Source organism: Actinokineospora terrae, from assembly GCF_900111175.1.
GTDB classification, from domain to species: domain Bacteria; phylum Actinomycetota; class Actinomycetes; order Mycobacteriales; family Pseudonocardiaceae; genus Actinokineospora; species Actinokineospora terrae.
This window is the reverse complement of record NZ_FOGI01000004.1, coordinates 402,151-513,509: the sequence shown is the minus strand read 5'-3', so window position 1 is coordinate 513,509 and position 111,359 is coordinate 402,151. Positions and strand designations below refer to the sequence as shown.

General features: G+C 71.7%; 121 protein-coding genes, 2 tRNA genes, 1 pseudogene and 1 riboswitch (2 of these 125 only partly in view). Of the genes and pseudogenes, 66 read left to right on the top strand and 58 right to left on the bottom strand.

Translation table 11 applies throughout. The features are described from left to right. The 5 genes from BMY07_RS10965 to proB all read left to right on the top strand — a co-directional run. Positions 1-667, top strand: partial view of a translation initiation factor IF-2 N-terminal domain-containing protein gene (locus BMY07_RS10965; RefSeq protein WP_092777107.1) — the 3' portion only. The gene continues 2,183 nt to the left of window position 1, outside the view; 667 of the gene's 2,850 nt are visible here — the last part of the coding sequence; its start codon lies beyond the left edge, outside the window; the stop codon is at positions 665-667. Between the two features lie 178 nt (positions 668-845). Further along, positions 846-1,154 carry a 50S ribosomal protein L21 gene (gene rplU / locus BMY07_RS10960; protein WP_092777105.1) on the top strand — a complete coding sequence of 103 codons (309 nt, stop codon included), beginning with the start codon at positions 846-848 and terminating at the stop codon, positions 1,152-1,154. A 15-nt stretch (positions 1,155-1,169) separates the two neighbouring features. After that, positions 1,170-1,427, top strand: coding sequence for a 50S ribosomal protein L27 (rpmA, locus tag BMY07_RS10955; RefSeq protein WP_092777103.1), 258 nt, complete (start codon positions 1,170-1,172; stop codon positions 1,425-1,427). A 93-nt stretch (positions 1,428-1,520) separates the two neighbouring features. Next, on the top strand, positions 1,521-2,972 hold the full coding sequence (obgE, locus tag BMY07_RS10950) for a GTPase ObgE (RefSeq protein WP_092777101.1): 1,452 nt from the start codon (positions 1,521-1,523) through the stop codon (positions 2,970-2,972). Beyond that, positions 2,969-4,084: a glutamate 5-kinase gene (gene proB, locus BMY07_RS10945; protein ID WP_092777099.1), complete on the top strand. Its 1,116-nt coding sequence runs from the start codon at positions 2,969-2,971 to the stop codon at positions 4,082-4,084. The genes obgE and proB overlap by 4 nt, the downstream gene beginning before the upstream one ends. Positions 4,085-4,270: 186 nt before the next feature. Here the strand turns inward: proB and BMY07_RS10940 are convergent, their stop codons facing one another. Together BMY07_RS10940 and BMY07_RS10935 are read right to left on the bottom strand one after the other, a co-directional pair. Beyond that, positions 4,271-6,367: a RecQ family ATP-dependent DNA helicase gene (locus tag BMY07_RS10940; protein ID WP_092777097.1), complete on the bottom strand. Its 2,097-nt coding sequence runs from the start codon at positions 6,365-6,367 to the stop codon at positions 4,271-4,273. A 195-nt stretch (positions 6,368-6,562) separates the two neighbouring features. Further along, the gene (locus tag BMY07_RS10935; protein WP_092777095.1) at positions 6,563-7,249 is read right to left on the bottom strand and encodes a nitroreductase family protein; all 687 of its coding nucleotides are present in this window, start codon (positions 7,247-7,249) and stop codon (positions 6,563-6,565) included. Between the two features lie 179 nt (positions 7,250-7,428). Here BMY07_RS10935 and nadD point away from each other — a divergent pair, with 179 nt between their 5' ends. The 8 genes from nadD to BMY07_RS10900 all read left to right on the top strand — a co-directional run bounded on the left by nadD (position 7,429) and on the right by BMY07_RS10900 (position 14,176). After that, complete coding sequence (gene nadD, locus BMY07_RS10930) at positions 7,429-8,019, top strand: nicotinate-nucleotide adenylyltransferase (protein ID WP_092777093.1); 591 nt, start codon at positions 7,429-7,431, stop codon at positions 8,017-8,019. A gap of 61 nt (positions 8,020-8,080) precedes the next feature. Next, positions 8,081-8,524, top strand: coding sequence for a ribosome silencing factor (rsfS, locus tag BMY07_RS10925; protein ID WP_092777091.1), 444 nt, complete (start codon positions 8,081-8,083; stop codon positions 8,522-8,524). Next, positions 8,521-9,135, top strand: a complete 615-nt coding sequence (locus BMY07_RS10920) for a histidine phosphatase family protein (protein WP_092777089.1) — start codon at positions 8,521-8,523, stop codon at positions 9,133-9,135. Before rsfS ends, BMY07_RS10920 begins: the two co-directional genes overlap by 4 nt. Positions 9,136-9,151: 16 nt before the next feature. Beyond that, on the top strand, positions 9,152-9,865 hold the full coding sequence (gene octT / locus BMY07_RS10915) for a diglucosylglycerate octanoyltransferase (RefSeq protein WP_092777087.1): 714 nt from the start codon (positions 9,152-9,154) through the stop codon (positions 9,863-9,865). 11 nt (positions 9,866-9,876) lie between these two features. Next, positions 9,877-10,713, top strand: coding sequence for a DegV family protein (locus tag BMY07_RS10910; RefSeq protein WP_092777085.1), 837 nt, complete (start codon positions 9,877-9,879; stop codon positions 10,711-10,713). An 88-nt stretch (positions 10,714-10,801) separates the two neighbouring features. Next, positions 10,802-11,467 (top strand): ComEA family DNA-binding protein, encoded by a 666-nt coding sequence (locus BMY07_RS10905; protein WP_092777083.1) that lies wholly within the window; start codon positions 10,802-10,804, stop codon positions 11,465-11,467. Beyond that, positions 11,464-11,610: a hypothetical protein gene (locus tag BMY07_RS34265; protein WP_177215521.1), complete on the top strand. Its 147-nt coding sequence runs from the start codon at positions 11,464-11,466 to the stop codon at positions 11,608-11,610. Before BMY07_RS10905 ends, BMY07_RS34265 begins: the two co-directional genes overlap by 4 nt. A 223-nt stretch (positions 11,611-11,833) precedes the next feature. Then, positions 11,834-14,176, top strand: a complete 2,343-nt coding sequence (locus BMY07_RS10900) for a ComEC/Rec2 family competence protein (RefSeq protein ID WP_425426259.1) — start codon at positions 11,834-11,836, stop codon at positions 14,174-14,176. A 150-nt stretch (positions 14,177-14,326) separates the two neighbouring features. On the opposite strand, the gene thrC is transcribed toward BMY07_RS10900, so the two are convergent. After that, complete coding sequence (gene thrC / locus BMY07_RS10895) at positions 14,327-15,586, bottom strand: threonine synthase (RefSeq protein ID WP_092777081.1); 1,260 nt, start codon at positions 15,584-15,586, stop codon at positions 14,327-14,329. 11 nt (positions 15,587-15,597) lie between these two features. Continuing rightward, positions 15,598-15,729, bottom strand: a riboswitch (SAM riboswitch). A gap of 131 nt (positions 15,730-15,860) precedes the next feature. Here thrC and holA point away from each other — a divergent pair. Next, on the top strand, positions 15,861-16,838 hold the full coding sequence (gene holA / locus BMY07_RS10890) for a DNA polymerase III subunit delta (protein WP_092777079.1): 978 nt from the start codon (positions 15,861-15,863) through the stop codon (positions 16,836-16,838). A 167-nt stretch (positions 16,839-17,005) separates the two neighbouring features. Here the strand turns inward: holA and BMY07_RS10885 are convergent, their stop codons facing one another. The 5 genes from BMY07_RS10885 to BMY07_RS10865 all read right to left on the bottom strand — a co-directional run bounded on the left by BMY07_RS10885 (position 17,006) and on the right by BMY07_RS10865 (position 19,738). Beyond that, positions 17,006-17,458 (bottom strand): acyl-CoA thioesterase, encoded by a 453-nt coding sequence (locus BMY07_RS10885; RefSeq protein ID WP_245782323.1) that lies wholly within the window; start codon positions 17,456-17,458, stop codon positions 17,006-17,008. Positions 17,459-17,607: 149 nt separating this feature from the next. Continuing rightward, complete coding sequence (gene rpsT, locus BMY07_RS10880) at positions 17,608-17,871, bottom strand: 30S ribosomal protein S20 (RefSeq protein WP_092777075.1); 264 nt, start codon at positions 17,869-17,871, stop codon at positions 17,608-17,610. A gap of 131 nt (positions 17,872-18,002) precedes the next feature. Further along, positions 18,003-18,221 (bottom strand): type II toxin-antitoxin system antitoxin, encoded by a 219-nt coding sequence (locus tag BMY07_RS10875; protein WP_092777073.1) that lies wholly within the window; start codon positions 18,219-18,221, stop codon positions 18,003-18,005. Further along, positions 18,221-19,171 carry an SPFH domain-containing protein gene (locus tag BMY07_RS10870; protein WP_245782310.1) on the bottom strand — a complete coding sequence of 317 codons (951 nt, stop codon included), beginning with the start codon at positions 19,169-19,171 and terminating at the stop codon, positions 18,221-18,223. The genes BMY07_RS10875 and BMY07_RS10870 overlap by 1 nt, the downstream gene beginning before the upstream one ends. 132 nt (positions 19,172-19,303) lie before the next feature. Further along, entirely contained in the window at positions 19,304-19,738 is a 435-nt protein-coding gene (locus BMY07_RS10865) for a type II toxin-antitoxin system PemK/MazF family toxin (RefSeq protein WP_092777071.1), read from the bottom strand. Positions 19,739-19,826: 88 nt separating this feature from the next. On the opposite strand from BMY07_RS10865, the gene BMY07_RS10860 reads away from it, so the two are divergent. Continuing rightward, positions 19,827-20,207 carry a VOC family protein gene (locus BMY07_RS10860; protein WP_092777069.1) on the top strand — a complete coding sequence of 127 codons (381 nt, stop codon included), beginning with the start codon at positions 19,827-19,829 and terminating at the stop codon, positions 20,205-20,207. A 151-nt stretch (positions 20,208-20,358) separates the two neighbouring features. Continuing rightward, the gene (gene lepA / locus BMY07_RS10855) at positions 20,359-22,206 is read left to right on the top strand and encodes a translation elongation factor 4 (protein WP_281245057.1); all 1,848 of its coding nucleotides are present in this window, start codon (positions 20,359-20,361) and stop codon (positions 22,204-22,206) included. Between the two features lie 3 nt (positions 22,207-22,209). Here the strand turns inward: lepA and BMY07_RS10850 are convergent, their stop codons facing one another. Further along, positions 22,210-22,602: a DUF3224 domain-containing protein gene (locus BMY07_RS10850; RefSeq protein WP_218150643.1), complete on the bottom strand. Its 393-nt coding sequence runs from the start codon at positions 22,600-22,602 to the stop codon at positions 22,210-22,212. Between the two features lie 92 nt (positions 22,603-22,694). Between BMY07_RS10850 and BMY07_RS10845 the strand changes: the two genes are divergently transcribed. Continuing rightward, positions 22,695-23,066, top strand: coding sequence for an MmcQ/YjbR family DNA-binding protein (locus BMY07_RS10845; RefSeq protein ID WP_092777063.1), 372 nt, complete (start codon positions 22,695-22,697; stop codon positions 23,064-23,066). Between the two features lie 55 nt (positions 23,067-23,121). Here the strand turns inward: BMY07_RS10845 and BMY07_RS35870 are convergent, their stop codons facing one another. Then, the gene (locus BMY07_RS35870) at positions 23,122-23,547 is read right to left on the bottom strand and encodes an HD domain-containing protein (RefSeq protein WP_092777061.1); all 426 of its coding nucleotides are present in this window, start codon (positions 23,545-23,547) and stop codon (positions 23,122-23,124) included. A 91-nt stretch (positions 23,548-23,638) separates the two neighbouring features. Between BMY07_RS35870 and BMY07_RS10835 the strand changes: the two genes are divergently transcribed. From BMY07_RS10835 to BMY07_RS10825, 3 genes are all read left to right on the top strand, one after another. Further along, positions 23,639-24,541 (top strand): TIGR04222 domain-containing membrane protein, encoded by a 903-nt coding sequence (locus tag BMY07_RS10835; RefSeq protein ID WP_092777059.1) that lies wholly within the window; start codon positions 23,639-23,641, stop codon positions 24,539-24,541. 78 nt (positions 24,542-24,619) lie between these two features. Then, positions 24,620-25,681, top strand: a complete 1,062-nt coding sequence (locus tag BMY07_RS10830; protein ID WP_092777057.1) for a nitronate monooxygenase — start codon at positions 24,620-24,622, stop codon at positions 25,679-25,681. 193 nt (positions 25,682-25,874) lie between these two features. Further along, a complete protein-coding gene (locus BMY07_RS10825; protein ID WP_425426266.1) occupies positions 25,875-26,903 on the top strand; it encodes an alpha/beta fold hydrolase in 1,029 nt (342 codons plus the stop codon). On the opposite strand, the gene BMY07_RS10820 is transcribed toward BMY07_RS10825, so the two are convergent. After that, on the bottom strand, positions 26,893-27,858 hold the full coding sequence (locus BMY07_RS10820; protein ID WP_092777055.1) for a zinc-binding dehydrogenase: 966 nt from the start codon (positions 27,856-27,858) through the stop codon (positions 26,893-26,895). The genes BMY07_RS10825 and BMY07_RS10820 overlap by 11 nt on opposite strands. A 66-nt stretch (positions 27,859-27,924) precedes the next feature. Between BMY07_RS10820 and BMY07_RS10815 the strand changes: the two genes are divergently transcribed. Genes BMY07_RS10815 through BMY07_RS10805 form a run of 3 tightly spaced genes read left to right on the top strand, consistent with a single transcriptional unit; the run spans position 27,925 to position 28,817 of the window. Then, positions 27,925-28,140 (top strand): hypothetical protein, encoded by a 216-nt coding sequence (locus tag BMY07_RS10815; protein ID WP_092777053.1) that lies wholly within the window; start codon positions 27,925-27,927, stop codon positions 28,138-28,140. Between the two features lie 9 nt (positions 28,141-28,149). Further along, entirely contained in the window at positions 28,150-28,527 is a 378-nt protein-coding gene (locus BMY07_RS10810) for a guanyl-specific ribonuclease (protein ID WP_092777051.1), read from the top strand. Beyond that, a complete protein-coding gene (locus tag BMY07_RS10805) occupies positions 28,524-28,817 on the top strand; it encodes a barstar family protein (protein ID WP_092777049.1) in 294 nt (97 codons plus the stop codon). The genes BMY07_RS10810 and BMY07_RS10805 overlap by 4 nt, the downstream gene beginning before the upstream one ends. A gap of 2 nt (positions 28,818-28,819) precedes the next feature. Here the strand turns inward: BMY07_RS10805 and BMY07_RS10800 are convergent, their stop codons facing one another. The 13 genes from BMY07_RS10800 to BMY07_RS36155 form a co-directional block, all read right to left on the bottom strand. After that, positions 28,820-29,587, bottom strand: a complete 768-nt coding sequence (locus tag BMY07_RS10800) for an enoyl-CoA hydratase-related protein (protein WP_092777047.1) — start codon at positions 29,585-29,587, stop codon at positions 28,820-28,822. A 19-nt stretch (positions 29,588-29,606) separates the two neighbouring features. Further along, positions 29,607-30,071, bottom strand: a complete 465-nt coding sequence (locus tag BMY07_RS10795; RefSeq protein WP_092777045.1) for a DUF4396 domain-containing protein — start codon at positions 30,069-30,071, stop codon at positions 29,607-29,609. An 88-nt stretch (positions 30,072-30,159) separates the two neighbouring features. After that, positions 30,160-30,783 carry a hypothetical protein gene (locus BMY07_RS10790; RefSeq protein ID WP_092777043.1) on the bottom strand — a complete coding sequence of 208 codons (624 nt, stop codon included), beginning with the start codon at positions 30,781-30,783 and terminating at the stop codon, positions 30,160-30,162. A gap of 276 nt (positions 30,784-31,059) precedes the next feature. Beyond that, positions 31,060-31,782, bottom strand: coding sequence for a sirohydrochlorin chelatase (locus BMY07_RS10785; protein ID WP_092777371.1), 723 nt, complete (start codon positions 31,780-31,782; stop codon positions 31,060-31,062). 15 nt (positions 31,783-31,797) lie between these two features. After that, positions 31,798-32,715 carry an ABC transporter permease gene (locus tag BMY07_RS10780; RefSeq protein WP_092777041.1) on the bottom strand — a complete coding sequence of 306 codons (918 nt, stop codon included), beginning with the start codon at positions 32,713-32,715 and terminating at the stop codon, positions 31,798-31,800. Continuing rightward, a complete protein-coding gene (locus BMY07_RS10775; RefSeq protein WP_092777039.1) occupies positions 32,702-33,490 on the bottom strand; it encodes an ABC transporter ATP-binding protein in 789 nt (262 codons plus the stop codon). The genes BMY07_RS10780 and BMY07_RS10775 overlap by 14 nt, the downstream gene beginning before the upstream one ends. A gap of 30 nt (positions 33,491-33,520) precedes the next feature. Then, positions 33,521-34,603 (bottom strand): ABC transporter substrate-binding protein, encoded by a 1,083-nt coding sequence (locus BMY07_RS10770; protein ID WP_092777037.1) that lies wholly within the window; start codon positions 34,601-34,603, stop codon positions 33,521-33,523. Positions 34,604-34,633: 30 nt separating this feature from the next. Then, positions 34,634-35,974: a sulfate adenylyltransferase subunit 1 gene (locus BMY07_RS10765; RefSeq protein ID WP_092777035.1), complete on the bottom strand. Its 1,341-nt coding sequence runs from the start codon at positions 35,972-35,974 to the stop codon at positions 34,634-34,636. Further along, positions 35,974-36,903 (bottom strand): sulfate adenylyltransferase subunit CysD, encoded by a 930-nt coding sequence (cysD, locus tag BMY07_RS10760; RefSeq protein ID WP_092777369.1) that lies wholly within the window; start codon positions 36,901-36,903, stop codon positions 35,974-35,976. Before cysD ends, BMY07_RS10765 begins: the two co-directional genes overlap by 1 nt. 13 nt (positions 36,904-36,916) lie before the next feature. Then, positions 36,917-37,603 (bottom strand): phosphoadenylyl-sulfate reductase, encoded by a 687-nt coding sequence (locus BMY07_RS10755; RefSeq protein ID WP_092777033.1) that lies wholly within the window; start codon positions 37,601-37,603, stop codon positions 36,917-36,919. Continuing rightward, positions 37,600-37,758, bottom strand: a complete 159-nt coding sequence (locus tag BMY07_RS10750) for an Insertion element protein (protein ID WP_092777031.1) — start codon at positions 37,756-37,758, stop codon at positions 37,600-37,602. Before BMY07_RS10750 ends, BMY07_RS10755 begins: the two co-directional genes overlap by 4 nt. Continuing rightward, positions 37,755-39,455: a nitrite/sulfite reductase gene (locus BMY07_RS10745; RefSeq protein WP_092777029.1), complete on the bottom strand. Its 1,701-nt coding sequence runs from the start codon at positions 39,453-39,455 to the stop codon at positions 37,755-37,757. Before BMY07_RS10745 ends, BMY07_RS10750 begins: the two co-directional genes overlap by 4 nt. Positions 39,456-39,570: 115 nt before the next feature. Beyond that, a complete protein-coding gene (locus BMY07_RS36155; protein ID WP_425426265.1) occupies positions 39,571-39,657 on the bottom strand; it encodes a putative leader peptide in 87 nt (28 codons plus the stop codon). Positions 39,658-39,778: 121 nt separating this feature from the next. On the opposite strand from BMY07_RS36155, the gene hemW reads away from it, so the two are divergent. The 5 genes from hemW to BMY07_RS10720 all read left to right on the top strand — a co-directional run bounded on the left by hemW (position 39,779) and on the right by BMY07_RS10720 (position 44,438). Continuing rightward, positions 39,779-40,993 carry a radical SAM family heme chaperone HemW gene (gene hemW, locus BMY07_RS10740; protein WP_177215519.1) on the top strand — a complete coding sequence of 405 codons (1,215 nt, stop codon included), beginning with the start codon at positions 39,779-39,781 and terminating at the stop codon, positions 40,991-40,993. 123 nt (positions 40,994-41,116) lie between these two features. Continuing rightward, positions 41,117-41,398, top strand: coding sequence for a hypothetical protein (locus tag BMY07_RS10735; RefSeq protein ID WP_092777025.1), 282 nt, complete (start codon positions 41,117-41,119; stop codon positions 41,396-41,398). A gap of 71 nt (positions 41,399-41,469) precedes the next feature. Then, complete coding sequence (gene hrcA, locus BMY07_RS10730) at positions 41,470-42,492, top strand: heat-inducible transcriptional repressor HrcA (protein WP_092777023.1); 1,023 nt, start codon at positions 41,470-41,472, stop codon at positions 42,490-42,492. A gap of 60 nt (positions 42,493-42,552) precedes the next feature. Next, on the top strand, positions 42,553-43,707 hold the full coding sequence (gene dnaJ, locus BMY07_RS10725; protein WP_092777021.1) for a molecular chaperone DnaJ: 1,155 nt from the start codon (positions 42,553-42,555) through the stop codon (positions 43,705-43,707). Next, entirely contained in the window at positions 43,704-44,438 is a 735-nt protein-coding gene (locus tag BMY07_RS10720; protein WP_092777019.1) for a 16S rRNA (uracil(1498)-N(3))-methyltransferase, read from the top strand. The genes dnaJ and BMY07_RS10720 overlap by 4 nt, the downstream gene beginning before the upstream one ends. A 376-nt stretch (positions 44,439-44,814) precedes the next feature. Here BMY07_RS10720 and BMY07_RS10715 read toward each other — a convergent pair whose 3' ends face one another. Beyond that, on the bottom strand, positions 44,815-45,156 hold the full coding sequence (locus BMY07_RS10715; RefSeq protein WP_092777017.1) for a histidine triad nucleotide-binding protein: 342 nt from the start codon (positions 45,154-45,156) through the stop codon (positions 44,815-44,817). A gap of 119 nt (positions 45,157-45,275) precedes the next feature. Here BMY07_RS10715 and BMY07_RS10710 point away from each other — a divergent pair, with 119 nt between their 5' ends. The 8 genes from BMY07_RS10710 to recO are packed head-to-tail and all read left to right on the top strand — an operon-like array spanning position 45,276 to position 50,898. Further along, positions 45,276-46,352 (top strand): PhoH family protein, encoded by a 1,077-nt coding sequence (locus BMY07_RS10710; protein WP_177215518.1) that lies wholly within the window; start codon positions 45,276-45,278, stop codon positions 46,350-46,352. Positions 46,353-46,374: 22 nt separating this feature from the next. Continuing rightward, positions 46,375-46,914, top strand: coding sequence for an rRNA maturation RNase YbeY (gene ybeY, locus BMY07_RS10705; protein ID WP_092777365.1), 540 nt, complete (start codon positions 46,375-46,377; stop codon positions 46,912-46,914). 6 nt (positions 46,915-46,920) lie between these two features. After that, a complete protein-coding gene (locus BMY07_RS10700; RefSeq protein ID WP_245782309.1) occupies positions 46,921-48,261 on the top strand; it encodes a hemolysin family protein in 1,341 nt (446 codons plus the stop codon). Next, the gene (locus BMY07_RS10695) at positions 48,254-48,589 is read left to right on the top strand and encodes a cytidine deaminase (RefSeq protein WP_092777015.1); all 336 of its coding nucleotides are present in this window, start codon (positions 48,254-48,256) and stop codon (positions 48,587-48,589) included. Before BMY07_RS10700 ends, BMY07_RS10695 begins: the two co-directional genes overlap by 8 nt. Then, positions 48,586-48,927, top strand: coding sequence for a hypothetical protein (locus tag BMY07_RS10690; RefSeq protein WP_092777013.1), 342 nt, complete (start codon positions 48,586-48,588; stop codon positions 48,925-48,927). The genes BMY07_RS10695 and BMY07_RS10690 overlap by 4 nt, the downstream gene beginning before the upstream one ends. A 4-nt stretch (positions 48,928-48,931) precedes the next feature. After that, positions 48,932-49,840, top strand: a complete 909-nt coding sequence (gene era, locus BMY07_RS10685) for a GTPase Era (protein ID WP_092777363.1) — start codon at positions 48,932-48,934, stop codon at positions 49,838-49,840. A gap of 1 nt (position 49,841) precedes the next feature. Next, on the top strand, positions 49,842-50,144 hold the full coding sequence (locus BMY07_RS10680; protein ID WP_092777011.1) for a DUF2752 domain-containing protein: 303 nt from the start codon (positions 49,842-49,844) through the stop codon (positions 50,142-50,144). 10 nt (positions 50,145-50,154) lie between these two features. Continuing rightward, complete coding sequence (recO, locus tag BMY07_RS10675) at positions 50,155-50,898, top strand: DNA repair protein RecO (RefSeq protein WP_092777361.1); 744 nt, start codon at positions 50,155-50,157, stop codon at positions 50,896-50,898. Here the strand turns inward: recO and BMY07_RS10670 are convergent. Then, positions 50,895-52,427 carry an Ig-like domain-containing protein gene (locus tag BMY07_RS10670; RefSeq protein WP_092777009.1) on the bottom strand — a complete coding sequence of 511 codons (1,533 nt, stop codon included), beginning with the start codon at positions 52,425-52,427 and terminating at the stop codon, positions 50,895-50,897. The genes recO and BMY07_RS10670 overlap by 4 nt on opposite strands. Before the next feature lie 77 nt (positions 52,428-52,504). After that, a complete protein-coding gene (locus tag BMY07_RS10665; protein ID WP_143073432.1) occupies positions 52,505-53,746 on the bottom strand; it encodes an Ig-like domain-containing protein in 1,242 nt (413 codons plus the stop codon). Between the two features lie 167 nt (positions 53,747-53,913). On the opposite strand from BMY07_RS10665, the gene BMY07_RS10660 reads away from it, so the two are divergent. From BMY07_RS10660 to BMY07_RS10645, 4 genes are all read left to right on the top strand, one after another. Then, positions 53,914-54,762: an isoprenyl transferase gene (locus tag BMY07_RS10660; RefSeq protein WP_092777357.1), complete on the top strand. Its 849-nt coding sequence runs from the start codon at positions 53,914-53,916 to the stop codon at positions 54,760-54,762. Next, entirely contained in the window at positions 54,759-55,196 is a 438-nt protein-coding gene (locus BMY07_RS10655) for a hypothetical protein (RefSeq protein WP_092777007.1), read from the top strand. Before BMY07_RS10660 ends, BMY07_RS10655 begins: the two co-directional genes overlap by 4 nt. 174 nt (positions 55,197-55,370) lie before the next feature. Next, positions 55,371-56,393, top strand: coding sequence for a permease (locus BMY07_RS10650; RefSeq protein ID WP_092777005.1), 1,023 nt, complete (start codon positions 55,371-55,373; stop codon positions 56,391-56,393). Next, positions 56,393-57,226 (top strand): TIGR03943 family putative permease subunit, encoded by an 834-nt coding sequence (locus BMY07_RS10645; RefSeq protein WP_092777003.1) that lies wholly within the window; start codon positions 56,393-56,395, stop codon positions 57,224-57,226. The genes BMY07_RS10650 and BMY07_RS10645 overlap by 1 nt, the downstream gene beginning before the upstream one ends. On the opposite strand, the gene BMY07_RS10640 is transcribed toward BMY07_RS10645, so the two are convergent. The 3 genes from BMY07_RS10640 to BMY07_RS10630 all read right to left on the bottom strand — a co-directional run bounded on the left by BMY07_RS10640 (position 57,223) and on the right by BMY07_RS10630 (position 58,371). Then, on the bottom strand, positions 57,223-57,636 hold the full coding sequence (locus BMY07_RS10640; RefSeq protein ID WP_092777001.1) for a Fur family transcriptional regulator: 414 nt from the start codon (positions 57,634-57,636) through the stop codon (positions 57,223-57,225). The two genes, BMY07_RS10645 and BMY07_RS10640, sit on opposite strands and share 4 nt — an antisense overlap. After that, positions 57,633-58,025 (bottom strand): ArsR/SmtB family transcription factor, encoded by a 393-nt coding sequence (locus BMY07_RS10635; protein ID WP_092776999.1) that lies wholly within the window; start codon positions 58,023-58,025, stop codon positions 57,633-57,635. Before BMY07_RS10635 ends, BMY07_RS10640 begins: the two co-directional genes overlap by 4 nt. Before the next feature lie 91 nt (positions 58,026-58,116). Further along, a complete protein-coding gene (locus BMY07_RS10630) occupies positions 58,117-58,371 on the bottom strand; it encodes a hypothetical protein (RefSeq protein ID WP_245782308.1) in 255 nt (84 codons plus the stop codon). A gap of 381 nt (positions 58,372-58,752) precedes the next feature. Here BMY07_RS10630 and BMY07_RS10625 point away from each other — a divergent pair, with 381 nt between their 5' ends. Beyond that, positions 58,753-59,133, top strand: a complete 381-nt coding sequence (locus BMY07_RS10625) for an antibiotic biosynthesis monooxygenase family protein (protein ID WP_245782307.1) — start codon at positions 58,753-58,755, stop codon at positions 59,131-59,133. A gap of 98 nt (positions 59,134-59,231) precedes the next feature. Continuing rightward, positions 59,232-60,617: a glycine--tRNA ligase gene (locus tag BMY07_RS10620; RefSeq protein WP_092776994.1), complete on the top strand. Its 1,386-nt coding sequence runs from the start codon at positions 59,232-59,234 to the stop codon at positions 60,615-60,617. A gap of 148 nt (positions 60,618-60,765) precedes the next feature. Here BMY07_RS10620 and BMY07_RS10615 read toward each other — a convergent pair whose 3' ends face one another. Then, positions 60,766-61,578 carry a hypothetical protein gene (locus BMY07_RS10615; protein WP_143073431.1) on the bottom strand — a complete coding sequence of 271 codons (813 nt, stop codon included), beginning with the start codon at positions 61,576-61,578 and terminating at the stop codon, positions 60,766-60,768. Between the two features lie 257 nt (positions 61,579-61,835). On the opposite strand from BMY07_RS10615, the gene BMY07_RS10610 reads away from it, so the two are divergent. From BMY07_RS10610 to BMY07_RS10595, 4 genes are all read left to right on the top strand, one after another. Then, positions 61,836-62,420: a YdcF family protein gene (locus BMY07_RS10610; protein WP_425426263.1), complete on the top strand. Its 585-nt coding sequence runs from the start codon at positions 61,836-61,838 to the stop codon at positions 62,418-62,420. A 19-nt stretch (positions 62,421-62,439) separates the two neighbouring features. Then, a complete protein-coding gene (locus BMY07_RS10605; protein ID WP_092776988.1) occupies positions 62,440-63,738 on the top strand; it encodes a deoxyguanosinetriphosphate triphosphohydrolase in 1,299 nt (432 codons plus the stop codon). Between the two features lie 70 nt (positions 63,739-63,808). Then, positions 63,809-64,885, top strand: coding sequence for a serpin family protein (locus BMY07_RS10600; RefSeq protein WP_245782306.1), 1,077 nt, complete (start codon positions 63,809-63,811; stop codon positions 64,883-64,885). 79 nt (positions 64,886-64,964) lie between these two features. Then, a complete protein-coding gene (locus tag BMY07_RS10595; RefSeq protein ID WP_092776987.1) occupies positions 64,965-65,531 on the top strand; it encodes a carboxymuconolactone decarboxylase family protein in 567 nt (188 codons plus the stop codon). A gap of 39 nt (positions 65,532-65,570) precedes the next feature. On the opposite strand, the gene BMY07_RS10590 is transcribed toward BMY07_RS10595, so the two are convergent. Further along, the gene (locus tag BMY07_RS10590; protein WP_245782305.1) at positions 65,571-66,530 is read right to left on the bottom strand and encodes a sigma-70 family RNA polymerase sigma factor; all 960 of its coding nucleotides are present in this window, start codon (positions 66,528-66,530) and stop codon (positions 65,571-65,573) included. 79 nt (positions 66,531-66,609) lie between these two features. Here BMY07_RS10590 and dnaG point away from each other — a divergent pair, with 79 nt between their 5' ends. Genes dnaG through BMY07_RS10575 form a run of 3 tightly spaced genes read left to right on the top strand, consistent with a single transcriptional unit; the run spans position 66,610 to position 69,859 of the window. Continuing rightward, complete coding sequence (gene dnaG / locus BMY07_RS10585) at positions 66,610-68,508, top strand: DNA primase (protein ID WP_092776985.1); 1,899 nt, start codon at positions 66,610-66,612, stop codon at positions 68,506-68,508. 4 nt (positions 68,509-68,512) lie between these two features. Beyond that, positions 68,513-69,040 carry a hypothetical protein gene (locus BMY07_RS10580; RefSeq protein WP_092776983.1) on the top strand — a complete coding sequence of 176 codons (528 nt, stop codon included), beginning with the start codon at positions 68,513-68,515 and terminating at the stop codon, positions 69,038-69,040. Positions 69,041-69,094: 54 nt separating this feature from the next. Continuing rightward, on the top strand, positions 69,095-69,859 hold the full coding sequence (locus BMY07_RS10575) for a trans-aconitate 2-methyltransferase (RefSeq protein ID WP_092776981.1): 765 nt from the start codon (positions 69,095-69,097) through the stop codon (positions 69,857-69,859). A gap of 33 nt (positions 69,860-69,892) precedes the next feature. On the opposite strand, the gene BMY07_RS34260 is transcribed toward BMY07_RS10575, so the two are convergent. Beyond that, complete coding sequence (locus BMY07_RS34260; protein WP_170224537.1) at positions 69,893-70,057, bottom strand: hypothetical protein; 165 nt, start codon at positions 70,055-70,057, stop codon at positions 69,893-69,895. A 145-nt stretch (positions 70,058-70,202) separates the two neighbouring features. Here BMY07_RS34260 and BMY07_RS10570 point away from each other — a divergent pair. Both BMY07_RS10570 and BMY07_RS10565 read left to right on the top strand, forming a co-directional pair. Beyond that, positions 70,203-70,275 (top strand) — tRNA-Asn (locus tag BMY07_RS10570). 174 nt (positions 70,276-70,449) lie between these two features. Then, positions 70,450-70,523: transfer RNA gene (locus BMY07_RS10565), tRNA-Ile, on the top strand. 217 nt (positions 70,524-70,740) lie between these two features. On the opposite strand, the gene BMY07_RS10560 is transcribed toward BMY07_RS10565, so the two are convergent. Next, positions 70,741-71,154, bottom strand: coding sequence for a VOC family protein (locus BMY07_RS10560; protein ID WP_092776979.1), 414 nt, complete (start codon positions 71,152-71,154; stop codon positions 70,741-70,743). Between the two features lie 373 nt (positions 71,155-71,527). On the opposite strand from BMY07_RS10560, the gene BMY07_RS10555 reads away from it, so the two are divergent. Beyond that, positions 71,528-73,639 (top strand): glycosyl hydrolase family 18 protein, encoded by a 2,112-nt coding sequence (locus tag BMY07_RS10555; RefSeq protein WP_092776977.1) that lies wholly within the window; start codon positions 71,528-71,530, stop codon positions 73,637-73,639. Between the two features lie 48 nt (positions 73,640-73,687). Here BMY07_RS10555 and BMY07_RS10550 read toward each other — a convergent pair. The 8 genes and pseudogenes from BMY07_RS10550 to BMY07_RS10515 all read right to left on the bottom strand — a co-directional run bounded on the left by BMY07_RS10550 (position 73,688) and on the right by BMY07_RS10515 (position 80,242). Continuing rightward, positions 73,688-74,660: pseudogene (locus BMY07_RS10550) on the bottom strand (CobW family GTP-binding protein). Positions 74,661-74,800: 140 nt separating this feature from the next. Then, positions 74,801-75,277, bottom strand: coding sequence for an NUDIX domain-containing protein (locus BMY07_RS10545; RefSeq protein ID WP_092776975.1), 477 nt, complete (start codon positions 75,275-75,277; stop codon positions 74,801-74,803). Further along, a complete protein-coding gene (locus tag BMY07_RS10540; protein ID WP_092776973.1) occupies positions 75,274-75,672 on the bottom strand; it encodes an OsmC family protein in 399 nt (132 codons plus the stop codon). Before BMY07_RS10540 ends, BMY07_RS10545 begins: the two co-directional genes overlap by 4 nt. A 157-nt stretch (positions 75,673-75,829) precedes the next feature. Continuing rightward, a complete protein-coding gene (locus BMY07_RS10535; protein WP_092776971.1) occupies positions 75,830-76,525 on the bottom strand; it encodes a copper homeostasis protein CutC in 696 nt (231 codons plus the stop codon). Between the two features lie 342 nt (positions 76,526-76,867). Continuing rightward, positions 76,868-77,248 carry a VOC family protein gene (locus BMY07_RS10530; protein WP_092776969.1) on the bottom strand — a complete coding sequence of 127 codons (381 nt, stop codon included), beginning with the start codon at positions 77,246-77,248 and terminating at the stop codon, positions 76,868-76,870. A 1-nt stretch (position 77,249) separates the two neighbouring features. Next, positions 77,250-78,329 (bottom strand): WD40/YVTN/BNR-like repeat-containing protein, encoded by a 1,080-nt coding sequence (locus BMY07_RS10525; RefSeq protein ID WP_092776966.1) that lies wholly within the window; start codon positions 78,327-78,329, stop codon positions 77,250-77,252. Between the two features lie 56 nt (positions 78,330-78,385). Further along, positions 78,386-79,036, bottom strand: coding sequence for a response regulator (locus BMY07_RS10520; RefSeq protein ID WP_092776964.1), 651 nt, complete (start codon positions 79,034-79,036; stop codon positions 78,386-78,388). After that, on the bottom strand, positions 79,037-80,242 hold the full coding sequence (locus BMY07_RS10515; RefSeq protein ID WP_092776962.1) for a sensor histidine kinase: 1,206 nt from the start codon (positions 80,240-80,242) through the stop codon (positions 79,037-79,039). It lies immediately after the preceding gene. Between the two features lie 99 nt (positions 80,243-80,341). Between BMY07_RS10515 and BMY07_RS10510 the strand changes: the two genes are divergently transcribed. After that, entirely contained in the window at positions 80,342-81,106 is a 765-nt protein-coding gene (locus BMY07_RS10510) for an SGNH/GDSL hydrolase family protein (protein ID WP_092776960.1), read from the top strand. A gap of 409 nt (positions 81,107-81,515) precedes the next feature. On the opposite strand, the gene BMY07_RS10505 is transcribed toward BMY07_RS10510, so the two are convergent. The 3 genes from BMY07_RS10505 to BMY07_RS10495 all read right to left on the bottom strand — a co-directional run bounded on the left by BMY07_RS10505 (position 81,516) and on the right by BMY07_RS10495 (position 83,822). Further along, on the bottom strand, positions 81,516-82,550 hold the full coding sequence (locus BMY07_RS10505) for an FAD-dependent oxidoreductase (protein ID WP_092776958.1): 1,035 nt from the start codon (positions 82,548-82,550) through the stop codon (positions 81,516-81,518). A gap of 91 nt (positions 82,551-82,641) precedes the next feature. Next, entirely contained in the window at positions 82,642-83,013 is a 372-nt protein-coding gene (locus BMY07_RS10500) for a GNAT family N-acetyltransferase (protein ID WP_092777351.1), read from the bottom strand. 38 nt (positions 83,014-83,051) lie between these two features. Beyond that, a complete protein-coding gene (locus BMY07_RS10495) occupies positions 83,052-83,822 on the bottom strand; it encodes a helix-turn-helix domain-containing protein (RefSeq protein ID WP_092776956.1) in 771 nt (256 codons plus the stop codon). Between the two features lie 80 nt (positions 83,823-83,902). On the opposite strand from BMY07_RS10495, the gene BMY07_RS10490 reads away from it, so the two are divergent. From BMY07_RS10490 to BMY07_RS10475, 4 genes are all read left to right on the top strand, one after another. Beyond that, complete coding sequence (locus BMY07_RS10490) at positions 83,903-84,478, top strand: TIGR03086 family metal-binding protein (protein ID WP_092776954.1); 576 nt, start codon at positions 83,903-83,905, stop codon at positions 84,476-84,478. 122 nt (positions 84,479-84,600) lie between these two features. Continuing rightward, positions 84,601-85,638 (top strand): NAD(P)/FAD-dependent oxidoreductase, encoded by a 1,038-nt coding sequence (locus BMY07_RS10485; protein ID WP_092776952.1) that lies wholly within the window; start codon positions 84,601-84,603, stop codon positions 85,636-85,638. Positions 85,639-85,706: 68 nt separating this feature from the next. After that, positions 85,707-87,131 carry an FAD-binding oxidoreductase gene (locus BMY07_RS10480; protein ID WP_092776950.1) on the top strand — a complete coding sequence of 475 codons (1,425 nt, stop codon included), beginning with the start codon at positions 85,707-85,709 and terminating at the stop codon, positions 87,129-87,131. Beyond that, a complete protein-coding gene (locus BMY07_RS10475) occupies positions 87,128-88,675 on the top strand; it encodes an acetolactate synthase large subunit (protein WP_092776948.1) in 1,548 nt (515 codons plus the stop codon). Before BMY07_RS10480 ends, BMY07_RS10475 begins: the two co-directional genes overlap by 4 nt. Before the next feature lie 260 nt (positions 88,676-88,935). On the opposite strand, the gene BMY07_RS10470 is transcribed toward BMY07_RS10475, so the two are convergent. From BMY07_RS10470 to BMY07_RS10455, 4 genes are all read right to left on the bottom strand, one after another. Further along, complete coding sequence (locus tag BMY07_RS10470) at positions 88,936-89,637, bottom strand: hypothetical protein (RefSeq protein WP_092776946.1); 702 nt, start codon at positions 89,635-89,637, stop codon at positions 88,936-88,938. A 288-nt stretch (positions 89,638-89,925) separates the two neighbouring features. After that, entirely contained in the window at positions 89,926-90,141 is a 216-nt protein-coding gene (locus BMY07_RS10465; RefSeq protein ID WP_092776945.1) for a hypothetical protein, read from the bottom strand. 106 nt (positions 90,142-90,247) lie between these two features. After that, positions 90,248-90,589: a hypothetical protein gene (locus BMY07_RS33610; RefSeq protein WP_143073430.1), complete on the bottom strand. Its 342-nt coding sequence runs from the start codon at positions 90,587-90,589 to the stop codon at positions 90,248-90,250. A 251-nt stretch (positions 90,590-90,840) separates the two neighbouring features. Then, positions 90,841-92,091 (bottom strand): helix-turn-helix domain-containing protein, encoded by a 1,251-nt coding sequence (locus BMY07_RS10455; RefSeq protein WP_092776943.1) that lies wholly within the window; start codon positions 92,089-92,091, stop codon positions 90,841-90,843. A 545-nt stretch (positions 92,092-92,636) separates the two neighbouring features. Between BMY07_RS10455 and BMY07_RS10450 the strand changes: the two genes are divergently transcribed. The 5 genes from BMY07_RS10450 to BMY07_RS10430 are packed head-to-tail and all read left to right on the top strand — an operon-like array spanning position 92,637 to position 96,344. After that, complete coding sequence (locus BMY07_RS10450) at positions 92,637-93,725, top strand: Re/Si-specific NAD(P)(+) transhydrogenase subunit alpha (RefSeq protein ID WP_092776941.1); 1,089 nt, start codon at positions 92,637-92,639, stop codon at positions 93,723-93,725. After that, complete coding sequence (locus BMY07_RS10445; protein WP_092776939.1) at positions 93,726-94,046, top strand: NAD(P) transhydrogenase subunit alpha part 2; 321 nt, start codon at positions 93,726-93,728, stop codon at positions 94,044-94,046. Beyond that, positions 94,043-95,431, top strand: coding sequence for an NAD(P)(+) transhydrogenase (Re/Si-specific) subunit beta (locus BMY07_RS10440; protein WP_092776937.1), 1,389 nt, complete (start codon positions 94,043-94,045; stop codon positions 95,429-95,431). Before BMY07_RS10445 ends, BMY07_RS10440 begins: the two co-directional genes overlap by 4 nt. Positions 95,432-95,481: 50 nt before the next feature. Further along, positions 95,482-95,889, top strand: coding sequence for a VOC family protein (locus tag BMY07_RS10435; RefSeq protein WP_092776935.1), 408 nt, complete (start codon positions 95,482-95,484; stop codon positions 95,887-95,889). Then, complete coding sequence (locus tag BMY07_RS10430) at positions 95,886-96,344, top strand: hypothetical protein (RefSeq protein WP_092776933.1); 459 nt, start codon at positions 95,886-95,888, stop codon at positions 96,342-96,344. Before BMY07_RS10435 ends, BMY07_RS10430 begins: the two co-directional genes overlap by 4 nt. Here BMY07_RS10430 and BMY07_RS10425 read toward each other — a convergent pair. Genes BMY07_RS10425 through BMY07_RS10400 form a run of 6 tightly spaced genes read right to left on the bottom strand, consistent with a single transcriptional unit; the run spans position 96,314 to position 104,211 of the window. Next, complete coding sequence (locus BMY07_RS10425; RefSeq protein ID WP_092776931.1) at positions 96,314-97,807, bottom strand: ArnT family glycosyltransferase; 1,494 nt, start codon at positions 97,805-97,807, stop codon at positions 96,314-96,316. The genes BMY07_RS10430 and BMY07_RS10425 overlap by 31 nt on opposite strands. Then, positions 97,804-98,799 carry a polysaccharide pyruvyl transferase family protein gene (locus BMY07_RS10420; protein WP_177215516.1) on the bottom strand — a complete coding sequence of 332 codons (996 nt, stop codon included), beginning with the start codon at positions 98,797-98,799 and terminating at the stop codon, positions 97,804-97,806. The genes BMY07_RS10425 and BMY07_RS10420 overlap by 4 nt, the downstream gene beginning before the upstream one ends. Next, entirely contained in the window at positions 98,796-99,560 is a 765-nt protein-coding gene (locus tag BMY07_RS10415) for a phytanoyl-CoA dioxygenase family protein (protein WP_092776927.1), read from the bottom strand. Before BMY07_RS10415 ends, BMY07_RS10420 begins: the two co-directional genes overlap by 4 nt. A 3-nt stretch (positions 99,561-99,563) precedes the next feature. Beyond that, positions 99,564-102,038: a glycosyltransferase gene (locus BMY07_RS34945; RefSeq protein ID WP_218150641.1), complete on the bottom strand. Its 2,475-nt coding sequence runs from the start codon at positions 102,036-102,038 to the stop codon at positions 99,564-99,566. Next, the gene (locus BMY07_RS10405; protein ID WP_092776925.1) at positions 102,035-103,453 is read right to left on the bottom strand and encodes a glycosyltransferase family 4 protein; all 1,419 of its coding nucleotides are present in this window, start codon (positions 103,451-103,453) and stop codon (positions 102,035-102,037) included. The genes BMY07_RS34945 and BMY07_RS10405 overlap by 4 nt, the downstream gene beginning before the upstream one ends. Then, positions 103,450-104,211: a glycosyltransferase gene (locus tag BMY07_RS10400; protein ID WP_092776923.1), complete on the bottom strand. Its 762-nt coding sequence runs from the start codon at positions 104,209-104,211 to the stop codon at positions 103,450-103,452. Before BMY07_RS10400 ends, BMY07_RS10405 begins: the two co-directional genes overlap by 4 nt. Before the next feature lie 365 nt (positions 104,212-104,576). On the opposite strand from BMY07_RS10400, the gene BMY07_RS10395 reads away from it, so the two are divergent. After that, positions 104,577-105,422 (top strand): oxygenase MpaB family protein, encoded by an 846-nt coding sequence (locus BMY07_RS10395; RefSeq protein ID WP_092776921.1) that lies wholly within the window; start codon positions 104,577-104,579, stop codon positions 105,420-105,422. A gap of 75 nt (positions 105,423-105,497) precedes the next feature. Here the strand turns inward: BMY07_RS10395 and BMY07_RS10390 are convergent, their stop codons facing one another. Beyond that, positions 105,498-105,836 carry a histone-like nucleoid-structuring protein Lsr2 gene (locus BMY07_RS10390; RefSeq protein ID WP_092776919.1) on the bottom strand — a complete coding sequence of 113 codons (339 nt, stop codon included), beginning with the start codon at positions 105,834-105,836 and terminating at the stop codon, positions 105,498-105,500. Positions 105,837-106,248: 412 nt separating this feature from the next. On the opposite strand from BMY07_RS10390, the gene BMY07_RS10385 reads away from it, so the two are divergent. Next, complete coding sequence (locus tag BMY07_RS10385) at positions 106,249-107,256, top strand: D-cysteine desulfhydrase family protein (RefSeq protein WP_092776917.1); 1,008 nt, start codon at positions 106,249-106,251, stop codon at positions 107,254-107,256. On the opposite strand, the gene BMY07_RS10380 is transcribed toward BMY07_RS10385, so the two are convergent. After that, the gene (locus tag BMY07_RS10380; protein WP_092776915.1) at positions 107,253-107,756 is read right to left on the bottom strand and encodes a DUF3145 domain-containing protein; all 504 of its coding nucleotides are present in this window, start codon (positions 107,754-107,756) and stop codon (positions 107,253-107,255) included. The genes BMY07_RS10385 and BMY07_RS10380 overlap by 4 nt on opposite strands. A 418-nt stretch (positions 107,757-108,174) precedes the next feature. Between BMY07_RS10380 and BMY07_RS10375 the strand changes: the two genes are divergently transcribed. Both BMY07_RS10375 and BMY07_RS10370 read left to right on the top strand, forming a co-directional pair. Further along, positions 108,175-109,428, top strand: a complete 1,254-nt coding sequence (locus tag BMY07_RS10375) for a hypothetical protein (protein ID WP_092776913.1) — start codon at positions 108,175-108,177, stop codon at positions 109,426-109,428. Between the two features lie 32 nt (positions 109,429-109,460). Next, positions 109,461-110,057 (top strand): hypothetical protein, encoded by a 597-nt coding sequence (locus BMY07_RS10370; RefSeq protein WP_092776911.1) that lies wholly within the window; start codon positions 109,461-109,463, stop codon positions 110,055-110,057. A 9-nt stretch (positions 110,058-110,066) separates the two neighbouring features. Here BMY07_RS10370 and BMY07_RS10365 read toward each other — a convergent pair whose 3' ends face one another. Then, positions 110,067-111,359: the 3' portion of an acyl-CoA carboxylase subunit beta gene (locus BMY07_RS10365; protein ID WP_092776909.1), read on the bottom strand. The gene runs 150 nt beyond the window's last position; the window shows 1,293 of its 1,443 coding nt (coding positions 151-1,443); the start codon falls outside the window, past its right edge — the gene reads right to left on this strand; the stop codon is at positions 110,067-110,069.

The following is a 111,359-nucleotide window of genomic DNA, read 5'->3' as shown; positions in this document are numbered from 1 at the left end:
CGAGCACTGCAAGGGCCGCGGTGTGGTCGTGACCACGGAGCCGACGGTGCGGGCCCCGGCCAACCCGAGTGGCCAGCAGCAGCCGCAGCCGCCCGCGCCCGCCCCGGTCGCCGAGAAGTCCCAGGGCGGCGGCAGGCGCAACCGCAACCGCGGCGGTGGCGGCGAGCAGTCCCGCGACGAGGCCGCCAAGGTGGCCGTGCGCGACATCGCCAAGGCCACCACCAAGCACGACGAGCACCCGGTCGAGCACACCTCCAACGGGTCCCGCCCGCACGCCCAGGTCGAGGAGCCCACGCCGGTCGTGGAGCCCGCCGCCCCGGTCGCTCCGGCTGCTCCGGTGGAAGAAGCCCCGACCAGCAGGCGCAGGCGCCGGTCGGCCAGCAGGGCGCAGGGCGCGGCGGCTCCGGTCACCGAGTCCGAGCCCGTCGCCGCTCCCGTCGCGTCGGCCGCGCCCTGGTCGCCGCCGGAGCCGGTGCGCGCCGAGCCGGAGCCCGTGGTGTCCGCGTCCGCCGCCGAGGTGCGTTCGGCCTCGCAGCCCCGCGAGACCCAGCCGGAACCGCAGGTGGCCGAGCCGGTCGCCGCCGTGGTCCCGCCGCGGCGCCGGGTCGCCCGCAGGGCAGCGTCCCGCCCGGCCGGACCCCCGGTCGACGTGGCGCAGGAGAGCTGATGACGGGGGGTCGAACCGGGGGTAAACCCACCCCGGTTTGACCCCTCTTCCAGCAGGCACGTAACCTGTCTCATGGCCCGCCGCTCGGTGGGCTGTGTCGTGCGAAGCCCGATCCGGTCTGCGGTGGATAAGGGCGCGTAGGACCCCCACCGTCTAGTAGCAGGAGACTTCCGTCCCGATGTACGCGATCGTCAAGACCGGCGGCAAGCAGTACAAGGTGGCTGTCGGCGACGTCGTCGAGGTCGAGAAGCTCGAGGGCGCGCCGGGCACCGAGCTCAACCTCGCCGCGGTGCTCGTCGTCGACGGCACCGACGTCACCACGGATCTGGACGCCCTGGCGAAGGTCTCGGTGACCGGCAAGGTCGTCGAGCAGACCAAGGGCCCCAAGATCCGGATCCACAAGTTCAAGAACAAGACCGGGTACCACAAGCGACAGGGTCACCGCCAGAAGTTGACCCGCGTCGAGGTCACCGGCATCACCAAGTAGAGGACCTGAGCAGCCATGGCACACAAGAAAGGCGCGTCCAGCTCCCGCAACGGACGCGACTCGAACGCCCAGTACCTCGGCGTGAAGCGCTACGGCGGCCAGGTCGTCAAGTCCGGCGAGATCCTGATCCGCCAGCGCGGCACCAAGTTCCACCCCGGTGTGAACGTGGGCCGCGGCAAGGACGACACCCTCTTCGCGCTCGCCGCCGGTTCGGTCCAGTTCGGCAGCAAGCGTGGCCGCAAGACCGTCAACATCGTCCCGGTCGAGGCCTGAGCCCCGCGGACGACGCAAGACCCTTGAGACGAGGGGCGGGCTGGACACACTCCGGCTCGCCCCTCGTCCGTTTGTGAGAGGAAGTACCCCCAGGTGTCCCGTTTCGTCGACCGGGTCGTCATCCACGTCGCCGCTGGCAGTGGCGGCAACGGCTGCGCCTCGGTGCACCGCGAGAAGTTCAAGCCGCTCGGCGGCCCGGACGGCGGTGACGGCGGCAACGGCGGCGACGTCGTGCTGGTCGTCGACAGCAACGTGCACACCCTGCTCGACTTCCACTTCCGCCCGCACGCGGACGCGGCCAGCGGCAAGCAGGGGCAGGGCGCCAACCGCGACGGCGCGACCGGCGAGGACCTGGAGCTGCGCGTCCCGGACGGCACCGTGGTGCTCGACGAGGCGGGCGAGATCGTGGTCGACCTCGTCGGCCACGGCACCCGGTTCATCGCCGCTCGAGGTGGCCGCGGCGGGCTCGGCAATGCCGCGCTGGCGTCCAAGGCCAGGCGGGCGCCCGGGTTCGCGCTGCTCGGCGAGCCGGGGGAGACCCGCGACCTGGTGCTCGAACTGCGCTCGGTCGCCGACGCCGGGCTGCTCGGCTTCCCCTCGGCAGGCAAGTCGTCGCTGATCGCCGTGCTGTCCTCGGCCAAGCCGAAGATCGCCGACTACCCGTTCACCACGCTCGTGCCGAACCTGGGCGTGGTCACCGCGGGGGACTCGGTCTACACGATCGCCGACGTGCCCGGCCTGATCCCGGGCGCCAGCCAGGGCAAGGGGCTGGGGCTGGACTTCCTGCGCCACATCGAGCGCTGCGCCGTGCTGGTGCACGTCGTCGACTGCGCCACCTACGAGGCCGACCGCGACCCGCTCTCGGACATCGACGCGCTGGAAGAGGAACTGGCCCGCTACACGCCCGCGCTGGGCGGCACGCTCGCCGACCGGCCCCGGCTGGTCGTGCTGAACAAGATCGACGTGCCCGAGGCGCGCGAGTTGGCCGAGTTGGTGCGCCCGGAGATCGAGGCGCGCGGGCTGCCGGTGTTCGAGATCTCCACGGTGAGCCGGGCCGGGCTGCGCGAGCTGAGCTTCGCGCTGGCCAAGGTCATCGAGGAGGACCGGGCGAGCAAGCCCGCGCCGGAGGCCACCCGGATCGTGCTGCGGCCCACCGCCGTCGACGACGCGGGCTTCACCATCGTCCAGGACCCCACCGACGACACCGGGTTCATCGTCCGCGGCGACCGGCCCGACCGCTGGGTCCGGCAGACCGACTTCAACAACACCGAGGCCGTCGGCTACCTCGCCGACCGGCTGGCCCGCCTGGGCGTCGAGGAAGCGCTGGCGAAGGCGGGCGCGGTGCCCGGTTGCCCGGTCACCGTCGGCGGTGTCACGTTCGACTGGGAGCCGTCCACCCCGGCCGGTGTCGCGGTGATGATGCACAACCGGGGCGACGACCCGCGCCTGGACCGCCCGACCCGCGTGGGCGCCCCCGAGCGCAAGGCCCAGAAGGTCCTGCGCCGCACGCCGTTCGAGGAGTTGCTCGACGAGGACGAGGAGTGAGCACCCGCGCCGCGGTCGCCGGTGCCCGGCTGGTCGTGGTGAAGGTCGGCTCGTCGTCGCTGACCACGGCCGAGGGCGGCCTCGACCCGGCCAGGCTCGACGCCCTGGTCGACGCGGTCGCCGCCCGCCGGGCCGCCGGGAGCCAGGTCGTCCTGGTGTCCTCCGGTGCCATCGCGGCCGGGTTGGCCCCGTTGGGGCTGGCCCGGCGCCCGCGTGACCTGGCGACGCAGCAGGCCGCGGCCAGCGTGGGGCAGATCGCCCTGGGTCACGCGTATGTGGCCTCGTTCGGTCGGTACTCGCTGCGTGTGGGCCAGGTCTTGCTGACCGCGGACGACATCGTGCGCCGCTCGCACTACCGCAACGCGCAGCGCACGCTGACCCGCCTGCTGGCCCTGGGCGCTGTTCCGGTGGTCAACGAGAACGACACCGTTGCCACCGAGGAGATCCGCTTCGGCGACAACGACCGCCTCGCCGCGTTGGTGGCCCACCTCATCGGCGCGGACGCCCTGGTTCTTCTGTCCGATGTGGACGCCCTGTACGACGGCGACCCCCGGCTCGGCGCGGCCCGCCGGATCGCCGAGGTGGCAGGCGAGTCCGATGTGGAGGGTGTGCGCGCGGGCGCGGTCGGCGCTTCCGGTCTCGGAACCGGTGGTATGGCCTCGAAACTGGCCGCCGCCCGCCTGGCCGCCGCCGCGGGCGTCCCTGTCCTGCTGGCCGCCGCCTCCGACGCACCGCAGGCCCTGGGCCCCGCCGACGTGGGTACCGCCTTCGCCCCCACCGGCCGCCGCCTCACCTCCCGCCGCTTCTGGCTCGCCTACGCCGCTGACGCCACCGGCACCCTCACCCTCGACGACGGCGCCGTTGCCGCCGTCGTCGACCGCCGCCGCTCCCTCCTGGCCCCCGGAATCACCACCGTCAAGGGCGACTTCCAGGCAGGCGACGTGGTCGAACTGGCCACCCTCACCGGCAAGGTGATCGCCCGGGGCATCACCAACTTCGACGCCGCCGAACTCCCCGCCCTCATCGGCCACCCGCCCCAGCCCCTCCCCGCCGACCGCCGCCGCGAGGTAGTCCACGCCGACGACCTGGTGCCCCTCACCCGTACCACCTGACCGGCGGAGCTGATCTCCCTCCGGAGAGGTGGTCACGGGCATCTGGATCGGCCGACAGCGGGTCGGCATGGCCCGGTTCGCCAGCGGCCGCATCGACCGAGGGCGTCAGGCGATTCAGTTGTCTCCGACTCCGGTCGGGTGAACTCTCCTTTCTCGTGCAGCCGGCTGTGATGGTGAGAGTCGACCTCAGCTGGTGGTGGCCAAGGCGAACGGCAGGACCGCGGTGGCGCCCGCGTCGCGGAGCAGGGCACTACCGACGGTCATGGTCCAGCCGGTGTCGATGCGGTCGTCGATCAGCAGGAGTGGGCCCGGGGTCTCACGGATCCGTTCTGCCAGCTCCGCTCCCACCGACATCGAGTTCCACAGCCACGCCAACCGGTGCGCGCTGTTGGCCCGGGGAGCCGAGGCCCCCACGGTCACCTCACCGAGCACCGGCAGTCGCCCGATCGAGGCGATGGCCGCGCCGAAGCTGGACACCAACCGGGGGTGGCGGGTCGAGCCCACGGTGACCACGCCCGCCGGTCGCTGCGCCCATCCCCACGCCGTCAACACCTTCACGCAGGCGTCGACCAGGTCCCCGGGCACCTCTCCGTCCTCTGTGGACGCGAACAGGTCCCGCAGCCGGTTGCCCCACCCGATGTCGGTCAACCGCCCCAGCGCGCGGCCGGGCTCGGCTAGCCTGCTCGCCGGTATCTTCCCCGTGAGCGCGACGCCGAGGGTTGCCATCGCGGTCGGCCAGGCCTTCTTGGGCGTGACCTCGACCCCGGGCCGACGTAATTTCTCCTGTGCCACGGCCATCTCCTCGGCCGACACCGCGGCGGACCACTGCGCGCCCGCGCAGTTGTCGCACCGGCCGCAGGGCGCGGCGTGCGGGTCGTCGAGTTGGCGGAGCAGGAACTCCATCCGGCAGCCGGTCGTCTCCTGGTAGGCCAGGATCGCGTCCTGCTCGGCCTTGCGCGCGCCCGCGATCCGCTCGTACCGCTCGGCGTCGTACTCCCACGCCTCGCCGGTGTGCTCCCACCCGCCGCGGACCCGCCGGACCGCGCCGTCGACGTCGAGGACCTTCAGCACCATCTCCAGCCGCCCGCGCGACAGGTCGACCCTCGGCTCCAGCGCCATCGTCGACAGCGGCCGCCCGGCCTCGGCCAGCGCCGCGAGCACCTGCCGGACGAAGTGCTCCGGCGGGAAGGCCAGCGAGGCGAAGTACGACCAGATGTCCTTGTCCTCGGTGCCCGGCAACAGCACCACGTCCGCCCGCCGCACGCCACGACCGGCACGCCCGATCTGCTGGTAGTAGGCGATGGGTGACTGCGGCGCCCCGACGTGCACCACGAACCCCAGGTCCGGTTTGTCGAACCCCATGCCGAGCGCGGAGGTCGCGACCAGCGCCTTGACCCGGTTCCCGAGCAGGTCGTCCTCGGCGCGCAGCCGGTCCGCGGTGTCCGTGCGGCCGGTGTAAGAGGCCACCTCGTACCCGCGTTCCCGTAGGAACGACGCCAACTCCTCCGCCGCGGCCACGGTCAGCGTGTAGATGATGCCGGATCCGGTCAGCTTGCCCAGGTTCTCCGCCAGCCACGCCCACCGGGCCTGCGGCGTCGGCAGCCGCAACACCCCCAACCGCAGGCTTTCCCGGTCCAGGGCGCCACGCAGCACGAGCGCGTCCTCCGCGCCGAGCCCCAGCTGGTGCGCCACATCGCGCACCACCCGGTCGTTGGCGGTCGCCGTCGTCGCCAGGACCGGCACCCCGGGGCGGAGTTCACCCAGGAGTGTCCGAAGGCGACGGTAGTCCGGCCGGAAGTCGTGCCCCCAGTCCGAGATGCAGTGCGCCTCGTCGACGACCAGCATCCCGGCCGACGCGGTCAGCCTGGGCAGCACCGAGTCGCGGAAGTCGGGGTTGTTCAACCGCTCCGGGCTGACCAGCAGCACGTCGACATCGCCCTGGGCGACCGCCTCGTGCACCTGGTCCCAGTCCTCGGCGTTCGACGAGTTGATCGTCGCCGCGCGGACACCGGCCCGCGCCGCCGCCTCGACCTGGTTGCGCATCAGGGCCAGCAGCGGGGACACGATCACCGTGGGGCCCTCGCCGAGCTCGCGCAGCAGCGCGGTCGCGACGAAGTACACAGCGGACTTGCCCCAGCCGGTGCGCTGCACCACTAACGCGCGGCGGCGCCTCGCGACCAGTGCCTCGATGGCCGTCCACTGGTCGTCGCGCAGGCTCGCCCCGGGCCCTGCCAGGGCGCGCAGCCGTTCTTCCGCCGATTGCCGCAATGCGTTGTCGTCCACATCACATGGATACAGCGCCTCGTCAACGGGCGTCGAGCCGGTGCCGGTGAGCTGTGGACAACTCGGGGGGTTGGGGATGGACCCGCCGCGCGCGGACGCGCACCATCCGCGCGAGGCGGGTCCCCGGTCATCCTGACCGGAGTCCCCGGCGGGCGAAGCGGCAGCTTTCCGCCGGAGCTGTCGGACCCGGGGACCTCAGATCTTGACCATGACCTGGTCGAGGTCCTTGCGGATCAGCCTGGGGACCGTGGCGTCGTCGGCCGGGTAGCCGACCGGGATCACCGCGAACGCCTTCTCGTTCTTGGGCCTGCCCAGCACCTCGGACAGGAACTTCATCGGGCTCGGTGTGTGTGTCAGCGCGGCCAGCCCCGACAGGTGCAACGCGGTCAGCAGCATGCCGACGGCGATGCCCACCGACTCGTCGACGTAGTAGTGCTTGTGCTGCTCGCCGTCCTCGTCGAGGTAGTACCGCTGCTCGAAGACCACGATCAGGAACGGCGCGTCCGTCAGGTGCGGCTTGTTCTGGTCGGTCCCCAGTGGACGTAACGCCGAGAGCCACTCCTCGCCGAGCCTGCCCGCGTAGGAGATCTGCTCCTCGGTCTCCGCCGCCTCCCGGATCCGCGCGCGGACCTCGGGATCGGTGACCAGGACGAAGGTCCACGGCTGCTGGTGGGCACCAGAGGGCGCGGTAGCCGCAACGGCTATAGCGTCCACAACGACCTGCTCGGGCACCGGCTCCGTGGAGAACGCGCGCACGGTCCTGCGTTGGTCCATCTTCGCGCGTAGATCAGCAGCCGCCTGCAGCGACTCCGCCGCACTGACCTTGGCCGGCCGGTAAGGCACGGGGTCGTACGGCTGATCGTGGATCGGTATCCAAGCCATGCTCGGCAGTCTCCCGGTCCGGTGGCCACACACGGTCATACCGATCCGGTCATAGGGTCCATGTCATGACCCGAACGGTGGCGTTCGGAAGTCGACCGCCACGCGGGGTGCGCATGATGTTGCTCATACCCGTCGCCGCATGTCAGGACGGTGGCCGGGCGCGGCCGTAGGCTCCGGGCATGGCGCGCCGGATTGGCATCATGGGCGGCACCTTCGACCCCGTGCACCACGGTCACCTGGTGGCGGCGAGTGAGGTGCAGGCCCGGTTCGACCTCGACGAGGTCGTGTTCGTCCCGACCGGGGTGCCCTGGCAGAAGGACGGCAAAGAGGTCAGTGCCGCCGAGGACCGCTACCTGATGACGGTAGTGGCAACGGCGTCCAACCCCAGGTTCTCGGTGAGCCGGGTCGACATCGACCGCACCGGCGTGACCTACACCGTCGACACTCTCCGTGACCTCCGCGCGCAGCACCCCGACGCCGACCTGTTCTTCATCACCGGCGCCGACGCGCTCGAACAGATCCTGTCGTGGCACCGCGCCGAGGAGCTGTTCACCCTGGCGCACTTCGTTGGCGTCACCCGCCCCGGTTACAGCCTGGCCGACGCGCACCTCCCGTCCGGGACCGTGAGCCTGGTCGAGGTCCCGGCCCTGGCCATCTCCTCCACCGACTGCCGCACGCGGGTCGGATCGGGTCTCCCGGTCTGGTACCTGGTGCCAGACGGGGTGGTCCAGTACATCTCCAAGCGCCGCCTCTACGCCGCCGAGAACTGACCGGTACCTCACCCGGTATCCTCGACGGGTTAGCCCCTGGGATATCTGAACGAGGAGTGACGTGGCAGCGACGCACGAGGCACGCGAACTGGCACTGGTCGCGGCTGGAGCGGCGGCCGACAAGAAGGCCACCGACGTGATCGTGCTGGACGTCTCCGACCAGCTCGTCATCACCGACTGCTTCGTGATCGCCTCGGCCGCCAACGAACGGCAGGTCGGCGCGATCGTCGAGGAGGTCGAGGAGCGGCTGCGCCAGGCGGGCTCCAAGCCGGTCCGCCGCGAGGGCGCCCGCGAGGGCCGCTGGGTGCTGCTCGACTTCGTCGACGTCGTGGTGCACGTCCAGCACGACGAGGAGCGCTCGTTCTACGGCCTGGAGCGGCTGTGGAAGGACTGCCCGCGCGTCGAGTTCGAGGCGGGCCCCTCGGACGTGACCGAGGAGTCGGCCGCGACCGCGCCCGCGGGTGTGATCGAGGACGGCGACAAGACCAGCGCGGACGTCGAGTGACCCTGCGCAGGCTCGTGCTCTGGCGCCACGGCGAGACGGACTACAACGCCTCGGGCCGGATGCAGGGCCACATCGACTCGAACCTCACCGAGGTGGGCCGCAACCAGGCCCGCTTCGCGGTTCCCGCGCTCGCCCGGTTCTCACCGGACGTCGTCGTGGCCTCCGACCTGCGCAGGGCCACCGACACCGCCACCGTGTTCAGCGAGGCGATCGGGGTCCCGCTGCGGGTGGACAAGCGTTTGCGCGAGACCAACCTGGGCCTCTGGCAGGGCAAGACCGGCGCCGAGATCGACCAGGAGTGGCCGGGCGGTCGCGCGGAGTGGCAGACCGACGCCACCTGGACCCCACCCGGTGGCGAGTCCCGGGTCGAGGTGGCCGCTAGGGCGACCGAGGTGGTCGCGGGGCTCGACGAGGGCACTGACGAGACCGCGGTGCTGTGCGCGCACGGTGGCCTCATCACGGCGTTGGCAGGCAGCCTGCTCGAGCTCCCGGTAGGCAACTGGTGGCAGCTCGGCGGCATCTCCAACTGCCACTGGACGGTCCTGGCCCGCCGTGAGACCAGCGGCCTCGCGTGGCGCCTGATCGCGTACAACGTTGGCATCACCGGGTAGCGCGCCCCGGACCGTCATGGTGTTCGGCGACTCGCTGAGCTTCCACGGTCCCGATGGCCCCCACCCGGCGAACGATGCCCGTCTCTGGCCCAACCTTGCCGCTACCGCCGTCAACGGACGCGCGGAGCTGTTCGCGAGCTTCGGCTGGACCGCGCGTGACGCCTATTGGTCCCTGGTCGGCGACCCTCGCGTGTGGACGCACATGCCCGACATCGACGTGTTGGTGCTAGCGGTCGGCGGGATGGACACGCTTCCCTCGCCGCTACCGACCTACCTTCGCCAGGGCATCCGCTACCTGCGCCCGGACTGGTTGCGCCGACACGTCCGTAAGGCCTACCTGGCTGTGCAGCCGTGGGCGTCACGTGCGACAGGCGGATGGCCGGTGGCGCTACCGGCGGAACTGACCGTCCGCTACCTCAACGACATCGTGGTCGCCGTTCGGGCACTGCGACCGGACCTGCCTGTAGTGGCGATGTTGCCCTCGGTCCACCGAGCGCCTGCGTACGGTTACATGCACGCTGGCCGGTCACGAACGCTGGCTCTTATGCGTGACTGGGCAGATCGGAACAACGTTGTGCCGTTCGACGTCGCCGAGGTCGTCGGGGAGCACGTTCTCCGTGGTCACGGCAATCCAGACGGCATCCACTGGGGCTGGGACGGGCACCGGATGGTGGCCTCCGCGCTCGCCGAGCACCTCGCGCCGCTGTTGGACACGCCCCCGGACAACTAGGCTCCCAACACGTGCCCTTCGCCGTCCTCACCGACTCCACCGCCTACCTGCCGGAGGGCTCGGCAGACCGGCACGGGGTGCGGGTCGTCCCACTGCTGGTGCGTGTGGACGGTCGTGAGGGCCGCGACGGCATCGACATAGGTCCCACGCAGCTCGCGACCGCTCTTCGCGACCGGCGGATGGTCACGACCTCCCGGCCGAACCCGGCCGAGTTCGCCGAGAACTACCGCGCGATGCTCGATGCCGGAGCCGAGGGCGTGCTCTCGGTGCATCTATCGCGCGAGTTGTCGGGGACCTGGGAGTCCGCCCGGCTGGCCGCCGAGGAGTTCGGCGCGGCCGTGCGGGTCGTCGACTCCAGGACCACGGCCATGGGGCTGGGGTTCGCCGTGCTGCGGGCCGCTGAGGTGGCTGCCACGGGAGCAGGGGGCGAGGCGGTGGAGGCCGCTGCCGTCGAGGCGGCAGCCGCGACGAGGTGCTTCTTCGTCGTCGAGACCCTGGAGTACTTGCGGCGCGGCGGGCGGATCGGCGCGGCGGCGGCACTGCTGGGGACGGCGCTGGCGGTCAAGCCGATCCTGCACGTCGTCGACGGCCAGATCGTGCCGCTGGAGAAGGTGCGCACCACCAGCCGCGCGGTCGGACGCCTGGTCGACCTCGCCGTGGACGCCGCGGGGGAGTCGTCGGTGCGGATCGCCGTGCACCACCTCGCCGACCCGGACCGGGCGGCGGACCTCGCGGATCGCCTCAGCGCCCGGCTGCCCGCCGCGACCTGCGTGATCTCCGAGCTGGGCGCGGTGATCGGCGCACACACCGGGCCGGGCGTGCTGGGCGTGGTCGTCGACCCGCGCTGACGCCGGAGTTGTCCACAACCCCCCGAACTGTCCACAGAAGACGGGCGCGCCTTCCCTGCGCCCTTGCGGAGTTCCTACCTTCGATCTCATGGCAGACGAACAGCGCGTCAAGCAGATCGACTCCGTACTCGCCCGACTCGCCGCGATCGCCGGGCGACCCTGGGACCGGGGCGAGTCCGACACCGAACAACCGCGCCGCAGGCGGTTCCCGGTGTCGGTGGCCATCGGCCTCGCCGTCGCGGCGGTGGCCGTCGTCGGGGTGCTCGCCTTCTCCGGCTCGCCGCCGACCGGGGAGCCGGCACCCGCCCTGGCCGCTGCTGCGGTCGAACAGCCGCCGGTGGCCACGATCGTCGTCGACGTGGTCGGGAAGGTACGGGAACCCGGCCTCCGCACCCTTCCCGATGGCGCCCGCGTCGACGATGCCCTGCGCGCTGGCGGGGGAGCGCTGCCCGGGACCGACCTGACCTCGCTCAACCTGGCCCGCAAACTGGTCGACGGCGAACAGATCCACGTCGGCGCCCCCGCCCCACCGGTGCCGGAGGACGTCCCGGAACCGGGCGGCAAGGTCAACCTCAACACCGCCACCCTCGCCCGCCTCGACACCCTCCCCGGCGTCGGAACGGTCACCGCCCAACGCATCCTGGACTGGCGCGCGAAACACGGCCGCTTCACCAAGGTCGACCAACTGCGCGAGGTGGACGGCATCGGCCCCGCCCGCTACGAAACCCTCCGCGACCTGGTGGTCATCCGATGACCCAAGTCAGCACCACCACGACCCTCGCCTTCCTCGGCACCGCGACCTTCCTGGGTCTGGTGGTCCACTGGTCCCTGGCCGCCGTCCTCGCCATCCTGGCCTGCACCACAGTCGCATCCCTGGGCGTCAGGACCAGACCATGACCAGCACACTCCAGACTCTGGCCTACTTACAGCGGCCGCCATCAGAAAACTCCTCATCCCAATCCATCCACGCCGAATCAGGCACCGGCGGCAGGCCCGGACTGCGGCAATCGTGCTTGGCCGTGGTTGTTGATGGACTGGGACCCGAAGAGGGGTGATCTCAGATCGTGGGTCCAAGCGGTTGGTGAGGTCCTTCTTGCTGTTGAGGCAGTGCTGATTGTCGATGGGGGTTCTGATGGCGGGCGACGTCGGTCGGGTGGAGTGGCGGTTGGTTCCCGGGGCGGTCGCCGTGTGGTTGGCCGGGCTGGGTGGGCTGCTGGTGCACTGGGTCGTGGCGCTGGCGGTCGGTGGGGTCGCTGTGGTGGCGGGGATTGTCCATCTGCGACACACGCGTCCGGTGCGGGCGATCCGAGCTGGGTGGCCGCTGGTGGCGTGTGGGCTGTTGGCCCTGTTCCCGGTGACATCCAGGATTCGGGAGGCCGCGGACGATCCGCTTCGAGGTGATGCGGCGCGGGCGGCGGTGGTCGAACTACGAGTGGAGGTGGCTGAACGACCGAGGAAGGTGCGGTCGAGTGGGTTTGGGGCCATGCCGTCGGGAGTGCGGTCGGTGGTCATCCCGGTGACCGCCGAGGGCAGTCGGGTGCTGCTGTTCGCGCCGGTGGAGCAGTGGGCGGAGTTGTTACCCGGTCAGCGGTTGGTGGCCAACGGCGTGCTGGGTACCGCGGAACCCGGCAGCCTGACCGTCGCGGTGCTGCGGGTTCGGGGACCGCCGACTCAGGTCACCGAGGCACCCGCGTGGCAGGTGGCCGCGCAGGCGCTGCGCGACGGCCTCCGTGCCGCGTCCTCGGTCTTGGACGACGAGTCCGCCGGGTTGCTGCCCGCGTTGGTGGTGGGCGACACCGAGGGGATGGTCGCCTCGGTCGAGGACGACTTCAAGGCCGCGGGGATGGCGCACCTGTTGGCCGTCAGCGGTGCGAACCTGGCCGTGGTCTGCGTCGCCGTGCTGTTCCTGGCGCGGTTGGCCCGGCTTGGGCCCAGGTCGTCGGCGGTGGCCGCCATGCTCGCCCTCGTCGGGTACGTCGTGCTCGCCGGGCCGGAGCCGAGTGTCCTGCGGGCCGGGGTCATGGGCGCGATCGGGTTGGTGGCGCTCGCGCTGGGGCGGGAGCGGTCGGCGTTGCCCGCGTTGGCCGTGGCGGTGATCGTGCTTGTCACCGTCGACCCGGCGATGGCGGTCAGCTTCGGGTTCGTGCTGTCGGTGCTGGCCACCGCCGCTCTGGTGCTCGTGGTGCCGGGGTGGGTCGACCGGCTGGAGCGGCGCCGTGTGCCCAGGCTGCTGGCCGAGGCGATCGCGGTGCCCGCCGCGGCGCACCTCGCGACGGCGCCGGTCGTCGCCGGGATGAGCGGGCAGGTCAGCCTGGTCGCGGTCGTGGCCAACCTGGTCGTGGCACCGGTCGTGGCGCCCGCCACGGTGCTCGGGCTCGGTGCCGCGCTGGTCGTGCCCGTCGCCCCGTGGGCGGCGGACTGGCTCGTGCGGGCGGCCGGACCCGAGGTGGACTGGCTGGTGGTCGTCGGGCGGTGGGCGGCCCGGATGCCCGGTGCCGCGCTCGACTGGCCCAGCGGGTGGTGGGGCGGGGTCGCACTCGCCCTGCTGGCCGGTGGCCTGGTGGTCGGCCTGCGGTGGCGGTCGGCGCGGGTCGCGCTGGGTGTGGGCGTCGTGGTGGCGGTGGTCGTGCTGCTCCCGGTGCGGGCACTGGCGCCGGGATGGCCACCACCGGGGTGGGCGGCCGTCGTGTGCGACGTCGGGCAGGGCGACGCCATCGTCCTGTCCACTGAGGACAGCGGGCGGGTGGTGCTGGTCGACACCGGGCCGGACCCCGCGCCGGTGCGGGAGTGCCTGGACCGGCTCGGCGTCCGCCAGGTGGCGCTGGTGGTCCTCAGCCACCTGCACGCCGACCACGTCGGCGGGCTGGCCTCGGTCCTGGCCGACCGGTCGGTGGGCGCGGTCGCTGTCGGCCCTGGCCGCGCGCCGGACTGGGCGTGGCGGCAGGTCCGGGAACAGACCGCGGCCGCCAAGGTGCCCTTGGTCGGCGTCACCGCTGGACAGCGGCTGGCGTGGCCAGGGCTGGTGATGGAAGTGCTTGCCCCACAGGGAAAGGAGGAACGATCCGAGACAGACGGCACGGCGATCAACAACCGCTCGGTGGTGCTGCGCGCGACCACCCGAGCGGGCCGGGTACTGCTCACCGGCGACGTTGAACTGGCCGCCCAAGCCGAACTGCTCACCGGGCGCGCCGACCTGGCGGCTGACGTGATCAAGGTCCCGCACCACGGCTCTCGTTACACCGCACCGGATTTCCTGAGCGCGGTGGGCGCGAGACTCGCCCTGGTCAGTGTGGGCGGGGGAAACCGCTACGGCCATCCCAGTCCGCAGACCCTGGCCGCTCTCATCCGCCAAGGCACCCGCATAGCCCGAACCGACCGCACCGGCGACACGGCGGTGGTCCCCGCCCCGGACGGCCCCGAACTCGTCGTCCGAGGCGACCCCAGACCGCCGTCCCGCCGCTGACAACCCCGGCAGCGCGGTGGCGGGGTGGGTGGGACGGGTGCGATTTCCGTGGGTGAGGCGGGTGCGTCACCTCACCCACGGAAAGCGGGCTGGCGTCTGCGACGAGGCAGGCCGGTGCGTGCGACAGGCCCGTGGGTGGGCCTGGCTGGGTCAGCCGCGGTTGAGGACCTCGTGGACGGCGGCGGCGGTCGGGGGGATGGTGGCGCGGGGGCCGATGTGATCCTGGACGGCGTCGAGGGTCTTGAGGCCGTCGCCGGTGATGAGCAGGACGGTGTCGGCGTCGGGGTCGAGCTGGCCGGTCTCGATGAGCTTCTTCGCGGTGGCGACGGTGACGCCGCCCGCGGTCTCGGCGAAGATGCCCTCGGTGCGGGCCAGCAGGCGGATGCCCTCGACCACCTCGGCGTCGGTGACGTCCTCGACCGCGCCGCCGGTGCGGCGGACCGAGTCGAGCACGTACGGGCCGTCGGCGGGGGCGCCGATGGCCAGCGAGCGGGCGATGGTGTCCGGCTTGACCGGGCGGATCACGTCCTGGCCCGCCTTGAACGCCGTCGACACCGGGGAGCAGCCGGTGGCCTGCGCGCCGAACACCCGGTACGGGGTCGGCTCGACCAGGCCGAGCTCACCGAGCTCGCGGAACGCCTTGTCCACCTTGGTCAGCTGCGAGCCGGAGGCCACCGGCACCACGACCTGTCCGGGCAGGCGCCAGCCGAGCTGCTCGGCGACCTCGTAGCCCAGCGTCTTGGAGCCCTCGGCGTAGTACGGGCGGACGTTGACGTTCACGAACGCCCAGTCCTCGTGCTCGCCCGCGAGCTCGGTGGCCAGCCGGTTGACGTCGTCGTAGTTGCCGTCGACGGCGATCAGCGCGCCGTCGTAGACCGCGGTGGTCAGGATCTTCGCGCGCTCCAGCGACGACGGGATCAGCACCACCGAGTCCCAGCCCGCGCGGGCCGCGGCGGCGGCGACGGCGTTGGCGAGGTTGCCGGTCGACGGGCAGGCCAGGACGCTGAAGCCCAGCGTCCGGGCCGCGGCGAGGGCGACGGCGACCACGCGGTCCTTGAACGAGTGCGTCGGGTTGCCGGTGTCGTCCTTGACCCACAGCGACTTGACGCCGAGTGCGGCGGCGAGCCGGTCGGCCTTGACCAGGCGGGTCATGCCGGGGTCGGTGTTCGGGAAGCGCTCCACGTCGGCGGGCACGGGCAGCAGGCCCTTGTAGCGCCAGATCGACTTGGGCCCCGCCTCGATGCTCGCCCTGGTCACGGTGCCGAAGTCGTAGGCGACCTCGAGCGGGCCGAAGCACTCGGCGCAGGCGAACTCGGCGGCGAGGGGGATCTGGTGGCCGCACTCACGACAGGACAGGGCCCGGGCGGGGCCGAGGTCGAGGGTGCTGGTCTGGACGTCGACAGAGGTCATCGCGAGGTGTCTCCTCATCTATCCCGCGGCTGCGGGTCGGAATTGGCACCGTGGTCGTCCGCCTCCTCGCGATGAGGAAGTGACGCGTACGCCGGTTGCCGGGGCTTCATCGGGCCGTTTCCCTCTGCCCCTCTGGATGAGCGGTATTCAGTTGTCGCCCGGGCCGAGCCGGGGCGTGACGGCAACGGTACGGCACCGCCCGGCACCTCGGCCAGCCCGTCGTCGTGGCGCGCCAGGGCGGGCCCTGTCGGCGGGGCGTGGCAGGATCGCGGGCGTGAACTCGCCCTCGGTACTCCCGCCGCCGTTGCAACTGGTGCTGGGAGAAGAGGAACTGCTCATCGAACGCGCCGTCCGGGCCATCCTGGAGACCGCGCGGCTCGCCGACGCCTCGGCCGACCTGACCAGGCTCAAGGTGGCTGATCTCACAGGCCCGGAGCTGGTGGAGATGGTCAGCCCGTCGCTGTTCGCCGAGGGCAGGGTGATCGTCCTCGACGCCGCGCACGAGGCCACCCAGGACATCGCCGCGCTGGTGGTCAACTACACCAAGTCGCCTGCCGAGGGGATCGTGCTCGCCGTGGTGCACAACGGCGGCGGGCGCAAGGCGGGCAAGGACATCGTCGCGGCGATGAAGAAGTCCGGCGCCGTGGTCACCGAGTGCGCCAAGATCACCAAGGCCGCCGAGCGCGAGGCCTTCGTGCGCAACGAGATCCGCCGCGCCGGGGGCAAGACCGACCCGAGGGCGGTCGCCGCGCTGATCGACTCCGTGGGGTCCGACCTGCGCGAGCTGGCGGCGGCCTCGGCCCAGCTGGTGGCCGACGCGGCGGGGGACGTCAGCGAGGAGGCCGTGCGCCGGTACCACCGGGGCCGCGCCGACGTGAGCGGCTTCGCCGTCGCGGAGAAGGCCGTCACCGGGGACGTCGCGGGCGCCATGGAGGCCCTGCGCTGGGCGATGCAGCTGGGCGTCCCGCACGTGCTGGTCGCCGACGCGCTCGCCGACGCCGTCCGCACCGTGGCCAGGGTGGCGGGCGCGGGCCGGGCCGACCCGTTCAAGCTCGCCGGTGAACTCGGCATGCCCGCCTGGAAGGTCAAGAAGGCCCTGGCCCAGTCCCGCGGCTGGAAACCGGCGGGACTCGCGGCCGCCATGCGCGCCGTAGCCGACGTCAACGCCGACGTGAAGGGCGTCGCCGCCGACGCGGGCTACGCCCTGGAACGCGCCGTCCTGCGCCTGGCCGAGGCCCACCGCCAGGACTGACCACCGTCCACAACAGACCCCGGCACCCCCGTTGTCCGCAGTGGACAGCCCAAGTAGGGCATGCCCCGTCCTGAGCACCCCCCGAAGATCCAGGGTATGGGGGGCGTGGTGGTGGGTGGAAGTGCGCGGTGGCGGCTGTGGATGGTGCGGGGGGTTGTGGATAGCTGTCAGAGCTTGGGGACTCGGCTGGCGAGGATCTCGTCGCGGCGGGCTAGGCGGTGTTGGCGGCGGATCTCGGCTTCGCGCAGGCGGCGGTCGTCTTCCTCGGTTTCGGGGGTGACGGGGGGTACGGCGCGGGGGCTGCCGTCCTCGTTGACGGCCACGAAGACCAGGTAGGCGGTGGCGACCTTGGTCTGCGGGACGTCGGCGCGGTCCCAGGGCTCGGCCAGGACGCGGACGCCGACCTCCATGGAGGACTTGCCCGCCCAGTTGACCTGGGCGTGCGCGTGCACCAGGTCGCCGACGCGGACCGGGTGCAGGAAGGTCATGCCGTCCATGGCCGCGGTCACCGCCGGGCCGCCGGAGTGGCGCTGGGCCACGGCGCCCGCCACGTCGTCGACCAGCTTCATGATGACTCCACCGTGGACTGTGCCGAGGAGGTTGGTGTCCACCACGGTCATGATGTGCGACAGCGAGGTCCTCGCGGCCGAGGTGGGTTTCGGGTGGGCGGGATTCGGTGGAGCGGGTTTGGGGTCCATGTCCAGCAGTCTCGCTCATACGACAGCGGCGCCGCCCCCGGGAGGGGACGGCGCCGCGTGTGAGCCTGGGCTCAGCCGAGCTTGTTCACCCGCTGGGCCATCGCCGACTTCTTGTTGGCGGCCTGGTTGGGGTGGATGACGCCCTTGCCGGCGGCCTTGTCCAGCTTGCGGCTGGCGACGGCGAGCAGCTCCTGGGCCTTGGCCTGGTCACCGGCCTCGGCGGCCTCGCGGAACTTGCGGATCGCGGTCTTGACCGAGGACTTGACGGACTTGTTGCGCAGCCGCGCCTTCTCGTTCGTCTTGATCCGCTTCAGCTGGGACTTGATGTTCGCCATAGTGGTGCTCCTCGAGGTCTAGTCCGGATCGCGCGCCGCTGGTCGACCGCGGTGAGCGATCGGGGTGGCCCTGCCGGGGCAGGTCTCCTCCATGGCGGAGTGCCGCACGGCGCGACGAGCCAGGTTAACAGTCACCCCTGCGGCTCGTCCGCGTCGGGGGCCTTGGGTGGCCGCCCCCGCCTGGGCAGGCCTCCCGCGGCGTCCGGCAACCGCCCGGCCTCGGCGAGGGCGCGGCGGAGCATGAACTCGATCTGCGCGTTGGTGCTGCGCAGCTCGTCGTTCGCCCACCGGGCCACCGCGTCGTGCACGGCGGGGTCCAGCCGCAGGAGGACCTTCTTGCGTTCGGCCATCAGTGGTAGAGCGAGCCCGCGTTGACCACCGGGTGCGCCTCGTGGTCGCTGCACAGCACCACCAGCAGGTTGCTCACCATCGCCGCCTTGCGCTCCTCGTCCAGGTCGACCACCTCGCGCGCGGCGAGCCGGTCGAGCGCCAGCTCCACCATCCCCACCGCCCCCTCCACGATCCGCTTGCGGGCCGCGACCACCGCGCCTGCCTGCTGCCTGCGCAGCATGGCGCCCGCGATCTCCGGCGCGTAAGCCAGGTGGGTGATCCGCGACTCGATGACGCCGACCCCGGCCGCCTCCACCCTGGCCGCGATCTCCGCCGAGAGCCGCTGGGTGATCTCGTCGGCGTTGTCGCGCAGCGACAGGCCGGGCTCGTCGTCGTGCGCGTCGTACGGGTAGGTGGTGGCGATGTGCCGGACCGCGGTCTCGGTCTGGATCGCGACGAAGGCGATGAAGTCGTCCACCTCGAACACCGCCCGCGCGGTGTCCTGCACCTGCCACACCACGACCGCGGCGATCTCGATCGGGCTGCCGTCGGCGTCGTTGACCTTCATCACCGCGGTCTCGTGGTTGCGGATCCGGGTGGACACCTTGCGCCGCGTGGTGAACGGGTTGACCCACCGCAGCCCGTCGAGCCGCACGGTCCCCGTGTAGCGCCCCAGGAACTGCACGACCCTGGCCTCCCCGGGCGCGACCATCGTCAGCCCGCCCGTGGTGACCACGGCCGCCACCGTGATCAACGCCCCGAACACCAGCGCGGCCACGGCGGCACCGGTGCTCAGCTCGATCTCACCGCCCAGTGCCACCACCCCCACCCCGACCAGGGCGAGTCCGCCGAGCGCGATCACCAGCGCCCCCGCGGCGATCGGCAACCCCGCCGCGCCGAACGCGGGCTTCTCCCGCACGTGCGGCGCGGGCAACAACGGTCGGTCGAAGTCCTCGATCGTGCTGTTCACAGGTCCTCCAGGGGCTAGCTCAGCTCTAGCAAAGTGATATCACTTTTCCGCGGAGAACGCCAGCACGTCGAGCCGGAGGCATACCTCTGGCCCGGCGCTGTCGATCACGCGCCGGGGCGGGGGTGGGACTGGCTAGCTCCAGCCGAACCGGGTGCGGAGGGTGTCGGCGACCAGGTCGAAGCGGTCGGATTCGAGGACGGAGCCCTCGCGGCGCAGGTCGTGCTCGCCCAGGCCGAAGAGCCGGTCGAGGCGGAGGTAGGAGACCCGGCCGTCGCGGTCCCAGCCGCCGGTGCCCAGTTCGAGCCAGTCGGGGTCGCCCGGGTGCCGCGGCGGCCTGCTGGTCAGCATCAGCGCCCGCAGGTCGGAGCCGGTGCGGCCGACCACCAGCAGGGGGCGGTCCTTGCCGCGCCCCGGGTCGTCCTCGTACGGGACCCAGGCCCAGACGATCTCGCCGGGATCGGCGTCGCCGTCGAGGTCGGGGGCGTAGGTGAGGCTCTCCGGGCGGTCGCCGGTGGGCACCTCCCACACGGCGCCGTGGGCGGGACGCGGGTCGTCGTCGGTCTGCACAGGCGGAGCGTAATGCCGGGGCGGCGGACGGGTGCGGTGATAGTGGGACGTCCTGCGGCCACCGGCCGCTGCGGGTAGGACTTGAGCCGTGGAGTTCCTCAGCAGCCGCGTGATCATCCACCCCCGCGACCGGGACCGGTCCCTCGCCTTCTACCGCGACACCCTGGGGTTGGCGGTGTTCCGCGAGTTCCCCGGCGGCACGGTCTTCTTCCTCGGCAACGGCCACCTGGAGATCTCCGGTCAGGGCGGGCACGAGGCGAGCCCGGACCTCGCGCTGTGGGTGCAGGTCCGCGACCTCGCCGACGCGGCGGCCGAGTTGAGGCGGCACGGCGTCGTGTTCACCCAGGAGCCGCGGCTACAGCCGTGGGGGCTGCGCGAGGCGTGGCTGGCCGACCCGGACGGGGTGCGGATCGTGCTGGTCGAGGTGCCGCCGGATCACCCGATGCGGTTGGACTCCCGGGAGCCCTAGCCGACCGCGTCCGGGCTGGCGGTGGTCGGCGCGACCAGGCGGGCATCGGGCGAATCGCACGGATCGTGCAGCCCGCCCGGCCACCCGAGCAGCCCGGTCGCCGCCTGGGCATGGGACGATGGGCGTACCCCTGACCATGCGAGGACCTCGAGTGGCAACGTTCGCTGACACGACCTTCACGGCGCCGGAGCAGATCCGCAACTTCTGCATCATCGCGCACATCGACCACGGCAAGTCGACCCTGGCCGACCGGATGCTGCAGATCACCGGTGTCGTCGATGCGCGGGCGATGCGCGCTCAGTACCTCGACCGGATGGACATCGAGCGCGAGCGCGGCATCACCATCAAGGCGCAGAACGTGCGCCTGCCGTGGACGGTCGACGGGTCCGACCACGTGCTGCACATGATCGACACCCCCGGGCACGTCGACTTCACCTACGAGGTCTCGCGCGCCCTCGACGCCTGCGAGGGCGCGGTCCTGCTGGTCGACGCCGCGCAGGGGATCGAGGCGCAGACGCTGGCCAACCTCTACATGGCCCTCGACCGCGACCTGCACATCATCCCGGTGCTCAACAAGATCGACCTGCCCGCCGCCGACCCGGACAAGTACGCCGCCGAGATCGCGCACATCATCGGCTGCGAGCCCGACGACGTGCTGCGCGTGTCCGCCAAGACCGGTCACGGCGTCGGCGAGCTGCTCGACGAGGTCGTGCGCGTCGTACCGGCCCCGGTCGGCCAGGCCGACGCGCCCGCCCGCGCGATGATCTTCGACTCGGTCTACGACACCTACCGCGGCGTGGTGACCTACATCCGCGTGGTGGACGGCAAGATCACCCCGCGCGAGCGGATCAAGATGATGTCCACCGGCGCCACCCACGAGCTGCTGGAAGTCGGCATCATCTCCCCGGAGCCCAAGCCCAGCGCGGGCCTGGGCGTCGGCGAGGTGGGCTACCTGATCACCGGCGTGAAGGACGTCCGCCAGTCCAGGGTCGGCGACACGGTCACCTCCGAGCGCAAGGGCGCCACCGAGGCCCTGGCCGGCTACCGCGAGCCGCGCCCGATGGTCTACTCCGGTCTCTACCCCGTCGACGGGTCCGACTACCCCGACCTGCGCGAGGCGCTCGACAAGCTCCAGCTCAACGACGCCGCGCTCACCTACGAGCCGGAGACCTCCGCGGCGCTGGGCTTCGGCTTCCGCTGCGGTTTCCTCGGCCTGCTGCACCTGGAGATCACCCGCGACCGGCTCGAGCGCGAGTTCGGCCTCGACCTGATCTCCACCGCCCCCAACGTGGTCTACCGGGTGGTGCTCGACGACGGCAAGGAACTCGTCGTCACCAACCCCTCGGACTGGCCGGTCGGCAAGATCGGCGAGGTCTTCGAGCCGGTCGCCAAGTGCACGGTCATCGCCCCCAGCGACTTCGTCGGCACGATCATGGAGCTGTGCCAGGGCAAGCGCGGCCAGCTCGGCGGCATGGACTACCTGTCCGAGGACCGGGTGGAGCTGCGCTACACCATCCCGCTCGGCGAGATCATCTTCGACTTCTTCGACTCGCTGAAGTCGCGCACCCGCGGCTACGCCTCGCTGGACTACGAGGAGGCCGGTGAGCAGGCCGCCGAGCTGGTCAAGGTCGACATCCTGCTGCAGGGCGAGCCGGTCGACGCGTTCAGCGCGATCGTGCACCGCGACTCGGCCTACGGCTACGGCACCAGGATGACCACCAAGCTGCGCGAGCTGATCCCGCGCCAGCAGTTCGAGGTGCCCATCCAGGCCGCCATCGGCGCCAGGGTGATCGCCCGCGAGACCATCCGCGCCATGCGCAAGGACGTCCTCTCCAAGTGCTACGGCGGCGACATCAGCCGCAAGCGCAAGCTGCTGGAGAAGCAGAAGGAGGGCAAGAAGCGGATGAAGATGGTCGGCAGGGTCGAGGTCCCGCAGGAGGCCTTCGTCGCGGCACTGTCCACAGACGAGTCCGCCGACAAGGGCAAGGGCAAGAAGTAGCCGCTAGCCCAGGGTGTAGTCGAGGCTCCAGGTGTGCTGGTCACCGTCCTTGGTGATCAGCAACGAGCCCACCAGCCCGGTGAGTTCACCCGTTCCGGTGTCCGGGACGACGGTGACCAGCAGCGACTGGCCGGAGCTGTCGGCGGTGGCCGAGTGCTGGAGCACGAAGCTGCCGCCGCGCCCTGCCAGCGTGCCCTCGACCCGCTCGATCGCCACGTAGGCAGCCGACTGGGTCGCCGGGACCACCACGCTGGTCATGTGCACCTCGCTGGTGGCGGTCATGTCGCCCGCGAACGTCTTGCGCAGGGTCGTGTGCCCCAGGTCGACGCCGTCGCGCTGGTCGTACGGGGTTTCCGGCTCCCACGCGTCCACTGTGAACGTCCCACTCGCCCGCAAGTGCCTGCTCCTCGCCTGTGGACAACTTCCGACGGTCGTCGGCTCCGTGCGCGATTCTGGTCCCTGACGCCCCGACGCGAAAGGGAGACCCGATGACCCGCTCCACCCCATTACCGCGGCTGCGGAAGACGTGCCTGGCGCTGCCCGGGGTGACCGAGAAGGTCAGCCACGGGTCGCCGTCCTGGTTCGCGCGCGGGGACAAGGCCATGTTCGTGTCGTTCGTCGGCGAGCACCACGGCGGGCGCCTGGCGTTCTGGTGCGCGGCGCCGCCGGGCGCGCAGGAGGAGATGGTGGCCGAGGACCCCGACCGGTTCTTCCGGCCGCCGTACGTCGGCCACCGCGGCTGGCTCGGCGTGTACCTCGACCGGGAGAACGACTGGGCGGAGATCGCCGAGATCGTCGACCAGGCGTTCCGGGTGGTGGCCGCCAAGCGGTCGATCGCCGAGCTGGACGCCAGGGCCTGAGGCGGACAACCCGGGCCGTCCCACCGCGTCCTGCTGTGGGGGAGGGAGCGGGGGGTCAGTGCACGGAGAGGAAGTCGAGGGCGTTGGCGTACTTCTCGCGGAGGCGGTCGCGGGTCGCCTGGTCGAGCTTGGCCAGCCGGGCGGGGGAGGAGTTGTCGGCGATGTCGGCGTGCTTGACGGCGAGGGCGATGGGGTTGGCGGCGACCCGGGTCAGGTAGTCCGGTTGGGACTCACCGGGGCGCTTGCTGATCGCGTCGACCGCGGCGACGACCTCGGGTGGGCACCCGGCCTCGGCCAGGTCGGCGAGGGTCACCTCGGTGTCCTCCACCACGTCGTGCAGGACGGCGGTCATCCGTTCGTGGTCGGTGGCCACGTTGGCCATGACCCGCAGCGGGTGCTCGATGTAGGGCAGGCCGGACTTGTCGAGCTGCTCACCGTGCGCCGCGCGGGCGATGCGGACGGCGTCGTCCAGGGAGAACATGCCGGGAATCTAACCGGTGGTCGGTGAAACGCACGTCGATCACTCGATCGTGTTGCACACTATCCGCGTCGGGCGCGGCTGAGGAGGGGTGATGGACGAACCGTGGGGTCTGTCCGGGCAGGAGTTCCTGGCCGCGTACTGGACCGCGATCGCGGTGTTGCTCGGGCTGGCGATCCTGGTGCGGGTGGTGTCGGTCGTGCGCGCGACCAACGCCGCCGCCCGGGACAACGGGCAGCTCGACCACTACGAGCTGGCCATGCTCGCGCAAGGCCCTGGGCGGGTCGAGCAGACCGCGCTCGCGGGCCTGCTGAGCCGCAACGCCGTGCGGGTGAACCGGGACGGCGTCGTCAGCCCGACCGGGGCGGGCAGGCCCGCCGACGCGGTGCAGGACCAGGTGCTGCGGCTGATCGGGTCGTCGCACGCACTCAAGGGGCGTCGCGGCCTCGGCCTCGGCAACACCGACCTCGCCAAGCGATTAGCGGACGGCCTGTCCGGGCGCGGTTACCTGACCAGGGACAAGCGCTGGGTGCGGCGGGTGCACCTGCTCTTCGGCGTGCTCTTCGTGGTCGCCGTGGTCCGGATGGTCAACGGCATCGCGCTGGAGCGCCCGGTCACCTACCTCGCGCTGTCGCTGCCCGCCACCCTGGTGCTGTGGGTCGTCGCCAGGCTGCTGGTCGGCTCGAAGTCGCGGCACGCCACCCGGCCCGGCCGGGCCGTGCTCAACCGGGCCAGGCAGTCGGTCTCGAACCCGAGGATCAGCGGGGCGGGCGCGGGCGCCGGGATGCTCGGGGTCGGCTTGCTGGCCCCGGTCGCCCTCTACGGCTGGGCCGCGTACCCGGACGAGGAGATCGGCGACATCCTGCACCAGCACCACGCGGCCGCGAGCAGCAGCAGCGGGGACTCCGGCTCCAGCTCGTGCAGCAGCGGCAGCAGTTGCAGCAGCGGGAGCAGCTGCGGCGGGGGCGGCTGCGGTGGCGGTGGCTGCGGCGGCTGACGCCGGTCGGGGGTCGCCGCGGGTGTGATGTCCGCGGCGAGCCGGGGCGGTGGCCGGGGTGCGCGGTACGGTCGAGCGGTGATCACCGAGCTGGCTGTGCCGATTGTCGTGGCTCCGATGGCGGGCGGGGTCAGCGCGCCCGCACTGGTCGCCGGGGCGGTGGAGGCGGGGGCCTTCGCGTTCCTCGCCTCCGGTTACCTCACCGCGGACGTGGTGCGTGAGCAGATCCGGCAGACGCGGGAGTTGACCGGGAAACCGTTCGGGGTCAACATCTTCGCGCCCAGTGCACAGTCCACACAGGACCTCTCGGCGTACGGGGACGCCGTGCGCGCCGAGGCGGCCGCCAGGTACGGGGCCGACGCGGGCGTCGAGCAGTGGGACGACGACCACTACGCGGCCAAGGTCGACGCCGTGGTCGAGGCGCGGATCCCGGTGGTGTCGTTCACCTTCGCGCTGCCCCGCGCCGAGGACGTCGCACGGCTCAAGGAGATCGACTCGGTTGTCGTGGTCACCGTCACCACACCCGCCGAGGCCGTCGCGGCTGCCGAGCGGGGCGCGGATGTCCTGTGCGTGCAGGGTTCCGCGGCGGGCGGACACCGAGGCGTGTTCGTCGACGACCCCGCCTACCCGGGTGGCGGCCCGCTCTACGACCTGCTGCCCGCCCTCCGGTTGATCTCCACCGAGGTCGACCTGCCGCTGATCGCCGCCGGTGGCCTCACGCATGGCGCCGACATCGCCGCCGTCCTCGCCGCGGGTGCCGTCGCCGCGCAGCTGGGCACGGTCTTCTTGCGCTGCCCGGAAGCAGGCACGGCCGCCCCCCAGCGCGCGGCTCTCGCCGAGGGCGGCCGGGAGACAACCCTGACCCGCGCCTTCACCGGCCGCCCCGCCCGCGGCCTCGTCAACCGCTTCATCACCGACCACCCCAACGCCCCCAGTGCCTACCCCAACCTCCACAACCTGACCCGCCCAGTCCGCGCCGCCGCGGCCAAGGCGGGCGACGCCGAGGGAATGTCCCTGTGGGCAGGCCAGGCCTACCCCCTAGCCCGCGAAACCCCCGTCGGCGACCTGATCCGCACCCTCACCACCGAAACCCACACCGCCGCAACCGCCCTGACCCGCAGACTCGGCATCACCGACTAACACCCACGCGATCAACCGCGAACCAGAGCGGCCTCGGTCGCGGATCAAGAGACGTGGCCTCAGACGTGTGTCTGGATTGCCGTTAAGGAGCGTGTGCGGTTGGCCACAGAGCGGGGCCAGTTGTCGACTGAGGGGGCTTACTTTACTCCGAAGTAGCTAATCGGGAGGTCGTCAGGTGATCACCTCGGGCGTGGTGCGGGCTGCTGCGGGGAATGTGGCGCGGCGGGTGTTGTTCGGGGGGCTTGCTGATCATCGGCCGGTGCCGCGGACGTTGTTGGGGCAGGGGCGGGCGCGGTCGGTGTTCGGGTATCACCGGGTGGTGGGGGTGGGGCGGCTTGGGGAACCGGTGTTGCTCGTGCCGCCGCTTGCTGTGCCGGATTCGTGCTTCGACCTGCGCCGGGGGTGCAGTGTCGTCGAGCATCTCGTCACCTCGGGGAGGCCGACGTACGGCGTCGAGTACGGGGAGATCGGGTTCGGTGACCGCGACCTCGGGCTGGAGCACTGGGTCGAGGACGTCCTGCCCAGTGCGGTGCGGACGGTGCACGAGCACTCCGGGGGCAAGCCCGTGCACCTGGTCGGCTGGTGTCTCGGCGGCATCCTGGCGGTGCTCGCCGCGGCCCGCATGGGGGCGGGTCCCATCGCGTCGTTGACCGTGGTGGCCAGTCCGTTCGACTTCTCGGCGATCCCGCTGCTGTGGCCGGTGCGCCCACTCGACACGCTCACCGGGCAGGCCGCGTTCCCGGCGCTCTACCGCGCGCTCGGTGGCGTTCCCGCGCCGCTGGTCCGCCGGGCGTTCCAGGTCAGCGCGCTGGACAAGCACCTCACCAAGCCGTTCGCGATCGCCGCCAACCTCGCCGATCGCGACTACCTGGCCCAGATCGAGGCCGTCGACCGGTTCACCGCCACGATGGTCGCCTACCCGGGCCGCGCCGTCGCCCAGATCTACCACCGGTTCTTCCGCGCCAACGCCCTCGCCACCGGCTCCGTCACCCTCGGCGGCACCCGCATCGACCTCACCGGCGTCACCCAGCCGACCCTGGTGATCGCCGGGCGCGAGGACGTCATCGCCCCGCCCCGGGCCGCCCGCGCGCTGGTCGACCTGATCCCGAACGCCACCTTCAGCACCGCACCCGGCGGCCACCTCGGCGTCCTCACCGGCCGCGCGGCCAGGGACTCGACCTGGCCGCTGGTCGACCGGTTCCACGCGGGGCTCAGCGGGTAAAGACGATCTTCCCGGCGGTGTCGCCTGCCAGCATCTGCTCGAAGCCCTCGCGGGCCCGCTCCAGCGGCAGTTCGGCGCCGATGCGCGGCCGGATGCCCGCCAGGTCGCAGAAGCGCAGCAGGTCGGCCAGCTCCTCGCGGGTGCCCATCGTGGAGCCGACCACCCGCAGTTGCAGGAAGAACAGGCGCTGCAGGTCGGCGCTGGGATCGGGGCCGCTGGTCGAGCCGGACACCACGATCACCCCGCCCGGCTTGAGCGCGCGCATCGAGTGCTGCCAGGTCGCCTTGCCGACCGTCTCGAACACCGCGTCGACCCGCTCGGGCAGCCGGGCGCCGGACTCGAAGGTCTGGTGCGCGCCCAGTTCCGCCGCCAGCGCCCGCTTCTGCTCGGTGCGGCCGGTGACCCACACCCGCATGCCCGCGGCCCGCCCCAGCTCGATCAACGCCGTCGACACGCCACCGGAGGCGCCCTGCACCAGCATCGTCTGCCCCGGCCGCAACCCCGACTTCACGAACAGCATCCGGTACGCGGTGAGCCACGCCGTGCCCATGCACGCCGCCTCGCCGAAGGTCAGCCCCGCGGGCTTGGGCAGCGCGTTGCGGGCGGGCACGACCACGGTGTCGGCGAAGGTGCCCTGGTGCTTCTCGGTCAGCAGCGTGCGCCTCGGGTCGAGGGTCTCGTCGCCGGACCACGCCGGGTCGCCGATCACCGAGTGCAGCACCACCTCGGTCCCGTCGGCCAGCACGCCCGCGCCGTCGCAGCCCAGCGTCATCGGGAACTGCTCGGCCTTGATGCCCACCCCGCGCAGGGTCCACAGGTCGTGCATGTTCAGGCTGGCCGCCTTGACCGTCACCGCGACGAACCCGGCCGGGACCTCGGGCTCCGGGCGCTCCCCGAGGGTGAGCGCGGCCAGCGGGTCGTCCGAACTGGGGGCGGCGGCGTAGACGGCGAACATGGACCGAACATAACCACCCCGCACGCCCGGCGCCCCGCTGAAGTGGCCTAGGTCTACCCTCGGGTCGTGCTGCGAGGGCTGTCCGACTGGTGGAACGACGTGGAGCTGTGGCTGATCCAGCTGTCGTTCCCGCTGCAGTTCGCCCTGGTCATGGCGATCCTGCTGCCGCTGTGCGTGGTGCTGGCCTGGTTCATCGACCGGGTCGTGGACTACGCGTCGGCCCGGTTCGGCTCCTCCCGCGACGAGGCGCCCCTCGGATCGCGCCAGGACACCGATTCGTAGGCTGCCCCGGTGGCTTCGCGCAGACGCATCACGGTGGCGCTGGTCGGTCTGGTCCTGTTGGTCCTCGCCGGCTGGCTGATCAAGGACGCCGGTGACCCCGCGCCCGGCCCGACCCCGCTCTCCGCCCTGCCGGGGGAGGCCGCCGCCACCTGGCGCCTCGTCGAGAGCGGGGGACCGTTCCCCTACCCTGCCCACGACGGCAAGACCTTCGCCAACCGCGAGCGCAGGCTGCCGCAGCAAGCCCCCGACCACTACCGGGAGTACACCGTGCCCACCCCAGGCAGCCGCGACCGCGGCGCCCGACGCTTGATCACCGGCAGCGCCGGTGAGCTGTTCTACACCGGCGACCACTACGCCAGCTTCGTCGCCGTGGACCCGACCCGATGACCGACTACGCGGTCGACGGCACCGGCATCCGCAGCAAGCGCGCCATGTTCACCAGCCTGGCAGGCGCACTGTCCTTCCCGGACTGGTTCGGGCACAACCTCGACGGCCTCTACGACTGCCTGACCGACCTGTCGTGGCTGCCGGAGGGCGTGATCACGGTGGTGTGGACCGACTCGACCGTGCTGGCCGCCGCCGACCCGGCCGGGTACGCGGGCATCCGCGAGGTGCTCGACGACGCCGTGGAGGGGTTCGCGACCCCCGGCCGGTCGTTGGCGGTCGTGATCTCCTGACCTCAGGGCACCCAGTTCGCCTTGCGCTTCTGCGCGAAGGCCGAGATGCCCTCCTGCCCTTCCTCGCTCGCGAAGAACCCCGCCGACAGCGCCAGCATCTCGGCGAAGTCGGTGGTCATGTCGGCGGGGCGCTCGCGGCGCAGCATCGCCTTGGTGCCCGCGAGCGCCTTCGGGCCGCCGAGGGCGAGCATCGAGGTGTAGCGGGCGACCTCGTCGTCGAGGTCGGTGCTGGGCACCGCGGAGTTCAGCAGGCCGATCTGCACCGCGCGGGCGGCGTCGAACTGCTCGCCGGTGAGGAACAGCTCGTGCGCGGCGCGGGGCAGCAGGCGGGGCAGCAGGGTGACCGAGATGATCGCCGGGACCACGCCGATGCGGACCTCGGTGAGCGCGAAGGTCGCGGTGGTGGCCGCCACGGCGATGTCCGCGGCGGCGACGATGCCGACCCCGCCCGCGCGCGCCGGACCGGCCAGCTTCGCCACGACCGGCTTCGGGCTCGTCCAGATCTGCTGCAGGATGGCCGGGAACTCCTGGACCCCCTGCGCCGCCGCGGAAGCGCCGCCCGCCTCCTTGAGGTCCATGCCCGCGCAGAACACCGGTCCGGTGTGGTCGAGCACGATGACCCGGACGGTGTCGTCGTCGGTCGCGGTGCTCAGGTGGGCCCGCAGTTCGCTCCGCAGTTGCGCGGAGAGCGCATTGCGGTTGCCAGGCGAGTCCAGGGTGATCCGTGCGATGCCCGCCTCGACCACGTAGTGCACAAGCTCATCAGCCATGCCGCTCACCCTAGTAGCGCTAGTGGTGGTGATAGGAGTGCACGACGGCGTGACCCTTGCCCCTCCCGATGAGCCACTTGTTCACCGGAACGGTTAGCGCGAACGCCACCACCAGCGAGAACGCCAGCGCCAGCCAGAACAGCGCGCTGGCAAGGCCCGCGTCCATCGCACCGGGCACGACGAGCATCACGCCGTTGTCGACGATCTCCATCACCGTGATCGACACCGTGTCGGCCGCCAACGCGATCCGCAGCGCCCTCGCGGCGGGCACACCCGCGCGCAGCACCGGGCCGATGGTCAGCGAGTAGCCGAAAACGAAGGCCAGCGCGATCGATAGCACCACCGTGGCCAGGTTCGACCAGCCGAGAGCGGTGCCGATCACCATCCCCAGCACCTCGCCGATGGCGCAGCCGGTCAGGCAGTGCAGCGTCGCGCTCATCGCCTGCCGCCAGGGGTTCGCCTGGGTGTGTCCGTGGTGTTCCATGCGGCCAACTATACCCCTGGGGGGTATGAGAACCGCAGGGCGCGGGAGGGGCGCCCTGCGGTCTCGGTCACATCACCAGGTCAGGGCCTCAGGTGACGATCGTGGTGGTGATCGCCGGGTTCGGGCTCGGGTAGCACGCGGCGGGCACGTTCACGTCCACGAACAGCACGCGCACCACCCCGGTCGCGGTCAGCCCCGGGTCGCTGAAGCTCGTGCCGTACAGCGAGGTCTCGATGGTGCCCGGGGCGTTCGCGGTGAGGTTGAGCGTGATCGTCGGCAGCTCGAAGGTCGACCCGCTGTTGACCGGTCCGGCCGCGGTGAGCGTCGCGACGCCGCCGGTGACGGAGAGGGTGGTGGCACCGACCCCGGACCCGCCGGACAGCGAGCTGGACACGTAGGTCGAGTTCGCCGGGATCGGCACCTTGAAGGTCAGGTTCTGCACCCGCTTGAGCGTGTAGGTCCCGACGGTCGCCGGGATGCTCGCGGCCTGCGGGTCGATCACCACGCTCAACGCGCCACCGGCGGCAACGCTCGCGGGCGCGCTCACGTCCAGCGGCTGGGTAAGAGTGGCCGGGTAGGTCGTACCGAGCGCGGTGGCCTGGCAGGCGTAGTTGACGGTCACCGGGACAGCGGACGCGGGCGGGGCGAGCAACACCAGCGGCAGTGCGACGAGAGCGGCGATGGACAGGGCGCGACGCGGTGTCGGCTTCATCAGAGCACCTCGACTTCGATGGGTCGGACTTCGGATTCGGCCGCGCGGCGCAATCATGGTTGCGCTGTTCGGCGGAACCGGCAAACGCCCGGTCACGTAGTCGGCTGTGGGCACCTTGTGCACAGCGACTCTTCGGAGGCCGGACCCGCCCACGCGGGCGACCCCCGACTCGACACATCGATCCGGCGCGCACCCACAAGGCCCAGCGCCCGCTGCCCGTCAGCGACCGAGGCGGCCACACGAGTGGAGTTCGCGTTTCGGTAAGGCAGCGGTGAGTCAGGCGGTGCGCGCGGCGGAGGTGGTGACCTCGTCGTACCGGTCCAGCACCACGTCGGCGACCGACGCGCCGAGGGGTTCGGCCACTAGAGCGTCCCCGGCCGACGAGCGCACCCGGTCCGGCAGCAGCCCGGGCGCGAGGAAGTACGACGCGACCGCGATCCGGCGGGCACCCCTGGCCCGCAGCGCGGCCACCGCGGCGGCGACGTCCGGCGTCGAGGTCGAGGCGAACGCCGCCCGCACCCCCGACCACCCCTGGGTGTGCGCCCACCGCTCCGCGATGTCGGTGACCCGCGCGTTCGCGGGCGCGTGCGACGACCCGGTGGCGGCGAGCACGACGCCGAGGTCCGGGTCGCCCGCCGTGGCGCCGACCTCGGCCAACCGGCCGAGCAGCGCCGACTCCAGCTTCGGGTCCGGACCCAGCACGTCGCCGACCGTCGTGGACAGCTGAGGCATCCGAGACCGGGCCTCTTCAAGCAGGCCCGGTAGGTCTACCCGGGCGTGATAGGCCCGCCCGAGTAGAAGTGGCACAACAACGACCTGCCGGTGCCCTTCGGCGTAGAGCCCGGTCAGCACCTCCAGCAGAGGTGGCGTTGACAGGTCGAGGAACGCCCCACGCACGTCCAACCCCGGGCGCAGTGCCCGGACGGCGTCGAGCAGATCACCCACGGCAGCCGCGGATCTGGGATCGCGGCTGCCGTGGGCGACACCGACTAGGGGGATCGAGTGCACGGGTACCTAGCTCTTCCGGAGCCCGCGGGCGTTGAGCGTGACCTTCTCGAGCGGGGCGAACACCAGCAGCTCGATGCCGACCCCGACCACCAGGATCAGCAGGATGCCGGTGATCACCATCGGCATGTCGAACAGCGACATCCCGTTGTGCAGGAACTGGCCGAGGCCGTCGCCGAGCTCCGGCGACGAGGCGATCAGCTCCGCGGCCATCAGCGACCGCCACGAGAACGCCCAGCCCTGCTTCATCCCGGCCAGGTAGCCGGGCAGCGCCGCGGGAAGCAGGATGTGCCGGGCGTTGGCCAGCGAGCCCGCGCCCATCACCTTGCCCACCCTGGGCAGGATCGGCGGGATCTGGTCGATGCCCGCCACCAGCCCGTTGGCGATCGAGGGCACCGCGCCCAGCAGCACGACCATGTAGATCGAGGCGTCGGTGAGGCCGAACCAGATCACCGCGGCGGGCACCCAGGCCACCGACGGCAGGCTCTGCAGGCCCGACACCAGCGGCCCGATCGCCGCGCGGACGATCCGGACCCTGGCCAGCAGCAGCCCCAGCGGGGTCGCGATGGCCAGCGCGATGATGAACCCGATCACCGCCCGGTGCACCGAGGTCCACAGCAGTTCCCACACCTGGCCGGTCTCGACCAGGCCCCAGAACACCTCGCCGATGGTCAGCGGCGAGGGCAGCCGGTGTTCGGGCACCCACGCGGCCGCCCACACCGCCTGCCAGATCGCGATGAACAGCACCGCCGCCCCGATCGGCGGCAGCACCGCGGCGGCGATCCGGCGCCCCCGCGAGCGCTGCGGGCCCGCGTCGGGCGCGTCCAGCGCGTCGAGGCCGCCGATCGCGCCGTCGACCTCCGCGCCGCTGGGCCCGTCGCCGTGCGCGGTCTTGTGCTCAGCGGTGTCCTGGTCAAGCTGCGGCATGGGTGCTGATCACCTCCCGCAACTTCGCGCCGATGGTGTCCACGGCCGCCGACTCGTCGGACCCGGTGAGCCCGTCGACGTCCCACTCGTCCACGACCCGGCCCGGCCGCGACGAGAGCAGCACGACCCGCTGGCCCAGCCGGACCGCCTCGCGCACGTCGTGGGTGACGAAGACGACCGCGGTCCCGGTCGCCCGCCACACCCGCAGCAGCTCCGCTTGCAGCAGGTCGCGGGTGATCGCGTCGAGCGCGGAGAACGGCTCGTCCATCAGCATCAGCGCGTGCTTGCCGTCGGCGGAGCCCTGGACCGCCGAGGCCAGCGAGCGGGCCAGCGCCACCCGCTGGCGCATGCCGCCGGAGAGCTCGTGCGGGCGCTTGCGGCCCGTGCCCTCCAGCCGCACCAGGCTCAGCAGCTCCTCGACCTTGGCGGCGCGCTCGGCGCGCCCCACCCCGGCCAGCCGCAGCGGCAGTTCGATGTTGCGGTGCACGGTGAGCCAGGGCATCAGCGCGTGCTCCTGGAACATCACCGCGGGGCGCGAGGTGGTGAGCGTGATCCGGCCGGACGAGGGCTGCTCCAGCCCCGCGATCAGGTTGAGCAGCGTGGTCTTGCCGCACCCGGAGGCGCCGACCAGACACACGAACTCCCCTGGTCGGACCGCCAGGTCGATGCCGTCCAGCGCGGTGACCGCCTGCCTGCCGGTGCCGAAGACCTTGTGCAGGTCCTCCAACCGGACGGCGACCTCGGTCTGCACCGCGTTCTCCAGTGCGATTGCCATCTCGCGCCCCTCTCTCCTACTGCCCGCGTCCTACTTCTTGTCCAGGCCCGCGGCGTCCACAGCGGACTGACCGGCCCCGGTGAGCACCTCGTTGAGCAGCCTCAGGTCGAGGAAGCCCTTCACGTCGGTCTCCTTCTGCGCGACCTTCGCGGTGACCGCGTCCTTGCTCAGCTGCGGCAGCAGCGCGGCGTACGGGTCGAGGGTGAAGCTGAGGTTGGTGAACGCGCGGTCGATGGTCGCGGCGTTGAGCTCCTTGCCGGTCAGCGCCTTGAGCTGGGCGTTGACCGCGGTCTTGGCGCCCGCGGTGTCCTTCTTGGTGTAGTCGACGCTGGCGACCAGGCCCTTGAGCAGGCCCTTGACCGTCTCCGGGTGGTCGTTGAGGAAGGTGGTGGACACGATCAGCACGGTGGTCGGGAACTCGCCGCCGGGCCACAGGTCCTTCTCGTCGAGCAGCACCTTGGCGCCCGCCTCCAGCACCAGCCGCGACGACCACGGCTCGGGCAGCCACGCCGCCTGCACGCTGCCCTTCTTGAACTCCTCCAGCGCCAGCGCGTTCTCGGTGTTCTGCACCTTCACCTTGTCGGTGAGCTGCTTGTCGGCCAGCCACTTCTTCAGCGCGATGTCCTGGGTGTTGCCCAGCTGCGGGGTCACCACCGTCTTGCCGACCAGGTCCTGCTCGGAGTTGATCTCCGGCTTGACCACCAGCTGCGCGCCGCGCGAGGCGGTGCCCGCCACCAGCCGCACCGCCTTGCCGTCGGACTTGCCGTAGGCGTTGAGCGAGGGGCCCGAGCCGATGAAGGTCGCGTCCAGCGAGCCGCCGTAGAGCGCGTTGACCGCCTCGCCACCGGCGTTGAACTTGGTCGGCACCAGCTTGGTGCTGCCCAGCTCCTTGGTGAACAGGCCCTTCTCCAAGCCGACCAGCGCCGGGGTGTGCGTCACGTTGGGGAAGTACCCCAGCCGCAGCTCGGCGGCGGGACCCTTGCCCGCGCTCGGGGCGCCGCTGCTCGCGGGGGCGGAGCCGGAGTCGCCCGAGTCCGCGCGGGAGCAGCCCGCCAGGGCACTGGCGAGGGACAGGGCAACAGCGGCTGCGGCTAAGACGCGGGATCGCTTCACTTCGGTGGGGCCTTTCCGGGGTGGGTTGTACTACGGACCGGGGGAGACGAGGTCTCCCGCCGTGCTCGCACCGGACGCGGATCCGGTGGTGGACAGGGCTTGCAGACCGGCGCCGACCAGACCGGCCGCCAACGTCGAGCCGTCGGCGGCGTCGATCACCAGGAACGCGCCGGTGCGCCGGTTGACCGCGTAGTCGTCGACCGGCAGCGGTTCGGCCGTGCGCACCAGCACCCGGCCGATCTCGTTGAGCTCGAGGGATGTCGGGTCGGGCACGGAGGTGAGCTTCTGCTCGTCGAACCGGGCGTTGAGCTCGCCGACGACGGCCCGCACCGTGCGCGCGCCGTGCTTGACCAGCACCCTGGCCCCCGCCCGCAGCGGCTTGTCCGACAGCCACGCCAGCGTCGCCTCGAACTCGTCCACCGCGAGCGGCGGCTCGACGGCCGCGGCGATCAGGTCGCCGCGGGAGATGTCGATGTCGTCGGCCAGCACCAGCGTCACCGACTGGCCCGCCTCGGCCTCGGCCAGCTCGCCGTCCGGGGTGTCGACCCTGGCGACGGTGGTGCGCAGCCCCGAGGGCAGCACGACCACCTCGTCACCCGGGCGGACCGTGCCCGCCGCGACCTGCCCCGCGTAGCCGCGGTAGTCGGTGTGCTCCGCGGTGTTGGTGCGGATCACGTACTGCACCGGGAAGCGCAGCGGCGCGTCGTGCGGGTCCGGCTCGACCGGGACGGTCTCCAGGTGCTCGAGCAGCGTCGGGCCGACGTACCAGGGCGTGTGCCCGGAGCGCTCCACCACGTTGTCGCCGACCAGCGCCGACACCGGGATGGACAGCACCGAGCCGATCGGGTAGCCCAGCGCGGTGGCGTGGTCGGTGAACTCCTTGGCGATCACCTCGAAGGTCGCCTCGTCGTAGGACACGAGGTCGATCTTGTTGACCGCCAGCACCAGCCGGGGCACGCCGAGCAGCGCCAGCACCGCGGCGTGGCGGCGGGTCTGCTCCAGCACCCCCTTGCGCGCGTCGACCAGCAGCACGGCCAGCTGCGCGGTGGACGCGCCGGTGACGGTGTTGCGGGTGTACTGCACGTGGCCGGGGGTGTCGGCGAGCACGAACGAGCGCCTGGGCGTGGCGAAGTAGCGGTAGGCCACGTCGATGGTGATGCCCTGCTCGCGCTCGGAGCGCAGCCCGTCGACCAGCAGCGACAGGTCCGGAGTGGACAGTCCCTTGTCCACGCTGGCGCGGTGCACCGCGTCGAGGGTGTCGGCCAGCACGGACTTGGTGTCGTAGAGCAGCCGCCCGACCAGGGTGGACTTCCCGTCGTCGACACTGCCCGCCGTGGCCAGCCGCAGCAGGTCCTGGGTGGTGGTAGCCATTAGAAGTAGCCCTCCCGCTTGCGGTCCTCCATGGCGGCCTCGGACAGTCGGTCATCGGCGCGGGTCGCCCCGCGCTCGGTCAACCGGCTCGCCGAGACCTCGGCGATCACCTCGTCGAGGTCGGCCGCCTCGGACAGCACGGCACCGGTGCACGACCCGTCGCCGACCGTCCGGTACCGCACGGTCAACTCCTCGACGGGCTCGTCGGCGCGCGGGCCGAACCACGGACCGGCCGTCAGCCACATCCCGTCGCGCTGGAACACCTCTCGGGTGTGCGCGAAGTAGATGGACGGCAGCACGATCGCCTCGCGCTTGATGTAGCGCCAGACGTCGAGTTCGGTCCAGTTGGAGAGCGGGAACACACGAACGTGTTCGCCCGCGCGGTGCCTGCCGTTATAGAGGTTCCACAGTTCGGGACGCTGGCGCCGCGGCTCCCACTGGCCAAAGGAATTCCGTAGGCTGAAGATTCTTTCTTTCGCGCGGGCGCGTTCCTCGTCGCGGCGGCCACCGCCGAACACGGCGTCGAACTTGCCGGTGGTGATGGCGTCGAGCAGCGGCACCGTCTGCAAAGGATTTCGCGTTCCGTCCGGCCGCTCCTCGAGCCGACCGTCGTCGATGTAGTCCTGCACGTTGGCCACCACGAGCCGTAAGCCGTAGCGCTCGACGGTCCGGTCGCGGAACTCGATGACCTCGTCCAGATTGTGCCCGGTGTCCACGTGCAGTAGCGGGAATGGGACGGGTGCGGGCCAGAACGCCTTGACCGCCAAGTGAAGCAGTACGGTGGAGTCCTTCCCGCCGGAGAACAGGATCACCGGTCGGTCGAACTCGCCCGCCACCTCCCGAAAGATGTGGATGGCCTCGGACTCCAGCCGGGCAAGGGCGTCCAGCGGCGCGCGGGTCGGCCCCGGCTGTGTCTGTTGTGTACTCATGTCCCCGTCGTCCTCAGCCATGCAGTCCGCACTCGGTCTTGCCCGTGCCCGCCCAGCGGCCGCTGCGGGCGTCCTGCCCCGGCAGCGGCTTGGCCGTGCACGGCTTGCAGCCGATCGACGGGTAGCCCTCCTGCACCAACGGGTTCTCCAGGATCCCGTGGTCGGCGATGTAGCGGGTGAACTCGTCGTCGCTCCACGGCGCGATCGGGTTCACCTTCACCAGGCCGTTGCGCTCGTCCCACTGCACGATCGGCGTGTTCGCCCGCGTCGGCGCGTCCACCCGGCGCACCCCGGTGACCCACGCGCGGTACCCGGACAGGGTCTCGCGCAGCGGCACCACCTTGCGCAGGAAGCAGCACTGCGTCGGGTTCGTCTGGTTCAGCAGCCCGAACTCGGCCTCCTGGTCGGCCACCGACTGCGTGGCCTCGGCGTTGACGATCCGCACCTCGGGGTAGACCACGGCCACCGCGTCGCGGGTGCCGATGGTCTCCGCGAAGTGGTAGCCGGTCTCCAGGAACAGCACGTCGATATCGCGCTTGGCCCGGTAGGCCAGGTCGATCAGCACCGCGTCCTGCATGTTGGAGGCGACGATGAACTCGTCGCCGAAGGTCTCGGCCGTCCAGGCCAGCGCCTGCGCCGCGCTCGCCCCCGCCAGCTCGCGTTCCGCCCGAGCTGCCAGGTCCTGGTGGGTGGTGGTCACTTCGCTGCCTCCCCCGACAGATTCAGTCCGACGAACTTGACCGTGAAGACCCGCCTGCACCCGGTGCACAGCCAGGCCGTGTGCGGCTCCTCCTGCGGCCGCAGGTCCTCGTCACCGCAGTACGGGCAGTAGAAGGGCGTCGCCCGCTCGCTCATCGCAGGTCGCCCTCGTCGGCGCGCACGACCCACTGCGCGAACCGCTCGTCGCCCTCGCGCTTGGCGACGAAGTTGCGCACCACGCGCTCGACGTAGTCCGGCAGCTCAGCGCCGGTCACCTTGTGCCCGCGCAGCTTGCGGCCGAACCCGGCGTCCAAGCCGAGCCCGCCGCCGAGGTGCACCTGGAAGCCCTCGACCTGGTTGCCGTCGTCGTCGGTGACGATCTGGCCCTTGAGGCCGATGTCGGCGGTCTGGATCCGGGCGCACGAGTTCGGGCAACCGTTGATGTGCACCGAGATCGGCGCGGTGATCCCGTCGGTGACGTCGGTGAGCCTGGCCTCCAGCGCCGACACCAGGTCGTGCGCGCGAGCCTTGGTCTCGACGATGGCCAGCTTGCAGAACTCGATGCCGGTGCAGGCCATCACGCCCCGCCGCCACGGCGACGGCGTGGTCTGCAGGCCCAGCTTCGCCAGGTCCGCCTGCAACCCGGCCACCTCGGCCTCGGGCACGTCGAGCACGACCAGCTTCTGCTGCGGGGTGAACCGCACCCGGTTCGACCCGGCCCGCTCGGCGGCCTTGGCGATCTCCACCAGCGCCGACCCGGACACCCGGCCCGCGATCGGGGCCGCGCCGACGTAGTAGAGGCCGTCCTTCTGCTTGTGCACGCCGATGTGGTCGATCGGCACCGCGGGCACCTCGGGCGCCGGGCCGTCGATCAGCTTGCGGTGCAGGTACTCGTCCTCGACCACCTGGCGGAACTTGGCCGCGCCCCAGTCCTTGACCAGGAACTTGATCCTGGCCCGGTGCCGCAGGCGGCGGTAGCCGTAGTCGCGGAACACGCTGATCACCGCGCCGTAGACGTCGGCGACCTCGTCGAGCGGCACCCACGCGCCCAGCCGCTGACCGATCATCGGGTTGGTGGACAGGCCGCCGCCGACCCACACGTCGAACCCGGGGCCGTGCTCGGGGTGCACCACGCCGACGAAGGCGATGTCGTGGATCTCGTGGGCGATGTCGGGCAGACCGGACACCGCGGACTTGAACTTGCGCGGCAGGTTCGAGTACGCCGGGTCGCCGATGAACCGGCGCTTGATGTCCTCGATCGCCTGGGTGCCGTCGATGACCTCGTCCTGGGCGATGCCCGCCACCGGCGAACCGAGGATGACCCGGGGGCTGTCGCCGCAGGCCTCCATCGTGGTCATGCCCGCGCCCTCGAGCTTCTGCCAGATCGTGGGCATGTCCTCGACCCGGATCCAGTGGTACTGGATGTTCTGCCGGTCGGTGATGTCGGCGGTGTCGCGCGCGTAGGTCTGCGACACCTCGCCGAGCACGGTGAGCTGCTCGGTGGTCACCGCGCCGCCGTCGGTGCGCACCCGCAGCATGAAGTAGGAGTCGTCGAGCTCCTCGGGCTCCAGCGTCGCGGTGCGGCCGCCGTCGATCCCCGGCTTGCGCTGGGTGTAGAGGCCGTACCAGCGGAAACGCCCGCGCAGGTCACCGGGGTCGATGCTGTCGAACCCGCCCTTGGCGTAGATGTTCTCGATCCTGGCCCGCACGTTGAGCGGGTTGTCGTCCTTCTTGGACCGTTCGTTGGGATTCAGCGGCTCGCGGTAGCCGAGCGCCCACTGACCCTCGCCCCGCGGCGTGCGGGCCGGGGGCTTGGTGGGGGAAACCGGGGTGGGGGGTGTGGTGGGGGACACCGGTGGTTCCTCCGGGATCGGGGCGCTCGTGCGCGCCACGACGACCCCAGGCGGCGGTGCGGGGGATCACTCAGCGGCGCACCCGACGCCTGCTGAATGCGAATAGGCGTGGACGTCAGCGGTGCTGACGGCACATCGCGCTGGACACGCGCTGGAAGTCGACGTGGCGGCGGGCCACCAGGAAGACCTCAGTCGCGGACATGGGAGTCAGCGTGCCACGCGTCCACGGTGTGGTCTACCACCATCCGAATGCTGGGACGCAGGTCACGGGTCTTGCGCCGCCGACGCCAGGGCGGGTGGTCGGACCTGGGAGGATGTCCGACATGGCCGCAGCTCCCGCGCAGGGTGACCCCGCGCCCGTCGACGGTTCCCTGCCGGAGTCCGCCCTCGCGGGCCTCGGGGACCGGCCGTTCGGCGTGTACGTGCACGTCCCGTTCTGCGCCACCCGGTGCGGCTACTGCGATTTCAACACCTACACCGCCGGTGAGCTGGGCAGCTCCGCGTCACCGGAGTCGTGGCTGGCGGGTCTGCGACAGGAACTCGACCTCGCCGCCCACGTCCTGGGAGCACCGCCGCCCGCTGACACCGTGTTCGTCGGCGGTGGCACTCCGTCACTGCTCGGAGCGGCGGGGCTGACCCAGGTGCTGGACGCGGTGCGGTCGGTGTTCGGCCTCGCGCCCGGGGCCGAGGTCACCACGGAGTCCAACCCCGAGTCGACCTCGCCGGAGTTCTTCGCCGGGATCGCCGACGCCGGCTACACCCGGGTGTCGCTCGGCATGCAGTCCGCGGCCCGGCACGTACTCGCGATCCTGGACCGGACCCACACCCCGGGCCGGGCCGTCGCCGCCGCGCGCGAGGCCACCGCGGCGGGCATCGAGCACGTCAACCTGGACCTGATCTACGGGACACCGGGGGAGCGGCCGGACGACCTGGCCGCCTCGCTGGACGCGGTGCTGGCGGCGGGCGTCGACCACGTGTCGGCGTACTCGCTGATCGTCGAGGACGGGACCGCGCTGGCCAGGCGCGTGCGCCGGGGCGAGCTGCCGATGCCGGACGACGACGTGCTCGCCGACCGCTACGAGCAGGTGGACGCGGCCATGGCGGCGGCCGGTCTGCACTGGTACGAGGTGTCCAACTGGGCCGCGACCGACGCCGCCCGGTGCAGGCACAACCTCGGCTACTGGCTCGGCGGCGACTGGTGGGGCGCGGGCCCCGGCGCCCACAGCCACGTCGGCGGCATCCGCTGGTGGAACGTCAAGCACCCGGCCCGCTACACCGCCCTGCTCGCCGAGGGCTCCTCCCCGGCCGCCGCCCGCGAACACCTCACCCAGGCCGACCAGCGCCTCGAACGCGTCCTCCTGGAACTCCGCCTCGCCGAAGGCCTCCCCACCGACGCCCTCACCCCCGCCGCCCTGACCGAGGCTGAGTCCGCCGCGCACGACGGCCTACTCGACCCCACCGCCCTCACCTCCGGCCGCTGCGTCCTCACCTCCCGCGGCCGCCTCCTGGCCGACGCCGTCGTTCGGCGGCTGACCTGAGCCGCTGCCCGAGCGTTCCGGGTCTGGTTCGGGACTTTCGGCCCGACTTGGGGTCGGGGCGTATCTGGTACGAGGTCGCGGCCTCTTGTCGGCAGCGCAACGCCACAAGTGAGGGGTCATGCGATGGCGGTCACGATGCAGCACGTCCGGCAGCAGTTATCCGTCCAAGAGGTGGACTACTCCACCGCGGCCGAGTTGGGTGATGACGCCTTGCCGCACCTGGAGGAGCTCGCCGCGCGGGAGGACACGGTGCTCGCCTGCAAGGCGCTCTACCTGGCCAGTCTCATCGGGGGGCCGCGGTCGACGGAGATCATCGCCGGTGCCGCCGACCACGCGGATCCGATCATCCGGATCGCGGCGTCGGCCGCCCTGCGCAACCTGCGGCAGGCGGACCGGACCCGTTAGGCGCCACCCGCCGCCCCGCTCTCCGTAAACTTGCGTCGAGACCCCGCGCACACGGATGAGGGAGGTGGCCCGTGGTCAGTTCCGACGAGCGCCGGTTCGAGGTGCTGCGGGCGATCGTCGCCGACTACGTGCGCGACCACGAGCCCGTCGCGTCCAAGGCGATCGTGGACCGGCACAACCTCGGCGTGTCCAGCGCGACCGTCCGCAACGACATGGCGTCGCTGGAGGAGGACGGGTACATCACCCAGCCGCACACCAGCGCGGGCCGCATCCCCACCGACAAGGGCTACCGGCTCTTCGTCGACCGGCTCAGCGACGTGAAACCGCTGTCCACCGCCGAGCGCAAGGCCATCCAGAGCTTCCTGGAGGGCGCCATCGACCTCGACGACGTCATGCGCCGCAGCGTCCGGCTGCTCGCCCAGCTGACCCGCCAGGTCGCGGTGATCCAGTACCCGACGCTGACCACCTCCACGGTGCGCCACGTCGAGCTGGTCAGCATCACCCCGGCCAGGTTGATGCTGGTGCTGATCACCGACACCGGCCGGGTCGACCAGCGGGTGGTCGACCTCGGCGACGTGGTCACCGACGAGACCGTGGCCAGGCTGCGCTCCATGGTCAACACCACCCTGGCAGGCAAGCGCCTCGCCGACGCCGCGGCCAGCGTCGCCGAACTGCCGGACACCGCGCCCGGCGAGCTGCGCGAGGTCGTCACCAGGCTGGCCACGGTGCTGGTCGAGTCGCTCGTTGAGCACCCCGAGGAGCGGCTGGTGCTCGGCGGCACCGCCAACCTCACCCGCAACGTCGCCGACTTCCCCCACTCGCTGCGCCAGGTGCTCGAGGCGCTGGAGGAGCAGGTCGTCGTGCTCAAGCTGCTGGCCGCGACCGCCGACCCCGGCACCATCACGGTGCGCATCGGCGAGGAGAACGAGGCCGAGGAGATGCGTTCCACCTCGGTGGTGTCCATCGGCTACGGCACCCGTGCCACCCTGTTGGGCGGCATGGGCGTGGTCGGTCCGACGCGGATGGACTACCCCACCAACATCGCCGCGGTACGGGCGGTGGCGAACTACGTCGGGAAGATCCTCGGTCGGTAGAGGGTCGGTCGAACAGGTATCGAAGCGCCCCGGCACGCCCGGGGCAGGAGGACTGGACAGGTGGCGAGGGACTACTACGGCACTCTCGGGGTGCGTCAGGACGCGACCTCCGAGGAGATCAAGCGGGCCTACCGCAAGCTGGCGCGCGAGCTGCACCCCGACGTCAACCCGGACGAGGCGGCGCAGACCCGCTTCCGCGAGGTCACCGCGGCCTACGAGGTCCTCTCCGACCCGCAGAAGCGCAAGATCGTCGACATGGGCGGCGACCCGCTCGGCAACGGGGGCGGCGGCGGGGGCGGTGGCCGCGACCCGTTCGGCGGGTTCGGGCTCGGCGACATCATGGACGCCTTCTTCGGCGCGGCGGGTGGCGGCGGCGGAGGTCGCGGCCCGCGCAGCCGGGTGCAGCCGGGCTCGGACGCGCTGCTGCGCATCCAGATGACGCTGGAGGAGTGCGCGACCGGGATCAGCCGCGAGATCGCGGTGGAGACCGCGATCCTGTGCGACCTGTGCCGCGGCTCGGGGTGCACCGACGGCAGCAGCCCGATCGCCTGCGACACCTGCGGCGGACGGGGTGAGGTGCAGTCGGTGCAGAGGTCGTTCCTCGGCCAGGTAGTCACCGCGCGCGCTTGCCCTACCTGCCGCGGTCTTGGCGAGGTCATCCCCGACCCGTGCCGCCAGTGCGCGGGCGAGGGCCGGGTCCGGGCGCGGCGCAACATCACCGCCAAGATCCCGCCCGGTGTGGCTGACGGCATGCGCGTCCGGTTGTCCGGCCAGGGCGAGGTCGGCCCCGGCGGCGGCCCCGCGGGCGACCTCTACATCGAGGTCGAGGAGCTGCCGCACGCCACCTTCGAGCGCGAGGGCGCCGACCTGCACTGCACGTTGCGGGTCCCGATGACGACCGCGGTGCTCGGCGCGGTGCTGCCGCTGGAGGCCATCGACGGTCGCATCGAGCTCGACCTGGAACCGGGCACCCAGCCCGGCGCCGAGCTGGTCATGCCGGGCCGCGGCCTGCCGAGGCTGCGCTCCACCGGCCGCGTCGACGGCCGCGGCGACCTGCACGTGCACATCGAGGTGGAGATCCCCACCCGCCTCGACGCCAGGCAGAACGAACTGCTGCGCGAGCTGGCCACCCTGCGCGGCGAGGAGGAGCACACGCTGGCCTCGGCCAACAGCCGCACCGGTGGCCTGTTCTCCCGCCTGCGCTCCCGCCGATGACCCTGGCGCAGTTCCTGGTCGACGCGCTGCCCGCCGCCGGGTCGTTCACCCTGGACGGCCCGGAGGGCAGGCACGCGGCGGCCGTGCGCCGGTTGCGCGCGGGCGAGCGGCTGCTCGTCGGCGACGGCGCGGGCTCGGTCGCCGAGTGCGTGGTCACGGCCGCGGCGAAGGACAGCCTCGACGTGGCCGTCGAACGCCGGTGGACCGAGCCGCGACCGGACCTGCGCGTCGTGCTGGTGCAGGCGTTGGTCAAGGGCGACCGGGGCGAACTGGCGGTCGAACTGGCCACGGAGGCGGGCGTCGACGCGATCGTGCCGTGGCGCGCGAGCCGCTGCGTCGCGAAGTGGGAGGACGGCCCCCGCGGCGAGAAAGCCCTGGCCCGCTGGCGATCCACCGCCCGCGAAGCCGCCAAACAGGCCAGGCGGTCCTGGATCCCGGAAGTCCGCGACCCCGTCAACCAGACCGGACTGTTCGACCTGGTCCGGGCGAGCGCGGGGGCACTCGTCCTCGAAGCCCACCTCGCCACCCGGTTGGTCGAAGTCCGGCTACCCGAATCGGGTGATCTTGTCCTGGTCGTCGGCCCCGAAGGCGGCATCACGCCCGAGGAACAGACCACCCTTGAACAGGCCGGGGCCACCGCCGTCCGACTCGGACCCGCAGTGCTGCGGACTTCCACCGCCGCCGCCGTCGCCCTCGGCGCACTCGGCGCCCTTACCGCCCGCTGGCGTTAGGTCACCCCAAGGTTTACCCTTTATCCGCAAAGCGTTTCAGATATTCCGAAGCGCGTTCACCCGACTACCGCCGGACACCTCCCCCCTCGGTCCGGCGGCGCCGCGCGGGCCCGGTGGGGCGACCCCCAGGCCTCACCGCCCGCGCGGCTTCCTCCACCATGTTCGAAGCCCTTTGGGCTTCTTCCCCCTTGCGCCGCCGATGTCTTCCGGGGGCCCGAGCCCCCGGAGCCCCCACGGTGCGGTGGTGGCGGGGCGGGTGTGCGTAGTGCGAGGACGAGCGCGAGGTGTGCGTGGTGCGAGGGACGAGCGCGTGGCGGGGCGGAATCGGCGTAGAAGCCTTTGGTGCGAGACTTTTCCGATTTTCTCTTGTTCTTGGTTAGCGGCCGAAGGTGGAGAGTTGTTCGCCGCCTAGGACGTGGAGGTGGGCGTGGAAGACGGTTCGGCAGGCGTCGTCGCCGGTGTTGAAGACGAAGCGGTAGCCGGAGTCGTGGATTCCTTCGACCTTGGCCACTTCAACGCCCGCTGCGAGCACCGCCGCCAGTAGTCCGGGGTCGGCCGTCAGTTCTTCGGCGTCCTCGTGGTGGGCACGGGGGACCACCAGCACGTGCACCCGCGACTGGGGGCTGATGTCGCGGAAGGCGTAGACGTGCGGGTCCTCGTACACCTTCGTGGACGGGATCTCGCCGGCGATGATCTTGCAGAAGAGGCAGCCGCTCATGGGGCGAACCCTAGCCAGGCCGTGATGGTTTCTTCGGTGCGGTGGGGGTGGGGGGAGGGCTAGCATCGGGGAGGTCGGATGGTGAGGCGCGCGAGCGCAGAAGGTGGGCCAGAGAGCACGTGACGGGTACCGCACCTGGGGGAGACCCCCGTCCTTCTTCTGCTGAGCCGATCCGCGACGCGCAGTCGAGGTTCGCGATCCCGGAGGGCGCCGTGCTGGCCCTGCTGGGCTCCCGCGACGAGAACCTGCGCCTCGCCGAGGAACTGCTCGACGCCGACGTCCACGTGCGCGGCAACGAGGTGACCCTGTCCGGCGACCCCGCCGACGTCGCCTTCGCCGAGCGCGTGTTCACCGAGCTCACCACCCTGGCCGCCCGCGGCCAGCAGGTCGGCCCGGACACCGTCCGCCGCACCGTGGCGATGCTCTCGGCCAACTCCGCCGAATCGCCCGCCGAGGTGCTCAGCCTCGACATCCTCTCCAGGCGCGGCCGCACGATCCGGCCCAAGACGCTCAACCAGAAGCACTACGTCGACGCCATCGACGCCAACACCATCGTCTTCGGCATCGGCCCCGCCGGTACCGGCAAGACGTACCTGGCGATGGCCAAGGCCGTCCAGTCGCTGCAGGCCAAGCACGTCAGCCGCATCATCCTGACCCGGCCCGCGGTCGAGGCGGGCGAGCGGCTCGGCTTCCTGCCGGGCACCCTGTTCGACAAGATCGACCCGTACCTGCGCCCGCTCTACGACGCGCTGCACGACATGATCGACCCCGAGTCGATCCCGCGGCTGATGCAGGCGGGCACCATCGAGGTCGCCCCGCTGGCCTACATGCGCGGCCGCACCCTCAACGACGCGTTCATCATCCTCGACGAGGCGCAGAACACCACGCCGGAGCAGATGAAGATGTTCCTCACCCGGCTCGGTTTCGGCTCCAAGATCGTGGTCACCGGCGACACCACCCAGATCGACCTGCCCGGCGGGCAGCGCTCCGGGCTCAAGGTGGTCCGGGAGATCCTCGACGGCGTCGACGACGTGCACTTCGCGCAGCTCAGCAGCGCCGACGTGGTCCGCCACCGGCTCGTCGGCGACATCGTCGACGCCTACGAGCGCTGGCAGGTCGTGCAGGACGCGGCCGAGAACGACGTCGCCACCCAGCGCGGCCCGGTCCGTGCCGGGGGCAGGCGCGGCGGCCGCTGAGGCCTGCGGGGACAATGGCGCGGTGAGTATCGAGATCGCCAACGAGTCCGGGGTGGCGGTCGACGAGGCGTCCATCGTCTCCGCGGCCCGCTTCGCGCTTGACCGGATGAACGTCAGCAAGCTCGCCGAGCTGTCCGTCCTGCTCGTCGAGCTCGACGTCATGGCCGACCTGCACGAGCGCTGGATGGACCTGCCCGGCCCCACCGACGTGATGGCCTTCCCGATGGACGAGCTGGACTCGGCGCGTCGCCCCGACGCCTCCGAGTCCGGCCCCGCGCTGCTCGGCGACATCGTGCTGTGCCCGGCCTTCGCCAAGGACCAGGCGCGCACCGCGGGCCACAGCCTCATCGACGAGCTGCACCTGCTGACCGTGCACGGCGTGCTGCACCTGCTCGGCTACGACCACGCCGAGCCCGCCGAGGAACGCGAGATGTTCACCCTGCAGAAGCGCATCCTGGCCGACTTCCGCACCGCCGCCGCCGACGCCAAGCGGCGCGCCGCCCAACGCGTCGAGGACGACAAGCTGCTCGGCGCGGTCGGCCTCACCGAACCGGAGGACTGACCCGAGGTGTCCGCCGATTCGGCCGGTCTGCTGGTCATCGCCGTCCTGCTCATCCTCGCCGCGGGGTGCTTCGCCGCCGCCGACGCCTCCCTGTCGGCGGTGTCCAAGGCCAGGGTCGAGGGCCTGCTGCGCTCCGGGCGCGCGGGCGCCAAGCAGCTGCTCGCCGTGGTCGCCGAGCGGCCCAGGCACATCAACCTGCTGCTCCTGCTGCGGCTGGGCTGCGAGCTCGCCGCCACGGTGCTGGTCACCTTCGTCTGCGCCCGCTCGATCAGCCCCGCCTGGGTGTCCGGCCTGGTCGCCGCGCTCGGCATGATCGTCGTGTCGTACGTGCTCGTCGGGGTCGGGCCGCGCACCATCGGCCGCCAGCACCCCTACGGCGTCGGTCTCCTCGCCGCCGCGCCCGTGCGGGTCCTAGGCTCGATCCTGGGCCCTCTCTCTCGTTTCCTGATCCTCGTCGGTAACGCCATCACCCCCGGTAAGGGCTTCCGGGAAGGGCCGTTCTCGTCCGAGGTGGAGCTGCGCGAGCTGGTCGACATGGCCGAGGAGCGCGGCGTCGTCGACGCCGACGAGCGCGAGATGATCCACTCGGTGTTCGAGCTGCGCGGCACGATCGCCCGCGAGGTGATGGTCCCGCGCACCGAGATGGTGTGGATCGAGCAGGCCAAGTCCGGCCGCCAGGCCCTCGCGCTGTCGCTGCGCACCGGCTACACCCGCATCCCGGTGATCGGCGAGAGCGTCGACGACGTGGTCGGCGTGGTCAACCTCAAGGACCTGGTGCGCGCCGGGCTCGAGGCGGGCGACCGGCCGGTCCCGCTGGTCGAGGTGATGGGCGCGGCGGTGTTCGTGCCCGACACCAAGCGGCTCGACGACCTGCTGCGCGAGATGCAGGTGTCCAAGAACCACATCGCCATCGCCGTCGACGAGTACGGCGGCACCGCGGGCCTGCTGACCATCGAGGACATCCTGGAGGAGATCGTCGGCGAGATCACCGACGAGTCCGACACCGACGACCGGCCGCCGGTCGAGCACCTCGACGACGGCGCGGTCCGGGTCAGCTCCCGGCTGCCGGTGGAGGACCTCGGCGCGCTGTTCGGGCTGCGGCTGGAGGGCCAGGACGTGGAGACCGTCGGCGGCCTGCTCGCCCAGCGGCTGGGACGTGTGCCACTTCCCGGCGCCGAGGCGGAGATCACCGGGCTACGGTTCCGAGCCGAGGGCGGCAAGGACAACCGGGGCCGGGTGCGGATCACCTCCGTGGTGGTGCGCCCGATCGAACGGCCGGAGCCCGCGGACGTCGACACCACCCCGGTCGACGAACAGGAGTGGGAGAGGAGCGGTGAGCGTGGCTGAGCTCGACCAGGAGGACGCCAAGATCGTCACCCTCGCGCGGTCCAGCCGGGCGCGCACCGGTGCCGCCGAGGGCGCCGCGGTCCGCGACACCGACGGCCGCACCTACGCCGCGGCCACCGTCGCCCTGCCCTCGCTGCGGCTCACCGCGCTGCAGGCCGCCGTGGCCGCCGCCGTCTCCAGCGGCGCCGAGGGCCTGGAGGCCGCCGCCGTGGTCACCGACTCCGGCGAGGTCGACGCCGACTCGCTCGCCGCCGCCCGCGACCTCACCGCGGGCGTGCCGGTGCTGCGCGCCGACGCCTCGGGCACCGTCGTCGACGTGCTGCGGTGAGCGTCCTCGTCACCGTCTGCCGGGACTGCTGCTGCGGGACGGTCAAGAAGCACCCCACCGTCAACCACGGCGCCCAGGTCAGCCGCCTGCGCGCCATCGCGGCCAGGCACGGCGGCAAGGTCCGCGTCTCCGAGTGCCTGGACACCTGCGAGACCTCCAACGTGGTCGTCGTGCAGGCCAAGGGCGGCAAACCGGTCTGGCTCGGGTTCGTCCTCGACGACGGCGTCCTCGACGACATCGAGGCCTGGCTGGACGCCGGCGGACCCGGTGTCGCCGACCTGCCTGCCGCCCTGGAGCTGAACCGCGTCAGCCCGCCGGGGAGCGCAAGGGCACAATGACTTGGTGACAAGCACCGCGCAGGGCCATCGTTCCGGATTCGCCTGCTTCGTCGGCAGGCCCAACGCGGGGAAGTCGACGCTGACCAACGCGTTGGTCGGCAGCAAGGTCGCCATCACCTCGAGCAAGCCGCAGACCACCCGCCACGCCATCCGCGGCATCGTGCACCGCGACGACGCCCAACTCGTGATCGTCGACACCCCCGGCCTGCACCGGCCGCGCACCCTGCTCGGCCAGCGGCTCAACGACATCGTCCGGGAGACCTGGTCGGAGGTCGACGTGGTCGGCTTCTGCGTGCCTGCCGACCAGAAGGTGGGACCGGGGGACCGGTTCATCGCCGCCGAGCTGACCAAGGTCGCCAAGCGCACCCCGGTCATCGGCATCGTCACCAAGACCGACCTGGTGTCCGCCGACCAGGTCGGCGAGCAGCTGCTGGCGCTGCAGGAGGTCATGGAGTTCGCCGAGCTGGTCCCGGTGTCGGCGGTGGACGGGTTCCAGGTGGCCACCCTGACCGACCTGCTGGTGGCCAGGATGCCGGAGGGCCCGCAGCTCTACCCGGGCGGCGAGCTGACCGACGAGCCGGAGACCACGCTGGTCGCCGAGCTGATCCGGGAGGCCGCGCTGGAGGGCGTGCGCGACGAGCTGCCGCACTCCATCGCCGTCACCATCGAGGAGATGGTCCCGCGCGAGGGCCGCGACGACATGATCGACGTGCACGCGCTGCTGTACGTGGAGCGCTCCAGCCAGAAGGGCATCGTGCTCGGGCACCGCGGCGAGCGGCTCAAGCACGTCGGGTCGACCGCGCGCCGCCAGATCGAGGTCCTGCTCGGCACCCGGGTGTACCTGGACCTGCACGTCAAGGTCGCCAAGGACTGGCAGCGCGACCCCAAGCAGTTGCGCCGCCTCGGGTTCTGACGTGGACTGGCCGGTCTGCCCGATCAAGGCGCTGACCGGCCTGTGCTGCCCCGGCTGCGGTGGCTCCCGGATGGCGCTGGCCCTGCTCGACGGCCGGTTCGCCGACGCGGTCCGGTACAACGCCGTGGCCCTGGTGTTCGTCGCGCTGTACGCGTGGGTGGCCGTCGCGTGGGTGCTGCGGCGGGTCCGCGGCCGCGCGGTGACGACCTGGCTGGACCGGCCGTGGGCGCGGGTGGCCGCGGTGGCGGTGCTGGTGCTGTGGTCGGTGGCGCGCAACGTGCCGGGCACCGGGCTGTACGTGTGAGAATGTGCCGGTGAGCCTGTACCGCGACACCGGTGTAGTGCTGCGCGTGCAGAAGCTCGGCGAGGCGGACCGGATCATCACGCTGATCACCCAGAAGCACGGCAAGGTCCGCGCCGTGGCCAAGGGTGTGCGCCGCACCACCTCCCGACTCGGCGCCCGGGTCGAGCCGTTCGCGCACGTCGACGTGCAGTTCTACACCGGCCGCACGCTCGACGTGATCACCCAGGTGCAGACGCTCGACGCGTTCGGCGCGGGCATCGTCGGCGACTACCAGCGCTATACCGCCGCCTGCGCGGTGCTAGAGACCGCGGACCGGATGTCGGCCGAAGAGGGCGAGCCGGTGCTCCGCCTCTACCTGCTCGTCGCGGGCGCACTGCGCGCACTGGCCGATGGGGAGCGTGACGCGTCCCTGGTGCTCGACGCGTTCTTGTTGCGCGCCATGGCCTTCGCGGGTTGGTCGCCTGCCATCACCGAGTGCGCCCGCTGCGGCGACCCGGGCCCGCACCGCGCGTTCAGCGTCCACGCGGGAGGGTCGGTCTGCCCCCGGTGCAAGCCACCGGGGTCGGTCAGCCCGCCGATCGAGGTGCTGCGGCTGATGGACTCCCTCGCCAACGGCAGGTGGGACAGCGCGGAAGGCACCGGCGAGTCGACCCGCCGGGAGGTCAGCGGGCTGGTGGCGGCGCTGTTGCAGTGGCACCTGGAACGCCAGTTGCGCTCCCTGCCGCTGGTCGAGCGCCGCCCCTTCCAGCCCTAGATCGCGGTGAGCGTCAACGTCGCGGAGTAGGTCCCCGCCACGGTGGACGTCGGCACGGCGAGGGAGAGGTCAGCGGTCAGCCGCGCCGTCCCGTTACCGCCCAGCGGCGCCGCCAGCGCCATGCTCCGCGCCGACACGAGCCCCTGCCCCGACCCCGGCGTGGCCCCAGGCGCGATGGCGTTCGCAGTCGGCACGGCGGACCCGGGGAACACGGCCTGCACCGGGGACTTGTCGAGCAACCGGGGCGACCACCCGAGATTGGCGCCGTTGATCCGATTCGGACCCGACGCGAAATCGCTCACCTGCCCGGAGACGTTCCACCCCGGGTTGCCCGCACGGGTGTCGATGACCGTCACCGGGTTGAGCACCCCGCTCGTCACCAACCGCCCACCATCCGGAGTCATCACCGGCGACGGCAACACCACCTCCCGGTTGTCCACACTGATCAGCAACGCACCGGGTAGCACTGTCGTGGAGATGTTCTCGGTTGCACTATCGGCGATCCCCACCACATCGACGGCGATAGGCGGGGACACCTGAGTGGAGAAGATGGTGTCGTTGGGATGAAGCCGCGCGGTGAGCGTGTGCCTCCCGAGAGTGAGGCGGTCGGTGACTCCGGTGACGACGCCGTTGGTCACCGGTCGCGGATCGGTGATGGAGGTGTTGCCGTCGAAGAACTGCACGCTGCCGGTGATGTCGAGCGGTGCCGTCGTCGCGGTGAGCGTGACGGGACTCCCTGGCGTGACCCGGTTCCCAGGGGACACGGAGAACGCGATTCCCGGTACGGGATAGACCTGATGCCCGACCGGTGACGACGTGGAACCGGAGAACAGCGGTCGGTCACCGGTGAAGGTCGCGGTCAGCGCCAACACCCCCACCGGCAACGCGGTCGTGGTCAGGTCCGCGCGACCGCCGGAGACCCGGGCGGTCCCCACCACCGCGCCGTTGCTGCGGAAGGTGACGAGCCCGGTCGCGTTCACCGGGTACACGTACGCGGACAGGGCGATCGACGTGCCCCGCGCGCTCCTGGCCGCCGGGTAGGCGGACACGGCCGTGTACGTCTGCTCCGCCACCTGGACGATGTACTCGATGGGCGAGGCGAACTCGACGTCCACGGTGAACGTGCCCAGGACCGTGGCGGTGAACGACTCGCGGCAGGTGAGCACGACGGTGTAGCCGCCCGCCGTGATCGTTGTGCCGTTCGCCGCCGCGATCTCCCGGAACGACCGGTCCTGCGGGGCGAAGAACCCGCCCAGCGTCGAGAGGCCGACGTTCGTCGGGTCCGTGGCGCGCAGGCCGTTGCTGAACCCACCCGGCCCGTACACGGTCAGGTCCCAGACATCGGTTCCCTGGGGACACCCGGACTGCGTTTGGTAGACCTGGGTCGTGGTGTCGGTGCCGCTGGACCGGTTGACGGACAGGCCACCGAGCGTTCCGCTGGGCCGTTCCGCCTGTGCCGACGCGGTGCCCACCACGCCCACTGTCGCCACCGCGATCACCGCGGCGGCAAGGATAGTGCGAACGCGCATTTCGTTGAGCCCCTTCTTTCGTTCTCATCGTTGAGATCGAGCAAGGACCGAAGGCGCAGGGTTCGGGGGTGGAGCCCCTAGATCGCGGTGAGGGTGAGGATCGCGGTGTAGGTGCCCGCGACGGTGGACGTGGGGACCTTGAGCGCCAAGAGGGCCGTCATGGTCGCTGTTCCGTTGCCGTGCGCGGCCGAGGCGTCCGCCAAGGTGCGGGCGGCGGCGAGCCCTCGGTCCGCTGGGGGGACAGCGCCGGGTTCGATGGCCTCTGCCGGGGGAACGGCGTTGCCGACCCGGACGGACTGGGCCGCGGCCGAGCTCACCAGCCCCGGTACCCACCCGAGGTTGGCGCCGTTGATCCGGTTCGGGCCCGCGGTGAAGTCGCCGACCTGACCGGAGAGGGTCCACCCCGGGTTGCCCGCGCGGGTGTCGATGACGGTGATCGGGTTGAGCTGACCGGACGTCGTCAGCATCGACCCGTCCGGCAACATCACCGGCGCGGGCAGGACGACGCCCTGGTTCGGCACGCTGACCAGCAGTTCGCCCGCGAGCACCTCGGTGCTGATGTTCTGCCTCGCCGTCGCCACCGCGCCCGAGGTGACCTGCAGGACCAGCGAGGTCGACGCACTGGGGCCATCGATCAGGTCGTACGGGGCGAACCGGGTGGTCAGGGTGTGCACGCCGGGGATGAGCGCGCTGGTGGTGACCGCGTAGGGCCCACCCGGGTACGGCATCTGCGAGCTGATCGGTGTGGCGCCGTCGAAGAACTGCACGGTCCCACTGATGTCGGCAGGTCCAACCTGCGCAGACAGCGTCACCGGGCTGCCTTCCGCGACAACGTCACCTGGCGCGATCGCCATAGCGATGGTGGGCGCGGTTGGAGACCGTACCCAGCTGTTCGGGTTGAGGAAGACGATGTCGACCCGGAACACGCCAAGCACCTCGCCCGAGAACGGGTCGACGCACCGCGCGGACACGGTGTACTTGCCTTGCAGGGTGGTGCCGTGCGCGGTGGCGATGTAGCGGAACGTGTCGTTCTGCGCGATGAAGAACGGTGCCGAGGTCGACACCTCCACGTCGTTGAGCGGTTTGGCGACCGCGCTGGTCAGCCCGTGGCCGTCGATGACGATGTCGGAACTCATCGTGCCGACCGGGCACGGCCCCGAGGTCCGGTACCACGGCGCCGCGTCGGCGGTGCCCGACGTCGGGAAGTCCCGCAGGGTCCCCACCACCGGCGGCCCCGTGGGCGCGGCCGCCGCGGTGCCCGTGACGACCATCCCGGCCACGAGTACCGCCAACGCCAACAAGATGTGCCGAACCCGCATGCCCCGTCGCCCCTTCGTGCCGCTCTCACCGGGGACGTCGCGGGCGAGGTGTACCGGAGCGCACCCGGAGGTGAGCGGTGGACGAACTGGGGCGCCCCGTGCCCGGCGGGGGGCGCCGGTAGCATTTCCGACCGGCTTGGCCGATCCCGGTGGAGGTGTGTGTGGCGATGTTGCGGCGGCGGCGGACCAGCAGGTCCGATGCGGGGCGACCGGTCGCCCCACCCGAGCCGCACCCCTCCGGCGCGCGCCCGCCCGCGATCCCGCTGGAGTTCGTGCCCAAGCACGTGGCGATCGTGATGGACGGCAACGGGCGGTGGGCCAACCAGCGCGGGCTGACCCGGGTCGAGGGCCACAAGCGCGGCGAGGCCCAGGTCGTCGAGGTGGCCCGCGGCTGCATCGACCTCGGCGTGCGGTGGCTCTCGCTCTACGCGTTCTCCACGGAGAACTGGCGGCGCAGCCCCGAGGAGGTCCGCTTCCTGATGGGCTTCACCCGCGAGGTCATCCGCGGCCGCACCGACGAGCTCGACGACATGGGCGTGCGGGTCCGCTGGGCCGGGCGCAGGCCGCGGCTGTGGCAGAGCGTCATCAAGGAGCTCGAGGTCGCCGAGGAGCGCACCGCGGGCAACACGGTGCTCAACCTCGCCATGTGCATCAACTACGGCGGCCGCGCCGAGATCGGCGACGCCGCCCGCGAGATCGCCAGGCTCGCCGCGGCAGGCAAGATCAACCCGGACAAGGTCGACGAGCGCACCGTCGCCAAGTACCTCTACCAGCCGCAGATGCCCGACGTGGACCTGTTCATCCGGCCCTCCGGCGAGCAGCGCACCTCGAACTTCATGCTCTGGCAGTCCGCCTACGCCGAGCTGGTCTTCCAGGACCACCTGTGGCCCGACTTCGACCGGATCCACCTGTGGGAGGCGGTCGAGACCTACGCGCGCCGGGACCGCCGCTTCGGCGCGGCCGCCGACTCCGCCGAGGTCGCCGCCAGGCTCGCCGACGAGAAGGGAACCGCATGAGCACCGAGGTCGCCGAGCTGGTCGACCGCGCCCGCCGGGCGCTGGAGAGCTACCACGACGTCGAGGTGGACCCCGACGGCGCGCTGACCTTCCGGCACGGCGACGTCCCGTGCGCGGTCCAGGCGATGGAGCTGGCCGAGGGGCTGACCGTGCTCAGCCTGACCTGCGTGGTCGCCTGGGACCTGCCCGACGACCGCGACCTCGCGGTGTCCGCCGCCGAGCGCGCGGGCCAGGGCCTGTTCGGCACCCTGGGCGTCGTGCACACCGAGCGGGGGATGGACGTGACGCTGCGTTACGCCGCCCCGGCCGAGGGCCTCGCCCTGCCCGCGCTCGGCACCCTGCTCATGCTGGTGGTCTCCACCGCTTCCCAGTTGCGCGGTGAACTGCTGGGAAAAGCCGCTGAACACAGTTCAACCCCGGCCGCTGGCAACTGATCGTCTTCCTGGCATCATCTGCCGGGTGAGCCACCCGCCGCAGCCGAGCCCCGTGCGCGCACGGTCACCACTGGCCGTTGTCGCCCAGTGGGTTGATTCCCGCGCCGCGCGCACCACCCGCGCCGGTTTGTGTGGGTTGATGGACCTCCCACCGGCCACCGCGGGAGGAGCCCGATGAGCACGCGGACCGCGGTCGAGCCGGAGCCGGGCGGCACGGCGCCCGAGCCCAAGCGGCGGGTCACCTCGCTGGAGGTGCTCTGCGTCGTGCTGGTCGTCGCCCTGCTGGCCCAGGGTCGGCTGGTCGACTGGCTCGACGTCCCCGCCATCCAGACCGGCGCCACGATCTTCGTCGCGGTGTGCGTGCAGGCGCTGCCGTTCCTGGTGCTCGGCGTGCTGATCAGCGGCGCCATCGCGGCCTTCGTCCCCGCCTCGGTGCTCAACCGGCTGCTGCCCAAGCGCGAGTCCATCGCCGTCCCGATCGCCGGGGTGGCCGGGGTGGCGCTGCCGACCTGCGAGTGCGCGGCGGTCCCGGTGGCCAGGCGGCTGATGCAGCAGGGCGTGCCCACCTCGGTCGCGCTGGCGTTCCTGCTGGCCGCGCCCGCGGTGAACCCGGTCGTGCTGGTCGCCACCAACGTCGCCTTCCCGAACAACCCCGGCATGGTCGCCGCCCGGCTGGTCGGGTCGCTGGCCACCGCGGTGGTCATGGGCTGGCTGTGGGCCAGGTTCGGCAAGGCCGAGTGGATCATCGAGCGGGCGCTGCGCAGGCTGCCGGAGCCGGACGGGCGCTCCCGCTGGCGGCTGTTCTTCGAGACCTCCCGGGCCGACCTGGTCGACGCGGGTGGGTTCCTGGTGCTGGGCGGCCTCACCGCCGCGGTGCTCAACGTGGTCATCCCGCGCTCCTGGGTCGACACCCTGGGCGAGCAGGTCGTGGTCGGGGTGCTGGTGATGGCCGCGCTCGCGGTGGTCCTGGCCCTGTGCAGCGAGGCGGACGCGTTCGTCGCGGCCTCCATCTCGGGCATGCCGCTGCTGCCCAAGCTGGTGTTCCTGGTGGTCGGCCCGGCCATCGACGTGAAGCTGTTCGCGCTGCAGGCGGGCACCTTCGGCCGGGCGTTCGCGGTCCGGTTCGCCCCGGCAACCCTGGTGGTGGCGATGGCCTGCGCGGTGCTGTCCGGTCTGATCTTCCTCGGGGGTGCGTGATGCGGCGCGAGACGCAGAACATCCTGCTCGTCCTGGTCGGCGGCGCGCTGCTCAAGATCAGTTTCACCGGCGCCTACCTGCAGTACGTCAAGCCCGCGCACCAGTTCTGGCTCATCGGCGGCGGCGCGGTGATGGTCGCGCTCGCGGTGATCTCCATCGGCCGCGACCTGCTCGCTCCCCGCCGGGTTGTCCCGGCGGCTTCTGTGGACGCGGACGATCGAGTGGACGCGGTGGTGGGCTCGGATGAGGCTCACGCGGGCTCCTCGGATCACGACCACGACGCCGCGGGGCATGACCACGACGACGCGGACGGGACGCACAACCACCCGGCCCGCAGCGCGTGGCTGCTGCTCCTGCCGGTGCTGGCGATCTTCCTGATCGCCCCGCCCGCGCTCGGCGCCGACTCGGTCATGCGCGGCGACAACCGGGCCGCCGCCAGCCGCGCCGCGGGCTCAGACGGGATGGTCGCCTTCTCGCCGCTGCCCGCGGGCAGCTCGGTGCCGGTGCCGATGAGCGAGTTCGCCGCCCGCGCCGCCTGGGACTCGGGCAACTCGCTGGACAACCGCGACGTCCAGCTCGCCGGGTTCGTCGTCGCCCAGGACACCGAGGTCTACCTGGCCCGCCTGTCCATCGCCTGCTGCGCCGCCGACGCGTTCCCGGTCAAGGTCCGGCTCACCGGCGACGGCGTCGCGGGTCTGACCAACGACACGTGGCTGCAAGTGGTCGGCCGCGTCCAGCCCGGCACCGCGACGAAGGAGAACGACTACGTCCCCACCCTGACCGTGTCCTCGATCACCGAGATCCCGCAGCCGGAGAACCCGTACGAGGGCTAGCCGGAGCAGGCCGCGCAGGTCCCGAAGATCTCCACGGTGTGGCTGACCTGCGCGAACCCGTTCTCGGCCGCCACCTTCTCCGCCCACCGCTCCACCGCGGGCCCCTCGACCTCGACGGTGTGCCCGCAGGTGCGGCACACGAGGTGATGGTGGTGGTGGCTGGAGCAGCGCCGGTAGATGGCCTCGCCGCTGTCGGTGCGCAGCACGTCGATCTCGCCGGCGTCGGCCAGCGACTGCAGGGTCCGGTAGACGGTGGTCAACCCGATGCCCTCGCCGCGTTTGCGCAGCTCCTCGTGCAGCTCCTGCGCGGAGCGGAACTCGTCGAGCTGGTCGAGCAGCTGGGCGACGGCGGTCCGCTGGCGGGTCGACCGCCTGCCGGGCACCGTCGCCGATGTTCGATCCGTCGTCACCGGTCGCCTTCCTCCACGTGGGCAACTGCGTCGACGACGATATGCGACAGGTGCTCGTCCACGAGGCGGTAGACCACCTCCCGACCGTGCCGCTCGCCGTAGACCACCCCGGCGGACTTGAGCACCCGCAGGTGCTGGCTGATCAGCGGCTGCGCCACCCCGAGCGAGTCCACCAGCTCGTGCACGCACCGGTCCGCGGCCCGCAACTCCAGCACGATGGCGATCCGCACCGGCGCGGCCAGCGCGCGCAGCAGGTCCCCGGCGGCCCCGAGGGTCACCGCGGGCCTGCGGTGCGCGGGGTCCGGCGCCGGACGCCCGGGTGAGTGGTCGTGCTGCTCGGCGGCGACCTGGAGCTCGTGCGACGCGGTTTCCGAAGTCACGGTCGACATCGGTCCTCTCCTCGTCCCGGAGGCAGGCGGCCCGACGGGGTGATGGTTACCGTGTTCATCTTAGGCGCTCCCGGCCCTGATAGCGGCGACCTCACAGCACCGAGACCGCGATCCCCACCACCAACCCGAGCACCAACACCCGCCCGAACCGCTGCGCGGGCGCCAACACCCGCCAGGTGGCGGCCAACAACACCCCCACCCCCACCGCGAGCACCCCGAGCAGCAACGCCCCCACAACCCCGCGCACCACCACCCCCGCCACGAACACCCCCACCACAACCCCGAACACCACCACCGGCGGAACCTTCGCCAACGGCCCCGCCCCACCCAGCAACGGAGCCCTCATCGACCGCCTACCCCGCACAACGCCCTCCCACCACTAGCCACCAGGCCCCGCATCCTCGCACCGCCCCCCACCCCGCGCGCGCTCCCGCCCCTAGCCGCGCCGGACCACCCAACCCTGCACTGGCCCGTACCCAGCCCTCAGCGAACCGCTCGCTCCCACACCGGGTGGCGACTCGCACCCATCTGCTCCCCGCACCCACCCCAGCCCTCCGGAGCGGCCAGCCCTGGGGCGTCCGCCGCACCCGCGTTCGGGTGCGCCACGCCTCGTGGTCTGCCGTGGCCGCGACCTGACCGGGGATCTCCTGGCCGTGGGGTGCTCGTGGTGTCGGGTTGTGGTCTGTGCTCTGATGCTCGTCCTCGATGTTCTCCTCTCGGAAGGTTCGTGCCCGTGCTGCTGATCGCCAGGTTCACCGCCGCCGAGGTGGAGCCGTTCGTGGAGCGGGTGCGGGTGGCCCTGGAGTTGTTGTTGGCGCAGCCGGGGTGTCAGCGGGCGTTGCTCGCGCGGTCGACCGAGGCCGCTGACCGGTGGGTGCTGACCGTCGAGTTCGCGTCGGTGTCGGCCTACCGCAGGGCGTTGTCGCCATTCGACGTGCGGACGCACGTCATCCCGCTGTTGGCCGAGGCCGACACCACCGAGCCTGCCGCCTACGAGGTGGTGCTGGAGGGCCAGCCCGGCGAGGTCCGCCACCACGTGAGCCTGCTGGCCGCCGACGCCGACACCGTGCGCCTCGGGGAGGCGTCCGGCCTGACCACCGCCCGCTGATCACCCGTCCCCCGGACGGACCAGGCCGGGGTGCGGACTACGCTGGTCGCCTCGCCCTTGAGTTCCCGACAGCCTTTGAGTTCCCGACAGGAGGGGTCGTGGCAGCCGACCGGATCGAGACCGTCGTCAGCCTGTGCAAGCGCCGTGGTTTCGTCTACCCGTCCGGGGAGATCTACGGCGGTACGCGCTCAGCCTGGGACTACGGACCCCTCGGCGTCGAACTCAAGGACAACATCAAGCGCGCGTGGTGGCGCAGCGTCGTCCAGGGCCGCGATGACGTCGTCGGCCTCGACTCGTCGGTGATCCTGCCCCGACAGGTCTGGGCGGCCTCGGGCCACGTCAACGCCTTCCACGACCCGCTCGTCGAGTGCACCTCCTGCCACAAGCGCTTCCGCTCCGATCAACTCGTCGAGGAGTACGCCGCGCGCTCGGGCAAGGAGGTCGCCGAGAACGACCTGTCCGACGTGCCCTGCCCGAACTGCGGCAACCGCGGCCAGTACACCGAGCCGCGCGAGTTCAACATGATGCTCAAGACCCACCTCGGTCCGGTGGAGACCGACGAGGGCATGCACTACCTGCGCCCCGAGACCGCGCAGGGCATCTTCGTGAACTTCCTCAACGTGCAGACGACCTCCCGCCGCAAACCGCCGTTCGGCATCGGCCAGATCGGCAAGTCGTTCCGCAACGAGATCACCCCGGGCAACTTCATCTTCCGCACCCGCGAGTTCGAGCAGATGGAGCTGGAGTTCTTCGTCGAGCCGGGCACCGACGACGAGTGGCACCAGTACTGGATCGACGAGCGGACCCGCTGGTACACCGACCTGGGCATCGCCAAGGACAACCTGCGGGTCTACGAGCACCCGGCCGAGAAGCTGTCGCACTACTCGAAGCGGACCGTCGACATCGAGTACCGGTTCGGCTTCGGTGGTCAGGAGTGGGGTGAGCTCGAGGGCATCGCCAACCGGACCGACTTCGACCTGACGACGCACTCCAACCACTCCGGTGTGGACCTGTCCTACTTCGACCAGGCCACCAACTCCCGCTATCGCCCGTTCGTCATCGAACCCGCCGCCGGTGTCGGCCGCCCGATGATGGCGTTCCTGCTGGACGCCTACGTCGAGGACGAGGCCCCCAACGCCAAGGGCGGTGTCGACAAGCGCGTGGTGCTCCGCCTCGACCGCAGGCTCGCCCCGGTCAAGGTCGCCGTCCTCCCGCTCTCGCGCAACGCCGACCTCTCACCGAAGGCCCGCGACGTCGCCACTGCCCTGCGCAAGCACTGGAACGTCGACTTCGACGACGCGGGTGCCATCGGCCGCCGCTACCGCAGGCAGGACGAGATCGGCACGCCCTTCTGCGTCACCGTCGACTTCGACTCCCTCAACGACCAGGCCGTCACCATCCGCGAACGCGACACCATGTCGCAGAACCGCGTCTCCATCGACAACCTCGAGTCCTACCTCGCCTCCCACCTCATCGGCTGCTGATACCCCTTCCCACTTCTGCTGTCCGATCTGCTCCTCTCCACGTGGTGTTCCGCTTGCGTACCCCGGTGGTGCTCGCCCGTGCAGGCGGCGCGCGGGCGACCGCGCCTGCGAGGGCTCGGGGAGGTCCGCGGGGCGGCGGACGCGGGGGTCAGGTCATGATCACCTCCGGTCGGGGGCGACCGGCGGCCAGCCGGTAGGCGCCGCGCAGTTCGTCGGCGACGGAGTCCGGGTCGGCGCGGACGCGGAGCGGGTCGGTGTGCAGGGGGACGATCCCCGCTGCGGTGAGCCGGGCCGCCCTGGCCAGCGCGGGCAGCCCGACGCGGGGTGCCCAGGGCCGGTGCAGGTCGCAGTCCCAGGCGAAGGCGACCTCGTCCCACCACGCGTCCACCACCGCCAGGTGCACGTCCCTGCTCGTGCTCAGCCGCGCCGTCCAGATCGGCGGTGGCAGGCCCGCCCGGTCGACGAGGTCCTGCGCCGCCCGAGCGGACCGCCACCGCAGGTCCCGGTCGATCTCGCCGAGCACCCGGCGCAGCAGCGTCGTCCCCTGTTCAGGCGCGAGACCCAGCTCCACGTGCAGGTCGCCCACCTCGACACCGCCCACGCGCACCGCCGCGGTGATCAGTTCCCGGACGTGGTCCACCGTCGCCGCCCGCCTGCACGCGTCCACCGCCGCCCGCGGACTCGGCGCGGTCGGAAACCCCCGGCGCCACAGGGGATCCGGCATGCGCGTCGTGCGTTCCACGGTGACCGACCCGTCGGCCCGCCCTGGCCGTTTCAGCGGTACCAGCAGGTGCACCACACCCAACGGGGGCACCGGGATTCCGTTGAGCCACAGTGCTTCCCTGCCGGTGACCACGGCATCGGGATGCGCGATCCGCATCGCCGCGCGGAGACGCCGCAGGCGGCTGGGGCCGGACTCGGCGAGCTGGGTGACCTCGGGGGTGGAGCGGTTCATTCGCATGTTTTCGAGGTAACCGTGGATGGCAAGGCCGTGGAAGCCGGAAATCGGGATCTGTGGACAGCTCGAAGGATGTGGACAACTCGCCGACCTGGTGACGACCCGCGAGCAACCCGGTGACCTGCGTGGACGTCTGGCCAGGTGGCAGCCGAGCCCGTACCGGTGCGCCGTACACCCGTTCTGGAAGGATGCTGCGCGTGCCTCCCCACCCCCATCCAGTCCGCCGTTTCCTGCGCAGGCTGCTCGTCGGCTTCGTGCTCATGGGGTTCCTCGTGGTCGGCGGTACCGCCTTCCGCGTCTGGCAGGTCGCCAGGATCGACGACCGCGACAAGGCCGACGTCGTGGTCGTGCTCGGCGCCGCCCAGTACGCGGGCAAGCCGTCCAAGGTCCTCGAGGCCCGCCTGCGCCAGGCCAAGGCGCTCTACGAGCAGGGCGTCGCCGGGCACATCGTCACCGGTGGCGGCCGCCGCGCGGGCGACCGGTTCACCGAGGCCGAGGCCGGTCGCCGCTGGCTGGTCGACCGGGGCGTGCCCGCTGACCGGGTGATCACCGTCGGGGAGGGCAACGACACCCTCGGCACGCTCAAGGCCGTCGCCATCGAGGTCAAGGAGCGCGGTTGGGAGAGCGCCGTGATCGTCAGCGACCCGTGGCACTCGCTGCGCTCCCGCACGATGGCCAAGGACGCGGGCCTGGACGCGTGGACGTCACCGACGCACTCCGGCCCGATCGTGCAGACCCGGGAAACCCAGGCCAAGTACATCCTGCGTGAGACTGCGGCGTTGCTCTACTACCGCGCTACCAACGCGTCCGCCGACGGTATCGCCATCGACCAGGAAGTGGGCTGACGGGACGTAGTCTCTCCTCGTGGGCTACACCGAACAGGACAGTGAACGCCTCTTCGCCGAACGGCCCAAGGGCGCGGTGTTGGGTGGCGCCCTGCCCGCGGCTAGAAGTCCGTTCAGCCGAGACCGAGCGCGCGTGCTGCACTCCGCGGCGCTGCGCAGGCTCGCGGGTAAGACCCAGGTCGTTGGACCTAACGAGGGATCCGAGGTTCACGGGATCCCTCGCACGAGGTTGACCCACTCGCTGGAGGTAGCCCAGATCGGGCGCGGTATCGCCGACGAGCTTGGTTGCGACCCCGACATCGTCGACACCGCGGGCCTGGCCCACGACATCGGCCACCCGCCGTTCGGGCACAACGGCGAGCGGGCACTGGACCTCGTCGCCCAACCGTGCGGTGGCTTCGAGGGCAACGCGCAGACGCTGCGGATCCTGACCAGGCTCGAACCCAAGGTCCTCGGCACCGACGACATCCCACACGGGCTGAACCTCGCGCGCGCGTCCCTCGACGCCGCGACGAAGTACCCGTGGCCCCGACGCCCGGGCCAGGTGAAGTTCGGTGCCTACGACGATGACCTCCCCGTCTTCCTCTGGGTACGCGTAGGCGCACCGGGCGATCGACAGTGCCTAGAGGCGCAAGTGATGGACTGGGCTGACGACGTCGCCTACTCCGTGCACGACGTCGAGGACGGGGTGCGTTCTGGTCGGATTTCCCTGTCAGCACTAGCGGATCCGATCGAACGCACAGCGGTAGCCGAACTCGCTGCCAAGCACTTCTCACCTGAACCGCTGTCGGTAGTGGAAGAGGCCGCAGCCGGGCTGCTGGCACTGCCCGTCGTCGCTGACCTTGTCGGCCACGACTACGACGGCACTCTCACCGCGCAGGTAGCGCTGAAGCGGTTGACCAGCGAACTGGTCGGCCGGTTCGCCTCCGCCGCGGTCACCGGAACCCGCGCCGCGCACGGCCACGGCCCGCTGACCAGGTATGCCGCCGACCTGGTCGTCCCGCCGCTGGTCGCCGCCGAGGTCGCCCTGCTCAAGGCCATGGCGGTGCACTACGTGATGAGCGACCCGCGGCGGCTGGAACTGCAGGCCAGGCAACGCGAACTGATCACCGAGCTCGTCGCCGCGGTGGCCGACCGCGGCGCGGCCGCCCTCGAACCGGCCTTCCAGCCTGCCTGGCACGCCGCCGCGGACGACGCCGGGCTGCTGCGGGTGGTCGTCGACCAGGTCGCCTCGCTGACCGACGCCCAGGCCCAGGGCTGGCACGCCGCGCTGGTCGGCGGCGGCCCTGTGCACAACTTCCGAGCCGACCCCCGCTGAGCCGGCACACTCGGTGCGAGAACAGGACACGGAACCTGGAGCAACGCACGCACCGAGTCGGGAGAACGCAGTGTCGCACTTGGACTTCACCCTCGCCATGCACCGGGCCATCGCCCCGGACCCCACCGAGCAGGTCTGCTGGTCGCCGTACTCGGCCGCCAGCGCGTTAGCGCTGCTGACCAGGGGCGCGCGGGGCGAGACCCAGGCCGAGCTGCTCACCCTGCTCGGCGACCTCGACGAATTGGAGGCGGCGCTGCGGGCCGCGGGCACGCTGGCCGCGGTGCGCGACGGCCAGCCGGAACCGGCCCTCGCGGTGGCGAACACGCTGTGGGCGGACGCGGTGATCGACATCGAGCCGGGCTTCGCCGAGCTGTTCACCGGCAGCGGCGGTGTGCGCAACGCCCCGTTCCAGGCGGAGCCGACCAAGGCCCGCGACCAGATCAACGCCGACATCGCCGAGACGACCAGGGGCCTCATCCCCGAGCTGCTGCCGCCGGAGGCGATCACCGCCGACACAGTGTCCATTGTGGTCAACGCGCTGTACCTGAAGACCTCGTGGGACAGCCAGTTCACCCCGGACGAGAGCCCGAACGCGTTCACCGGCGCGCGCGGGACGGTCGAGGTGCCGACGATGTACCTCGACAAGCAGCTGATGCACACCGCGCGCGACGGGTGGCAGGCCGTGGCCCTCCCCGCGCTGGGCGGGGTCCAGGCCGTGGTCCTGCTCCCCGATGGCGATCTCGGCCCAGCGGAGGCCGCGCTCACCGAGGAGTCGCTCGGCGCGCTGCTGGCCGACCTGAACTGGATCCAGGTCGGGCTGCGGGTGCCGAAGCTGGACGTCTCGACCCAGTCCGACCTCACCAAGGCGCTCAACGACCTCGGTGTCACCACGGTGTTCTCCGACCGCGCCGACCTGTCCGGCATCAGCCCCGACCCGCTCTACGCCCAGTCGGTGCTGCACGAGGCCGTGCTGCGCGTCGACGAGCAGGGGCTGGAGGGCGCGGCGGCGACCGCGGTCGCGATGGCCCTGGCCGCGCTGCCGACCGAGCGCGTCGACATCACCGTCGACCGGCCGTTCCTGTTGCTGGTCCGGCACCAGGACTCGGGGGTGGTGTACTTCGTGGCGCGCGTCACCGACCCGTCCTGAGCTGTCACGCCGGGCCTGGGTGTCTCGTCCTCCCCGTGAAGCGCCCCCAGACCGGGGGCGGTGAACGGAGGAGGCAGTCATGCCCCGGATCCCCGGTGTCGATGCCCGTGCGGCAGGCCCGACCCTGCGCGCCCTGTACTGGTTCGCCAAGCGGCGCTTCGGCGCGGTCCCCGAGCCGTTCACCGTGCTGGCGCACCACCGCAAGCTCATGCTGGCCTCGGCCAAGCACGAGCTCGGCGTGCAACGGGCGTCGAACGAGCTGCCCGCGGGCGTCCGCGAGCTCGCGGTCTTCCGCGTGGCGCAGCAGGTGGGCTGCTCGTGGTGCGTCGACTTCGGCACCATGCTGCAGCGGCTCGACGGGCTCGACATCGACCGTCTCAAGCACATCGACGAATACGCGACCTCGGACTCGTACACCGCGCAAGAGCGGCTGGCCATCGCCTACGCGGACGCGATGACGGCCAACCCGATGACGGTGACGGACGCCCAGGTCGACGAACTGCGCGTGACCTTCGGCGAGAAAGGAGTGGTGGAACTGACCTACCAGGTCGCGCTGGAGAACCAGCGGGCGCGGATGAACCACGCCCTGGGCATCACCGACCAGGGGTTCACCTCCGGCGACGCCTGCCGCGTCCCCCAGGCCTGAGGTCCGCACCGTCCCGGCTGGGCGTGGAACTCCTCGTGGCTAGCGCTGGGGGAGTCCGGCCGGGTCGTGCGGCTGTGGCTGGGGGAAGTCCGGGACGGCGATGAGCTTGTCGGGGTTGACGATGTCGTAGACGGCGGCGATGCGGCCGTCGCGGACGGAGAACGTGGTCACCCGGCGGGCCCGGCCGCGGGTGAGGTCGGAGGCGGCGACGTCGGGGAGCAGCATCCCGAGATCGCCGTTGACCAGGACCGGGGCGCCGGTGAGCACCAGCGGGCCGTACTGGCGGAGCAGGCCGAGGAAGAACCGGCCGATCTTGTCCGGGCCGAGGATGAGCTGCCGGGACGTGCGCGCCTTGCCGCCGCCGTCGCCGACCAGCACCGCGGTCGGGTGCAGCAGGCTGACCACCTCGGACAGGTCACCGGCGGCCAGCGCGGCGGTGAACCGCTCGATGATGGCGCGTTGTTCGTCCAGGGTGGCCCGTGGCGGCGGGTCGGCCTTGGCGACCGCGCGGCGGGCCCGGGTGGCGTGCTGGCGGGCGGTGGCCTCGGTGCAGCCGAGGGTGGCCGCGATGTCGGCGAAGGGCAGGTCGAACGCGTCGTGCAGCACCAGGGCGACGCGTTGCTCCGGGCTGAGCCGGTCGAGCACCAGCAGCGCGGCCAGCCGCACGCCGTCGTCGCGGACGGCGACCTCAAGCGGGTCCTCGCTGGTCGGCGCCCCGAGCGGGGTGACAACCGGCTCCGGCAGCCAGGGGCCGACGTAGCTCTCCCGCCGCGCGGTGGCTGAGCGCAGCCGGTCCAGGCAGAGCCTGCCGACGACGGTGGTCAGCCAGGCGCGCAGGTCGCGGATCTCCGACTCGTCCACAGCGGACAGTCGCAGCCAGGCGTCCTGCAGCGCGTCCTCGGCGTCGGCGCGGGTGCCGGTCAGCCGGTACGCCACGCCCATGAGGTGGTCTCGGTGCGTGGCGAACCGCTGGGCCAGGGCGTCGTCGCTGACGTTCACCCGGTCATCGTAATGACGTGGGCTCACACTCCAGGGTGACCTGCGACGCACGGGTGGGGCGCGCCTAGACTCGACGACCGTGGCTGGACGCATCCGGGAGAGTGACATCGCGCAGGTCCGCGAGCGCAGCCAGATCGACGAAGTGGTGGGCGAGTACGTCCAGCTCCGCCGCGCCGGTGGCGGCGCGCTGAAGGGCCTGTGCCCGTTCCACGACGAGAAGACCCCCTCGTTCAACGTCCGCTCGACGCACGGCACCTTCCACTGCTTCGGCTGCGGCGAGGGCGGCGACGTGATCGCCTTCGTGATGAAGATCGACCACCTGACCTTCGTCGAGTCCGTCGAGCGGCTCGCCGAGCGGGTGGGCCTGCAGCTGACCTACGAGGGCGGCGGCACCAGCGTCCAGCGCGACCGGGGCACCCGCTCCCGGCTCGTCGACGCGCACAAGGCCGCGCAGGAGTTCTACGCCGAGCAACTGCGCACCCCCGAGGCGCTCAAGGCGCGCGAGTTCCTCACCGAGCGCGGGTTCGACGAGGCGTCGGCGACCACCTTCGGCTGCGGGTTCGCCCCCGCCGGGTGGGACCGGCTGACCAAGTACCTGCTCGGCCGCGGCTTCGAGGTGGCCGAGCTGATCAAGGGCGGCCTGGTCAAGGAGGGCAGGCAGGGCCCGATCGACCAGTTCCACCGCAGGCTGCTGTGGCCGATCAAGGACATCGGCGGCGACGTGGTCGGCTTCGGCGCCCGCCGGATCTTCGACGACGACCAGATCCAGGCGAAGTACCTCAACACCAGGGAAACCCCGATCTACAAGAAGACCCAGGTGCTCTTCGGCCTCGACACCGCCAAGCGGGAGATCGCCAAGCGGCACCAGGTCGTCGTGGTCGAGGGCTACACCGACGTGATGGCCATGCACGCCGCCGGGGTGCCGACCGCGGTCGCCTCGTGCGGCACGGCGTTCGGCATCGAGCACATCAAGGTCCTGCGCAGGCTGCTGATGGACGACGCGTCCTTCCGCGGTGAGGTGATCTTCACCTTCGACGGCGACGAGGCGGGGCAGAAGGCGGCCCGCAAGGCCTTCGACGACGGCGACCAGGAGTTCACCGCGCAGACCTTCATCGCCGTCGCCCCCGACGGCATGGACCCCTGCGACCTGCGCCAGGCCAAGGGTGACGTCGCGGTCAAGGACCTGGTGGCCAGGCGCAGGCCGCTGTTCACCTTCGCCATCCACGCCGAGCTCGCCGAGTTCGACCTCGACACCGCCGAGGGCCGGGTCGAGGCGCTGCGCCGCACCGTGCCGCTGGTGGCCAGGATCAAGGACCACTCGCTGCGCGACGACTACGCCCGCCAGCTCTCCGGCTGGGTCGGCTGGGACGACCCGCAGACCGTGGTGCGCCGGGTCCGCGAGACCGCCGGGATCGCCCCCGCCCGCCGCGCCCGCGCGGTCAACCCGAACCAGGGCGCGCTCCCGGTCGAGGCCGAGGGCCCGCCGCGGCCCAACCCGGCCGATCCCGAGCTGCTCGCCCAGCGCGAGGTGCTCAAGGTCGCCCTCCAGGAGCCCGCGCTGGCGGGCCCGGTGTACGACTCGATGCCGCTCAGCGCGTTCACCCACCCCGCCTACATCGCCGTGCACACCGCGGTCCTCGAGGCGGGCGGCACGGCCAGCGGCCTCACCGGGGCCGAGTTATTGGAAGTGGTCGGCAAGAACTGCGCGCCGACCGTGCGCAGGCTGGTCAGCGAGCTCGGCGTGGAGCCCATGCCGCTGCCGAGGAAGAACGCCTCCGTGGAGCGGCACGCGTCGGCCTACCTCAACGCGTTGCAGAAAGAGCAGGTCGGCCGCCAGATCGCCGAGATCAAGTCCCGGTTGCAGCGGCTGTCCCCGCTCGAACACGCCGAGGAGTTCCGGGAGCTGTGGGGGGATCTGGTAGCAATGGAGGAGTGGCACAAGGCATTGGGCGCGCAGGCGCAGGGCGGCCTGGGATGAGCCGGTGAGCGGACTGCTGGGCAGGCTCCTCGGCGGCGTCCCCCGGGACTTCACCGGCACCCTCGACCGCGAGGAGGCCGTGGCCGCGTGGGCGCCGGTGCGCGACGGCGGGCACCTGGTGGCGACCTCACTGGGGCTGTGGGTGCCCACCGAGGACGGCCCGCGCCGGATCGGCTGGCACCTGGTGTCCAAGGCGAGCTGGGCCAGCGGCGTCTTCGTGATCACCGAGGCCGACGAGGTCGAGCCCGCGGGTGAGGCCATCGTGCTCGCCGACCGGGCACCCCGGCGGTTCGTGGTGGAGCGGCCAGGGAAGCTGCCGCAGGCCGTGCAGCGCCGGGTCACCGGCTCGATCCGATCCCGGCACCGCCGTGACCTGCCCGGCGGGGGAGCGTGGTTCGTCCAGCGCAAGGTCCCCGGCCGCGACGGGACCGTGCTGCAGGTCCGCCCGGACCCGGGTACCGATCTGGCGCTCGTGCGCGAGATCGCCGAAGAGGTCGCCCAGCGGATGGGTGAAGGGCTCGCGGACGACTGATCGACGCGCTACTCTGGTAAACAGTACGTACGTACGGTTTATTTGGGAGGCGTCATGTGGGACCCCGCGAAGTACCTCAGTTTCAGCGACCACCGGGCCCGCCCCTTCTTCGACCTACTGGGCAGGGTGCGCGCCGAGAGCCCGCGCGCGGTCGTCGACCTCGGCTGCGGCCCGGGCAACCTGACCGTCACCATGGCGCAGCGCTGGCCCAACGCCCGGCTGACCGCCATCGACACCTCCGCCGAGATGGTCGCCGCCGCCCGAACCCGCGGTGTGTCGGCGAGCCAGGCCGACCTGCGGGACTGGAGCCCGGACGAGGCGACCGACGTCGTCATCAGCAACGCCGCGCTCCAGTGGGTGCCCGACCACCCGGACCTGTTGGCCAAGTGGGCTTCCGCGCTGACGCCGGGGGCGTGGCTGGGGGTGCAGGTGCCGGGCAACTTCGCCGCGCCGTCGCACGAGCTGATCCGCGGGCTGGTCGCCGAACCCACGTGGGTCGAACGCCTCGAACCCGTGCGCCTGCGCGAGGAGGACGCCACCCTCAACCCTGACGGGTACGCCGAACTGCTCACCGCCGCGGGGTGCGAGGTGGACGCCTGGGAGACGACCTACTTGCAGCGGCTCGACGGCGAGAACGCGGTGCTGGAGTGGATCAGCGGCACCGCGCTGCGCCCGATCCGCGCGGCGCTGTCGGACGAGCAGTGGCAGGAGTTCCGCGCCGAACTGGCCCCGCGCCTGGCCGAGGCGTACCCGCGGCGGGCCGACGGCACGACCTGGTTCCCGTTCCGCCGCGTCTTCTTCGTCGCCAGGGTCAGGTAGTCACTCGCGCGGGTGTCGCTGGACCGGGTGGTCCTAGCGCCGGAGATCCTCCAGCTTCGCCCGCGCGATCCCCGCCGCGCCCTGCACCGCCGGGTGGTCCGCGATCCGCCGGTACGCGCGCACGATCTGCTCGTACCGACCACGCCCCGCCTTGGCGCCCAACACGTACCCAACCGCGGCGCCAACGAGGAACCTCACCACCACGCCTCCCGAGGATGTCGTCGTCCGCCCATCCTGCCCCACCGCGCCCACCCGCGCCGCGCCGCCACCGGGGTACCCCCGCTGAAACCGGTGGCGGAGATGCGCTAGAGTTACCCCTCGTTGGACCCCGGTCCGACGGCGATCCTCCATAGCTCAATTGGCAGAGCATTCGACTGTTAATCGAAGGGTTGCTGGTTCGAGTCCAGCTGGAGGAGCAAAGCCCCAGGCCACGCGCCCGGGGCTTCTTTGCTGTCTGGGGCAAGTGTGCGGGAACTGCGCACATTCGCCCTCTCCCCGCGATCCCCTTGGCGGCTTCCCGACCAAAGTTGATCAAGAGAATCCCTGGAGTGTCCGCTGCACGGACACGGTGGGTAAGATCCAACGCGCTGGGGGCGGTAGCTCAGTTGGTCAGAGCAGGGGACTCATAATCCCTTGGCCGTGGGTTCGAGCCCCACCCGCCCCACTCGACCTCGGGGGCGCATGTTCGGCGGGCACGCCTTCCCCACGCGAGATCATCGTCCCTTTATGTGGGCCGAGCCCCACACCCCAGCCGGGGGCGTGCCCCCGGACCCCCATCGCGTTGTGGCTAGGTTCGGATGCTGACCTCGGGTCCGCTCGTGTCGCGTTGGGGCCGGGCCCCATGCCCGCCACGGTGGGGTGGAGGGCTTGGGGGTCGGGGGTCAGGCCTGCTGCTGGGTGATGTTGATCAGCCAGCTGATGCCGAAGCGGTCGGTGAAGGAACCGAACTCGTCGCCCCACATCTGCTTCTCCAGGGGTGTGTCGACGGAGCCGCCCTCGGTGAGCTTGGCCCAGTAGCCGCGCAGCAGGTCCGCGTCGTCGCCGCTGAGGCTCAGGGTGATGTTGTTGCCCGGGTTGTTCTCCAGGCCGGGCGGGAAGTCGGCGGCCATCAGGGTGTAGCCCTGGTCGGTCTCCAACTGGCCGTGCATGATCTTGGTGGCCAGGGCCGGGTCGGGGGCGCCGAAATCGCCGAAGGTGTTCACCTTCAGCTCGCCACCGAGCACACCCTGGTAGAACTCGAGCGCCTCGCGGGCGGTGCCGGGGAAGTTCAGGTACGGGTTGAGCCGAGAACTCATCGCTGTCCTCCATTCGGACTACAGGTCAGCCGGATCCTCGCAGATCAGCGCGGGTGCGACAACGCGGCGGCCGGGTCGTTCACGCAACCGAGGCCTGAATCGGACAACCCGACCCGTCGCTCCACACAGGAATGGCAATGGCGTGGCCGTGACCGCCCGTTTCGACGTCTACTTGAGACTGTGAATTCCCAGTGGCTGACCAGGAGAAATGCCCGCTTGATGGGCATTTCCACCGGATGTGCCGAAATGGTTCGACCACCTGCCGCAGCGCTCTTGACATCGGGTTTGGTCTAGTCCAATTTTGGTAGGCACCGAACGCGGTCGGGGCTGTCCACCCGGTCCGCGTCCCCCACCCTGCACTGGAGCGCAAACCATGCGGCTGTCCAGACCACTCACCGCACTGCTCGCCACCGCGGCCGCGGCGGCCTCCGTCGTCGGCATCACGATGGTGACCAACTCGGCGCAGGCGGCCCCCGCCACCACCGTGGCGGCCAAACCCCTTCCCACCAGGGTCTTCGCGCCCTACTTCGAGGCGTGGACCGGCGAGAACCCGGCCACCCTCTCGGCCGCCTCCGGCGCCAAGTACCTCACCATGGCCTTCCTGCAGACCGCCAGCCCCGGCTCGTGCACCGCGCTGTGGAACGGCGACACCAGCATGCCGATCGGTCAGGCGACCTTCGGCGCGCAGATCAAGCAGATCCAGGCCGCGGGCGGTGACGTCATCCCGTCCTTCGGCGGCTACACCGCCGACACCACCGGCACGGAGCTGGCCGACAGCTGCACCGACGTCAACAAGATCGCCGCCGAGTACCAGCGCCTGATCACCACCTACGACATCAGCCGCATCGACCTCGACATCGAGATCGACGCGCTGGACAACACCGCGGGTGTCGACCGGCGCAACAAGGCCGTCAAGCTCACCAAGGACTGGGCGAAGGCCAACGGCAGGCAGATCCAGTTCTCCTACACCCTGCCGACCACCACGACCGGTCTTGCGCAGAACGGCGTCGCACTGCTGCGCAACGCCGTGCAGAACAACGCCGAGGTCGACGTCGTCAACATCATGACGTTCGACTACTACGACAACGCGGGCACGCACAACATGGCCGAGGACACCAAGACCGCGTCCCAGGGCCTGGTCAACACCCTCGCGCAGCTGTACCCGGCCAAGACCCAGGCGCAGCTGTGGGGCATGGTCGGCGTGACCGAGATGATCGGTGTCGACGACTTCGGCCCGGCCGAGACCTTCACCAAGGCCGACGCGGTCACCGTCTACAACTGGGCCCTGCAGAAGGGCATCAACACGCTGTCGTTCTGGGCCCTGCAGCGCGACAACGGCAACTGCCCCGGCGGTGCCGCTCGTGACGACTGCTCTGGCATCGCGCAGGAGCTCTACTACTTCAGCAAGACCTTCGCGCCGTTCACCGGTGGCAGCCAGAACCCGTCCGATGACTACTCGCTGTCGGTGAACCCGGCCGCGGTCAGCCTCGACCCGGGTAAGACCGCCACCTCGACCGTCAGCACTGCCGTCACCTCTGGCGCGGCGCAGACCGTCACCCTCTCTGCCGGTCCTGCACAAGGTGGAGTCACCGCTGCCGTCAACCCCGGTAGCGTCACCGCAGGAAACTCGGCGACGGTTACCTTCACCGCCAACGCCAGCGCGACCCCCGGTACCTACCAGTTCACGGTTACCGGATCCGCCGCTTCTGGCAGCCACACTGCGACTGTCGCCGTCACGGTCAACGGAACCCAGCCGGCCAACGACTTCGGACTCGCGGTCAACCCGGCCTCGGTGACCCTCGACCGCGGTAAGAACGCGACGACCACGTTGAACACCACGGCCATCGGCACCCCGCAGACCATCACGTTGAGCGCCACGAAGCCGCAGAGTGGTGTCAGCGTTGCCATCAACCCGACTTCTGTCACCGCGGGCGGCAACGCGACCATCACGGTTACCGCTACCCCCACCGCTACCCCCGGCACCTACGACTTCTACATCGGTGGTTCGGCGCCGTCGGGCAAGCACAGCACCAGCTTCACCGTGACTGTCAACGCGGGTAACCCGGGTACTGGCCCTGTCGTCAACGGTGACTTCGAGACCGGTTCGCTGGCTCCTTGGACCGCCCAGTCGGGGACCTCGGTCGTCGGCTCCGGCGCCCACGGTGGCACCTACGCGCTCTCGGTCGCCGCGACCAACTCCAGCACCGGTGAGGCGTCGCAGGCGCTGACCCTGCAGCCCAACACCGCTTACACCCTGCGGGCTTGGGTCAAGGGCACCTACGCGTTCATCGGCGTTCGCGGTGGCGCTACCGCCAGCACTTGGGCCTCCCCGGCTGACTGGCAGGAGGTGTCGCTGCCGTTCACCACTGGCGCCAGCGGTGCCGTGACCGTCTACGTCCACGGTTGGTACGGCCTCGGCACTGTCTTCGCCGACGACGTCACCGTTACCGCGGGCAGCGTTGCTAGGGCTATCAGCAAGCGCTAGTCGATAGGTGTTACGCGGCGGGCACTTCCGAGTGCCCGCCGCGTCTATTTAGGACTGCTGGTAGCGCGTGATCGACAACAGGTCCAGTGGGTCGATGGTGTCGTCGTCGGTGGCCACGCAATCGCGCAGCTCGGCGGTGATCGCGTCCGCGTCCAGGTTGGCGCCGATCATCACCAGGTCCGTGCGCCGAGCGGCGTCCGGCGCCTGCGTCACCCACACCGAGGACCCCACGGTCTGCACACCCAGCGGCTCATCGGTGCCCGCGAACCACGCGAAGCCCTTCATCCGGTAGAGCCCGGCGGGCCGCTCGGTGAGGAACCTCGCGAACCGCAACGGATGCAGTGGCGTGTCGTGGCCGAACTCGACGCTCGCGTAGCCCGCGTGCAGGTGCTCCTCGTGCTCGACCAGGTCCTCGAAGGACAGTTGCCGCTCTACCGGATCCGGCCGGTCGACCGGGTCGAACAACAGAGCCGGGTCAACCCTGCCGTACTCGGTTGGCACTACCGGCGTCCCCTCGGCCAGTTCGCGCACCAGTTCCAGCACACCAGGCTCGGCGCGGTCGGCCTTGTTGAGCAGCACCAGGTCGGCTTGGCGCAGGTGCAGGTCCAGTCGGGGGTGCGCGCCTGCTCTCGGTGAACTCGGCGGCGTCGACCACCTCGACCAGGCCGCCGTAGCGGATGTGCGGGTTCGCGCTGGCCAGCACCATCTTGACCATCGCGGGCGGCTCCGCGAGGCCGCTCGCTTCGATGACGATGACATCGACCGGCCCGTCGGGGTGCGCCAGCCGCTCCAGCATCGCGTCCAGCTCCTCCGGGTCGACCGCGCAGCACAGGCAGCCGTTGCCGAGCGACACCATGGAGTCGACCTGCGCGGCCACTGTCAACGCGTCGATGTTGACCTTGCCGAAGTCGTTGACGATGACGCCGACCCGCAGGTCTGACGCGGTGTGCAGGAGGTGGTTGAGCAGGGTGGTCTTGCCCGCACCGAGGAAGCCCGCGACCACCAGTACCGGGATGTCCACCCGGCGAGGGTAGCCCCCGCCGAGTCGCGCCCGGCGGGGGCTATCACCCCCGGATCCCCCTCTTGCCCCCAGACCAACGGTAAGCAGCCGCTCACCCGGAGGCGTCACGCTTGGGGATGAGGTGGGGTCCGACGTTGGGCTTACCGGTTGAAGTAGGCCTCGACCACCCTGGTGTGCAGAGGGAACGCCAACGTGACCGGTCCTTGGATCAACTCCCAGCCTGTGGTCTCGTTGGTGGAGACAGACGGCGGTAGGGCTGACTCCGTCGTCGCGGGGGCTAACCCGAAGACCAGGAGCGTGCCGTCTGGAGCGCTTACAGCGTCGAACAGGGTGATCTGGTCAGCGTCGACAGTGACACCGGCCTCTTCGTGCAGCTCTCGCGCTGCCGCTGCCTGCCACGACTCGCCGTGGTCCACGAACCCACCAGGCAGCGCCAACTCCTTCGGCTCGATGTCGCGCCGTACGACTAAGAGGCCGCCGTTGACCGGCAGCAGCAGCACGGCAACCGGAACCGGATTCAGGTACGAGGTCTGTCCGCAGTGTGCGCACTGCCTGGGCCAGGGAAGTCCATCGGGGTAGCGGGTGCCGCAGAAGGAGCAGTGCGAGTTCCTGGTCACGGGGCCACCACCATGTCGATCGCGGTGGACCGCTTCAACGTCCGCGTCACCGTGCACAGCGCGGTGACCGCCCGGTCGACCACGTCGAGCAACTCCTGGCGCGCCGTGTCGTCCAACGCGCTCATGTCGATGCCCACGTCGATCCGGACGCCGTCCAGCTCGTGCGCGCCCGGCGGCCGGACGTCCGTGGCGTCGACCAGGGGAGCGGTGCCGGTCCGCCGCAGCACCAGCTCCTCCGCCGTGATGCCCACGCAGGCCGCCGCGGCCGCGAGGAGCAGCTCGACCGGGCTGAACACGCCGTCCTGGCCTGCCCGCCCCACTTCGACCGACGCCCCGCGGTCGTTGACGGCCGTGAAGACGTGCTCCCCGGTGCGCTTGGTCCGGATCGTGGTCACAGCTCCCCTTCCCCATGCCGGGCCAAGATCGTCCATTGGCCCCTTGAGATCACAGTATGGCGGGGTGACCTGGGCAAACAAGGACGGGACCGGGGTTGTGGACAGATCGGGGGGATGTGGATGGAGTGACCGGGGGAGGCCCCGGCGGCGAGAGGGGTCAGCTGTCGAGCAGGGCGCGGAGGGCGCGGACGCGGTCGATCTCCACCGGGGCTGTCCAGCCGTCTCGCACCAAGCCGCCCGCGTGGATGGCGTTGACGCCGATCGAGCGCAGGCCGGGGACGTGAGCGTGCTTGAGGCCACCGCCTGCGAGGAGCCGTACGCCCGCCTCACGCCAATCCTCACGGGCGGCGAGGCGGGGGAGGCCATCCTCTAAGCCGCGAGCGGAACCGGCGGTGAGGACCGTGTCCAGGCCGGGGAGGCCGCGCAGTGCCGCCCAGGCCTGTCGGGCGTCGGCAGCGTGGTCGACCGCACGGTGGAAGGTCCACGGGGAGCCGCCGATAGCGTCAACGACGGCGTGGGTTGCCTCTAGGTCTACCTCGCCCTTCTCGGTCAGGAAGCCGAGCACGAACTCCTGGGCCCCCGCCTCACGCAACTCGCCGACCGTGGCGACCAGTCGCGTCAGCTCGGCCTCGTCCGCGGTGAAGCCGTCCGTGCCGCGCACCATCACCCGCAGCGGGATGTCCACCGCCGCGCGCATCTCGGCGACCAGGTCGGGATCGGGGGTCAGCCCGTCCCGGTCCATCTGGGCGACGACTTCGATCCGGTCGGCGCCACCCTGTTGGGCGGCCACCGCGTCGGCGACGGTCAAGGCGATGATCTCCAGCAAACCGCGCTGTGGCGAGGAAACGGTCACCGCGCCATCATCCGGCCTGGCCGCCGATTTGTAATGCCCCGGGTTCGACAATCCCGGGGTTCACACAGGTCGACCACGACTTCCTGCGGGGAGAAGTGGTCCAGACCACATACTTCGACCCTGGTTCTTGTGCGCTGGCTACAACTTCGCCGCCTCGACGTGCGCTGTGGACGGCCGCCGAGCGGGTCGGGCGAATGTCGGGGAATAGTGGTCCAGACCACATCGAAGTTAGCGTTCGTGAACCGATGCCGGGCCGATTCGCCCGGTTATCGGCACCGTTTCCGGGTCTTGACAAAGCGGCGCCCCGATGGTCTGGACCATCGGGGCGCCGGGGGTGTCGGGTCAGGAGGTGGCGGCCCGCTCGGCCGCGCTGCGCAGCACGCAGAACTCATTGCCCTCCGGGTCGGCGAGCACCGCCCACCCGGTGCCGTCGGGCTGACGCCGGTCATCGACGAGCTGGGCGCCCGCCGCCAGCAGCCGCTCGACCTCCTCGTCGCGGGGGACGTCCGGGGTCAGGCACAGGTGCACCCGGTTCTTGACCGCCTTGGGCTCGGGGACCCGGTTGAAGAACAGCGTCGGACTGCCCGGGACCGGGATCCAGGCCTCTTCCTCGCCATCGACGCACTCCGGGTCGACCGGGTGACCGACCACCTGGGACCACCACTGGGCCAAGGCGTAGTTGTCGTTGGAGTCGAAGGCGATGTTCACCACGCTAGAAGGCATGTCAGAACCCTAGGCGCAAAGTCGCCACACGGCCCTTCTCACCTGCGGCCCAGCAAGAGCCATCGGCAGCGCAGTCGACGGTGTCGAAGCTACCGGCGTCGAACGGACGCCAGTTGCGACCCTCGTCCAGGGTGATGTCGCTGCCGGTAGGTCCAACGGCGATCGCGACCGTGTGCAGGAACGGGTGCCAGGTGACGCCTGAGCGGTACCCCTTGGGCGCGGACGACGGCTTCTGCCAGGTACGGCCACCGTCGCGGGTAGTGCCGAGCGCGTCGACGGCGCCGTCAGGCTTGGCGTAGTCACCGCCGACAGCGATCCCGCGGGACCGGTCGCGGAACGCGGTCGCGAACACCCCGGCGCTCGCGTTGCTGGCCAGGACGGTGTCGCTGACCGCCCACGTCCGGCCGCGGTCCGACGAGTGCAAGACCCGCGCCTTCGACCCGCCGCCGGTCGCGATCCACGCGTCCCGAGCACCCGCGACGCTCACGCACTGCCCGCTCGCGGCGAACGCGAACTCACCGTCCAGCGCGGGCGGCACGCCGTCGCTGGGCACGACCGACCAGGTACGGCCACCGTCGTCGGTCGAGAGCAACCGGAACTTGCCGTCGACCGGGTCGCTGAGCGCCAGGCCGTGCCGCCGGTCGAAGAACGCCAGGCAGTCGTAGAACGCGGTGGGCTCGGCGTTGCGGAACGACTCGGTCCAGGTCGCGCCGCCATCGGTGGTGCGGACGATCCGCGACTGGTCACCGGGGCCGATGCTCAACGCGACCGCCGTGCGCGCGTCGAACGCCTCGATGTCGCGCAGTTCCAGGGTCTCGGTGCCGGGCGGGGAGGTGCGCGACCAGGTGCGGCCGCCGTCGGTGGTGCGCAGGACCGTGCCGCCGCTGCCGCTGGCCCACGCGACCTTCGCGCTGACCGCCGACAGCCCGCGCAGCCGCGCGTCGGATCCGGTGGGGGACAACCGCCAGGTCAGGGTGGGACCGTGGCCCGCTGCCCCGGCGTCGGGGGTCGCCGAGGCGGGCACGGCCAGCGTGCTTGCCGCCGCGACGGCCAGCACGCCGATGATGAGGGGTCGCTTCATGTCGCGGAACCTAGACCAGCCGCGGCGCCCCCAGACAGGTCCAAACGCCGTACCCGTCAGCGCGTGACCAGCCCCGCGTCGTAGGCCAAGAGGCCCGCTTGCGTCCGGTTGGCGCACTCCAGCTTGACCAGCATCCGCGACACGTAGCTCTTCACCGTGGCCTCGCTCAGCGACAGGCTGCCCGCGATCTGCGCGTTCGACAGCCCCGCGCCGAGCCCGGCCAAGACCTCGGTCTCCCGCTCGGTCAACTCCCGCACCCGCCGCAACGCGCGGTCCCGTGCGGCCTGCTCGCCGACTCTTGCCGCTACCAGCCTGCGGGTCGCGGCCGGGGACAGGACCGTGTGCCCGTCAGCGGCAACCCTGACGAGGCTGATCAGGTCCTCTGGCGGTGTCGTCTTCACCAGGAAGCCCGATGCCCCCGCGCGCAACGCCCTGATCACGTACTGGTCCGCGTCGAACGTCGTCAGCGCTACCACCGCGGGCGCGCCGGGCAGCCGCACGATCCGCTCGATCGCGGTCAGCCCGTCCACCCCCGGCATCCGCAGGTCCATCAAGACCACGTGCGGCTCGTGCCGGATCACGGCCTCCACCGCCGCCGCGCCGTCCTCGGCGGTGTCGACCACGTCGATGTCCGGCGCCGACCCGAGGATCGTGCGCAGGTGGGCGCACACCATCGGCTCGTCGTCCACGACGACTACTCGGATCATCTACGCGCTCTCCGGGGCAGGCACGAACGCGGGGAGCACCGCGTCGACCTCGAAACCCCCGCTGGGCAGCGGGCCCGAGGTCAAGGTGCCCCCGACGAGCTCGACCCGCTGCCGCAAGCCTGTCAGACCTGCCCCGGAACCGGAACCGGAAAGTCCACTGTCGACGGACCGGGTCGCGACCGCGTTGCGGATCGTCAACCGGACCCGGTCACCGCCGTAGCGCACGTGCACGCTGGTCGGTGCTCCCGGAGCGTGCTTGCGGATATTGGTCAGGGACTCTTGCACTACCCGATACGCGGTACGGCCAACGGCGGCCGAGATGCGGGCAGGGTCACCGTCGCGCTTCAGCTCTACCGGCACACCCACGGACTCCGACTCGGCTACCAAGGTAGACAGGTCAGGTACCTCGGTCGGCTCGTCGCGTGTTTCCCGGGGGTGGTGCTCGGTTGTCTCGTTGCGCAGCACACCGACCAGCTCGCGCAACTCGTTGAGTGCCTCGCACCCCGCCACGCGCAATCCCTCGGCCGCCGAGCGAGTGTGGTCGTCCGGTCCGGTTACCGCTAACGCGCCTGCGTGCAGGACCATGAGGCTGACCCGGTGCGTGACCACGTCGTGCATCTCCTCTGCCAGCCGCACGCGTTCGTCCGCTCGTGCTTGCTCGGCCAAGAGGTGTTGCTCGCGTTCAGCACGTTCGGCGCGGTCAATCAACGCTTGTACCAAGATCCGATGGGCGCGCACGTATAGGCCCACCAAAGCGGGTAGCAGTACCAGCAGCACCGTGCCCAGAATCAGCTCGGTCGAGGTGTCCCACGGTCGGACTACGAGGCTGAACAGCGCTAGAACCAGCGCGGGGCCAACTAGCGCCCCTGCGTAGACCATCGCGGTATAGGCATAGATCGGCGCGGACGCGGGCATCCACGGGTCGGTCGCCGCGAAGTCCGGCTTCCAGTCGGTTGGCGCGTATGCCTGCAACAGCAGGTAGGTCGTGCAGATCGCCAGCGTGGTCACCATCAACGTCACCGGGTACCACTTGCGCACCACCAGCAACCCGATCATGGCCAGCGCGACCAGGCCGTCCACGAAACCGACCAGGCGGTCCGGGGCTCCCTCGAAGAACATCGCCCCTACCTGCAACGCCAACACGATGCCCGCGGGCATCAGGTAGAAGAACGCCTCGCGCTTAGTACGCCATAGTGGCTCTCGCACCCCTGGCACGGTACGCACCAGGTAGGGCTACCGAGGCCGATCGCCACCATTCGGGTGGTAGCTGCCGCAACGAAAGTTGCTGGTTAGCATGGCCGCACCATGAACGCGCACACCAGCATGGTCGCTATCGGCGACTCCTTCACCGAGGGCATGTCGGACTTCGGCCCCGACGGCGAGTGCCGCGGCTGGGCCGACCTCGTCGCCGCCCGGCTCGCCCAGGACAGCCCCGGCTTCCGCTACGCCAACCTCGCCATCCGCGGCAAACTCGTCCGCCAGATCGTCGACGAGCAGGTCGACCACGCCGCGGCCATGCGCCCCGACCTGGTCACCTTCGCGGGCGGCATGAACGACGTCCTGCGGCCCGCCTGCGACATGGACGCCCTCGCCGCCCGGGTCCGGTACGCCGTCCGCACCCTCGCCGCCAGTTCGCGCCAGGTCGTGCTGTTCCGGGTGATCGACCCGACCCGGCGGATGCGGGGGAGTTCTCGGCTGCTGCCCCGCATCTCCCGGCTGCTGTCCTTGGTGGACACACTCGCCGCCGAGCACGACGCGGTGGTGGTCGACCTGTTCTCCTCGCGGGTGTTCGACTCGCCGGGGCTGTGGGCGCCGGACCGCATCCACCTCAACACCGAGGGTCACCGCCGCGTCGCCGAGGCGACCCTGCGCACCCTGGGGATCGCGCCCACCTTCGACTGGGACACCCCGGTTCCCGTCGACCCCACCCCGTGGCGCGACCGCGCGACCTCCGACCTGCGCTGGGCCCGCGCCCACGCGGGACCCTGGATCGCCCGCCGCCTCACCGGCCGCTCCTCCGGCGACGGCCAACTCCCCAAACGCCCGGAACTCGACCCGTTCACCCCCTGAGTTTGTCCACAACCACCTGAGTTGTCCCCAGCTCCCGACGAAGTGTTGAGGGCGCTTGCGCTCCGGGTCGATGCTTGCTGTGCGGGCCGAGTGGGGATCCGACGCAGGGAGGTCGAGATGGACACATGACAAGCGGGCGACGGGGCGTGGCGAGTCGCTGGGAGTTCGTTCGCGGGAACCGGTGCCCGTGGGTGACTTCCGGGGACGGGCTCGGCACCGGCGGCGTGCGGGGCGGTGAGTCGGAATCGCGGGCCAGCTGGCCGCGGTGAGGACAGGCCGCCGCCGTGGGCGGTCGGTGCTGGGCGGGCGCTTCCGTCGGGCGTGGCGAGCGGGTGTGCTCGGGGAGCGTGGGCCCGCGTTCCCAGGGCACGGCCCGCGAGTCGCGTGCCGTGGAGTCGGGTCGCCTGGGTCAGGCGGGGACGGGTGTGGCGAGGTAGTGGCGCAGTGCGGTGACAGCCGCTCTGCCTGCGCGGTTGGCGCCGATCGTGCTGGCAGAGGGGCCGTAGCCGACCAGGTGGACGCGCGGGTCCGCGGTCACCTGCGTGCCCGTCATCGTGATCCCGCCTCCGGGGTTGCGGAGGCGGAGCGGGCTCAGGTGGTCGAGAGCGTGCCGGAAGCCGGTGGCCCAGAGGAGGGTGTCGGCCCGCACCTCGTGGCCGTCCGGCCACGCGGCACCGGTCGGGGTGAGGTGGTCGAACATGGGGTGCCGGGTGAGCACACCGCGTGCTCGGGCCGCCGCGACCTCCGGGGTCAGCATCAGACCCGTGACGCTGACGACGCTCTCGGGGACCCTGCCCGACTCCACCGCCTCGGCCACCCTCGCCACCACCTCGCGGCCGTACTCCGGCGTGAACGGCTCGTCACGCCAGACCGGCTCGCGTCGGGTGACCCAGGTGGTCTCGGCCGCGACGTCCGCGATCTCCATCAGCGCCTGGACACCCGACGCGCCGCCACCGACGACGATGACGCGCTTGCCCGCGAACTCCGCCGGGCCGTCGTAGTCGGCGGTGTGCAGCTGCCGACCGTCGAACCGGCCGGGGTAGCGGGGCCAGAACGGCTTGTCCCAGGTGCCGGTCGCGTTGATGACGGCGCGGGTGGTCCACGTGCCCGCGTCGGACTCGACCGACAGGCCACCGGTGGTCTCGCGCACGGCCCGCACCGCCACCGGGCGCACCACCGGCAGGTCGAACTCGCGCTCGTACGCCCCGAAGTACTCCGCCACCACCTCGGACGCGGGCCGCGACGCGTCCGCGTGCGGGAGGGGCAGGCCGGGGAGGTCGTGGATGCCGTGCACCTTCCCCAACCGCAGGCTCGGCCACCGGTGTTGCCACGCCCCACCCGGCCCCGGGTTCGCGTCCAGCACCACGAACTCGAGCCCCGACCGCCGCAGGAAGTACGCGGCCGACAACCCCGCCTGCCCCGCCCCGATCACCACCACGTCCATGCCCACTACAACGCCACCGGGCCCCGGCACCTTCCGTTGCCCGGCTCACACCCGAGCCCGGCCGTGGTCGGTGACCGCGGGACCGTCGGGGTCAGAACTTGCTGGGGCGGTCCATGTACGTCTCGTCGGGGGCCGCGAAGCCGAAGGACTGGTAGAGGGTGTGGGCGTCCCTGGTGTGCAGCATCCAGCGGAACCGGGCGCCGGGGCCGTCGTCGATCATGGTGCGGACCAGGGCCTTGCCCAGGCCCTGGCCGCGGGCCGACTCCAGGACGAACACGTCGGCCAGGTAGGCGATGGCGATGCCGTCGGAGAGGGCTCGGGCGAAGCCGACCTGGGCGCCGGTGGCGCGGTGGTAGGCGCCCACCACCCGCCAGGACACGGCTACCTGGGTGGTGATCTGTTCGCGCGTGCGCCAGGTGCCCCAGTAGGCATCGGTCGACAGGTACGTCCAGACGACGTCCATGTCGACGCGACCGGGGTTGTCGTCGATCTCGTAGTCGCTCACGCCCGCAACCTATAGCGGGCGGGGGAGGTGCCGATCGCGGCGGTGAACTCGCGGGTGAAGTGGGCTTGGTCGCTGTAGCCGAGTTCGGCGGCGAGGGCGGCCCAGTCGACCGGGCCGCCCGCGTCCGCCCTGGCCGCGGCCTCGTGCATGCGGTGCCGTCGGATGACCCACTTCGGGCCGACGCCGACGTACTCGTTGAACAGCCGTTGCAGGGCGCGCACGGACAGGCCCGATGCCGCCGAGAGCAGGTCGACCCTGGTGAGGGCGAGGTCGTCGAGGATCAGGCCGACCAGGTCGCGCACCTGGGTGACCGCGGGGTCCGGGGCGGGGAGCCGGGGGAGCAGGAGCGCCTCGGCGGCGGCCACCATGGCGTCGTCGTCCGGTGCGCAGGCGATGGGCTTCTGGGTGTCCGCAACGCCCAGCCAGTCCGCCACCGGGAGGGTGCGGTCGGTGAGGTCGGCGACGCGGCGGCCCAGCCAGGGGCGGAAGCCGCCGGGGTGGAAGCGCACGCCGAGCACCTGGCCGCGGCCGGTCAGGCGGCGGGAGAAGCGGCCGCGCAGCACGCCGTGCACCAGGGCGTCCGCCGCGCTGAACACCACGTGGACGTTCGGGTGGGGGATGACCTGCTGGGTGAACGGTTCGGTGAGGTCCCACGACACGATCCAGTGGTAGTGCACGAAAGGAGCCAGCGCGGGGGAGGGGTCGACGGTGCGCAGCCGGAACTTGGTCCGGCCGGTCCGCTCGTCGAGCACGCCCCTGGTGTCCACACCGACACGGTAACTCCGGGCACCGACATCGGTCGTGTTTGTTCAAGCGGGGTCGGCCGGGGCGTGGCAGGGTGCCGCCCATGAGTCCGAGCTTGATGTCGCGTGCCACCTCGGGTGTGGTCGCGCTCGCCGCGTCCGTCACCCCCGACCAGTTCGACCGGCCGACGCCCTGTCCCGAGTGGACGGTGCGGGACCTCGTCAACCACCTCACGCTGTGGAGCGGGGTCGTCGCCGAGCGCGTCGCCCGCAAGCTCCCGGCGCCTGCCGACGGGTCCGAGGACGAGGCCATCGACTTCGCCGCCCAGTGGCCCGCCCGGTTCGTCGACGGCGCCACCCGGGCCGCCGAGGCCTGGGACGAGCCCGGTGCGCTGGAGGGCGAGACCTCGATGATGTCGGGCCCGCGGCCCGCCCGGTTCTTCCACGACATGCTGCTCGCCGAACTGGTCCTGCACGGCTGGGACCTGGCCACCGCCACCGGCCTGCCCTTCGACGTCGACCCCGAGGTCGCCGCCGTGGCCCGCGACAGCACCGCCGCCATGGCCGAGCAGGGGCGCGAGTACGGCGTCTTCGGCCCCGAGGTGCCCGTCCCGGCGGACGCCCCGGCGCTGTCGCAGGCCCTCGGCGTCAGCGGCAGGGACCCGGAGTTCCGTCCCTGACACCGCCTCGGGTTCTGGCTCTCACGGACTGCGTGCCTGTGCGCCTTGAGTGTGAGTCACGCAGCTGAGGCAGGGTTCTCGACGCTCGTGGAGTTGTGCTTGGCGGCCGTACTGTGGCCGGTATGGGTTACGACGTGGTGGTTGTCGGCGGGGGGATGGCTGGGATCTCGGTGGCGGCGGAGTTGGCCGCGCACCGGTCGGTGGTGGTGGTCGAGGCCGAGGCGGAATTGGCTCGGCACTCGACGGGGCGGTCGGCGGCGCTCTATGCGCCTAGCTATGGCGGGCCGGTCGTGCGGGCTCTTACCGCTGCCAGTGGGCCGTTGTTCGGGGATGGGGTGCTGAGTCCCCGGCCGATGTTGTGGGTCGGGGACGTCGGCGGGCTCGATGGGGTCGAGGAGCTCACCGAGGGCGCGGCGCGGGACCTGTGTCCGGTGTTGCGGCCGGGGCGGTTCGACCGGTTCGCGGTCGACCTGGGGACGATGGACATCGACGTCATGGGGCTGCACCAGCGGTACGTCCAGCGCTTGAGGGCGGCGGGCGGGGAGATCCGCAGGGGCGCGCCGGTGACCGCGCTGCGCCGCGACGGGCAGGGGTGGCGGGTCACGGCGGGCACCGAGGAGATCGTCGCGGGCACCGTCGTCAACGCGGCCGGGGCCTGGGTCGACCGGATCGCCGGGCTGGCCGGGGTGCCCGCGCTCGGGGTGCGGCCGATGCGCCGCACCATCGCCATCGCGACCGGTCCGACGCCGGTGGGTCAGGGGTGGCCGTTGGTCGCCGACGTCGGCGACACCTTCTACTTCCGCCCCGAAGGCCCTGGCGTGCTGGTGTCCCCTGCCGACGAGACGCCGGTCGACCCGGGCGACGCCAAGCCGGATGACCTCGACATCGCGCTCGCGGTCGACCGGGTCAACGAGGTGACCACCCTGGGTTTGCGGTCTGTCCGCACGGCGTGGGCGGGCCTGCGCACGTTTGCCCCCGACCGTGAGCCTGTCGTCGGTGAGCTCCCCGGCCACCCCGGCTTCACCTTCCTCGCGGGCCAAGGCGGCTACGGCATCCAGATGGCCCCAGCCCTCGCCGTGACCGCGGCCCGGCTCATCCTGGGCCAGACCGTCGACACCGCACCCGAGCTGTTGTCTCCGACGAGGCTCCTGCTCGGGTAGGTCCTCGTTGATCCCCTGACTGCCCGATTCGCACTATCGTGGGGGCGTCGGCGGCGGAGGGAACTGTCATGGCGGATGTCGGGGCCAGGCTCGCGGGAGTCGTCGAGGATGTGCGGTCGGGTGCCGACGCGGCCGAGGAGTACGGGCACGACGAGGCGTTGAGCACGGCCCTGGTGCGGCCCGCCTACGTGGTCCGGCCGCGTACAGCCGAGGAGGTCGCCGCGGTGTTGCGGGTGGCCACCGAGGAGCGGGTGCCGGTCACGGCGCGCGGGTGCGGGACGGGACTGTCCGGCGGTGCCATCCCGAGCGCGGACGGGATCGTGGTGTCGTTCGAGCGGATGAACGCCGTCCTGGAGATCGACACCGACAACCACGTCGCCGTCGTCCAGCCGGGCGTGACGCTGCGCGAGCTCGACGAGAGGACCGCCGGGGCCGGGTTGGTCTACCCCGTGTACCCCGGTGAGCTGAGCGCGAGCCTCGGCGGCAACGTCGCCACCAACGCGGGCGGCATGCGGGCGGTCAAGTACGGGGTCACCCGCCACCACGTGCTCGGCCTCGAGGCCGTGCTGCCCACCGGGGAAGTCCTGCGCACCGGCGGGAAGTTCGTCAAGTCCAGCACCGGCTACGACCTGACCCAGCTGATCGTCGGCTCCGAGGGCACCCTCGCCCTGGTCACCGAGGCCACCCTCAAGCTCCAGCCCCGGATCCGGCACAACGCGACCGTCCTCGCCCCGTTCCGGGACCTCGCCGGGGTCACCGCCGCCGTGCCCAAGGTCGTCGCGTCCGGGCTCGCGCCGCTGATCCTGGAGTACATCGACGGCCTGACCATGGGGGCCATCACCTACACCGCCGACCTCCACCTCGGCGTGCCCGACGAGGTCCGCGACACCGCGCAGGCCTACCTGGTGGTCATGCTGGAGAACCGCGAGCAGGACCGGCTCGACGCCGATGTGGAGGCCGCGGGCCAACTCCTGTCCGACCTCGGCGCCATCGACGTCTACGTCCTGCCCGGTGGCGCGGCGCGCAAGCTCGTCGAGGCCCGCGAACGGGCCTTCCACACCGCGAAGGCCGCGGGCGCCGACGACGTGATCGACACCGTCGTCCCGCGCGCGGCGCTGCCCGCGTTCATGGCCGAGGTGACCACGATCGCCCAGGCCAACGAGACCTTCATCGTCGGCTGCGGGCACGCGGGTGACGGCAACGTGCACCTCGCGCTGTTCCAGAAGGACCCGGACAAGCGCGCCACCGTGCTCAAGGCCCTCTTCGCCGCCGCCATGGCCCTCGGCGGCGCGATCTCCGGCGAACACGGCCTCGGGCGCACCAAGCGGCGGTACTTCCTGGACCTGGAAGACCCCGCCAAACTCGCTCTCCTGCACCGCATCAAGCACGCCTTCGACCCGGCGGGCATCCTCAACCCCGGCGTCCTCCTCGACAGCACCCCTGACGGCAGCGCTGCCCAGGACGGCGGCGACCACCACGAAGGACAGGTATGAACGGCGCGCAGGCTCTGATCCGCACTCTCGCCGACTCCGGTGTCGAGGTGTGCTTCGCCAATCCGGGCACCTCGGAGATGCACTTCGTGGCCGCGTTGGACTCCGTGCCGCAGATGCGCGGGGTGCTGGCGTTGTTCGAGGGTGTGGTCACCGGTGCCGCGGACGGGTACGCGCGGATGGCGGGGCGACCCGCGGCGACGTTGCTGCACTTGGGGCCGGGTCTGGTCAACGGGTTGGCGAACCTGCACAACGCGCGGCGGGGCCGGACCCCGGTGGTGAACGTGATCGGCGACCACGCGCGGCACCACAAGGCCGTGGACGCCCCGCTGGAGTCCGACATCGACGCGCTGACCGGGTGGACCGGTGGGTGGAGTCGGACCTGCGTCGACCCGGCGAGGATCGGCGCCGACGCCGCCGAGGCCGTGGCCGCCGCCGCTGAGGGGCGGATCGCGAACCTGGTGCTGCCTGCCGACGTGTCGTGGGGTGATGGCGGCGTCGCGGCGAATCCCGTCCCGCCGACGAGCAAGTCCACTGTGGAGGATTCGACGCTCGCGGCGGTCGCCGAAGTGGTGCGGTCCGGTGAGTCGACGGTGATCCTGCTGGGTGGGGCGTCGACGCGCGAGCGCGGGTTGCGGGCAGCCAGTCGGATCGCCGCCGCGACCGGGGTGAAGTTGTTCGTCGAGACCTTCCCCGCGCGGATCGAACGCGGCGCGGGCCTGCCTGCCGTCGATCGGCTGGGTTACCTGGCCGAGCAGGTGCAGTGGCAGCTCACCGACGTCCGCCACCTCGTGTTGGCGGGGGCCAAGGCGCCGGTGTCGTTCTTCGCCTACCCGGGCAAGGCGAGCGAGCTGACGCCGGACGGCTGCGCGACCCACCTGCTCGCCGACCACGCCGACGATGTCGTCGACGCCCTGGAACGGCTGGCCGACCTGGTCGCCGAGGGTGTGGAACCGGTGCTGCAGAACGCTTCCCGGCCCGAGCTGCCCGCGGGGCCGCTCACCCCGCAGAACTGGACCGAGGTCATCGGCGCGCTGCTGCCCGAGGGCGCCATCATCTCCGACGAGGCCAACACCTCCGGCCTGATGATCCCGATGACCACCGCCGGAGCCCCCCGCCACGACGTGCTCACCCTCACCGGCGGCGCCATCGGCCAGGGCCTGCCGGTCGCGGTGGGTGCCGCGGTCGCCTGCCCGGACCGACCGGTGATCTGCCTGCAGGCCGACGGCAGCGCGATGTACACGATCTCCGCGCTGTGGACCATGGCCAGGGAGAACCTGGACGTGACCACGGTGATCCTCAACAACCGCGCCTACGCCATCCTGCGGATGGAACTCACCAGGGTCGGCGCCGAGGCGGCAGGCCCCAAGGCGAAAGCCCTGCTCGACCTCGCCGCCCCCGACCTCGACTTCGTCCGCATCGCCGAGGGCATGGGCGTCCCCGCGACCAGGGCCGCCACCGCCGAGGAACTGGCCGAGCAGTTCAGCCGAGCCATCGCCGAACCCGGCCCACACCTGATCGACGCCATCGTGCCATCGCTGATCTGATCCTCCGCCACTGACGTCGCGCGGTCTTCCCGGCGTGGGTGAACCCCGGCGGCCATAGGTCGACCAGGGCCACTGCCGTTGGGGGTCGGTTGAGCGGTCTGGTCGGGCTGTCGCCGAGCCGTGCGCAGTTGATCGGCGCCATGGTGCCGTCGCTGATCTGATCCGCCGCGGCCGTGTGGTGCGGTCGCGGTGGGGGTGTCGGGCAAGGGAAAGGGCCACCAACCGTGGTGGTTGGTGGCCCTTTCGCCGGGTGGGTGGCGTTACTTGGACTCGGTGTCCACGCCGCTGTCCGCACCGGTGGTCGTGGTGTCGGTCAGGTTGTTGGTCAGGTCGCTGACCGCGTCGGTGACCGGGGCGGTCACGTCGGTGACGGTGTCGGTCACGTCGGCGACGACGTCGGTGACCGGGGCGACCGGGCTGGTGGTGTTGGTGTTGCCCGTGCCCGCGGTGTGGCTGTGGGTGCCGCGCAGGTCGAGGTCGAGGTCGATGTCGGCGTCGATGTTGAGCAGGTCGCCGTCGAGCAGGTCGCCGAGCAGGCCGTGGTTGCCCAGCAGGTCGCCGTCGAGGTCGAGGATGTCATCGAGGTCGAGGTCGTCGAGCAGGTCCAGGTCGAGGTCCAGGTCGATGTCCAGACCGTCGAGCAGGTCGCCGAGCAGGCCGTCGCCGTCCAGCTCCTCGTTGAGGATCCAGAGCGCGTCCTCGACGTCGATGTCCAGGTCGGCCGCGAGGTCGTTGGCCCAGTCGAGCAGGTGCTCCAGCTCGTAGATCGAGTCGTGGTCGGCGAGGTCCTCGAGCAGGTCGTCGTCGAGACCCGCGATGTCGATGTTCGCGTTCGCGAGGAGGGTGACGACCGCGGACACCGGGATGTCCGTCGCCTCAGCGGAGGCCGTCGGGGCCGCGAAGCCGACGGCGAGAGCCGTGGCAGTTGCCAGGAAACCGAGGCGGAGTGCGGCTTTGCGCATGGGGAAGAGCTCCTAGTGACTGGCCGAATTGGACACTCATGAGCGTTCCAGAGGGACAATGGCCCTGGCGAGTCCACATTGGGGTGGCCACGTTCGTGATCGAATTTCGCGCCCGGATGGCCCTTGTGCTGCGATTGGTACACCTTCGGGGGAAGAAGCCGGCTGCGGTGAGCGGAACTCACTGATCGCCGCGCCCACGATAGGAGGACACCCTTTCGTGGGTGGCGTGATCACAAAAACGCCGGGCCGGAGCGAAAGCCCCGGCCCGGCGTGCTCGCACTGCTCCGATCAGGGGTTGGTCCCGGTGAGGTCGATCAGTGGGCTGGCCACGTTCACCGAGTCGGCGTTGATCACGTTGATGGTCAGGTCCGGCACGATCGACTCGCCCGCGACACCGCCGTCGGTGGTCTCGGCCGCCGCGCTCGTCGCGGTCGCGGTCGCCAGGCCGAGGGTGAACGCGACGAAACCGAGTGCGGTTCCGAGGCGCAGAACTGTTGTGCGCATGCGGTTTTCTGCTCCTAGTCCAGCAGGGGATTGACAGCGGCTAGCAGCCTGGCAGAACCCGCGACCCGCGGCGAGTCCACAGTAGAGTGATCACCCGATCGACTGGCTACCGCTCCCGCGCCGCCCCGCCACCGGCCGCCCCGGCGTCACCGGCCTGCTCGGCGCCGACACCCGCCCCGGTGTCGACCACCGGCTCCGGCGTGACGACCGGCTCGGTGTCGACGACCGGCTCGGGGGCGACCGGGGTGTCGACGACGTCCCCGTGCCCACCCGCCGAGTCCCTGGCCGCCGCGCCCGCGTCGACCACCTCGGTGACCCAGGCGCCGACCTCCTTGGCGATGTCGCGCACCGCGTCCGCGATGATCACCGCGATCTTGCCCGCGTGCGCCGCGGCCGACTCGGCCACCTCCGCGATGGTCTCCCTGGTGCTGTCGAACTCGCCTGCCATGGGCCTGCCCCCGTCCCGCTCGCGCCCGCGTTCGCCGCGGCCGTCGACCGACGGTACCGCCGGTCGAGGGGGGAATCCCACCCTGACCGCGGTCCGGTGCGGGGCTGACCAACCGGACCGCGACACCGGTGCGCACCGGCGAAGTGGCCCGGCCGGGCTGTAGGCCGATACCAGGCACGGATCATCTCCAGTCGGAGACGCTCGCGGGGCAGCCCCGACGCCCGGCGCCCGGGGTCGGGGCTGCCGCCGGGTCACCGCCGGGGCGGTCCCACCCGGCGCGGGGCCAGCAGCGACCGGACCATGTTCAGCGCGCGGAACTCCCCGGGCACCCCGGTCGGCCGGATCAGACCGGCCTGGAGCAACCGGTGCAACGCCGCCGCGGCCACCTGCTCCGGGACGCCGCGCTCGCGGGCCACGTCGCGCACCGACCGGCCGGGGCCGACGAGCGCGGCCAGCAGCGCGGTGTCGGACCCGCGCAGCCCGTCGAGCGTCGCGGTCACCGCCGCGCGCAGGTCGCCGACCACGCGCCGGGTGGCGGGCCCGGCCGGGGTGGTGAGCTGGAACGGGTCGCGGCGGGCCGCCTCGACCAGCCGCGGCAGCGGGTAGAGCGGGAACCAGCTGGCCGCGGCGATCAGCGCGGCCGGGACGCCGTCGAGCGCGTCGCACAGCTCGCGCAGCTCGGCGGCCGGGAACGAGCGGTCCTGGCCCTGGGCGCGCAACCGCGAGACCAGCAGCCTGGTCGCGGGCGAGTCCGGCCCGTCACCGCGCGCGGCCAGCGGCCGCAGCGCGACGGTGTGCGCCTCCGGCCGGGCCGAGGGCACGCGCGCGGTGGTGAGCAGCCGCAGCCGGGGGCATCGGCTCAGCAGCTCGGCCAGGCCCGACTCGGGCACCCGGCCGGGCACCCGGTCGTCGACCATCAGGTACGCCGGGGTGTCGCCGACCAGTCCGGCCAGCTCGGCCAGCCGCGGGCTCGCGCCGCCGAGCAGCAGGTCGGCGACGGTGCCGGGCAGCGGCGCCGGGCTCGCGCCCGGGTCGACCCACCACACCGGGTCGGGCACCGCGTCGTGCAGCGCCCTGGCCACCTCGGCCGCGACCCTGCTCTTGCCGACACCGGCGACGCCGACCAGGGACACCCAGCGGTGCCCGCCGGTGGTGAGCAGCTCGACCACCCCGGTGACCACCCGGTCCCGGCCGACCAGCGGCGCGGCGGCGGTGGGCGGCAGCTGTGAGGCCGTGGCGGGTACGCCGCCGCCGGACTGCAACCGCAGGTGGTCCGACGGGCTCATGTGCAACGCGCGGGCGAGCAGCAGCAGGGTTTGCTTGCGCGGCCGCTCGACCTTGCCGAGTTCGAGGTCGCGGATGGTGCGCTCGCTGACCCCCGAGCGCACCGCGAGGCGCGACTGCGTCATCCCGCGGCGCAGCCGGGTCGCCAGCAGGAACTCGCCGAGCTCGGTGGCCGGGCGTTCCGCCCGCAGTGCCCCGGTTGATCGTGCTGTGTGCATGGTCGTCAAACCTCACAAGGTCGGCCACGCTCGGTGGCGGTGCGATCGACGCGAGTGGACCGCTTGCCGCGCAGACGCTGTGTTCACCCCAGAACGCGCTGCGCGGGCGCAGGCCACGACCGACTGCGTGACCTTAGATCAGCCTCTCGCGTTCCCCAGTTCCCGAAGCCGTGCGCTCCGGGTCATTCGCGATGGTGAGCCCCCATTACCCTCTGAAAGCTATCGGTGTGCGCGATCCGGGACAACCGGCTGTGATCTGCTTCACACGCATTGCCCATCGAGTGGAGCAGTGCGGGCAACTGCGCCGCTCGGAACACCATCAAAGGGTTCTTTTCGCGTCTTTTCGGCGGTACGTGGTGCGCGATGGTCATGACGTCCGGACCCACCGTGGGTATTCCCCGGGTAAATCGGCGGTGCGGATTTCCGGCCTACTATCGGCGACATTTCCCGGCGGCCCGCGGAGTGGACCGGGCCGCCGCCCGCGGATGCCGAGTGGCAACTGGTGATGACCAGCGGTCGGCGGCCGCAAATGGTACAACTGTACTGTGACCGCCAACACAGTGGTGGGCGTGCCCGCTGAGACCGCCGGGGGCGAGCGGCGGGTCGCGCTCGTGCCGAAGGTGGTCGAGCGGCTGGCCGCCAGGAACATCTCCGTGGTCGTCGAGCCAGGCGCAGGCTCGGCGGCGCTCATCCCCGACGACGCGTATGTCCACTCGGGAGCGACGCTGGGCGACCCGTGGTCGGCCGACGTGGTGGTCAAGGTCGCGGTGCCGACCGACGACGAGATCGCCAGACTCCGCGCCGGTGCGGTGTTCATCGGCTTCCTCGCCCCGTTGACCCAGCCGGAAAAGGCGCAAGCGCTGCGCGCGGCGGGCGTGACGGCGTTCGCGATGGAGTCGATCCCGCGCATTTCCCGCGCCCAGTCGATGGACGCGCTGTCCTCGCAGGCCAATGTCGGCGGATATCGAGCCGCGTTGGTGGCCGCGGAGCACCTGACCCGGTTTTTCCCGATGCTGACCACCGCCGCGGGAACGGTCCCGCCCGCGAAAGTCCTCGTGCTCGGCGTCGGCGTCGCGGGCTTGCAGGCGCTGGCGACCGCGCGCAGGCTCGGCGCGCACACCACCGGCTACGACGTGCGGCCCGAGGTCGCCGACCAGGTCCGCTCGGTCGGCGCGCAGTGGTTGGACCTGGGCATCGAGGCGACCGGCAGCGGCGGGTACGCCCGCGCGCTGACCGACGACGAACGCGCCGAGCAGCAACGGCAACTGGCCAAGGCGATCACCGGGTTCGACGCGGTGATCACCACCGCCCAGGTGCCCGGCCGCACCGCGCCGACGCTGGTCACCGCCGAGGCGGTGCAGGGGATGCGCGCGGGCAGCGTGGTGGTCGACCTGGCCGGGGAGTCCGGCGGCAACTGCGAGCTCACCAGTCCCGGCGCGGTCGTCGTCGAGCACGCGGTGACCATCGCCGCGCCGCTGAACCTGCCCGCCACCATGCCCGAGCACGCCAGCGAGCTCTACGCCCGCAACGTCGCCGCGCTGCTGGACCTGCTGGTGGCCAAGGACGGGGCGCTCGCGCTCGACTTCACCGACGAGGTGGTCGCGGGTGCCTGCGTCACCGGGCAGGAGGTCTAGATGCTCGTGCAGAACCTCGCCATCCTGGTGCTCGCGGGTTTCGTGGGTTTCGCGGTGATCTCGAAGGTCCCCAACACCCTGCACACCCCGCTGATGTCCGGCACCAACGCCATCCACGGCATCGTCCTGCTGGGCGGGCTGATCGTCGCCGGGCTCGGTGCCGAGGGTGTGCTCGACAAGATCCTGCTGGTCATCGCCATCGCCTTCGGCACCATCAACGTCATCGGCGGCTTCTTGGTCACCGACCGGATGTTGTCGATGTTCAAGGCGCCAGGGCGGGCGGGTGGGAGCAAGACCAACCAGAAGAAGGAGCAGCGATGAGCCGCGATGTCGTCATCCAGCTGCTCTACATCGTGGCCTTCGCCCTGTTCATCTACGGCTTGATGGGCCTGACCGGTCCCCGGACCGCGGTGCGCGGCAACTGGATCGCCGCCGCGGGCATGGGGGTCGCGGTCGTGGCGACCCTGCTGACGCCCGGCATGGGCAACTGGTGGTTGATCCTGCTCGGGGTCGCGATCGGCACCGCGGTCGGCGTGCCGTCGGCCAAGCAGGTGAAGATGACCGCGATGCCGCAGATGGTGGCCCTGTTCAACGGGGTCGGTGGCGGCGCGGTCGCGCTCATCGCGTGGGTGGAGTTCCGGGAGAGCCACGGGTTCGACGGCTCGCCCGCGCACGTCGCGGTGGCCAGCCTGTTCTCCGCGATCGTCGGCTCGATCTCGTTCTGGGGCTCGCTGGTGGCTTACGGCAAGCTGCAAGAGGTGATCACCGGTCGCCCGGTCGGCATCGGCAGGCTCCAGCAGCCGCTGAACCTGGTGCTGCTGCTGGCCTCGATCGCCTTCGCGGTGGTGATCATCGGTGGCGGCGACGCGCAGCTGCTGATCATCGGGCTGCTGGTGGCCTCCGCCGTGCTCGGCGTGATGGTGGTGCTGCCGATCGGCGGCGCGGACATGCCGGTGGTCATCTCGCTGCTCAACGCCCTGACCGGCCTCAGCGCCGCGGCGATGGGCCTGGCCCTGGACAACACCGCGCTCATCGTGGCAGGCATGATCGTCGGCGCCTCCGGCACGATCCTGACCAACCTGATGGCCAAGGCGATGAACCGGTCCATCCCGGCGATCGTCGCGGGCGGGTTCGGCGGCGGGGGGAGCGGCACGACCCAGGCCACCGGCGACCAGACGGTCCGGCGCACCAGCGCCTCCGACGCCGCGATCCAGATGGCCTTCGCCAACCAGGTGATCATCGTCCCCGGCTACGGCATGGCCGTGGCGCAGGCCCAGCACGCGGTGCGGGAGATGGCCGAGCTGCTGGAGTCGCGCGGGGTGTCGGTGTACTACGCCATCCACCCGGTCGCGGGCCGGATGCCCGGCCACATGAACGTGCTGCTGGCCGAGGCGGACGTGCCCTACGAGCGGCTCAAGGAGATGGACGACATCAACCGCGAGTTCGCCCGCACCGACGTGGCCATGGTCATCGGCGCCAACGACGTCACCAACCCGGCCGCGCGCACCGACCAGGACTCGCCGATCTACGGCATGCCGATCCTCAACGTCGACGAGAGCCGCTCGGTGATCGTGCTCAAGCGCGGCATGGCGCCGGGGTTCGCCGGGGTGGACAACGCGCTCTACTTCGACCCGAAGACCACCATGCTTTTCGGTGACGCGAAGGCGTCGGTCGCCGATGTCACGGAGGAACTGAAGGCGCTCTGAGACCCTTCTGCCATGCTTGGGCCGTTCGGCCGGGCTGGTTGGAGGACCTCATGCGGTGGACCCTGGAAGTCGTCGTCGTGCCGGTCAGCGACGTGGAGCGGGCGAAGGCGTTCTACGCCGACCGGCTCGGTTTCCACGTCGACCACGACACCCAGGCCGGGTCGGTGCGGTTCGCGCAGCTGACCCCGCCCGGCTCGGGCTGCTCGATCGTCATCGGCATGGGTTCGATGGCGCCCGGTTCGCTGCAGGGCCTGCAGCTGGTGGTCAATGACATCCGCGCGGCTCATGCGGAGCTCGTCGCGCGCGGGGTCGAGGTCGGCGAGGTGCAGTACGCCTCCCGCGAGGGTGGTTTCCGGCCCGCGACCGACGACGACGACCTGAACAACTCGGGTTTCCTCTTCTTCAGCGATCCGGATGGCAACGGCTGGGCAGTGCAGCAGATCACCGCGCGGCCGTGAGACCGCCTGCCCTGTACCGGCACCCGGTCGAGCGGGTCGGTCTGCTGTGGACGTCCGCGGCGTGCCTGCTCGGCGTCGGGCTCGCCGTGCTGCTGTGGACGCCGGAGAGCCTGCTCGACAAGGCCATGTTCGTCGCCGCGGCCGCCATCACGGCCATCGCGACCGGGTACCAGGCGCTGTTCCCGTACTGCTTCGTCCGCGACGGCAAGCTCGGCATCCGGACCGTCCGCGGTCTGCGCACGGTGGAGCTGTCGCAGATCAGCGGCGTGTGGGCGCGCGACGCGCGGGCCCCGTTCGGCCGTGGGGTCTACCGGTACCCGGCCATCACCGTGGGCGACAAGGTCGTCCCGCTCGACCGCGCCCACTACCGCCCCGGGTACCGCAGGCAGCGGCGGATCGAGGAGTTCCTCAGCCAGGTCGAGCCTCAGGGCGCCACCACCTCCGGGATCAGCTGACCGGACCGCACGGCCCGCTCCAGCGCGGTCGGGTCGAGCCGCCACACGACCGTGTTGCCGCCGCTGGGGCCGGTCGTGCGGAACACCGGCTCGGCGTGGGCCGCCAGCCAGGGCAGCAGGTCGGGGGAGGCGTAGCCGTACCCGAGGCCGAGCGGGCGGCTCTGGGTGAGGACGTAGTCGGCGCGGAAGCGGTGCAGGGCGCCCAGCGACGTCCAGGTGCCGACGCGCAGGTTCCTGCCCTCGCCGGAGTGCAGCGCGAACTGCGCGGTCGGGGTGGTCAGCCCGACCCGGGACCCGGGCGGGACCTGGGTGTCGAGGTAGGCGCGGGCCTGCTGGTAGCCGTTGTCGGTGACCCCGCGCGCGTGGGTGGCGAAGGCGAGACCGGTGACGACCAGCGCGGCCCCGGCGGTCACCAGCACGGGCCGCAGCCGCACGGGCAGTTCCACGGCGACGATCCCCAGCGCGAGCACGCCCGGCACGACGACGAAGTAGCCCATCTGCTCCTCGAGGGTCCCGAAGGCCAGCGAGAACAGGCCGAGCAGCCCCATCACGGACGCGACCAGGCCGACCAGCCTGCGGTCGGCGCGGGCCGAGCGCAGCGCCAGCACCCCTGCGGGCACGGCCAGGCCGAGCAGCAGGTACGACGTGCCGAACCGGCCGAGTTGCCCGAGCAGGGTCTCCAGCAGGCTGGGCGCGGTGGGGGAGTTGAAGCCGCTGATCTGGTCCAGGCCCGCCATCCGCCGCAGCCCACCGATCTTGTGCGACCACCAGTCCGGCAGCCGCCCGGCGAACGCGAGCGCGATGGCGTAACCGAGGTAGGGGACCAGCGTGGTGCCGAGGACCTCGAGCGCTGTGGCGCGCGGGAGGGTCTTCTTCCAGACCATCGCGAGGATGACCGGGAGCAGCGCGGGGATGGCGGAGACGTCCTTGGCCAGGACCGCGAGCCCGAGCAGGAGGCCGCCGACGTAGACCAGCCACCGGCGTTTCTCCAACCCCACCAGCAGGCACAGCCAGCCGGCGAGGATCAGCGCGAACGCGGGCGTCTCCAGCATCACGCGGCTGTCGTTGCGCAGCACGAACGGGTCGGCGGCCAGCACGACGGCGCCGACGACCGCGATCGCGGGCCTGGTGGTGCGCAGCAGCAGGACGTAGGCCAAGGCCACGACCACGGCGCCGAGCAGCGCGTTCACCCACCGCAGCTGGAAGACGAGCGCGGTCGGGTCGGGGGACAGTCCGAAGAGGCCGGTGATGGTCCCGTTGAGCCAGAAGGTGAGCGGCGGGTGCAGGTAGAACGCCTCACCGGCGAGGTTGGGCCACTCGCCGCGGCTGACGGAGAGCGCGAGGCGGGAGTAGGTGACCTCGTCGATGAACAGCTCGTTCGCCGTGGTGAGGCCCCACAGCCGCAGCAGCAGCGCCAGCGAGACGACCGCCGCTCCGGCGAGGACCAGCTTGGCGCGCGTCACCGGGTGACCACCCCGGCCAAGGTCTCGTCCACCCAGCGACCCGCTCCGCCTGGGGCAATCACCGTGCCGCCGTGTTCGGTGAGGAACGCCTTGGACTTCTCCTCCCAGTCGAACCCGGCGAACGGCACGCCCGTGCCCGCCGCGAACACCAGCGCGTGCAGGCGCAGGCCGAGGACACCCGCCGCGCGGCCGACGACGGCCTTGGCCAACGCCGGGGGGAGTTGGGGTCCGATCACGGGCAACCCGATGCCCAGTTCCGCGGCGAGCGCGGCGTCACGTTGCGCCAGGCCCAGCCCGTAGTCGGCATGGGTCGACAGCGCGAGCGCGGCTACCTCGCCACCGCGTTCCCGCCACCGGACGGCGGCTTCGAGGCAGGTGCGGTGCAGCGCGGCCATCCTGGTGCTGTCGGGAAGTGCCTTGAGGGACAACAGGAGCAGCGGCTTGGTGGCGTCCACACCTGCTCCGGCGAGTGCCAGGTCCGCCGCTTCGGGCGGGGCGGGTGGCAGGTCGAGCGCGAGGTCACCGACCACGGGCACCGGGACGCCCAACGTCCGGGCGGACAGGTCGTCGCGGACGGTGAGCCTGCCGAACATCGCGGCCGACCGGAGTCTGCGCAGGACCGGTCTCGGTGTACCCGGGTACACCCCGATCGCCAGGTAGAACGTCGCCCGCCCCGCCCGGTGCGTCGCCTCGACCACCGTGGGCAGCAACCGGACCAGCGGCGGCAACCCGGACCCGAACATCCCGCCGCCGACCACCAGCACCGCGTCGCACCACCGCAGCCCGGCCGCGAACGACACCGCCGCCACGGGGCGCGCCGCCACCCCGTGGGTCCACTCGACCAGCCTGGGGTTGCGGGACAGCACGCTGACCTCGGTGCCGGGCTCGAGCTCCGCGAGCGCCCTGGCCAGCAACGCCTCGTCGCCGGTGTTGCCGTTGCCGAAGTTGCCCACCACCAGGACCTTGCGCGCGCCGCCGAGCTCGACCGTCACCGGGCCACCGCCTTCCCGCGCCAGGTCCTGGTCTGTCCGAAGTAGACGGCTCGGTGCAGCAGCGTCGCGGTGGGGAGCACGGTCCTGGGGTGGGTGAACTGGAGTATCCATGCGGTGCGGGTCGACTTCCCCTGGTTCGGGTGGGCGCTGTGGACGGTCTCGAACAGGTGCAGGGCGGCCCCGCCGACCGGTAAGGGGACGTCGACGGCGTCCGCGTCGGTGGCGCCGACCGTGCGCAGGGCGCCGCGGCGGCCGGGGACCGGTTCGTGCGGGAGGACCCCGTTGAGGTGGCTGCGCGGGACGTAGCGCATGCAGCCGTCCGAGGCGGTGACCGGTCCGGTCGGGATCCAGATGTTGAGGCGCTGCTCCGGCAACCCGGACCGCTTGTGGACGCGGTCCTGGTGCCACACGGTCTCGAAGCCGCAGCCGGGCGGTTTGCGGATGCTGTGGTCGAAGCGGAACCACGTTCCCGCGCCGAGCACCTGCCTGGCCAGGGCCTTGGCGCGCTGGAACACCGCCGTGCGCCGCAACCCAGGCGACAACACCGAGGGGTACAGGATCTCCGGTACCTGCGAGCCGAACTCGCCGTCGCTCGCGCCGAGGTCGAGGACACTCGCCGGGGGCAGGTCGCCGAAGCGGTCGAACAGGCCGTCCAGGTGCCCGGCCACCTCCGCGATCTCGTCCTGGTCGAACAGGTCCGCCACCCCCAGGTAGCCCTCCGCCGCCAACGCGTCCCGCTCGTGCTCACCGATGACCCGCACGCCTCACCTCTCCTGCCAATCCCGGACCGCGGCCCGATACACCCGGTCCTGGTCCATGGCCAGCCGGTCCCACGAGTACGCGCGGGCGAGGTGGCGCCCGCCGCTGCCCAGCCGCTCCACCCGCGCCTGGTCGGTGGCCAGGTCGGCCAGCGCGCGGCCGTACGCCGCGGTGTCGAACGCGGGCACCAGCACCCCGGCCGACTCCGGCACGACCTCGCGCAGGCAGTCGATGTCGAAGGCCACCACCGGGCTCCCGCACGCGGCGGCCTCCAGCGCCACCATGCCGAAGGTCTCGAACCGCGACGGCACCGCGACCACCCGAGCGCCCGCGTACAGCCGGTACTTGGCCGCGCCGCTGACCCAGCCTGCGAACCGCACCCGCCGCTCGATCCCGTGCTCGGCCGCCGCCGCCCGCAGACGCCGTTCGTCCGGGCCGGTCCCGGCGAGCACCAAGTCGCCCGGCAGCCGGTCCGCCTGCCCGGCGAAGGCGGCGAGCAGCAGGTCGAGGCCCTTCTGCGCGATCTCCAGCCTGCCGACGAACACGACGTCGTCACCCCGGGGCGCGGTGACCTCGAACGCCGCGGCGTCCACCCCGTTGGCGACGACCTCCACCTCGGCCGAGGCGTTCATCGCGCGCAGCCGCCGCGCGATGCCCTCCGACACCGCCACCAGCCTGCGGTGCGTGCGCACCCCGGCCCGCTCGACCAGGAAGAACGGCAGCCGGTACTGGCGCGACTTCTCCCCGGCGTTGAGCCACTGCACCACCCCGAGCGTCGGCCGACCGGTCCATAGTGGAGCGCCGATGCTCGACACCGGCGCGAAGAAGTCCTCCACCACCAGGTCGGCGGCGTGGCGGCGGGACACGAACGGCAGCGCGACGGCGTAGCCCGCGATCCGCCCGAGGTGGGTGCGGCCACTGCCGATGCCGACGTGCTCGTAGCGGACCCCGTCCTGGACCCGGTCGACGCACCCCGGCCAGCGGGTGGTCAGGACCGTGATGTCGTGGTTGCGGGCCAGCCTGCGGTTCATCTCGTGCGTCCGCACCGCGCCGCCACCGGACCCCGGCAGGGCGGGGTCCTCGAACCCCAGGTGCAGCACCCGCAGCCGTGGTCCCGCGCTCGCTTGCCTCGGCTTGCGAACACCGCGCAGCACAACGACTCCCACGAGCACGGTGGCGACCATCCACGCGGGAGCCCAGCGCGCCGCCTGCCACAGCACCACGCCTGCCACCAACGCAACGACCAGCGACGCCCAGGGGAGTGGCAGGCGAGCCGCCGTGATCAGCACACCCGCGGCCACGAGAGCCGCAAGGCACACACCCGTGGCGATCCCCCAGGAATGCCACCCGACGGCCGTCCCGGCAGCCATGAGCACGGCCGCGACAGCCAGTGCCGCAACGGTTTTGCGGTAAGCACCCTGTGCCTGGAGGACAGTCGCGGCCAGGGTCATCAGGCCGAGTCCGAGTCCGGTCACGGCCGTCAACGGCAACAGCGAGGTCGCGCCTGCCAGGTGCGCGGGCACCAGCCACGACACGACCTGCGGGGGAGCGGTCACCAGGACGGCCGTCGCCGGAAGCGCCAGCCATCCGTAGGTGGACACCATCTCCTTTGTCACAGCCTCCTTCGTCACAGCACGGTTCGGCAGCCGGGGGAAGGCGACCACCGCCAACGCCGCCGCGACGAACAACGGGACCCGACCCAGCGCCGCCGCCAACTGGTACGCGGCCGTGTCCGGGCCGGTCCCGGCGACGACCGGCGCCAACGCGATGTCCGCCGCCGTGACCACACCCAGCAACGCCTGCACAGCGCTCAACCCGGCCGTCTCGGCCCACTGAGCCCGGTCCCGCACCACACCGCGCCGCCACGACAGGTCCGCCCAGGCCCGCGCCCCGCCCGCCCGCGCCACGAGACCGCCGACCGACAACACCACCGACCCCACGACGAACGCCCCCAGCGCCCCGGCCGCGCCGAACCCCAGCGCGATCGCGGCAGCCCCGGCACCGACCCTGGTCACGACCTCCGCGACCCGCAGCGCCGCCAGCCGCGCAAACCTTTGCTCACCCTGCAACCAGCCGACCGCGCACCCGGACAGCACGATCGCGACGACCGCGGCGGCGACTGCGGCGACAGCGGGGAACGGCGCGTACACCGCGGTCACCGCGGCGACGACCAGCGCCGCGGGAACAGACCCGAGCACACCGACCGCCAACGCGTGCGCCATCGCCGCGCGCCGCTGGGGTGTCCCAGCCGGGTGCGCCTTCACCGCCCTCGCCAACGCCCACGGCACCGCGGCCGACGCGGCCGTCCCGGCCAGCAGCAACAACGTCTGACCGGAGGCGAACACGGCGTACTCGGCGCTGGGCAGCCCGTGCGCCAACACGATCCCGTACGCGTAGCTGACGAGGCTCACCACGACCGTCGCACCGGCGACCAGCAGCCCGGCGCGGGCCAGCGCCGGTTCGTCCGCCGCCTGGGTCACGCTTTCGCCGTGGTCGGTACCGCGACCCCGGTCAGCAGGTGCTCCTCGGTCGCCAACTCGATGCTCACCGGCTCGACGTTCCACCGCGCCAGCACGGCCTCCGCGTCGAGTTCGTCGCACCCGTGCAGCAGCGCGCTGCCCAGGTCGCCGACGATCCGCACCTGGTCGGTCCGCCTGCCCCGCGGCGGTTCCACGTCCAGCGGCACCCGGAACCGCACCGCCGTGACCATGTCCGACCGCGCCGACCTGCGCTCCTTGACCCGCGTGGCGCCGGTGCCCGCCCGCCGACTGATCTCGCCCAGCACCACCCCGGCCAGCAGTTCCGCGCTGCGGTCCCAGGTGAACGCCGACGCCCAGTCCCGGCAGTCGTCCGACATCCGCGCCGCCGTGCCGTCGTCGGCCAACTCGGCCAGCGCGTGCACCAGCGCGACACCGAACCCGTCCACGTCGGACACCAGCCACCCGGTCCTGCCGTGCCGCACCGAGTCGTCGATCCCCGCCGCCGCCAGCGCCAGGCACGGCACGCCGAACCGGGCCGCCTCCAGCACCGTGCAGCCCCACCCCTCGCCCTGGGAGGTCGACGTCGTCAGCCAGGCGCGCTGCATCAGCTCGTCGCGCCGCTCGTCGGAGAGCCTGCCGCGGAAGCGGACCGTGCCGCGCAGGCCCAGCTCGCCCGCGAGCAGTTCGAGCGCGCGCCGCTGCTTGCCGTCGCCGATCACCTCGACCCGCAGGTTCGGCACCGCCGCGACCACCTCCGGCAGCGCGCGCAGCAACCGGTCCACCCGCTTGTGCGCGACCAGGCGGCTCACCAGCACGACCGTCGGCTCCGGGTCGCGGGGACCGGCCCGGTGCGCGGGCGGCTCGTTTCCGTTGGGCACCACGAACACCGGCCCGCGCACGCCCAGCGCCGACCGCATCTCCCGGCGGGTCGACGGCGACACCGCCACCATCGCCCGGTCGCGGTAGACCCGCCTGCTGACCGGCCCCTCCAGCAGCCGACCGACCGCGGCGACCGGCTTGCCGAAGTGCGCGCCGAACTGCTCCTGGTGGACGTGGTGCACCACCTGCACCACCGCCGTCGACCTCGGCACGAACGCGGGGGCGAAGAACGGGATCCCGTTCTGGCAGTCCAGCACCGCGTCGAACAACCCGCCGTAGCGCAGCATCGACGCGGCCGCCGCCGGGTAGAGGGTGAACTCGCCGCCGCGCCGCAGCACCTGCACGCCGTCGACCACGTCCCGGCCCGGCGACCCCGGCGGGCGCGCGGTCAGCCAGGTGACCTTCACCCCGGCCGCCACCCAGCGGCGGGCCACCTGGTGGGCGTACAGCTCGGCGCCCCCGGCGCGGGGGTGGTGGATGTCGCGCCAGTTCAGCAGCAGCACCGAACGGCCGCGCAACGCCTCGAGTGCGGTCACGGGCGGGCTCCCAGCAGGGTCAGCGCGGCGCGGAAGGCGGGCAGGCCGTCGCGCAGCGGGCGGAGGGTGGACCTGGCGTCGTCGCTCCAGGCGACCGGCAGCTCGACCACCGTGCCGCCCTGGGCCCGCACACCGCGCAGGAGTTCGACGTCGAAGGCGAACCCGGTGACCGCGCACCCGGCGAGGGCGCGCTGCACCGCGGTCCGCTCGAAGAACTTGAAGCCGCACTGGGTGTCGGCGACCCCGGGCACCATCCGCCTGGCCAGCGCCCGGAACGCCGCACCGCCGACCCGCCTGGCCACCGGCTGCCTGCGCAGGATCGCGGCGCCACCGGCGTACCGGGAGCCGATCACCGCCGTCGCGCCCGCCTCCAGCGCGGCCAGCGCCTCGCCGAGCGCGTCGATCGGCGTCGCCAGGTCCGCGTCGACGAACCCCACGTAGCGGGCGGTGCTGGTCATCATGCCCCGGCGCACCGCGGCGCCCTTGCCCGCGATCGCGCAGCCGATGACCTGCACCGGCACACCGGTCACCGCGCGTCTGGCCACCCGGGAGGTCGTGTCCGCGCTGCCGTTGTCCACCACCACGATCCGCGACGACCACGACCGGGTCGCCAGGTACCGCGAGGTCGCCGCCAGCGACTCGCGCAGCCGCCGCGCCTCGTTGAACGCCGGGATGACCACCTCGACGTCGACCGGGTCGCGCCTAGCTTGCCTGGTCGGGGACGCGGGGGTGGTCGGGGTGAGTTGTGCCTGGGTCACGAACGGGTCCCCCTGGGATCTGGGATGCAACGCGATTCGCCGGTCGCGACCATATGCCACCTTCGAGTGAATCGAAACCGGGCCGGGTGAACCCTTTGTTAAGGGCGCTCGACAACGGCGGGCGATAGCGCTGGTTAATCGCGAAATCGGTGAATTCCCTCACACGGTGCAACCTGGTGTTTTTACCCCGTTCCCGCTGGTGGTGGCCTTGTCGGCGAACCGGCAGCGGACTGCCTGATTCGACCGCTTCCCTACTTTCGGATGATTCTGAAATGTGGAATACGAGGGTTCGTCGCACTAGCCGCCGCTGGGCGCGGGGGTGCGCGCCCCGATACGATGCGCCGCTTTCGTGGCACACTCGGGGCATGGGCGAACGCGGGCTGTTCGGACCGGACTCGGTGACCTGGCAACTGCACGCCGACCCGGCGATGTGGCTCGGCGGCGTCCGGAGCCTCTACCTGCAAGCGCTGCACCCGAGGGCGGTCGCGGCCATCGTGCAGAACTCCGACTTCCGCACCGACCCGCTCGGCAGGCTCAAGCGCACGGCGGACTTCGTCGGCGTCACCACCTACGGCACGGTGCAAGAGGCACACGCCGCCTCCGCGAGGGTCCGCGCTGTGCACCGCGCGTTGCGCGCGACCGACCCCGACACCGGGGAGACCTACCGGATCGACGACCCGGAACTGCTGCTGTGGGTGCACTGCGCCGAGGTGTCGTCGTTCCTGGCCGTGGTCCGCCGCGCGGGCTACCCCCTGACCAAGGCCCACGCCGACCGCTACCTGCACGAGCAGCGCGCCACCGCCGCGCTCGTCGGTCTCGACCCGGACGAGGTGCCCGGCTCGACCGACGCCATGCGCGGCTACCTGCGCGAGATCCGCCCGCTGCTGCGCCGCACCCCCGACGCGGACGTGATCTACGCCTTCCTGCACCGCCCACCGCTGCGCGGGCGGCTCGCGCTCGGTGTCCCGCTCTACGAGCCCACCATCGGGCACCTGAGCTACTCGCTGCTGCCCACCTGGGCGCACCACCACTACGGCCGCTCCCCGTACCCCAGGGGGATGACCACGGCGCTGGCCAGGTCCTTGCGCTCCGCCGCGCCGCACCTGCGCGGGGTCATCCGGGCCCTGGGAGCCCCCGAGCCCGCCGTCGTCGCCGCCGTGCGCAGGCTCGGTGCGTGGTCCGCCCCCTCGCCGCACCGGCTGCCCGCCTAGCGAACCCGGCCCTCGGCGGCCTGCCTGCCCGTGGCGGGTGTCGGGCAGGCGGCGGCGCCGGGACCGCGGTCACCCTCAGGAGGTGCCGTGGGCTTCCTGGAACTTGGTCACCAGCGCCTGCGGGATGCGGCCGCGCTCGGCGATGTTCTCCCCCTGGGAGCGCGCCCATTCCCGAATGGCCTGGTTGTCCAGCCGGGTCGGGCCGAAGCGGCGCAGGGCGCCGTTGCGGGCTTTCCTGCCGTCGGTGCGCCTGGCGTGCCCGACGTACTGGGCGAGGGAATCTCGCAGTCGTGCGGCGTTCTCTCTCGAGAGGTCGATCAGGAACTCCACGCCGTCGATGGCGAAGGCGACGGTCTCGTCCGCCCGGCCACCGTCGATGTCGTCGACGAGTTCCACAACTGTCTTCTGCGCCACGGTTTCCTCCGCGTGATGAGAGTTCGTTTCCCGGCCCGGTCCGGCGGCTAATTCCATCGCCGGTCCCGGCCGCGGTCCGGGTATTGCTGAACCGATCGGGGGAAGCGTATCGGTAGCCCGGTCGCGGAACCAGCCAGCGCCCCGGGGCGGCGGTCCCTTTATTAGTACCCCATCGGGGGTAGCCGGTCCACTAGCGAGAAAGCGACGTGCCCGGTTGGTCCGAACCGGGCCGTATGGCCCACTTCCGATCCGGCGTTCTCCCAGCTCAGGCCCGTAAGTGGAATCGGGGGTCGTAAACCGCCACCCGTTCGGCGGTAATTGCCTACCAGGCAACATGGGGGTCGGTCAGGTATTTCCGGCGGTCCAATCCGGGCCTTCTCGCTTGGCGGCCCGCCGGCGTTACAGTTCGCCCATGACGCACCAGCTGACCGTGTTCCCCCGGCTCCCGCTCGGTCATTGGCCGACCCCGCTCGACGACTGCCCCCGGCTCGCCGCCGCACTCGGCGTCGGTCGCCTGCTGGTGAAGCGCGATGACGTCAGTGGTTTGGGGGTGGGTGGCAACAAGCTGCGAAAACTGGAGTTCCTGCTCGGTTCCGCGGTGGCGGCCGGGGTCGAGCAGGTGATCACATTCGGCGCCTTGCAGACCAACCACGGCAGGCAGACCGCGGCCGCGTGCGCGCGCCTGGGTCTGCGGTGTGATCTTGTGCTGACCCGCGCCGTCCCGCGATCGGGTGAGGCTTATGAGCGGTCCGGGAACATGGCGTTGCACCGTGTCTTCGGCGCGAACATCCACCTCTGCGCCGATGAACACGAGGTGGCCGAAAAGCTGCGCGAGTTGACCGCCGACGCCGCCGAGCACGACCGGACCGCCGTCACCATCCCGGTCGGCGGCTCGAACGCCACCGGGGTCCTCGGGTACGTGTCCGCGACCGCGGAACTGCTCACCCAACTCGACGCGGCGGGCACCACCCCGGACCGGGTCGTCGTGCCGGTCGGCAGCGCGGGCACCGCCGCGGGCGTCGCGCTCGGGCTGGAGGGCCGCTCGATCCGCCTCGACGCCGCCTGCGTGTCGCACACCGCCGACGAGTCCCGCGCCGACATCACCCGCCTCGCCACCGAGGCCGCCGCACTGCTCGGCGCCCCCGAGCCCGCGCTGGCGACCCTGCACACCGACGACCGCGCGGTCGGCCCCGGCTACGGCATCCCGACCCCGCAGGTGTGGGCCGCGCTGGCCCTGTTCGCCCGCACGGAGGGCATCGCGCTCGACCCCGTCTACACCGGCAAGGCGGCCGCCTACCTGGTGGCGGCCGCGCGGTCGGGGGAGATCGGGCAGGCGGAGACCGTCGTCTTCCTGCACACCGGCGGACTGCCCGGCCTGTTCGCCTACGCGCCGGAGGTGGCGCAGGAGTTCGGCGGCTAGCCGACCCGGTGCAGCCAGGTCACCGGCGCGCCGTCACCGGCGCGCCGGTACGGCTCCAGCGCCTCGTCCCACGAGGCGCCGAGCAGTTCGTCGACCTTGAACGCGAAGGACTCACCACCGCGGGCGGAGGCGGCGATGGCGCGCAACTGGTTCTCGTCCACCACGATGTCGCCGCTGGCGCTGGTGCGCGCCCGCCACAGGCCCAGCGTGGGGGCGTAGCAGTAGCGCTCGCCGTCCATGCCGTGGCTGGGTTCCTCGGTGACCTCGAACCGGGTCATCGGCCACGCGCGCAGGGCGGCGGCCAGCTTCGACCCGGTGCCCTGTTCGCCGGTCCACGCGCATTCCGCGCGCAGCAGACCGGGGGCGGCCGGTTGCGCTGTCCAGCGCAACTCGGCGCGCACCCCGAGGGTGCCCGAGATCGCCCACTCGACATGCGGACAGACCGCAGCCGGCGACGAGTGGACGTACACCACACCTTGGGTGTTGCCACGGGTGCTCACTGCTGACCTCCGCTGCTCGACGAGGATCGTCTTCCCCTACGTCCTGCGCCGGAACGGGTGTCTGCTGACCACACGCGGTATTCCCGGCGCCATTGTGCCCTGCCACCGGACACTTTGGCCACACGAACCCCGAAATCACCCCACGCCCCAGCAATTGCGCCCGGAATGCGGGCACGGCGCGGCCGGGGCGGTGGATTTCCCCCCCGACCGCCCCGGTTGATCTTCCCCAGAAGACGCGCGGGACGGGGCGGCGTTGCGTGAAGTTGTGATCTTTCCGCGATCGGGCTACCCCGACCCGGTGAGTCGCGGGCGGGTCTCCGGCACGTGCGGCCATCTCGTCACTCGGTCGTGTGGTGCTCCCGCTAGCGTGTCATGCCATGGTGGGAATCCCACCAACTCGCTGCCGGAGGTGACGCCCGTGCGCTTGGTCCGCGTCGGTGAGACGACGTCCGAGGTGGGCGCGCACGTGCGGGCCGCGCTGACCTCGTGGGGCCGCGGCGACGCGGTGGCGGGCGGGATCGCCCTGCTCGGCGTGCGGGTACCGGGGTTCGGCTCCGCGGTGGAGGCGGTGGTCCTGCTGCCCCGCGGCGTGCTCGTGGTGCTCGGTGTCGACCTGCCGGACCCGGCGCTGCGGCTGGAGGCCCCGCTGGAGGACCGCTGGAAGGTCGACGGCTGGCCGATCAGCAGGCCGGACGGGCCGGTGAACCCGGCGGCCAACGCGCTGGGCGCCACCGCGGCGGTCGCGGCCCTGGTCCGCGAGAAACAACCGCGCCCGCTCCCGGTGTGCACCGTTGTCGCGGTCGGTCCCTATGTCTCGCAGGTCGACCAGCCCGCCGCGGATAAAGACCGGGGTGTTCGGATTCTGCACCCGGAACCGATGACACTGCTCGCGGTCGCCAGGGAACTCGCCGTGCACACCCGGCCGTGCCCCATTGACGAACTCCGCCGGGTGCTCGCCGTTCTGGAACCGGGTTCGACGCTCACCGACGACGACCTGGCCGCCGAGGGATTCCCGGACGGCCTTTCCGCCGAGGCCGCCGCCGAGCGCACCACGATCCTGCCGCTGACCGCGCTGCGCCGACCCGCGCCGCCCGCCAAGCCCAAGCGCGTGCGCTGGTGGCCGGTGGTCGCGGCGGTGGTCGTCGCGCTGGTGCTCGTGGTCGGCATCGCCGTGGCGGTCAGCGCCGACAACTCCTCGACCGGGCCCGCGCGCGGCACCGGGGCCCCGGCACCGGAGGCGGTGGAGTTCGCGGGCGTCGGCACCGCCTCGGCCACCGACTGCGCCGCCCACACCGACGGCGAGGTCCGGACCTGGCTGGAGCGCAACGGCTGCGCCCGCCTGCTGCGCGGCCGCTTCGAGGCCACCACCACCGGCCACCGCGCCGCCGTCCTCGTCGGCGTCCTGCGCTTCACCGGCAGCACCTCGGCCGCCGAGCTCAAGGCCGTCCTCGACCGCCCCGGCGCCGGGACCGTGCTGGACCAGGCCGCCGAGGGCGTCGCCTGGCCGGGCGGGGCGGTGCCGCCGTTCCAGACCGCGCTGCGCGCCTCGGGCCGCGAGGGCAACAGCGTCAAACTGGTCCAGGTCGTGTGGCTGGACCAACCCTCCACCCAGGACGACCCGGTGCTGCGCGAGATCGTGGGCCGGGCCATGCGCCTCACCCTGTCGGGCTGAGTCCCGGGGGCCGCCTGTGGCAGGCTGGCGGCGTGCACCCGGCCCCCGACCAGGAGCGCCAGCGGTGGCTGCTCCCGGTGATCCTCGTCGCTGTGGTCGCCGCCGCCGCGGCCGCCATGGTCGCCAGGGAGCTGTACGCGACCGGCGCGGTCGAGCGGCAGTCCCAGTCGGCCCCGATCCTGCCCAGCGCGGGCGCGATCCCGATCAGCGCCCAGCCGGGCCCCCGCGACGTCCGCGCCACCCAGGACGCCACCGGCCACCCGCTCTACGAGACGGTCCGCCAGCTCCTGCAGACGTACTTCGACGCCATCAACGGCAAGAACTACGCCCGCTGGAAGACCACCGTCACCGAGGCCCGCGTCAAGGACATGCCCGAGGACACCTGGCGCGCCGCCTACCGCACCACCCAGGACGGCAGCGTCGTCGTCTACCGCATCGAGACCGGCCCCGTCAGCAACGCCAGGGTCCTGCTCACCTTCGTCAGCAAGCAGGACCCCGCCGACGCACCGCTGGAACTGCCCGCCGAGTGCATCCGCTGGAACGTCATCTTCCCCCTCACCGAGGTTGAGGGCGAATGGCGGATCGACGCGGGTCCCACCGGCGCCTCACCTCAACACGACCGCTGCTGAGCAGCGGGTCTACAGCGGGATGTTGCCGTGGGCGCCGCGGCCCGCGGGGGCGGCGGCCAGGGCCTCGGCCAGTGTGCGGCGGGTGTGGCGGGGATCGATGACCTCGTCGACGACGCCGATGGCCACCGCTCGGTCCACCCCGCCCGCGACGCGTTCGTGGGTGGCGGCCAGGTGGTCGTGCAGGGCCTCGCGCTCGTCGTCGGGGGCGGCGGCGAGTTGTTTGCGGTTCAGGATGCCGACCGCGGCCCGCGCGCCCATGACGGCGACCTCGGCGTCCGGCCAGGCGAACACCGCCGTGGCGCCCAGGGACCGCGAGTTCATCGCCACGTAGGCGCCGCCGTAGGACTTGCGGGTCACCAGGGTCACCCGGGGGACGACGGCCTCGGCGAACGCGTGCAGCAGCTTCGCGCCCCGCCGCACCACGCCGTCCCACTCCTGCGCGACCCCGGGCAGGTACCCGGGCACGTCCACGACCACCAGCAGCGGCACCCCGAAGCTGTCGCACAGCCGGACGAACCGCGCGGCCTTCTCCGCCGACAGGGAGTCCAGGCAGCCGCCCTTGCGCAGCGGGTTGTTGGCCACCACCCCCACCGTGCGGCCGCCCAGCCTGCCGAGGCCGATCACGATGTTGGGCGCCCAGCGGGCCTGGAGCTCCTCGAACTCGGCCACCCCGGCCGCGTCGCGGTCGAGGATGCCGCGCAGCAACGGCTTCACGTCGTACGCGCGGTTGCGCCGCTCGGGCAGCAGATCGCGCAACGGTTGCTCGTCGCGCACCGCGTGCAGGTCGAACAGGCCCGGCTTGGCGAACAGGCAGGTGATCCGCCGCGCTCGGACGTACGCGTCGGGCTCGTCGGCGGCGACCACGTGCACCACGCCGGACCTGCGCCCGTGGGCCTCGACCCCGCCGAGGCCCTCCTGGTCGATCTGCTCGCCGGTGACGCTGCGCACCACGTCCGGCCCGGTCACGAACACCCGGCCTGCGGGCGACATGACCACCACGTCGGTCAGCGCGGGCCCGTACGCGGCGCCCCCGGCGGCCGGACCGACCACCACGCTGATCTGCGGCACCCGCCCGGACGCGCGGACCATCGCGGCGAACACCGCGCCCACCGCGTCGAGCGACTCGACCCCCTCGGCGAGGCGCGCGCCACCGCAGTGCCAGATGCCGAGCACCGGGCAGCGTTCGCGCAACGCCGTGTCGATCGCGGCAACGATGGTGGCGCAACCGGCCGCGCCCATCGCCCCGCCCATCCGGGTCGCGTCGGTGCAGAAGGCGACCACTCGCACACCATCGATGCGACC

Excerpts from the sequence above, each read along its gene's own strand:
- rplU (WP_092777105.1), top strand. The coding sequence starts at position 846 with ATGTACGCGATCGTCAAGACCGGCGGCAAGCAGTACAAGGTGGCTGTC.
- rpmA (WP_092777103.1), top strand. The coding sequence starts at position 1,170 with ATGGCACACAAGAAAGGCGCGTCCAGCTCCCGCAACGGACGCGACTCG.
- BMY07_RS10935 (WP_092777095.1), bottom strand. The coding sequence starts at position 7,249 with ATGGCTTGGATACCGATCCACGATCAGCCGTACGACCCCGTGCCTTAC.
- nadD (WP_092777093.1), top strand. The coding sequence starts at position 7,429 with ATGGCGCGCCGGATTGGCATCATGGGCGGCACCTTCGACCCCGTGCAC.
- octT (WP_092777087.1), top strand. The coding sequence starts at position 9,152 with ATGGTGTTCGGCGACTCGCTGAGCTTCCACGGTCCCGATGGCCCCCAC.
- BMY07_RS10905 (WP_092777083.1), top strand. The coding sequence starts at position 10,802 with ATGGCAGACGAACAGCGCGTCAAGCAGATCGACTCCGTACTCGCCCGA.
- BMY07_RS34265 (WP_177215521.1), top strand. The coding sequence starts at position 11,464 with ATGACCCAAGTCAGCACCACCACGACCCTCGCCTTCCTCGGCACCGCG.
- BMY07_RS10900 (WP_425426259.1), top strand. The coding sequence starts at position 11,834 with ATGGGGGTTCTGATGGCGGGCGACGTCGGTCGGGTGGAGTGGCGGTTG.
- thrC (WP_092777081.1), bottom strand. The coding sequence starts at position 15,586 with ATGACCTCTGTCGACGTCCAGACCAGCACCCTCGACCTCGGCCCCGCC.
- BMY07_RS10885 (WP_245782323.1), bottom strand. The coding sequence starts at position 17,458 with ATGACCGTGGTGGACACCAACCTCCTCGGCACAGTCCACGGTGGAGTC.
- rpsT (WP_092777075.1), bottom strand. The coding sequence starts at position 17,871 with ATGGCGAACATCAAGTCCCAGCTGAAGCGGATCAAGACGAACGAGAAG.
- BMY07_RS10875 (WP_092777073.1), bottom strand. The coding sequence starts at position 18,221 with ATGGCCGAACGCAAGAAGGTCCTCCTGCGGCTGGACCCCGCCGTGCAC.
- BMY07_RS10845 (WP_092777063.1), top strand. The coding sequence starts at position 22,695 with ATGACCCGCTCCACCCCATTACCGCGGCTGCGGAAGACGTGCCTGGCG.
- BMY07_RS35870 (WP_092777061.1), bottom strand. The coding sequence starts at position 23,547 with ATGTTCTCCCTGGACGACGCCGTCCGCATCGCCCGCGCGGCGCACGGT.
- BMY07_RS10835 (WP_092777059.1), top strand. The coding sequence starts at position 23,639 with ATGGACGAACCGTGGGGTCTGTCCGGGCAGGAGTTCCTGGCCGCGTAC.
- BMY07_RS10820 (WP_092777055.1), bottom strand. The coding sequence starts at position 27,858 with ATGTTCGCCGTCTACGCCGCCGCCCCCAGTTCGGACGACCCGCTGGCC.
- BMY07_RS10805 (WP_092777049.1), top strand. The coding sequence starts at position 28,524 with ATGACCGACTACGCGGTCGACGGCACCGGCATCCGCAGCAAGCGCGCC.
- BMY07_RS10800 (WP_092777047.1), bottom strand. The coding sequence starts at position 29,587 with ATGGCTGATGAGCTTGTGCACTACGTGGTCGAGGCGGGCATCGCACGG.
- BMY07_RS10795 (WP_092777045.1), bottom strand. The coding sequence starts at position 30,071 with ATGGAACACCACGGACACACCCAGGCGAACCCCTGGCGGCAGGCGATG.
- BMY07_RS10790 (WP_092777043.1), bottom strand. The coding sequence starts at position 30,783 with ATGAAGCCGACACCGCGTCGCGCCCTGTCCATCGCCGCTCTCGTCGCA.
- BMY07_RS10780 (WP_092777041.1), bottom strand. The coding sequence starts at position 32,715 with ATGCCGCAGCTTGACCAGGACACCGCTGAGCACAAGACCGCGCACGGC.
- BMY07_RS10775 (WP_092777039.1), bottom strand. The coding sequence starts at position 33,490 with ATGGCAATCGCACTGGAGAACGCGGTGCAGACCGAGGTCGCCGTCCGG.
- BMY07_RS10765 (WP_092777035.1), bottom strand. The coding sequence starts at position 35,974 with ATGGCTACCACCACCCAGGACCTGCTGCGGCTGGCCACGGCGGGCAGT.
- cysD (WP_092777369.1), bottom strand. The coding sequence starts at position 36,903 with ATGAGTACACAACAGACACAGCCGGGGCCGACCCGCGCGCCGCTGGAC.
- BMY07_RS10750 (WP_092777031.1), bottom strand. The coding sequence starts at position 37,758 with ATGAGCGAGCGGGCGACGCCCTTCTACTGCCCGTACTGCGGTGACGAG.
- BMY07_RS36155 (WP_425426265.1), bottom strand. The coding sequence starts at position 39,657 with ATGTCCGCGACTGAGGTCTTCCTGGTGGCCCGCCGCCACGTCGACTTC.
- hemW (WP_177215519.1), top strand. The coding sequence starts at position 39,779 with ATGGCCGCAGCTCCCGCGCAGGGTGACCCCGCGCCCGTCGACGGTTCC.
- BMY07_RS10735 (WP_092777025.1), top strand. The coding sequence starts at position 41,117 with ATGGCGGTCACGATGCAGCACGTCCGGCAGCAGTTATCCGTCCAAGAG.
- BMY07_RS10720 (WP_092777019.1), top strand. The coding sequence starts at position 43,704 with ATGACCCTGGCGCAGTTCCTGGTCGACGCGCTGCCCGCCGCCGGGTCG.
- BMY07_RS10715 (WP_092777017.1), bottom strand. The coding sequence starts at position 45,156 with ATGAGCGGCTGCCTCTTCTGCAAGATCATCGCCGGCGAGATCCCGTCC.
- BMY07_RS10670 (WP_092777009.1), bottom strand. The coding sequence starts at position 52,427 with ATGCGCGTTCGCACTATCCTTGCCGCCGCGGTGATCGCGGTGGCGACA.
- BMY07_RS10665 (WP_143073432.1), bottom strand. The coding sequence starts at position 53,746 with ATGCGGGTTCGGCACATCTTGTTGGCGTTGGCGGTACTCGTGGCCGGG.
- BMY07_RS10660 (WP_092777357.1), top strand. The coding sequence starts at position 53,914 with ATGTTGCGGCGGCGGCGGACCAGCAGGTCCGATGCGGGGCGACCGGTC.
- BMY07_RS10655 (WP_092777007.1), top strand. The coding sequence starts at position 54,759 with ATGAGCACCGAGGTCGCCGAGCTGGTCGACCGCGCCCGCCGGGCGCTG.
- BMY07_RS10650 (WP_092777005.1), top strand. The coding sequence starts at position 55,371 with ATGAGCACGCGGACCGCGGTCGAGCCGGAGCCGGGCGGCACGGCGCCC.
- BMY07_RS10645 (WP_092777003.1), top strand. The coding sequence starts at position 56,393 with ATGCGGCGCGAGACGCAGAACATCCTGCTCGTCCTGGTCGGCGGCGCG.
- BMY07_RS10635 (WP_092776999.1), bottom strand. The coding sequence starts at position 58,025 with ATGTCGACCGTGACTTCGGAAACCGCGTCGCACGAGCTCCAGGTCGCC.
- BMY07_RS10630 (WP_245782308.1), bottom strand. The coding sequence starts at position 58,371 with ATGAGGGCTCCGTTGCTGGGTGGGGCGGGGCCGTTGGCGAAGGTTCCG.
- BMY07_RS10615 (WP_143073431.1), bottom strand. The coding sequence starts at position 61,578 with ATGCGAATGAACCGCTCCACCCCCGAGGTCACCCAGCTCGCCGAGTCC.
- BMY07_RS10610 (WP_425426263.1), top strand. The coding sequence starts at position 61,836 with ATGGGGTTCCTCGTGGTCGGCGGTACCGCCTTCCGCGTCTGGCAGGTC.
- BMY07_RS10595 (WP_092776987.1), top strand. The coding sequence starts at position 64,965 with ATGCCCCGGATCCCCGGTGTCGATGCCCGTGCGGCAGGCCCGACCCTG.
- BMY07_RS10575 (WP_092776981.1), top strand. The coding sequence starts at position 69,095 with ATGTGGGACCCCGCGAAGTACCTCAGTTTCAGCGACCACCGGGCCCGC.
- BMY07_RS10560 (WP_092776979.1), bottom strand. The coding sequence starts at position 71,154 with ATGAGTTCTCGGCTCAACCCGTACCTGAACTTCCCCGGCACCGCCCGC.
- BMY07_RS10555 (WP_092776977.1), top strand. The coding sequence starts at position 71,528 with ATGCGGCTGTCCAGACCACTCACCGCACTGCTCGCCACCGCGGCCGCG.
- BMY07_RS10530 (WP_092776969.1), bottom strand. The coding sequence starts at position 77,248 with ATGCCTTCTAGCGTGGTGAACATCGCCTTCGACTCCAACGACAACTAC.
- BMY07_RS10525 (WP_092776966.1), bottom strand. The coding sequence starts at position 78,329 with ATGAAGCGACCCCTCATCATCGGCGTGCTGGCCGTCGCGGCGGCAAGC.
- BMY07_RS10520 (WP_092776964.1), bottom strand. The coding sequence starts at position 79,036 with ATGATCCGAGTAGTCGTCGTGGACGACGAGCCGATGGTGTGCGCCCAC.
- BMY07_RS10510 (WP_092776960.1), top strand. The coding sequence starts at position 80,342 with ATGAACGCGCACACCAGCATGGTCGCTATCGGCGACTCCTTCACCGAG.
- BMY07_RS10505 (WP_092776958.1), bottom strand. The coding sequence starts at position 82,550 with ATGGACGTGGTGGTGATCGGGGCGGGGCAGGCGGGGTTGTCGGCCGCG.
- BMY07_RS10500 (WP_092777351.1), bottom strand. The coding sequence starts at position 83,013 with ATGGACGTCGTCTGGACGTACCTGTCGACCGATGCCTACTGGGGCACC.
- BMY07_RS10490 (WP_092776954.1), top strand. The coding sequence starts at position 83,903 with ATGAGTCCGAGCTTGATGTCGCGTGCCACCTCGGGTGTGGTCGCGCTC.
- BMY07_RS10485 (WP_092776952.1), top strand. The coding sequence starts at position 84,601 with ATGGGTTACGACGTGGTGGTTGTCGGCGGGGGGATGGCTGGGATCTCG.
- BMY07_RS10480 (WP_092776950.1), top strand. The coding sequence starts at position 85,707 with ATGGCGGATGTCGGGGCCAGGCTCGCGGGAGTCGTCGAGGATGTGCGG.
- BMY07_RS10475 (WP_092776948.1), top strand. The coding sequence starts at position 87,128 with ATGAACGGCGCGCAGGCTCTGATCCGCACTCTCGCCGACTCCGGTGTC.
- BMY07_RS10470 (WP_092776946.1), bottom strand. The coding sequence starts at position 89,637 with ATGCGCAAAGCCGCACTCCGCCTCGGTTTCCTGGCAACTGCCACGGCT.
- BMY07_RS10465 (WP_092776945.1), bottom strand. The coding sequence starts at position 90,141 with ATGCGCACAACAGTTCTGCGCCTCGGAACCGCACTCGGTTTCGTCGCG.
- BMY07_RS33610 (WP_143073430.1), bottom strand. The coding sequence starts at position 90,589 with ATGGCAGGCGAGTTCGACAGCACCAGGGAGACCATCGCGGAGGTGGCC.
- BMY07_RS10455 (WP_092776943.1), bottom strand. The coding sequence starts at position 92,091 with ATGCACACAGCACGATCAACCGGGGCACTGCGGGCGGAACGCCCGGCC.
- BMY07_RS10445 (WP_092776939.1), top strand. The coding sequence starts at position 93,726 with ATGCTCGTGCAGAACCTCGCCATCCTGGTGCTCGCGGGTTTCGTGGGT.
- BMY07_RS10440 (WP_092776937.1), top strand. The coding sequence starts at position 94,043 with ATGAGCCGCGATGTCGTCATCCAGCTGCTCTACATCGTGGCCTTCGCC.
- BMY07_RS10435 (WP_092776935.1), top strand. The coding sequence starts at position 95,482 with ATGCGGTGGACCCTGGAAGTCGTCGTCGTGCCGGTCAGCGACGTGGAG.
- BMY07_RS10395 (WP_092776921.1), top strand. The coding sequence starts at position 104,577 with ATGGGCGAACGCGGGCTGTTCGGACCGGACTCGGTGACCTGGCAACTG.
- BMY07_RS10385 (WP_092776917.1), top strand. The coding sequence starts at position 106,249 with ATGACGCACCAGCTGACCGTGTTCCCCCGGCTCCCGCTCGGTCATTGG.